A 113,046-nucleotide genomic window follows, 5' to 3' on the forward strand; every position below is an offset into this window, starting at 1 on the left:
GGCGTCGATCCTGCTGTGCGGTTCGGCGGCAGCCCACAGCGTTACCGGGGCGTCGGAGCCGGGCCCGGGCCGACGTAGCCGGCAGGGAGATCGTGGCGGAGCCGTTGTCCACAGCCAACGCCGAGCGTCGGTCGATCTGCTGCCGAGAAGGCGGACGTCGACCTCGATCCGCGGGGGATAGCGAATAGTGCCACAGGTCGCCGGCCCAGGGGACGGTCGGCCCTAGGGCTGGTTCACCCCATTTTGATGGGATCGAGGAGTCCGAGAATGCAGCACAGGAGTTGAGCACTGTGCGTCGCCCCGGGCGCCAGGACGTGTTCGATCGCGGGACCGACGGCACGGTCACAGCGAGCGAGGAGCTCGGGCAATGAGCGACGACAAGGAAATCGGCGAGGAGGAATGTCATGCATGCGAAACCAGGCGACTGGCTCGTCATCGAGGGACATACCGTCGGCGGCGCCGTCCGGCGGGGCCTGATCGAGGAAGTCCGCTCGGCAGACGGGTCTCCACCCTATCTGGTGCACTGGACCGATGATGGTCATCGGGCGCTGACCTTTCCCGGGCCGGACGCCTATGTGCTCACCGGGGCCGAGCTACGGGCGCGGGAGGAGGTCGCGACAGCGAGGTTCTCCTCGATGCAGCATCAGCCCGGTCATCCGGTCTGAGCGGCGTGCGACGTCAACCCCCGAACGTGCTCGAGGCGCAACCGCGGTTGCCCTGCGTCGACAGGATGCGGCTGTCCGGCTCAGCCGCGTGGCGACGCGTGCCGACCGGGTGCTGGTCACCGTGTCGAAGCCGCTTCGGCTCTTGGCCGATCAGCCGTCCTCGGTCGGGTTCCCGGGGAATCGACCGCCGATCGGAGCCTTCTCGGTGTTCCGGTACAGGTGCGTGGCGAGCGCCGTGCAAGACATCCGGTCACATCACAAACCTGTCGGATAGGTTTCCGGTGTTCTCTGCGCGCTCCAGATGCTGGTGGGTTCGAGCGGCTGCAGCGCGGTCGTGCGATCGATGTGGATCAGCGCGTCGAACTGGTCGGCGGCACGAGTGTGGAAGTAGTGACTCTGTCTCTCGGTGCCCGGCCGGTAGACGACGCCGATCGCTCGTTGCAGCCGTGGCTGACCCAGTGTGTCCGCGGCGGCGTCGCCGGTGTCCAGACGAACCAGGAATTCACCGATGCCGGCATCGTGCAGCAGAGTTTCCATGCTGGACGGTAGTGCCGGGCGAACGGTTTCGTGGACCGCGGTCCCACCCCACTCCTGTGCCGCGGTGACGGATCCGTAGTACGTGCTCGAGCCGATCGCTCGGCAGTGCGCGCCGTGACGTTGCCGCATCAGCTGTCCGAGAGTGATCTGGCCCTCCGCTCCGAACTCGGTGGCCCGAGCGTCGCCGACATGTGAATTATGTGCCCAGACAACAATTCTCGGGGCTCGAGTGACGCCGGTTGGGCGCTGACCGCGGCTCAGGTGCTCGCGCAGTGCGTCGAGAGTGTCGGCCATGTGTTCGTCACGCAGATTCCAGGAAGCGGTGTGATCGCCGAACATCGTGCGGTAGTAGAGCTCGGCGTCACGGACCGACCACGCGTTGCGCAGGGCGTCGAAGAGCTCTTCGGCGGCGTCGGTGCCGGTGCTGAATTCGGCCAGCGACTTGCGTTGCATCTCGACCAATTGCGTGACGGCCTGGTCTTCGCAGGTCTTGCCCGCACCGAATGCCGCACCGTAGCCGTAGGCCTGCCCGTCGCCGGAGTCGGCTTCGCCGAAACAGCCGTATCGGGTCTTGGCGCGCTGAGCGGCTGCACGGTCTGTCCGCTCCAGGTAGCGCACGACCTCGTTCATCGATCGATGCAGGCTGTAGAGGTCCAGGCCATAGAATCCGGTGGTGCGCTCGTCGTTCCGCACCTGTTCGTCGTTGTGGTCACGCAACCAGTCGACGAAATCGCGGACCACGGTATTGCGCCACATCCAGGCCGGAAATCGCTCGAACCCACGGAGCGCTTCTTCCGCGGTGGTGTCGCTGCCACGGGCGTGCACATAGCGGTTGACGCGCGCGGCGTCGGGCCAGTCTCCTTCGATCGCGACCGCGTCGAAGCCTCTGTGCTGGATCAGCCATTTCGTCATTTCGGCACGCGCGGAATAGAACTCGTGTGTCCCGTGGGTGCTTTCGCCGATCAGGACGATGCTCGCGGTGCCGATCAGATCGTCGAAGTGCTCCAAAGGCGGAATCCCGTCGGGCGCGTGGATCGCGCACGCGCGGATCGCCTGCACCGGGTCGGGAGCTGAACTCGGTGATCCGGTGGTGGGTGTGTTCAGCAGGGTGTGCACCTGCTCGTCGGTCACCTGGGTGAAGTCCCAGTAGGAGGCGCCGACAGCGCGGAACGGTGAAGGTATCGTCGCGCACACCACTTCGTCGACCATCGCGGCGAGTTCACGACATGTCGATTCCGGTGCCGCGGGCACGGCGACGACGATACGAAGCGGTTCCTGGGCTCGGATCGCCTCGATCGCCGCGAACATGCTCGAGCCGGTGGCCAGGCCGTCGTCGACGAGGATGACCGTTCGTCCGGCGACATCGAGGGGGCCACGGCTGCCGCGGTAGGCAGCTTCTCGGCGCGCGAGTTCGGCTGCCTCGTCCTCTGCCACCGCACGTATCTGGTCGGAGGTCAGACGCAGCGCCCGGACGACATCGTCGGCGAGGACGATGCGGCCACCTGTGGCCAGGGCGCCGAAGGCGAACTCCGGGTTGTCGGGTACTCCCAGCTTGCGCACCACGAGAGCGTCCAGCGGCGCGCCCAGGGCGGCGGCCACTTCCCACGCCACCGGGATTCCGCCGCGCGGTAGCCCGAGCACGATCACCTCCCCGTGACCTCGGTAGTGGCCGAGTAGTTCCGCCATGGCCTGGCCGGCCTCACGACGATCACGGAAGATCCGACGAGCGGAATCCTCGCGCAACTTGATGGGGTTCATCGCTGCCTCGATTCGATGGGGAGCACCGTCGACTCGGCGTCAGGGCTTCCTGGCGGAAAGGTAGGTGGTGACGATGACCATGGCGGCGAAGATCGCGGCGATGATCACCGCGGCGACTGTCCAACTCATGACGGCTCCTTATCGATGGTTTCGAGGTCGCCGGCAGGGGCGGCCGGGCTACCGGTTGTGCGTGGATCCGTCAGGTCGGTCCGATTTCGGCGGATACGCGCTGGATAGCTTGCTTCTGAGTCTCGATGTCGCACCGGTTCGTCGATACAGCACTTCGTCCCCTTGTGGGAGGCCATAGGTCGGCCTCGGGTCCGATGCTGGTCGCAGACGCCGCCGACGAACGCCCGCAGCCACCGGGGCAGACGGGCGGCGATCCAGCCGCGGCGATCACGGGGGTTGCAGGTTCAGCGGGCCAATATGCCCATGCAGATCCACCCACCCGTCAGCGGGTGGGTGGATCTGACTTCCATCAAGTGTCCGACTAGCGCTCTTTCGGGTGTAGGGGTCGCTTGCCTGTGCGCGGGAGGGATCAGGGGCGGAGCACGTAGCGCCCGCGCGTCCCGCCTTTGGCCATGGCGCGGTGGGCTTCGGCGGCCTCGGTCAAAGGCAGGACCGCGTGAACCCGGGCGGGCAGGCCGCCGCCGGCGGCGCGGGCGAGCAGCTTTTCCAAGCACGGGCCGTCCGAGTGCACCATCAGAATGTTCACCGTGATCCCGCGCTCGGCCGTGGGCGTCAGGTTCGGTCGGACGCCGACGAAGGATCCGCCGTCGCGGACCGGGTTCAAGCTCCATGCCTGCTGCGATGTGGTGTCGACGACGGCGTCCCAGCCGGGTTCGGCTTCGGTACGGAAGTCGGCGCCGAGACCGCGCACGAACGGTTCGTCTTCGGCGCGGGCCAGTCCGGTCACCTGCCAGCCGCGGTCGGGTGCCAGCGCGGCCACGTTCGCGCCGATCGCCCCGGCCGCGCCCGTCACCAGCAATCGGTTGCCCTCGGCGGGTGCATCGCCGAGCAGATCCACGATCTGTGCCGCACTCAATCCACTGAGCGGCACAGTCGATGCCGCGACCAGGTCGAGTCCGTCGGGAACCACGGCGAGATCAGTGGCCGGGACGACGAGTTGTTCCGCGTAGGTGCCGAAGTCGCGGTCGAAACCGAGCACGACGCCGGCCACCCGGGTACCGACGGCCAGTTCCACGCCCGCGCCGGTGGCGACGACGGTGCCGGCGAAGTCCCAGCCGAGGCCGGTGTGGGAGGGCTGGTTGATCATGCCCATCTGGTGGAAGAATCCGCCCGTGACGCCGAGGTCGGTGGGATTGACCGGCGCGGCCGCGACCGCGATACGGACCTCTCCGGGGCCGGGCTCGGTGACCGGCAAGTCGATGATCTCGATCGAGTCGGGTCCGTTCGGGGTACGGACGACCGCGGCCCGGAAGGTGTGCGGGTTGTGCATGTTTCGTGCCTCCATCAGTTCGGTTCTGATGGGCTCGACACTGCGCCTCAGGTTTTGGAAGGAACTTGGAGCGGACTTGGAACGCGATCGGCGCGAGCAGTTGCTTCCGCGGCCCAGCCGGAGGCGTTCCACCTGTCGGCGATGGCGGCGGCCCGGGCGAAATGCGCTGCGGCCTCCTCGGCGCGGCCCAGGTACAGAGCGAGTTCGCCGAGCGTGTGGGCGACCGGGCGCAGGGCAAGGGAGACGCTCTCCGCGCCCGCCGGGGGACCTTCTCGATGCGGAAGCAGGTCCGCGTAGCTCTGTGCGGCGACGTCGCGGTCGTTCGTGGCGACGGCCGCCAGCGCACGCAGGCTGGTCAGGAAGGTGAAGAAGAAGTCGCGCCGGATCGGGGCGGGTTCGGTGCGGACCCGATCCGCTTCATCGCCGCGTCCCGCGGCGTGGAGGGCGAGGGTCAGCAGGTCGGCGGCTATCGGGCCGAGCGCCGCGTGCAGCGCGCGCACGTCGTCCACGTGGTCGCCCAGTGTGCCGTCGTTGATCCAGATCGCCGCCTGCGGGAGCCGCAGGAAACCCGCGGCATGCACCGATCCGGCGCGTTCCATGCGTTCGGTGGCCTCGTGGTAGAGCCGCGCGGCATCGGCGAAGCGGCCTTCGATGAGCACCAGTGTCGCCAGCGCGATCTCGGCCGCGCCGATCGCTTCCGGCATCCGGTATGTGCGGGCGAGGTCGAGCGCCTCCTCGGTCACGCGCCGCATGGTCGCGGGGTCGTTGGCGGCGGCCGCGTTCGCGGCCTGCTCGAGCAAACCGGTCACCCGGTAGACGGGCAGGTCGTGCTCGACGCTGATCTCCACCAGCTCACGCGAATACTCTTCCCGCCCGGACTCGCGGGCGACGAGCAGCAGCGCCGCGGCCCGCAGGCGCGGAGAGGGGGCGAGGTCGAGCGCTTCCCGCGCCGCCGCCATAACCGTCGGATCGTTCTCGCCCACCAACTCGTGGGCGTAGGCGATGAGGAGGTGGGACCGGGTGCCGGAGTCGAGATCGTGCCGTTCGAGCAGATGGCGGAGACGGTCGACGATGGGCTTGTCGACGGTGCCGTAGGCGCGGGCCTGCCAGGGGGTGGGTTCGGTCCAGGCGGTGAACGCGGCGATCATCAGGTCCTCGCGGCCGAGCGACTCGGCGTACTCCACGGCCTGTTCACGAGTACGTCGGGCCGCGTCGAAGGCTCCGGCTCTGACCTGCGCGCGCAGCAGCCTGCCGAGCAGATCGACCCGCTCGTCCGGATCGCTGGAGTTGGCGACGGCGTCGCCGAGGAGTGCGGCCGCCACATCGTGAGCGTATCGGGCCTCGGCGAGCTCGGCGGCCCGCGCGCAATAACCTGCGGCCTTCGGCGATCCCGCTCGTGCGTAGTGGTGGGCCAGCGCGGCGAAATCACCGGAGTCCTCCAGCGCTACGGCGATGCGGGCGTGCATTCGGGTGACCCGCAGCCGGCTGACATCGGTCAGGAGCGTGTCCCGGACCAGTGCGTGCACGAATCGGACCCGCCCGGGCCCGGGCTCGTCGAGCAATCCGGCGATGACGCCGGCATCGAGCGCGTCCAGCACGCCGTCCTCGTCGGTATCGGCGGCCCGCACGAGCACATCCACCGAGCTTTCCCGGCCCGCCACCGCCGCCAGCCGCAGGACGGACACACTGCTCTCGGGCAGCCGGGCGAACCGGCGCCGCAGTACGTCGCGGACACCCTCCGGAACCTCGGAAAGTGCGGTCAGCACGCCCTCACAGTTCAGCAGCCGCGCGGTCTCCCGCACATAGAACGGGTTGCCGCCGGTCCGCTCGGCGATACCGGCCACGGTCGCGTCGTCTGCTTCGCATTCGGAGCGGACCAGGTCGGTGACGGCGTCGCGATCGAGACCGGGCAGCTCCAGCCGCAGGGGCGCGGTGCGGGCGAGGGCCGCGAGTGTCGCGGCCAGGCGCTCGCTTTCGTCCGCACGGTATGCCGCGACGATCAGGAGGGGGTGCCGTGTGTCGACACCGGCGAGCAGTTCCAGGGTGGCGGCGTCCGCACAGTGCAGGTCGTCCAGCATGACGGCGACGGGGCGGTACGCCGCGATCGCCGACAGCCATGCCCACACGGCTTGCCGCAACCGGAAACGGCCGGCTGCCGCGTCCCCGGTGACGGTCACCGACTCCGACAACAACGGCGCCAGGTCGTCGGCGAACTCGCCCGGCGGAACGCTTCCGGCGACAGTCCGCAGCACCTCGACCCACGCCCAGGCGGGCGGCGCACTGTCGAGGTCGGGACAGCGCCCGGCGGCCACCAGCCAGCCCTCCCGTGCCAGCCGCACGCCGAGGCATTCGAGCAGCTTCGATTTGCCGAGCCCGGCCTCGCCGGTGACGAGCGCGACACGCACGCCCGCGTGACCGGTGTCCCTGGCGGTATCCATCAGCGCCGCCAGCTCGCTCTCCCTGCCGACGAACGGTACCGTGCAAGGCTTTTCGACGGGAGGCGGCACGATCACCGCGGCGCGGGGCTCGTCCGTCGCAGGCGCGACGGCCGTGCGGAGGAAGTCCGTGCGCTGGGTGAGGATCGCCTCTTCCAGCTCCACCAGATCCGGTCCGGGATCCAGGCCCAGTTCTTCGGCGAAGTGGGCACGGGCACGGCGGAGCGCGCCGAGGGAGTCGGCCTGTCGGCCGCTGCTCCACAGCGCGAGCGCGTGCAGGCGCCAGCCTTCCTCGCGCAGCGGATGGTCGCGGGTGAATGTCTCCGTGTCCGGCACGACCGCCGTCGGGTCGCCGAGGCGCAGGCCTGCCGCGATATGCAGTTCCCGGGCGACCAGGCGTAGCTCCTCGAGTCGCGCGATCTCGGCGGTGACCCACTGCTCGTCGGCGACCTCGGCGAAGGCGGACCCCTGCCACAGCGCCAGCGCCTCGGTCAGCCGGATCCGGGCTGCCCGTGGATCGGGCAGCGTGCGGGCCTCGTCGAGCAGTTCCTCGAAACGCCAGGCGTCCACCGCTTCTCGCGGCAGCCGCAAGGCGTAGCCGGGCGCCGCGCTCACCAGCACGCGGGCCGGCGCTCGCGGCGGGCGGCCGGGTTCGAGCAGACGGCGCAGGTTGGACACGTACGCCTGCAATGACGCCAGGGCGCGCGACGGCGGTTCACCGCGCCACAGGTCCTCGATCAATCGATCGACTGGTACCACCTGCCCGCGAGCGGCTATCAGCAGCGCCAGTACGCCGCGCTGCCGAGGCCCGCCGAGCGGAATGGACTCGCCGCCGCTCTCGGCAGCAAACGAACCCAGCACCCGCACAAAGACCATGACGCGTCACATCATACGCACGCCGAGGTCCGAGCGTTCCAAGTCGGTTCCCAGTCCGTTCCAAACGCCCGAGCGCAGGCTCGAGGCATTCGAAACACTTGGAGGACACGAACAATGAGCATCGACACCCAGGATATGAAAATCGTGCACCGCGCATTCCGTCGCGAATCCCGAATGCTGATCGACCTCGTCGCAGCGGTAACTCCGGGTGACACCGCGCGGGCCGCGCTCATCGCCGCTCATTTCCGCGACTACCGACTCGGATTGAAGAACCACCACGAGGGCGAGGACGAACTGCTGTGGCCGCCACTGCTGTCCCGGGTCGACCCGGGAGCGGAAGTCATCCTGCGCATGCGCGCCCAGCACGAGCGCGTCGACATCGGTCTGACCAAACTGGACGTTGCGGTCCCGGCGTGGGAGGCCACGGCCGGCGCCGATGAACGCGACACCCTCGTAGCGCTGCTCGTCGACCACCGGGCGGTCCTGGTCGAACATCTCGACGATGAAGAGGCGGCGCTGTTGCCGCTCGCGGCCGTGCACATCACGGGGCGGGAGTGGGCTGCCCTGGGCGAGCACATGGTGGCCCACACGCCCAAGCTCACCTTGCTCACGCTCCTCGGACTGGTCCTGGAGGACGCCGACCGAACCGAACGCGCCACGTTGCTCGGGGGCCTCCCCGCACCGGTCCGCGCCATTTGGCACGTCATCGGCCGTCCCCGCTACGCCCGTCACATCCGCCGCGTCCGCGCGGCCTGATCGCTGTCCTCCGCGAGGACGGGTGGCGCGGCCGTCCCTTCCTGTCTTCGTTTTCCAATTTCGGAATTATCTATCGTGCAGAGGAATTCATCATGCTTTCGATCGTCGGCAACTCTTTGGCCGCTGTCATCGCCCTCGCCGTCTTCGTCATGGGCACCAGCTTCTTCTGGGCGCCACAGGGTGCGGCCGGCTTCGGCATTCCGAACTCGCCGATCCAAGACACCGCCTTCCGCGCCTGGCTGCGCGTCAAGGGTGTCCGTGACATGGCCTGCGGGGTGGCCATTCTCGTCGTCCTCGCCGCCGGTACCACCACGCTGCTCGGCGGGCTTATTCTCGTCCTCGCGCTCATTCCGGTCGGGGACGCGATGATCGTGCTGCTCAGTAGAGGCTCGAAGTCCGCCGCTTACGGCGTCCACGCCACCACCGCGGCCGTGATGCTGACGACCGCCGCACTGCTGCTGACTGCCTGAACCCGCCCACTCGACCATTGAGGACCACGCGGTATGTGCGGCAGAACAGCGGGTTTCTGTCGCCGCCGTGATCCGCAGGTATTCGCTGGGCCTTCTCGGGTCTCTAGGAATGGAGACGTTCCGAGAGAAAGTCCAGTGTCGGGCCGATCGCGGTGTCGGCGTAGGCCACCGCGTGGCCGCGTCCAGGGATGGTCTGGGTGTGCACGGTGACGCCGTCGGCGCGGAGGCGATCGGCGAAGCTCGTCATCTGGGTGAGCGGAATCAGCTCGTGACTCGAGTTGAAGAGCATCATCGGCGGGTTCGATGATGCCGTGTGTAGCGCCGGTGATGCCGCGGCCGCTTGCTCGGCGCAACTGGGAGTGGCCGGTAGGCAGCCGAGGAAGACCAGCGCCGCCACTGACGCCAGCATCGCGTCCGACGTTCCCGCGCGACCGGTGAGGTCATAGGGCCCTGACCATCCGACCACCGCAGCCAACGGCGCCTTATCGGCTGTCACCGCCTGCATGAGCAGGTGGGCACCGGCCGAGGTTCCGAGACCGCCGAGACGCTCGGGGTCCAGTGCGTAGTCGGCGGCGTGGCTACGCGCGAATTCTATGGCTGCCTCGACATCGTGGTACTGCCGCGGATTGCGCGGTGCGTCCAGCCGGTAGTCGATGTTGAATACGACGAAACCGCGATGTGCTGCCGCCCGCGCCTCGCTGTCGAGTAGTTCGCGGTTGCCTCGGACCCACGCGCCGCCGTGGACCAGAATCAGACCGGGGTGGCGTGCCCCATGGCCGTCCGAAGCGGGCCGGTAGACCGTCATCGGCTGCTCGCCCTGGCTGGTGGGGTAAGCGGATTCTTCGATCTGGATGGGCGCTGCGTCCGATCGCGCGACGGTGGGAACCCCGGTGGCTGCGGCGAGTGCGGCGGCAGCGGCCATACACCACCGCAGAGTGGGCTTGTGCACTGTCAACTCCTGACTCGAGGGATGCGCAGATTGTTCACGCGGATCAGCGCAGCAGGGCGAGTCGGCTGACGAGGTCGTTGGGCCGGTATACTGAGGCGCTCCGGGTCCATGCCTGCCCCGACTCCGGATCGTAGGTGCTGGGCATGGTCACCCCCGCCGGGGCGAACGCGTGGAAGCCCTGCTTGATGGTGGTGTGGGTGGCGCGCCACTGATGGTCGGCGAAGGCGACCACCGCCACGGCGTCCGACTTCGCCGACGGTCCACGCAGCTCCGCGACCTTGGCGGCCACCCCTTCGGTCGACAGATATACCAGCGTGCCGTCCGTGGCGCGCACCGGATCGATGGAGACCACATCGGTGAGGTGGTAGCGGGACACGAGCACCTCGGCGATTTCGGTTTGGGCATACACCGGGATGTCGCGATCACCGCGGGCGGCGACGACCGCCGCGGCGAGCTCCTCGTTGACCGGTCCCGGCGCGCCGACCTCGCGCGCCGGGTCCAAGCCCGCCGGAATCCGGTTGCCGAAGCTGTAGGCGAGCACGATCGTGGCCGACTCTGCTGGACCGGCGGGGGCGGTCCACAGATCGAGCGTCGACTGATCGAAAGCCGGGACAGGGAAGTCGGCGGCGGCGGGAGCGTAGGTGAACAGTGCGGAGACCGCGGCGATGCTCACGGCCGCCGCGGCGCGATTCCAACTCATGGCGGCGGACTCTAACAGCAATCACGGCCGCGCGCATACGCTACCCACGTCCGGTGCATATGTTCGTAGGAACATAGACGCGATGAAGAGCGTCCGGTAGGTCAACTTGGTAAGCAGTCAAAACTTAGTTCTTGACACGGACTGCCTGTCGATGTGATCGTGTTCATACATTCGAAGGAACATAGGAGTCCGATGCAGCTCGACTATGTGATCCTCGGCTTGCTCTCGGTGCGGCGCCTGACCGGCTACGACCTGCGGCTGTGGATGACAGGCTCCGGCCGCTACCTCGGTTATGGGGTCCAACTGCCTCAGATCTACCGGCGCCTAGCGCAATTGGTCGATCGCGGTCTGGTGGGTTTCGAGATCGACGCACGCGAAGGGCGGCCGGACGCGAAGGTTTACTCCATGACCGAGGCGGGCCGAGCCGCGCTGCTGGAATGGGCACGCTCCCCGTACGAGCCGTCACCGCGGCCGATGGACCCGGAGTTCAACCTGCGCTTCGTGTTCGCCGGGCAGTTGGATCGGGAGATCGCGATCGACATCGTCCGCACCGAACTGGCCTACCGGATCGAGCACGACGCCACCTCGCCCGCCGCGCCGCTCCCGGAAATCTACGACCCGCAAATCCCTGAGCTGGACCCGAACTGGGCCCGGGAAATCCATACGTTGGCCCACGAGAACGGTTACGCGTACGCGCGGTCCTACATCACCTGGCTCCAGCTCACCCTCGCCCGCCTCGAAGCGGGCCGTCCGGACTGACGTCCACGCCTTGTGAAATGAGAAGAAAACATGAGTAAGTACAGTGCGATTTCGGCAGCCGTCATCGCCGCGATCGCCTCCGTCTCGACTGCCTCGAATGCTGCGGCGGCACCGGAGACGACGTCACCGGTGACCTACCATGCGTCCGTGGTCGGCGGTTCCGTAATAACGACCCTCGAGAACGGAACCTTCACTCTCGCGCCGGATTCGCGAACGGTGACGATTCGGGACACCGCGGCGCGAGATCTCGAATCGCTACCGCTGGCCGCCACCGTCGACGGTGCGCATCTCCCGATTCGGCCGTACATCTCCGCCGACGGCCGCCAGCTCACCCTGGTCCCGGACACCACGGCCCTGCTGCCGCACCCGGCTCAGCCGATCGCGTCGCCGATCGAGAACCAGCTGGCCATGAACGACCTCATCAACTCGGTGAGTATCGGCACCTCGGTCGGCTCGCTGATCGGTACCGCGATCGGCGCGGTCATCGGCATCGGCGCCGGGTTCGCCCTCGCCGGCGCCTCCTGCCTGGCTTTGAGTATCGGTTGCGTGGTAGCCGCGCTGCCGATCATCACGCTCGTCGGTGGCGTCGGCGCCCTGGCCGGTGTCGTGCTGGGCGGCGGTTCCACCGCCGCGTTCGCGCTCTACGAATATCTCACCACCCTCAACGCGGCGCCCGGCACGAGCAAGTACGGCGAGTACGCGCAGGGCAAGCCCAGCACCGCACCCGAGGTTCGCTGATATGGCATCTCGCACGATCGGCATGGGATCGTCCGCCGGCGCGATGGCAGTCCTTCTCGCCGCAGCCGCGATCGCGGCGGCACCGGCCTCGGCCGAGTCGGGCGCGGCAGCACAGTTCGAATCGGCGGTGGTCGGCGGCGCCGTGGTCACCACCCTGACCAGCGGTGGATTCGCCGTCGCCGCCGACGGTCTGACGATCGAGATCCGCGATGACGGCGGTACCCGAATCGATGTGCTGCCGTTGGCTTTCGAGCTCGAGGGCCAACGGCACCGCATCACCCAGCACATCTCCGATGCCGGGCGCACGCTGACGTTGACGCCGGACACCGCCGGTATCAGCTCCATTGCCTCGCCGATGGAGGAGCAGCTCGCGCTCAACGAACTCGCCGGAAACCTCACCCGGGGAACCGTCGTCGGCACCCTGGTCGGCACGGTGGTCGGGGCGCTCGTCGGCGCGGTGATCGGACTGGGTTCCTGTCTGATCGTCGGACCGGCCTGCCTGGCCACCACACCGGCCGCGATCGCCGCGTTCGCCGGCGCGGGCGGGCTCGCCGGAACGCTGCTCGCCGGTGCGGCGACGCTGGTCGATGGTGTATGGAAATACCTGCGCACCAGACAATCCGAGCCCGGACAAAGCCCGTTCGCGAACCAGGACGGCGTGCTCGATCCGCAGGGAACCGGGGTGCCGGATGCCAACCTGCGGTTGCCGAGCGGATCGGCCAACGGACTCAAGACCGGCTCCTCGAGCGGATCGTCCCGGTGATCCCGACAGGCGTTTCCACGATTGTCCGATCCGCGATCGCCGCAGTACTGGCCACCGTGTTCGGCCTGAGCCAATCCGCCGCAGCGGCACCGCCCGCAGACCGCACCGACACCGGCAGCTACACCGCGGGCGGGCTGACCTACGACTACCGCAGCTTCGTGCCCGGCGCACTACCGGAGGCCCCGGCCCTGCTCGTCATGGTCCATGGCTGCAACACCACCGCCGAGCAACAGCAGCAGGCAAGTCAGCTCGACCCGATAGCCCGGCGTGCGGGTTTCGTCGTCCTCTACGTCGACGGCAGCCCGCTCAACGAACTCCAAGGGCGCTGCTGGTCGGGGCTGGCGGCACCGGGAAACGAATCGCGAACCTCGGGCGACGCGGCCGCGATCGCGGGTATGACCCGGCTCGTCGCCGACCGCTACCACGTCGATTCTCGGCGGATCTATGCGCTCGGAATGTCCTCGGGCGCATTCCAAACGGCAATGCTCGGCGGTCTTTTCCCGGACCTGTATGCCGCGATCGGCCTGCATTCGGGCGGTCCGTTCGGTCATGGCGTGCCGGGATGTGTCGGCACCTACCTGCCGATCGCCGCACCGGAAGCGCTGGCGGCGCGAGCATTTTCCGCTCAAGGCGAGCATCGCCGGGTGCTGCCGGTCATCGCCTTCCACGGCGACGCCGACAAGACCGTGCCCTACGAGTGCGGGCAAGAGGCGGTCGAGCAGTGGCGACTGACCAACAACACGACCCTTGCCGCCCAAGGTGTTCCGGAACCGATTCCCGCCACACCGTCCAACATCGGTGAGGGTGTCGCGCAGGTTGCCCAGGGCCACCGCTTCACGGTCCGAACATGGGAGCTCCCGAACTCGCCGTGCCCCGTGCTGCAATCCTGGACCGTCCACGGCGAAGGCCATTTCTGGTCCGGTGGCTCTCCTGATGCGCGCTCGGCGCAGTTCACCGACCCTCGTGGCCCCAACGCCTCGGAATTGGTGTGGGAGTTCTTCTCCCGCATCGATCGGACCGAGAACGGTTACCACTGCCGCCGATCCGCATAAGCGCCGGCTCGACCTTTCCGAGAATTCTGGAACCACGTGACCTTTCCTGAGACCGACCACAGCGTCGGCGAGAATACCTCTGCCGCAGTCCCTTCCGACCGGCGCCTGTTGTCACTGCTGTTCACCGCCAACACCGCCATGTACGCGCTGTACACCGGTGTCGCCGGGGTGCTGCTGCCCTTGCAGATCGAACGAATCGATCCCGCCGACAAGGTCGCCAACCTCGGGCTGGTCGCAGGCGTGGCAGCGATCTTCGCGACGGTGTTCAATCCGGTCGCGGGTGCACTGTCGGATCGCTCCGGCCGCCGCAATCCCTGGATCCTGGGGGCCGGGCTCGCGGCGATCGCGGCGATGGCCCTGCTGGGCAGTGTGAACACGGTGCTTCTGGTCGCCATCGCCTGGTGCCTCGGGCAGGCGGTCATGAACGTCTATCAGGCCGCGCTGACTTCGGTGGTGCCCGACCGGGTGCCGGTGGAAAGGCGCGGGATCGCCTCGGCCGCGGTTGGTCTCGGGTTGCCCGTCGGATCGGTCTCGGGCGTGCTGATCGCCTCGGTGTTCGCCGAGCATTTCCGCACCGGATATCTTGTGCTCGGTACGCTGGTCGCGGTGGCGGCGGTGCTGTTCACCTCCGGCGCCCGCGAACAGCGGAGGCAGGTCACAGCGTCCGTGCCATGGCGAGAACAGGTGACTGTCTTCCTGAATGTGCTGCGCGAGCACGACTTTCGATGGGCGTTCATCGGACGAGCGCTGCTGGTGCTGGGCTACTTCGCGGTCGTGGGCTACAAGCTCTACATTCTCCAGGACCACACCCGGCTGCCCGAGGGGCTGGATCCGGCCGATGGTGTGGCCGTCCTCGCGACCATCTCCGCTGTCACCATGGCCTTCTCGACCGTGGTGGGCGGAGTGCTCTCCGATCGGCTGAACCGCCGAAAGCTCTTCGTCGCGCTCTCCGCGGCGCTGGCGGCCGCGGCCCAGATGATCCCGGTGATCAGCCCGACCTGGCCCGGCATGATGGCCTTCGCCGCGGTCAATGGTCTGGCGTTCGGCTGCTTCATGGCTGTCGACACCGCCCTGGTCACCATGGTGCTCCCGAAGGCCGAGGATGCCGCCCGCGATATGGGCGTGCTCAATATCGCCAACGCGGGGCCCCAGATCCTCGGTCCCTTCGTCGCTTCCGCCGTCGTCAGCCTGGGCGGCTATACCGCCCTCTTCGTCGTCGGTGCCGTGCTGTCGGTACTCGGCGCGCTGGCCGTGGCGCCGATTCGTTCAGTGCGCTGAAGTCGCACCCGATCCCGGACAGGAAACACCCACCTCCATGACGCATTCAACCCGGTCCGGCATCAGCCGCCGCGACGTTCTGTCCGGCGCCGTCGCAGGGATCACCCTTGCCGGCCTGACACCCGCGGCGGCCGTCGCCGCCGAAGTGCCGAAGTTCGCGCCGCGAGCTGTCGATACCGCGCGTCTTCTGATCACCGGCGACGCAGGCACCGGTACCCGCACCCAATGGGCGGTCGCGGACGCGGCGCGGCAGTTTCACGCCCGCGAGCCGTTCACCATGGCAGTCGGCCTCGGCGACAACATCTACGAATCCGGCCCGCACGCCCCCGACGACGTCCAATTCACCACGAAATTCGAGGATCCCAATGCGGGCCTGGACTTTCCGTGGGCCATGGTGCTCGGCAACCACGACACCTCCGGGGTGTTCCCCGGCGACGGCGGCTGGCTGACCCGCGGCAACCACGAAGTCGAGTATCACGCCAAATCCGCACGCTGGTGGATGCCGAGCCGCTACTACTCGGTGTGCGTGCCCGAACAGAACCCCGTGCTGGAGTTGTTCATCCTCGATGTCAACCCGCTCGCGGCCTACCTGCCACCATTGCTGGAACCGTACTGGTCGGTGGACGGTCCCTACATGAACGAGCAGCGCGCCTGGCTCGACCGCGCGCTGGCCGAGTCGACCGCGCGGTGGAAGATCGCCTGCACCCACCAGCCGTATCTCAGCAACGGACCACACGGGGACGCGGGCCGCTACGAAGGGCTGGCGATCGAACCGATCAACGGTGTGCACGTCAAACGGTTCCTCGAAGACCATGTGCTGGGCAAGGTCTCCTTCCTGCTCTCCGGTCACGACCACACCCTCCAGGTCCTCGAACCGACCGCCGCGACCAAAGGCACCCGACAGATCATCTCGGGCGCGGCGAGCAAGACCGCGACCGGGCTCTCCGCCACCCACTCGGAGTCGGCGCACCCGGCCCTCTTCGAAACCCAGCACGAGCTGGGATTCATGGTCATGGACCTGAGTGTCGACGCCGTGAATCTTCGCGTGATCACCGTGGAGCCGACCGCGGGTGTGAGTAGCCAGGTGTTCGACCGCCGCCTGAGCTGACCTCCGAGTGGAAGAGGGTGGGGACACGCGATGCGGACGAGGACCCCGCTGCCGGACGTGGGATGAAGCGTCGGCGCCGACCACACCGATCGAACCGCTGCACAGATGGTTCTCCGAGCCTTCCGTCCAGCCGCTGGCTCAGCGTCCCTGCCCCCATGATCGATACCCGGCAGGCCTGCGATGCCGTTGACATGCATCCGATTGGCTGCCTAAATTGTATGGGCAGCTGATTGGCTGCCTATTGCAGAGGAGGCTCGCCATGGCCGATATCCGGCACCGTGTGGGGGTTTTCGCCCCACAGCAGAAGGTCTACGACACCGTCAGCACGCCAAGCGGAGTGTCGAAGTGGTGGATGTCCGCCAGCGGCGACCCCGAGCACGCGCTCGAGTTCGGCGACGGCGACGAGCCGATCCTCGCTGTGCGGGTGGTCGAGCTCGTCCCAGGGCGGCGCGTGAAGTGGGAATGTATGGATGGGCCGGGCGAGTGGGTCGGCACTACGATCACCTTCGACATCTATCCCGGACCGGTGGCGGAGGAGACGGTCGTGAAGTTCACCCATGCGAACTGGCGTGAGCCGGTGGAGTTCATGCACCACTGTTCCACTCGCTGGGGGCAGTTCCTGTTCAGTCTGAAGAACGGGCTGGAGAACGGCGGCTGGCAGCCCGTCGCGGCGATGCCCCCCGCCAGCAGCTGGAACTGACCGACGGTGGACGACGTCTTCCGGGCGCTGGCCGATCCGACCCGCCGCCGGCTCTTGGACGACCTCAACGCTCACAACGGGCAGACGCTGCGTGAACTGTGCGCCGGCCTGGACATGGCCCGGCAGTCGGTGAGCAAGCACCTCGCGATCCTGGAGCGGGCGAACCTGGTCACCCCCGTCCGGCGGGGCCGCGAGAAGGTTCACTACCTCAACCTGGCGCCGATCAACGAGATCGCGCAACGCTGGATCAATCAGTACGACCGGGCCCGCGTCGAGGCCCTCTCGGATCTGAAACATGCCTTGGAACGGACCCACATGGACGCGACCGGCACCCACGAATTCGTCTACACCACCTACATCCGCACCACCCCGGAACTGCTCTGGCAGGCCCTCACCGAACCGGCCTTCACCCGCAGGTACTGGGCCGGCTATACCTTCGAGTCGGACTGGCGGCCCGGCTCGACCATCGTCGTGACGGCTGGCGACGGCACCGTCGCCGACGACCCCGAACAGGTTGTCCTGGAAGCCGATCCGTACCGCCGCCTTGTCTACACCTGGCATCGCACCACGACCTGCCACGGCGGGACATCCGAACCGCGCTCCAGGGTGGCCTTCGACCTCGAGGACGCGGGCGGCCTCGTGAAACTCACCGTGGTCCACGACGGATTCCTGCCGGGCAGCGCGGTGCTGGAGAGCATCGGCCAGGGCTGGCCGCGTGTCCTTGCCGACCTCAAGACCCTGCTGGAAACAGGCGAGCTGACCGAAACGGTTCGCTGAGGCGCCTGGCGTCGGTGTCGCGCCACCTCGGTGTCCCCACCTCGTCGATGTGCGACATCTACGCGGGGGCCGGCGCCCAGCGATCCGGTCCGAAGACCTCGTAGTGGATGTTCTCAGCCGCCACGCCCTTGTCCAGGAGCGCCTCGCGCACGCTGAGCATGAAGGGCAGCGGTCCGCACAGGTAGGCGCGGGTGCCGTCGGCGATGGCGATCTCGCCGAGGTCGGCGCGGCCCTCCCGGAGCCCGTCTTCGGGTCGGCGGGCGCCGAGATCTTCATACCAGCGGTGCATGACCGCGAGGGGCAGCCGGTCGACGAGTTCGGCCAGCTCGGCGCGGTGGGCGTGGCTGCTGGGCGCGCGGTCGGCGTGGACCACCGAGACGGGGCGGGGGTCGGCGGTGTCGGCGAGGTGACCGAGCATGCCCATCATCGGGGTGCAGCCGATGCCCGCGGAGATCAGCAGCAGCGGCGCGTCGTCGTCCGCGAGTACCAGATCTCCGAAGGGGGTGGTCACGTCGAGGATGTCACCCTCGAAGACGTTGCGGTACAGGAAGTTCGAGACCTCGCCGGCGGGGGCGATCGACCCGTCGGGCAGCGTGTGCGGGTCGACACGCTTGACGGTGATGCGCCAGTCTCCGGCGGAGGGCGCCGAGGACAGGCTGTACTGACGGATCTGGCGGGCGCCGTCTTCGAGACGGACACCCACCGACAGGTATTGGCCCGGTGCGAAGGACGGCAGCGGCGCGCCGTCGAGCGAGGTGAGCACGAAGGAGACGGCGTCGGTCGACTCCTGGCGGCGCTCGCGCACCCGCGTCTGCCGCCAGACGTGACCGTCGGCGACGCCCGCTGCCCGGTACAGTCCGGCTTCCATCGCGATGAGCGTGTCGGCCATCAGCCAGTACAGCTCGTCCCAGGCCGTCGCGACCTCGGCGGTGACGGCGTCACCGAGTACCTCGGCGATGGCATCGAAGAGATGCTTGTGCACGATTCGGTACTGCTCGGGCCGGATTCCCAAGGAGGCGTGCTTGTTCGCGATCCGCGAGAGGATGAGGTCCACCCGGTCCTGATCCGGTTCGAGTTGCAGCGCGGCGAAGGCGGCGATGGCGCCGGCGAGCGCCTTCTGCTGGTCGCCCTGCCGCTGGTTGCCGCGGTTGAACAGGTCGCGTTCGAGTTCGGGGTGCGCGGCGAACATCCTGCGGTAGAACAGGGCGGTGATATCGCCGATGGCGGCGCCGACTGCGGGCAGGGTGGCGCGGATGATCTCTTTCGCGGGGGCCGAGAGCATGTCATTCTCCGTTCGTTGTGGCGGTGTCTAAGTGGGTGTCGCCCACGCGGGGGAGGGCGAGAAGAACTGTGCGGGTGGGGGTTCGGGTGAGGTCCTCGATCGTGAGGGCGTCGAGGGAGGCGAAGAAGGACTCTTGTGCGGTGCGCAGGGCCGACCGCAGGAGACAGTTCGCCCGCAGCGGGCACGGGGTGGCTCCGTCGCATTCGACGACTTCGCTCTCGCCTTCGAGCCGCCGCACCAGCCAGCCGACCGAAGCGGTGCGGCCGAGCTCGGTGATGGCGAGACCGCCGCGCCGTCCGCGCCGGGCGTCCACGATTCCGAGTTCGGCCAACCGGGTGATCACTTTCGCCACGTGGGCGTAGGACACCGCCAGTTCGTCGGCGACCTCGCGGCTGCCCGGCCGATCGTCCGAGGTCACCGCGAGCCGCATGACGACGCGAAGTCCGAGGTCGGTGAAGCGGGTGAGCTGCATGGCCCGAACCTACAATAATTCGTATTCGAGATACCAATTTTGTGAGCCGGGTAACCGGAAGACGTACGGAGGGTTCGGCGTGGGCTCGGCCTGCCCCACCACGGCTTGCTGAGGCTAGGTGGGCCGAGCCGGGAATCAGGGTCCGGCGGACCACCCGGACGAGGCGGTCGCGCGCTCCGTCGGCCGCGACCTGGACAGGTCGCGCGGTGGCATCCCGCTCAGGTTCGGGAAGATGCGGGTCGGCACCGTGGTTGGGGTGCGCGAATCGTCGATGGTCGGTGTGGTCATGGTTTTTCTCCCGGTACCGGCGGCGCACACGCGTCTTGGTGATGCATGAAGCGTCCGCCTCGCGGCGCACCCGGGGTAGAGACCTCCGGCCTCGGAATGAGGACCAACCGGCCCTTGGGCCGGGTGATCAGGGAAGCGGAACTGTCCAGCGCAGGACGGTTCCACCTTCGGGGCGGTTGTCGAGGTGAAAGGACCCGCCCGCCCGCTCGGCCCGGACGGCGAGATTTGCCAATCCACTGCGGCGCGAGATGTCGTCGGGAACGCCGACACCGTCGTCGGCGACTTCGATCGATACCTCGTCGCCAACGCGGAGTTCGACCGCGACCAGACTGGCCTGGGCGTGGCGGACCACGTTGCTCACCGCTTCGCGCAGGACCGCTTCGACATCGTCGGACAGCGGCGGGGCCAACACGGTGACGGGCCCGGCGAGCCGGACGGTGGTACGCAGCCCGGTGTCGGCGGTGGTGTCGACGATGATGCCGTGCAGATGCTTGCGGTACTTCGAGGAATCGGCGGTGTTGTTGCTCTGCAGGTCGAAGATCGAGTGTCGGATGTCCTGGACGATGGATTGCACATCGTCGATGGTCTCCATCAGCCGCGACTTGACCTCCGGAGTCCGCGCTCGCTGCATCGTGCCCTGCAGGGACAGTCCGACGGCGAACAGCCGCTGGATGACGTGATCGTGCAGGCCTCGTGCGATCCGGTCGCGGTCGGACACCACGTCGAGTTCGCGCATACGTCGCTGGGTATCGGACAGCTGGAGGACCAGGGCGGCTTGATCGGCGAAGGCGGCGAGCATGGCCGTGGTGGTCTCGTCCAGGGCCGGGGAGTCGGCGGGGCGGATGGTCGTGAGGACGCCGATCACCGAGGAACCCACCCGCAACGGGACCACCACGGCGGGCCCGAAGCGGGTCCTGGCCGGGGAGAACAAGTTGTAGGGGAGTTTGTCGGAGACGACAATCTCATCGGAGCGGTACGCGGCACCGGACTGGGAATCGTCGACGGCGAGACGCTGGTCGATGATCGCTTCGGCGTCGACCCCCGCCGCGGCGATCACCACCAATTCGGACACTTCCTCGGGTGGCACGTCGGGATCCTCGGGCAGCGCGACGAATGTGCACGCGGATTGTGTGAGGGTGAGGGCCCGCTGGGTGACCAGGTCGAGGACTTCCTTCGGCTCGCCGCCGGCGAGTAGTTCGGTCGTGACGTCCCTGGTCGCTTCGAGCCATTGCTGGCGGACGCGGGATTCCTCGTACAGGCGGGCATTGGCGATGGCGATGCCCGCCGCGGCGGCCAGTGCCTGCACGACCACCTCGTCGTCGTCGGTGAATTCCTGACCGCCGGCCTTCTCGGTGAGGTAGAGATTCCCGAAGATCTCGTCCCGGACCTTGACGGGCACACCGAGGAATGTGTTCATCGGCGGGTGGTGTGGGGGAAAGCCGACGGAGGAAGGATGATCGGACAACCTGGTCAACCGGATCGGCGTCGGCTCCTGGATGAGGAGTCCCAGCACACCGTGACCGCGGGGCAGGTCACCGATGAGGACTCTGGTCCGGTCGTCGATACCTTCGTAGACGAACTCCGCGAGTTGGTTGCTGGTCTTGTCGGTCTCGCGGACACCGAGGGCGCCGTACTGGGCGTCGACCAGTTCGATGGCGGTGTGCACGATCGAGCGCAGCGTGTCGTCGAGATCGAGTCCCGCCGTGACGACGAGCATCGCCTCGATCAGCCGGTCCATGTTGTCGCGCACGTCGATGATCTGCGCGATACGGTCCTGGACCTGGCCGAGCAACTCCCGCAGCCGCAATTGCGACAGCGTCTCGGTGACCCCTACCTGCGGGCCGTTCGTAGAGTCCAGACCGTATTCGCTCACGGGCGACATTGTTTCACGGCGAGCCGTTGTCGCGTGTGCCCGGCGCAGGGCGACATATCGTCCCTACTCGTCGAGTTTCGATGCCATGACAGCTGCTTGAGTGCGGCGTTCGACCCCGAGCTTGGTCAGCAGTCGGGAGACGTAGTTCTTGACGGTCTTCTCCGCCAGGTACATGCGCGCGGCGATCTGCCGATTGGTCAAGCCCTCGCCGAGCAGGGCGAGCAGGGTGCGTTCCTGCTCGGTGAGGGTGGCCAAGGGGCCTGTCTTCCCCGCCGCCTCGGTGCGCAGCTTGGTCATGAGAGCGGCCGCGGCGCGATTGTCCAGCAGGGACTTGCCAGCACTGACGTCCCGGATGGCGGTGATCAGCTCGAGGCTCTTGATGTCTTTGATGACATAGCCGCTGGCGCCGGCGAGAATGGCGTTGAGCATGGCTTGTTCATCGGTGAACGAGGTGAGGATCAGGCACCGCAGCGCGGGGTTCGCCGAGAGCAGTTCACGGCAGAGCTCGATGCCGTTGCCGTCCGGGAGCAGGACATCGAGCACGGCGACGTCCGGACACAGCGCGGGGATGCGAGCCAGCGCCTGCGAGCAGGTGCCGGCCTCGCCGATGACCTCGAGGTCGGGCTCCAGGTCGATGAGATCGGCTACGCCGTGTCGAACGATTTCGTGATCGTCGACCAAAAAGACCTTGACCATGGGTGCGGACCTTTCGTTTCCTGTGACAGTTGCAGCCTACGGTGCGGTCGCGCGCCGTGCGATCGATGGTGATCGCCCGATCGTGGGCGCGCAACGATAACGGGTACCGGCGCATTGTCGAGTACCGTACGGCTCACCGATCCGAGGGTGAACCCGGCGATCCCGCCGCGGCCCCGGCTGCCGACGACGATCAACTGCGCGTCTTCGGCCGCGTCGAGGAGCCGCTGGGCGGGATCGCCCTCGGCGAGGATCCGCCGCACCCTGACGTGCGGAAACTCCTGGGCGTATCCGGCGAGACACGCCGACAACGTGGCTTGCGCCTGCTGAGCCTCGTCCAGCGCTGCCGGGTCGTCGCCGGTTCGGGTCCACGCCAGCAAGGCGACCACGTCGACGCCGCGCGCCGTGGCCTGTGCGAACGCGACCTCCACCGCGTGCGCACTGGCCGCGGACCCATCGATGCCGACCAGGATGGAACGGGAGCGCTCGGGAGCCGGGGCGGCGGGAACGACGACCACCGGACACATCGAGCGCCGGACGAGCGCGGCGCTGGCCGAGCCGAGAACCGCCCGGTCGAAGGCATCCATTCCGCGAGTCCCGAGCACGAGCAGCCGCGCCGAGCGCGACCTCTTGCTGAGTGCCCGCACGGGGGCAGGCCACGCGAGCTCGGTCGAGATTTCGATGGTGTTCGCTCCGGCGACTCGCCGTGCCTCGCGCTCGGCGGCGGCCAGCGCGGCGATGCCCTCGTCCAGGTATGACTGGTGGTGCAGGCCCACTTCGCCCAGCCGAGAGCCCAGGTCCCATCCTGTCCCGATGGCGTGCACCAGGTGTAGCGGCACGTGCTGCAGACTCGCTTCCTCGGCAGCCCATCGAACTGCTGCCAGGGCGAGCTGGGAGTTGTCGACGCCGGCCATGACCGGCCTGTCCCGCCGCGATGTCTTCACCGGGACACCTCGGTATCGGCGGCACCGTCTGGATGAGCCAGGGCACCCCAGTTCGAGCAGCGACGCCTGTGGCCCGTCATGCCGGCGACGATCCGTACGGGAGGGGCCGGGAGAAACCGGCGCGCGCGCTCGGCCGACGCAGCCGGTAGGCGAGCAGGCACACGGCGACGCCGAGCAGCCCGAATACTGGCTGCAGCCAGTTGAACCGGCCGATGATGAACGGCTGCAGCGTGACCCAGCCGACCAGCAGAAGGCCGCTGTACGACCCGACGATCGCCGTCCTGGGGTCGGCGCGCACCCCGAGGGCCGCGGTAGCCGCCATCGGCACTCCGACGATCGTGGCCAGGAGCAGTCCGGCGAGGATCTGACTGCTGAACGGGAGGCGGGCGGTGATCTCGTCGCCGAGGTCGACGCCACCGCCGACGAGACCGAGGGCGCCCACGAAGGCCCACAGCGCCACGAATCCGGCAGTGCCGACGAGGCCCGCGCGTAGCGCGCGTCGAGTCTTGCGTTGTTCGAAGGTGGACATGATTGTGCCTCCTGGTGAGCTACTTACTCCCACCGAGCACGTCGGAGAGAGGTCGACGGGGTGTGGGTGGTGGTCGCCGGTCGTCAGGTGCCGGACCGATGCGCAGGGCGACCTGGGGACCGGGGATGGCCGATGAGGCTGCTGAGCAGTCGTCGACCCGCGACGAGTTCGGTGATCTGGGTCAGCGCGCAGGTCGGCAACCCGGAAGCGGCGCACTCGATCGAAATAGCCGGACCTGTCGGGGTCGCGGCGCAGTGACAGTCGCGAACTGTCGAAGTCCCATCGCCACGGCTGGGTGTTGTGGATCGACGGGACGCGGCACGCCAGCTGAATCCCTGCCCGGATAGTCCACCGGCTGGGGACCGCGGGGGCTGGTCCATAGGTCATAGCGGCCAGTGTGCTCGGGACGGGCCCTTCTCCGGGACGGCCATTACGCCTGTCTGGTGAGGACCAAATGCCCTCGGTCACGTCGGCCGGAGCGACCCAGCGAGCGCGCCTCTGCCGAACCCGCCCGGCGATCGGGCGGGTCGGACGAACGGCGGGCCAACCTCGCCGCACGCGACATCGCGAACCGCTGACGGCCCGACGACCGGTTCGGTGCGGCCGCTAACGGAGGAAGAGCACTTCGATGATGACGAAGGCCGCCACGGTGAAGATCAGGAAGGCGAACCACCGCTGGAGCCGTGCGACGTCGACCCGCTGTCCATACCGGCCCGCGACGAGCGATCCGCCGATGGCGGTCGCGGTGAACGCCGCGGCGACGCGCCAGTCGAGGCTGAGATCACCGAGGTAGGCGAGCAGCCCGGAGGCCGAATTGGCGGTGACGATCACCAGGGATGTGCCGATCGCGACCGACATCTCGATGCCGAGCAGGAGGACGAGGGCAGGGACGATGAGGAAGCCGCCGCCGACCCCGAACAGTCCGGTCAGAAAGCCGACGCCGAGTCCGACGGGCACGGCACGGGAGGCGCAGCGGCGCCAATTGATGGTCGATCCGTCGACCCGGCACGCGGTACCGATGCTGTCGTCACTCGCGAGCATCCGGGTTCCAGCGGCGATCATGACCACGGCGAATCCGGCGAGGGTCAGCGAAGGGGGAAGGTAGCGGTTCACGGCGCTTCCCGCGAACGCGGCAGGAAGTCCGGTCACGGCGAACACGCCCGCGACTCGCCACTGCACGAGACCCGACCGGATCTTGGGGATGGCGCCGACCAGTGCGGAAACGCCGACGACGAGCAGCGACATCGGCACCGCCTGGCCGAGCGGAATCCCCAGTCCGTAGACGAGCCCTGGCACGGCGAGAATCGACCCGCCGCCGCCGAGGAGGCCGAGCAGGATGCCGATGACAGCACCCAGCAGCACGGAGACGAGGATCGTCAACGATGTCTCCTTCTGGACGCGGGTGTCGTGATGTCCTCGTCGGACGCTCGCGCTACTGCGCTCGATCGCCGGTGGTCAGTGCGTCGATCGCGGCCTGCAGGCGGCGGCCCGCCTCGTCGGCGATCGGCGCGAGGGCGGGTTGGTCGGTGACCTGGACGAGCAGCTGCGGATTCATCGCCTCGACCACAACGGTGCCCGGCACGGCCGCGTCCTCCCGGACGACCACATTGCAGGGCAGCAGCAGTCCGATCTGCCGGTTCGCCTCCACTGCGCGGTGCGCGAGTGGCGGGTTACAGGCGCCGAGGATCAGATAGCGCTCCATGTCCGCGTCGAGTTTGGCCTTCAAGGTGGCCTGCATGTCGATCTCGGTGAGTACACCGAACCCTTGTTCCTGCAACGCCGCTCGGGTGCGGGTGACCGCTTCGGCGAACGATGTCGTCAACGTGGTGGACAGCGCGAGGTTCATCGATGGTCTCCGTTCTGGTTGGTCCGGGTTCTGCACTGGGCTAGTGGCCGGTAGGTCGGACTCGGCAGCCGGCGCGTTCGAGTCCGACCTTCTCCATGATCAGACTGGCGGGGCACCAGCCGACGGCGGCGTAGAAGACGAGATTGACGCCGACGAAGGTCGTGAGCAGCAGCCACCAGGGCGTGAAGACGAGGGCCGAGGCCACACTCACCAGCACGATCGCTCCGGCCATGAGTGGCACAACTCGTTCGACAGTCCAGCCCTGATGTCGGGGTAGGTTTCCCACCGGGTTCACCTTCCTTGTCGTCAGGCGAGGGCGAGGAAGAGCTTTTCCAGCTCTGCTTCACTCATGGGTTCCTTGCCGTCCGCGGCGTCACCGGCCAGGCATTCGCGTAGTCCGCTGGCCACGATCTTGAACCCCGCCTTGTCCAATGCGCGGGAGACAGCCGCGAGCTGAGTGACCACGTCTTTGCAGTCGCGCCCGTTCTCGATCATCGAGATCACCCCGGCGAGCTGCCCGTGCGCGCGGCGCAGGCGGTTGAGTACCAGCGCGATACTCTCGTCATTTCCGACCATGGCGAATCCTTTCTGGGACGGACCTCAAGTATACCCTAGGGGGTATGTGTGGTGGGGTAACCCGCACCACACATACCCCGTTCGCGTCAGCCGTGCGAGAAGCTGACCTTCGGTAAGGCGCGCCGCAGCCAGGCCGGTGACCACCAGGCGGCGTGGCCGGTCAAGCGCAGCAGCACCGGCAGCAGGATCAGGCGGATGAACACCGCGTCCAGCAGCACGGCGACGCCGAGGATGATTCCCATCTCCTTGGGCGGCAGCGGCTCCGCGAGCGCGAAGGTGAAGAACACCGCGACCATCACCGCGGCGGCGGCCGCGATGATGCGGCCCGAATGAGCCAGACCCATGACATGCGCGACGTGCGGATCACCGGATTCCTCATAGTGCTCCTTGGCGGTCGCGAGCAGGAATACCGTGTAGTCCATCGCGATGGCGAAGATCATCGCGAAGAAGAACACCGGCCCCCAGCCGTCCAGAAAGCCTTGCGGGGTGAACCCGAGCAGGCTCGCGCCGTGGCCGTCCTGGAAGATCAGCTTGGCCACGCCGAACGCCGCCGCGGTCGAGAGCAGGCTCACCACGGTCCCGAGGATGGCGATGAGCGGAGCCTGGAGCGCGACCAGCAGCAGTGCGAAGCCGAGCACGAGGATGACGCCGATGATCACCGGCAGGTAGTCGTCGAGGGCTTGCTGGAGGTCGAGGTTCTCCGCCGGGGCGCCGCCGACCAGCGCCTGCGACGGCAGATCGGCGCGCAAGCGATCGAGGATCGCGCCCATCTCCGCATCCGACGGGTCGACGGCCGGGATCGCCTGGAGCATCACATGATCGGAGCCGTCCGCGCTCGGCATCGGCGGTGTGACCATGGCGATGCCCTCGGTCGTCCTGGCGGTGGCGGCGGTAGCCTCGGCATCGGCCGCGGGGGCGATGATCTGGTACATACCGGGCGCGCCCTCGCCCATCTGAGCCTGAATCAGTTCGTATCCCTGGCGCACCGAAGCGTCGGCGGGCACGACCTGTATCGAGGGCATGGCCACCTTCAGGCCGAGTACCGGCAGCGCCAACGCCGTCAGCACCAGGAGGGAGCCGATGGCGAAGGGCCAGGGGTGCCTGTGCAGCAGATTTCCCCAGGACTCGAACCGGGGTGACCGGTGCTGCTGGCGGGTGGCGTACGGCAGCGATCCAGCGTTGATCTTCGGGCCGAGTGCGCCCAGTGCCGCCGGGAGCAGGGTCAGCGTCGCGGCGAGCACGAATGCGACGGCGAGCATGATGCCCACGGCCATGGTCCGCACCGCGGGTGCGGGGACGAGCAACACGGCGGACAGGCTCACCAGCACGGTCAAGCCGGACAGGACGACCGCCTTGCCTGCGGTGTCCATCGTCTCGGCGACGGCGGCAGGGGTATCTGTGGCCTTTCGCAGCGCATCGCGGAACCTCGCGACGATGAAGAGGGCGTAGTCGATGCCGAGCGCCAGGGCGAACATCATGGCGAAATTCATCGCCCACACCGAGATCGGGGTGGCCGAGTTGAGCAGCACCAGGCCGCCGGCGGAGGCCACCAGGCCTGCGAGGGTCAGCAGCAGTGGCAGGCCCGCGGCGACCAGTGAGCCGAACGCGAGCACCATGATCGCCAGTGTCACCGGCCAGGAGAGCATCTCCGCCTTGATCATGGCGTCGTGGTTGGCCTTGTTGAACTCGCTCCACAGTGCGGAAGCGCCGGTGGGGTAGACCTCGATGTCCGCCGTCGACAGCGCGGTCAGCTTGTGCCCGAGGTCGTCGACCGCCTTGACCATCTCGTCCGTGCTCGCGGCGGAGCCGGCGATCAAGACGCCGGTATGACCGTCCGGGCTGATCGTCATCCCGGGCTGGGGGGCGATGACGTCGCCGAAGCGGTCGTCGCCCTGGAGCAGGGCGATCGCCTCGGCGAGGACCTGCTGCATCGACGGATCCGAAACCGGCACGGAATCCGAGTGCACGACCACCTGCACCGCGGCGGAGGAATTCCCGCCGAAGTGCTGCTGTGCCAGCTCGCGGACGCGCACCGACTCCGAGCCGTTGGCCTGCCAGCCGGCGCCCGCCAGGGAGTTGAACACGCCCGGCGCCGCGGCGCCGAGGGCGACCAGCGCGATCAACCACACACCGAAGACCCACTTCGTGTGCGTGGCCATCCGCGCACCCCAGCGGGCCAGCGCCCCGCCGGGGATCCCCGGCGGGGCGGACCCGTGCTCGGGTTTCGATGTCGTCGGCGACAGTTCACCGGCGGATGTGGTGTTGCTGCTCAATGCGAGGCTCCTTATACGGGAGGGGGTATATTTTCGGGCGGGATCCGCCCCTGGGGGAGTGGGGAATCGACAGTGAGGGCGGCAGGGCGAGCGGTGCCGCCGGTTGTCACTCGACCCGGTGGCTCATCGCGCGCCCGGCTCGGGTGGTCAGCGGCCCAGGATGCGGCCGAAGATTCCGCGGTTACCGGCGCGGTCGGCGTGTGTCTCGCAGGTGCACCGGCGCGATGCGGGCACCGAATTCATCACGCTGGCGACATGCGATCCGCAGCCGCCCCATGTGGTCTTCTTGCAGGTCGAACAGGTGACCGGGTAGCACATGAGCTCCTCCTCGGAGATGTAGAGATCTGACACCAAGATACCCCGGGGGGTACTTGCATACCCTAGGGGGTATGTGGCAATCTGTCCACAGCGGCAGCGAGAACGTGTCGTCGCGGAATGGAGGAAGCGTGATGATTCTCGAGCAGTACTACCTCGAATGCCTGTCCCATGCCTCGTACCTGATCGGCGACGAGAGCTCCGGACGGGCCGTCGTCGTCGACCCGCGGCGCGACGTCACCGAGTATCTCGACGACGCGCGGCGATTCGGGCTGACGATCGAAGGCGTGATCAACACGCATTTCCACGCGGACTTCGTCTCCGGGCACCTCGAGCTGCTCGACGCGACCGGTGCGTGGATCGGATTCGGTGCCGCGGCCGAGACCGCCTACCCGATTCGCCGGCTCGCGCACGGCGAACGCGTCTCGCTGGGCGAGGTCGAGTTGGAGGTGTTGTCCACTCCCGGGCACACCTGGGAATCGATCAGCCTGCTGGTACGTGAAAACCCGACGGCCCGGCCGACGGCGGTGCTGACCGGTGACTCGCTCTTCATCGGGGACGTGGGCCGACCCGACCTGGTCAACCTCGGTGACGGCTCCACCGCCGACCTCGCCAGGGCGATGTACCGCACCATCCACGAAACACTGCTGACGCTGCCGGATTCGGTGATCGTCATGCCCGCACACGGCGCGGGTTCCTCGTGCGGAAAGAACCTCTCCGCGGAGCTGACCTCGACGATCGGGGAGCAGCGTAGAACCAATCCGTCGGTGCAGCCGATGAGTGAGGAATCCTTCGTCGCTTTGATCACCCACGGTCAGCCGGCCGTCCCGGAGTACTTCCATGTCGACGCCGCCCTCAACAAGGGCAACCGTGCCGTGCTGGATCCGAGCCGCGCCGTTCCGTCCTTCACCGCGCGACAGGTTCGCGACGAATTGGCTTCCGGCACGATCGTTCTCGATGCCCGCACCCCCGAGGACTTCGCTGCCGGGCACCTGCGCGGATCGGTGAACGTCGGTTTCGACGGCCGCTTCGCCGAAACCGGCGGCATGGTGGCCGAGATCGGCGACCGGATCGTGCTGATCGCCTATCCCGGCGAAGAACAGAACGCGGCGCTGCGACTGGCGCGCATCGGGTCCGACGAGGCGGTCGGGTACTTCACAGTCGACCACGGTGGAGTCTTCCCGGCTGAACTGACGGATCTCGTGCAAGCCGCACCGAGGACAACCGTCGAGCAGCTGCGACAGCTACTCGACGCCGACCGGGTCGCCCTCGTCGATGTCCGCAACCCCGGCGAGCGGGAGTTCGGCTACATTCCCGAAGCGACCTCGATCCCGTTGGCGCAGTTGCGGTCCAGGATCGGGGAGCTGCCCACGGGTGTGCCGATCGTGGTGCACTGCGCGGGTGGCTGGCGCTCGAGCGTTGCCGCGTCGCTGCTCCGCTCGCTGGGCGTCGAACAGGTCAGCGACCTGGTCGGCGGCTACAACGCGTGGATCGACCACCGGGCAGCGGCGACGGCCTGACATCGGCATCGCCGTCGGCCGATGGTTCGGACCGGCGGCGGGAGAACGCCGAGGTGGCGAGCGGCCTCGAGAAACACCGCGGGTTCCGTCATGCCCATTCGGACGGCCGCTTCGGACCTCCTCCGGCCGAGCTCATCACCTCGTTCCACCATCCCTGGAGCGGACTCGGTTCCGGCCAGCGCACCGTCGTCGCTGATTCGGCGCCGTCGTCGAGCGGCAGGGGAGCGGGGTCTTCGCCACGGGCGAGCGACATGGGTACCTCCTGGTGGGACTCGGCCGGTGTCACAGTCTGGAATGTCGGGGGGAGCGGCGAGAAGTGCCGGAAGTCCGTGTCTGCCGGGCCGCACGGCTCTTCATGTACTCGAGGCGCGCCTGACACCGCTCGGCCGGACCGGCGCGATGATGTCGCACCGATGGTGTCGGAGCCGGTGCCAGGTCCGAATCGACGACGAGCCACCAGGCGGAGAAGAACGCGAGTCGCCACGCGGAGCGAGCGAGGACCGGCAGCGGCACTGCTTGCTGTCGGTCGGGGGAGTGACGAAAGACCTCCGAATCTGTGCCCAATGCGCTGAGTCGGCCGGTATTGGGGCCCTGCCCGCGCGCGCCCGGGTCGGCGAGTCTGATCAGGTGAGACAGAAGGAGAACGCCATGCTGCAGAGCACGGAATCGCCGGAGGCGACTGTGCGGATCTCGTTGGGGCGGCACGTGTCCGCCGCGGCGACGGAGTACGCGCGCGAGAAGATCGGCTGCGCATTGCGGTCAGCGTCGGAACCGGTGCTGTCGGTGCGGGTTCGGCTCGTGGGTCACGCGGACCCGGCGGTCGTGGAGCCGATCATGGCGCAAGCGAATGTGAACATGGCCGGAGTCGCGGTGCGCGCGCAGGTGACGGCCGCGACCACCCGCGAAGCCATCGATGCGCTGGCGGATCGGTTGCGTGTTCGGCTGGAGCGCTTGTCGCGGCGCTGGGAAGCGCAGCGCGGTGGTGATCGCCTGCCCGCGGACACGACGGGCTGGCATCACGGGGCCGCCCCTCGGCAACGCCTGCCCTACTTTCCGCGCCCCATCGAGGAGCGTGAGATTCTGCGCCGCAAGTCGTTCGCCCTCGCGGCGGAGACCTGTGACGAGGCGGCGTTCGATATGGCGTTGCTGGACTACGACTTCCACCTGTTCACCGAATCCGGAAGCGGCCTCGACAGCGTCCTGTACCGGTCGGGTCCCACGGGGCTTCGCCTGGCGCAGCTCGACCCACGGCCTGACCTGGTGATCGGGGGCAGAGAGGCCGTCTCGATCAGTTCCGCGCGCCCACCCGAGCTCGGTGTCGACGCCGCCGTCGACCGGTTGGAGGTGACGGGATGGCCGTTCGTGTTCTTCCGTGACCCGGAGCGGGGTCGCGGCCGAGTGCTGTATCACCGCTACGACGGGCACTACGGCCTCCTCACAGATGCGCGTCGTCGACGTGGTGGTGGTGGGATTTCCGGCGCTGTTTCCGATCGGCCTGGTGCTTCTCGCGCCGGACGGCACCGGCGACCGGGCACAGTCGTCGACACCGTTTCGCCGCCGATCTGCTCAGTGGGCGGCGGCGGAACCGGCCGTACGGAGGCACTGAGGATGCCGATCGAACCGGACCCGATCGTCGCACGACTGCTCCGCTCCGGGGAGCCGTCCATCCGCTGGCGGACGCTCGTCGGTGTGGTCGGATTGCCGTCTCGGGATCCCGCGGTCCTCGCGGCGGTGGCTGCGGTACCCGGCAGCGAGCGCGTGGGGCGTCTGCTCTCCGAACGGCTCGCCGACGGCACCCTGCCCTTCCACCCTTACAGCGCCAAATGGCGGGGGGCGCATTGGGTGCTGGTCGCCTTGGCCGAGCTCGGGTACCCGTCGGGTGACGACGCCTTGGTGCCGCTGCGCGAGCAAGCCTTGGACTGGGTGTTGTCGTCGGAATACGAGCGGCGTCATATGGGCCGGGTTCGGGGACAGAAGCTGCCGACGTTGCACGCGTCGATCGAGGGCAACCTGATCTGGGCGCTGCTGCGGTTGGGGCTGGCCGACGAGCGGGTCGATCGCCTGGCCGCCCGTCTGCTCCGTGCTCAATGGCCCGACGGCGGCTGGAACTGCGATCGGCGAGCGACCGGTCGCGTGTCGTCCTTCGGGGAGAGCCTCGTCCCGCTGCGGGCACTGAATGCCTATGCCCGCACCACTCGAGATTGTGAGGCTCGTGAGGCGGTCCTGCGCGCCTCCGAGCTGTTCCTCGGCCGTCGACTGTTCCGCCGCCGCACCGACGGCTCGATCATCGATCGGTCCTTTCTCGCGCTGCACTTCCCGTGCTATTGGCACTACGACATCCTGTTCGCGTTGACAGTACTGGCCGAGGCCGAGTTGATCGACGACCCACGCTGCGCCGAGGCTCTGGACGCGGTCGAGGCGAAGCGCTTGCCCGACGGCGGTTTTCCCGCGGAGGCCAAGTTCTATCGCGTCAGCTCCGCGCACCCCGGCGGTGGGTCGTCCCTGGTCAGCTGGGGACCTACCAGTCACCGGTTGCCGAACGAATGGGTGAGCTGCGCAGCGCTCACCGCGCTGACTGCGGCCGGGCGTCGCGGCGGGGAGCGCGGTCGGTCCTCGTGAGCTCACGGTTATCCACAGTGTCCGTGACCATGATCTCGGGAACCGCCGATGGAGTCCGATGCGTGGTAACGGCCGAATCCACGTTCTGTCGGCTGAATTTCAAGGCCGGGTCGTCGACCGGGCCGTTGCGCAGGCGTGCGAGGTCGGAGGCGTAGGTCATCGTCACGGTCCACGGGCCGGAGGTGCCCTGTTTGGGGAGCGCGTCCGCCGCCCGGCGCACGTAGCCGGCATGGAAGTCGAGCATCGGCCGATGCTCGACCGACCTGTCGGCGACCGGTTCCACGGTGTCGTAGCCGCGCTCGTCGAGCAGTCGCAGCAAGCGACACAGGTGTTCGCACACCAGATCCAGCTTCAGCGTCCACGACGAATTGGTGTAGCCGATCGCGTAGGCGAAGTTCGGTACGCCGCTGAGCATCATTCCCTTGAACGCCATGGTCCGGCCGACGTCGATGGGCGCACCGTCCTTGCTCAGCTGGATGCCGCCGAAGGGAAGCAAGCGCAGACCGGTCGCGGTGACGACGATGTCGGCGTCGATCCGCCTGCCGGAGGTCAACGCGATGCCGTGCTCGAGGAAACGGTCGATGTGGTCGGTGACCACTTCGGCTCTCCCCTCACGGATGGCCCTGAACAGGTCGCCGTCCCGGACCGCGCACAGCCGTTCGTCCCAGGGGTCGTAGCGGGGGTTGAAGTGGACGTCGACCTCGTACCCGCGCGGCAACAGCGCCTTGTTCACCGCGCGGATCATCCGGCGGGTCACTGTCGGATGCCGTGTGCTCAACTCCCAGAGGAATCGCTGGCGGGCGATGTTGAGCCGCCGGGCGACGCGGTACGCCGTAGTCCCGGGCAGCACCGTCCGCAGCGCGACCGCCAGATAGTCGGTACCGGGCAGCGGCAGGACATAGCTCGGTGATCGTTGCAGCATGATGACCCGGGCCGCGGTCGCGGCCATCGCAGGCACCAGGGTGACCGCGGTCGCGCCGCTGCCGATCACCACCACCCGGCGATCTCGGTAGTCCAGGTCCTCGGGCCAGAACTGCGGGTGGACGATCTGCCCCGCGAAGTTCTCCTGACCGTCGAAATGGGGCGCGTGCGCCTGCTCGTAGGAGTAGTAGCCCGCCGCGCTGAACAGGAATCGGCAGGTCATTGTGACGATGCGGTCGTTCGCCACCTGCACGCGCACCGTCCAACGGGCCTGTTCGGTCGAGAAGTCCGCGCTGAGCACCTTGTGCCCGAACCGGATGTTCGGCGCCAGTTCGTCGTCGTCGACGGCCTCGGCCAGGTAGTCGAGGATGTCCGCGCCGTCCGCGATCGCCGAATCGTGGGCCCACGGCTTGAATGCGTAGGCGTAGGTCTGCAGGTCGGAATCCGATCGGATGCCGGGGTAGCGGAACAGGTCCCAGGTGCCACCGATCCTGTCCCGCGCGTCCAGCAGCAGGAAGGACCTGCCCGGCAGCTGCGTCTTCAAGTAATGGCCCATGGCGATGCCGGAGAGTCCGGCGCCGACCACGAGCACGTCGAGATCCACCGCCGAATCGTGCTGGGGACGTGAAAGTTCCGGCTCACTGGACATGATGTGTGACTCCTGTCGAGGTTGATGTGTGGTGATGGCGCACGGCCCGATCGCGCCCACGCGGTGCGAAGCAACGGCTGGGTGACCGGGTCGCACCTCAGGCGGCCGAACGGCGCGCGGGTTCGCTGCGGTACCGCGATGCCGGACCGTCGATGCCGAGCAACCGCCACACCTGCCGGGCGAGGGGGTTCATCAGCCCGGCGTCCATCGCCAGGGCGCGGACATCGGCGAAGACGTCCCGCAATTGCCGGGTGGAATCCGCGTTGTCCCAGAACGCCTCGCGGATCACGCTTTTCGGGATGCCGAGCTCATCGGTCATCTCCTTCGGCGGGATCACGATGACGTCACACAACACCCGCATGATGAGGGGAAAGGCCAGCGACAGCAGCAGCCGGCGGACGGGCCGGTAGGTGGTGACGGTCTCGCGCAGGTAGCGATGCGCGAACGAGATATGGCGCGCTTCCTCGGCGACGTGAATCTGCATGATCCGCTCGATCAGTGGATGCAGCTCGACATCGGACCTCAGGTACGCCTTCTGGATGTGGTCGATCGGTTCCTCGCCGGCCAGCACTCCGGCCCAGAACAGCGCCGGGGTGAACTGCCCGGCAAGCGAGATGAACGGCCCCGCTCGACGGAACAGTCGACGCGCCCCGGGAACATCGGCCCCCGAGCGGTTGACGAACTCCTGGAACATCTGCGTGTGATGGCACTCCTCGGTCGCCTCATGCGTGATGTAGCGAAACTCCGGTCTGCCGTTGGGGAGGGTGATCGCGAACGCCATGATCCCGCCGATCAGGATCTCCTCGAACGTGCGTCCGACCTTGCAGACATTGGCCTGGCGCCAGATGCCGATCGCGATCTGCCGTTCGACGGGAAGGGCCCGGTACCAGGGGTGCCTGCCGAGGGGATCCACGTCGGGCAGCACCCAGCGTGGGTCGTTCCAGCGGATCTCGTAGTCGGGGTTGTCCCAGGCGATGTCGGTGAAGGCGTCGAAGTGCACGGTGACCGATGCTTCGGACAGGGTCTTCATGGTTTCGTCGAAGGTCTGCTCGCTGGTCATTTCACTCCCAGGGCTCGGCGGCCGACGGCCGCAAATAGGTGTAACTGAGAGTTGCATGTTTCTCTGGTCGTGCCAACGCGCCGAAAGGCAACACCATCAAGGGCTTCGGTCCTACGTGCGAGGGGTCCTTCGGCCCTGGGTGGTGTTCGCTGCGGGAGCGGAACCCCAGGTGTCCGGCGCGGTCCTGGCGTGATTCTCGGCGGTCCGGGTATCGGCCCGAAGTCATCTCAGACGATGCCTTCGTGCTCTAACCTCGCTCGGAGCGCGGTGGCACGGTGGGAGAGGCAGACGAAAGGACGACGCCCCATGGACCCCGCAATGCCCGACCGCCGCACCGTCACAGCGGCACTGACGCTCGCTGGGCGTGCGCCGTCCCGGCGCAACACCCAGCCGTGGCGGTGGCGGGTGACCGATCGCGCTGTCCACCTGTACCTGGATCCGCGATATTCGCCGTTCGCGACAGACCGGGAATCGCGCGACGCGATGCTGGGCTGTGGCATCGCGCTGCACCATCTGAGCGTGGCCTTCGCCGCAGCCGGGTGGGCCACGGTCGTCCGCCGGCTGCCGGATGTTGCCCGACCCGGTCTTCTGGCGTCGCTTCGATGGGTACCGCATCGCGCCACGATGCTGGAGAAGTCGCTGCGCGAGGCGATCACGGAGCGGCGCAGCGATCAACGCCCCTACCAGATGCGTCCGATACCAGCCGGGTACCTGAGCTTGTTCCGTGAGCGCGCGGCGGCGTCGGGTGGCGTCGTGCATCTCCTCTCCGACAGGGATCGCGAATGCCTCGCGGGCTCGCCTCGCCCGAAGGTGTTCTCGGCGAGCCGGTCTGCGCTCGCTGGGGAGCCTCCCGGAGGTGCGCCGCGATGGTCGCCGATCGAGGCCGGTTCCGCGGAGAGCACGGACGTTGCGGTCGTCGACTACGCCGAGCTCTTCGTGGCCGGCACACCGACCGACGATGCGCTGTCGAGGCTGCGTGCCGGTGAGGCGGTCAGCGCTGTGCTGCTGACCGCCACCAATATCGGGCTGGCCACGTGCTTGCTCACAGAGCCGCTCGAGTCGCGACGGGACTTCCTCCGGACCGAGGCGCTGGGCGGCACGGCGTTTCCCCAAGCTCTCCTGCGCGTGGGATGGGCGCCGGATATCGGTGCGGCGCCGACCATGACTCCTCGTCGTCCGATCGAGGACCTGATGCTTCCCGAGTGCGGCTGACACCGACGTCGGCGTGGTCGGCCCTCACTCGAAGCGCGGAGGAACGACGACGACCGAGGTCATCGGCAGATTGTCGGGATCGAGCAGAATATGGGCGGCGGCCTCTGCTCACGGGCGCAGGACTCAGCCGATCATCTGGTCGGCCGCGCGACGGAGGCGGAGGCGTTCGATGGCGGTCGGATGCGCCTGCTGCTCGGGAACCATCAGGACCGCGCAACGAGTGTGCTGGAGGGCAAGGTACGAGGTTCCGCTCAGCTGTGGCCAGAACGGTCTGCGGTGCCGGGCGGTGACCACCAATTGCGCTGTGGCACCGAATTTCTCGATGGCGGTGCGGGTATGGCCGAAGTAGGTGACCAGCCGAGCCCGGACAGTGGGGAAGTGGCGTCCGTGAGAGGCCAGCAGTGCCTCGATATCCTGCTCGGCGCGAGGCGTCGAGGTACGCGCGGCCGGTCGGGTGACGGTCACGACCATCATCTCGCTGCGGCGCTCAGCGGCGGCACGCATCGCGGCCGACAGCGCCAGGGACGCGCCGCTGTCCGTGGGTGTGGTGACGACCAGCACCGGCCCCACCGCCGCGGCCCCGCTGGCTGGGGGCCGGATCACCGCGACGGGGCAGTGCGCCGACGCCGCCAGCGTGGTCGCCACGGACCCGAGCATCGACCGCGTGGTTCGGCTCGCACTGCCGACGACGACCTCGGAGGCGTTCGCCGACAAGCCGGTCAGCCTGGTCGCCGGATCCCCGCGCAGCGCCCGCGTGCTGATCGCGGGCGCCGGGGTGGGTGCTGTGCGTGCCCACCGGTCGAGCACAGCGCGACGGGCGCTGTCGAGGATTGCCGCGCTCGTCGGTGCGTCGACATGTCGGCCCGCGACGTGGACCAGCCGCAGCGGAACGCGCCGGGCGTCGGCGACGACAGCGGCCCACTGCGCCGCGCGGATGGCGGTGGCTGAATCGTCGACGCCGACGACCACGGGCGCCGCGGAAGTCCGTTGCCGGTCGTGGTCGTCGGTGGTGATCTCACTCATATCTTCAGGGTCGCCGTACCGGCCGGCCTCCGGCAGGGCACCTGTACCTGAACAACGGGGACTTTCGGCACAGTGGGCCCGGAATGGCCGGACACCGTCATTCGGTGACGGAGCCGGTCGCCCGCACTGCGCGGACCCGAGCCGCGAGTGTGTCCACCGTCGCGGATTCGAAGATGTCGGTGCCGGGCAGCATGACGGTGGCCGCCGCGGCGGCCACCCCGAGCTCGCATGCCAGCGGCACGTCGGCGCCCTCAGCCAACTGGTGTGTGATCGCCGCGACCAGGCTGTCTCCCGCGCACGCGTCGCTGCGCGGCGGCGTCGGCAGGTGCGGCGCCGCTATCACGCGGTGGCCGTTGCTGTCGGAGCACACCGCGCCGAGCGCACCGACCGTGGTGATCGCGTGTTCGCAGGCGCCGCGCTCGAGCAGCAGGGCGTTGGCCGCGCACGCGTCGTCGTACCCGCTGATCGGACGGCCGATCAGGGCGGCGGCTTCGACGCGATCCAGCCGAACCAGGAAGACGCGTTCGGCCAGCATCGTCGTCAGCTGGCTGCCGGCGATGTCGGCGATCAGCGCGGCGCCGGCATCGGCGACGGTGCGCGCCACCGTGGCACTGAACTCCGCGCTCAGACCGGGCGTCGCACTGCCGGAGAGCACGAAATAGTCGCAGTGCCGAGCGGTTCGGGTGATCATGTCGAGACAGTGCCGCTCCTCAGCGGCGGACAACGTCGGCCCCTCGGGAACGACGTGGTAGCTGCTCGCCGACTCCCGCTCGGCGATGACGAGGGCCTCGCGGGTGTCCTCGCCGATATCGACGGGTAGGTGCGCGAGCCCTTCGTCGTCGAGCAGCCGGTTCAACCGCGCGCCCACTTCTCTGCCCGCGGTATGCAGGGCCAGGGCCGTACCGCCCAGACGCCGGACACCGCGCGCGACATTGATGCCCCCGCCGCCACCGCGTATCGATCGCAGCCGCGCACGTGACTTGCCCTCGGGTCGCAGGCGCGCGACCTCCAGGGACAGATCCACCGTGGGATTGATGGTGAAGGTCGCGATCGGTACCGGATGCGTGCTGGGGTCCATGACGCCAGCATGGCGTGGCGGGTTGCGTCCCGGCAGAGCCGAACGTCCACGCCGGGTTCGCCATTGGTCGCCTGTGCGCGGTCTCGAACGTCGGGGCGATGACATGCCCCAGGGTGGTCCGCCGGTCGGTGGCCGCCTTCCGCATCACCACGGCATCGTTGCTTCGAAGGGCTGAAAGGCCCATCGTGAAGGGGCCTTCGGCACTAGGCCATCGCTCGGCCTATTTGGTCTCATCAGGACCGGACCGACGAACAGAAGGCGAGGTCGAAACCTGGTGCGGCTGATCGAGATGTGGCGTTCGCCTCTCGCCGGAGTCCCGCGGTGATCGACTCGGGGAACGCGGGTGATGCGCAGCGCCAGGTAGTCGAGCTGGGACGGGCGGAGGCGTTGCGTCTGCTGGCGAGCGTGCCGATGGGCAGGGTGGTCTACACCCGCGACGCGTTGCCGGCGATCCGCCCGGTCAATCACCTCCTCGACGAGGACGGGTTGATCGTCGTGCGGACCCGCCTGCACTCCCCGCTCACCGGGCTCGCCTCCCACAGCTCGCCGGTGGTGGTCACCTACGGCGCCGACGAGATCGATCCGGTGCGCCGCGTCGGATGGTCGGTGTCGGTGACCGGACTGGCCCGCACCGTCTCCGACCCCGGGCGCATCGCGAGCTACGAGCGGCGGCTGCGGCCCTGGGTGGAAGGCATGATGGACGCCGTCATCACGATCGATCCCGACATCGTCACCGGTATCCGCCTGCGGGAAAGGGAAGTACCCGAGCACAGCTGACGCTGTGCCCGAGCGCACCGCCCGGCCACGAGCTCGAACGTCGGCGCCGGGCCGAGCGATGATCAGCGGTGAGTCGATGCCGCCGTGCTGGTGCCCTGATCGCGCCGATCCGCGAGAGGCCGTGCGCGACCGGCATGCTCATCGCGCATCCGGGAGGCTCGGTGAGGCGGCGGCCAGCCGGGCCGCCCATTCGGTGGCGCGCTGGAGCTCACCGGAACGAAGCGGACCGGTCATGTCCTCGACCAGGAAATCGGCAGGGGCGGCCGCGAGGTGGTACCCCAGGTGCCGCAGACGCTTGGCGATGCCTTTCGCCGCCGAACCCGGCAGCCAGGGCGGATGAGCGATCTTGGTGCCGAAGGCGGCGGCCGACCGTGGCGACGGCACGGGCAGCGCCGCGTCGAGCCATTCTCGAATCCCGATCTCGATCTCGACGGGATCGTCGGTCTGGCCCGCCGCATCCTGGCGGGTAGCGGTTCGGCTGAGCCCGAACGCGTGCGTGGGACCACCGACGACGAGCAGGTCGACCTGTGGTGCCGGATGATTCACGGCCTCGGCGACAGGGGACACCGTCACCTCGAAATGTGACCGTAGGCCGGTCGCGACGGCTTCGGCGATCGCGGCGGTGTTGCCGAACATGGACTCGTAGACAACCTGCGCATGCATCAGTTCAACTCGCTTCGCGGTCGGAGGTCGGTGTGGTCGTGCAGTGGTGGCGTGCCCAGAGCGGCAACGGCGAAGGCGAAAACGAGACAGACCGGTTGTAGCCAGCTGAACTCGCGCAGCAGCGCGAGCTGGAGCAGAATCCAGCCGATCAGCGCGGACGCGGCCACCAACGTCGTCTGCGCGTTGTGCGTGTCGTCGTCGGTGACTGTCAGTGCCACGACCGCCATCGGCAGGCCGACCACCAGCGCGAGCCCCACTCCCGCCAGGATCGGGCTGTGGAGGGGGATCCGCTCGACGGACGCGGGGCTCAACGGCACCGCGCCGGTGATCAGGCCGAAAGCCCCGGCGAACGCCCACGTCGCCATCAGCCCGGCGAGTAGGCACAGGACCGATCGGCGTGGGTCGAGTCGCCGCAGATACCTCGAGATCATGAACCCGAGCATGGCCGGTCCGCCGTGGTCGAGGTCAGGGCCGAAGGTCCTGGGAGACGAGGACCAGCGGCCCGATCAGATGACCTTCGGCCGTCCCGCGCCCCGGTACGCCGTGCCGACACGGGAACGACGTTGATGCGTTTGCCGCCGGGAACGGTACTCGCGGCGTCACCGGTCACGCCCTGACCTGCCCCTCCGGTTCGTCCGTCGACGACGACAGGTCGGTGTCGGCACGCGTGGGTCGACGCGGTCGCGGTACAAACGCGGCGTCGGCGTCGGAACAGCAGGCGTCACGGATCAGTCGTGATGCACGACCATGACCGGGCACTCGGCGTGTTGCGCGAGCCAGTTGCTGGTCGACCCGAGAAGCAGACCGCGGAAGCCACCACGACCCCGACTACCGACGACGAGCAGCTGTGCGGTCTGCGACCAATGGGCCAGGCGCTCGCGTGGCCCGAACACCTCGACCTCGCGCCGGACCGCCACGTCGGGGAACAGCTCGGACCATCCGGCCAGGCGTTCGGCCAGCAGCGCCTCTTCGGCGACGGCGAAGTTGTCGACCGGCATCGCCAGGTAATCGACACCGCCGAACTGCCCCTCCGACAGATCACTCCACGCGTGCACCGCAACGAGTTCGGCCCCGCGCAGCGAGGCCTCGGCGAAAGCCGCGCCGATCGCGGGTTCACCGACGCCGCTGCCGTCGACCCCGACCACCACCGGACCGTCGCGGCGATCTGGATCGGGTCCGCGCACGATGACGACGGCACCGTGGGCGTGCGCGGTCACCGCGAGCAACGTCGAGCCCAGATGGGCGAGCGCGCCCGCGGCGGGGGTCGCGCCGAGCACGACCAGATGCGCGTGCGCCGACGCATCGATGAGCGTTCGGGCGATCCGCCCGTTCGCGAGTTCGGTGGTCAGGGTGACGGCCGGCGCGGCGGCGCGCGCCTCGTCGGCGGCGGCGGCGAGCATCTGTTCGGCCGCGCGCCGGATGTCCTGCATGGTGGCGTAGATGAAGGCGTCGTAGGCGCTGCGCGGCGTTCGATCGGCGATCGGTTCGGTGCAGTGCACGATGCGCAGGGCACGGCCGCGGTCCGCGGCCGTGCGTGCTGCCCAGCGGACGGCGCTGATCGATCCTTCCGATCCGTCGATTCCCACGACGATCGCGGCCGAGGCGATCTGGTGCGGGCTCTCGGTGTGCTGTGTCATGGTCGTCTCCTGATGGCTGGGATTGTTCCTGCCGAGTGGTCTGCTGTCGCGAGGGCGGTGTCCGGGGAGCGGGGTGGGAACGCGCCGCGATGCCAGGTGTCATCGGCGACCGCGAGGGTCTCGATCAGTGGTGCGCTGGTGTCCAGCGTGACAGCGCCGGGGCAGGCGACGTCGGAGGCCGCCGTCGCGTCGGCGATCTCGGCGGTCGCGTCCGACTCGCTGCCGCGTCGGTCACCGATGCGTTGGCGGGCAAGTGCTCGGGGCAGGCGCACCGCAGGACGACACCGGTGGGTCTCCCAGACCTGAGCCGGCGGCGCCCGCGGTCGCGCCGCCGGCGAGCACGAATTCCGATCCGGCGGTGTCGGTTTCCAGCCTCGCCGGGACCCGCATCGGCCGGATACGGTCGAAGGTCCCGCGTGGCTGCGGCGTTGGTCCTCGGTAGATCCGCGAAGGCTCACGACAACCGCCGGCCGGGCCCGCCGACCGACGAAGAAGTCCTCGACGCGGGGGGCTTTCAGCCTTGACGGCGGTGTCCTTCGGATCTGGGGCGGTTCGGCCGCGGTGCCGATGATGGAGGTATCGAGCACGATCCCCGGGTGGGCGACAACGACGTCGTTCACCCAGCTACACCGGCACAGCGTGGTGGACGGCGTGGCTCGTGCGCCTGGCGTGGCTGTTTCCGCGGGGTCTCGCGCCGTTTCGGCGAAGTTCGCCGAACCCCGTGCCGGCAATCAGGAGGAACTCATGTCGAACCATCACGATCCGCTGGCCCCGACGGTCCACACGGCCCATGTGTGGCTACGTGCCGTAGCCGAAAGTCTCGATACCGACGATCGCCGGTTCGCCATGCGGGCACTGCGTGCGTGGTTGCACACGGTGCGCGATCGGATCGGTATCGACAGTTCGGCTCATCTGTCCGCGCAGCTGCCGGAGCTGTTGCGGGGTGTGTACTTCGAGAACTGGGTACCGAGTCACCTTCCGGTACGGCACGGCCTGCGGGAGTTCTGCTCGCAGTTCGCCCGGGAAGCCGGGATCGAGCTCGCGGAGGTTCCCGGAGTGGTGGCGGCGGTGACCTACGCGCTGGACGCGAAATTCTCCCCCGGCCTGCTCCCGCGCGTGTTCTCCGGGATGCCGATCACGCTGTTCCGCCTTCTGTACGGGGCGACCTCCGATATCGCGGGCGAACTGCACCTGCCCGCGGTCGGCGTGGAGGAACAGCCGGAGCCGGATCGTCTGACGCGACTCGAGCAGCACGTGACGACGCTCACCGAGGCGGTTATGGCGCTGTCACACGGACTCGAGCAATTGCCGACGGAAGCGGACACCTCCACGCGGACCGCCGAGTCCGCGCGCCGCGCGCACGATCTGCTGCTCGCGAGTGGCTTCGGTGGCGGCACACCGGTCTGACGCCACGGGGACGCGCGAAACGTGACCTGACGACAGTGCGTGCCGTACACGCGCGGGCGGCCCGGACCCCGTGGTTGCACAACACCCGAACGCCGCCGCCCCCGCGGACCGCTCGCCGACCGGTCGACAGCATCCTGGATGTCGATGGCCTCGACGAGTCTCGGAACGAGAGCGAAGTATCGGGGTTCGGGTAGAACGAATTCGCTCCCGGCGCACGAACTTCGGCATCCGGTCGGCGCGGTGCCCGACACACAACGGCGCGCGAGCGGGTTCGGAGTCCGAAATGCCCTCGGGACAGGGACTTCGGCTTCTGGCGACGTGCGTGGTGGCGAGACGATGATCCGATCATGAGCCTCTCGACGAATTTTCACGCCCCTGGCATCGGGGCGTCCTTCCTGGTCTCGGCTCTCGGAATACCGTTGGTCGCGCGGTGTGTGCCCACGATGACCGAGTTGCGCTACCGGGGACGACGTTCCGGACGGCCCATCGCGCTACCGGTGGCGTACGCGCGGGTGGGCGATCTCGCCGTCGTCCGGGTGGCGCGCTCCGAGACCAAGACCTGGTGGCGCAATTTCGCTGCGCCGCACCCGGTGTCGATTCGGCTACGCGGCCGCTGGGCGGACGGCGTGGCGCATGTCGCCTACCCGGGTTCGCTCGAGCACGAGGAGCTCGCGGCCTACTATCAGCAGACCTTCACCCGCTGTGCGGTTCCGGTGGACGATCCCCTGGTGGTGATCCAGCTGCCCCGGCGCCGACGTGGACCTCGTGAGTCCGGGCACGGTGGACGCCGAGCGCGTTCTGGCGGCGCTGGATGACGTCGGTGACGGTCGGTGAGGCCCTGGGTTTTCGCCGACAAACCAGCGGGATCGCCGGCGCTTCTCCGGTGCGACAGCTCGCGCTCGTGTCACTGGAACCGTCCCGACGCCCTCGGCTGCCGGAATCGCCGGTGGCGAAAGGCACCTGTGGCCAGGACCAGGGGCCCTAACGAAATAGTCACCGGATTGGTCGAATTGGGGAAACGACGGCGGCGCGGCGTCGGCTGAACGACCCGCCCCCGTCCGACTCGAGGAGATCAAGATGAGGAATGTTCGCACCGGCACGGGAGTTGCGCGATGAGTGTCGGCGACCATGCGCGAGGGCTGATGATCACAGTCGGCGCGATCTCCCTCATCGGGCTGGTCGATGCCGCCGCCGGGCGCAACTGGGATCTGGCGGTCGTCTTCGGCGCGAGCATCGTGTTCACCGCCGCGGCGGCCGTCCGGCTGTCCGGTGCACGGCGATCCATCGGTCTCCGCGACGATCTGACTCGATGGCTCGAAGATCGCGCCGCCGCGGGCGACGAGCCGGTGGAGCGGGTCGCCGATCGTGCCGTCGCCGCCTACCGTCTGGGCCTCACCAGTGGGAACGACCCGGCATGACGAGCATCGACACGCTCGGCGCCACCGCGTCGGCCGACTGCACCGAGGTGCTGATCCTGTCGGGGGCCGGGTGCAGCGGAGGCCTCGTCGGCGGCAAAGCCGCAGCGCTGGACCGATTGATCGGCTGGGGCATCCAGGTCCCCGCGGCGGCCTGCGTGACAGCAGCGGCATACCGTGCCGTTGCCCGTCGGCCCGCTGTCGCCGAATTGCTGGCGCGTCTCGATCGCGGTGAGCCGGTGCCCGCCCCTGAAGTCGATGCCGCGTTCTCCCGCGCGGGTCTTCCCCGGACCCTGATCGACGAGGTGTGTGCGGTCGCGGAGCGGGTAGGCGCAGGCCGCGCCGTGGCCGTGCGCTCCTCGGCGACGGTGGAGGACATGGACGCGTCGTCGTTCGCCGGTCAGTACCACTCGGTTCTCGACGTCGATCCCAGCGACCGGGCGGCCGTCGAAAGCGCTGTGCTGTCAGTCTTTTCCTCGTTGCATCACCCGGCGCCCCGCGCCTATCGCCGCGCACTCGGCATCGACGACGAGGGCGTGGCGATGGCCGCGCTGATCATGTCGATGGTGCCCGCGGTCCGGGCCGGGGTGTTGTTCACCCAGGATCCCACCGGTCCTGCGGGGACAGTGCGGATCGAGACCGTGCGTGGATTGGCGGAGACGCTGGTCTCGGGTAAGCAGACGCCGCGAGTAGTGCTGGTGCCGGACGGGAAGGTGCCGGCCGAAGCCCCGGCCGAAGCCGCGGAATTGGTCACCGTCGCGCGCGAGATCGAACAGCGAGCCGGGCGCCCGCAGGACATCGAATGGGCCTGGGACGGACTCCGGCTCTGGATCGTCCAGGCCCGGCCGATCACGGTGAACGCCGCGGATGAGGACCCCTGCGACACCGACACGCGGGACTTGCCGGGCGCGGAATTCACCACCGCGGGCATCGCGGAGATGCTTCCCGGAGTGCTGCCGCCGCTGCGCTGGGATGTCTGCTCGTTCATCGTCGAGGAGGCGCTGCGGGCGATGTTCGACGATCTCGGCACGCTGCCCCTCGGCGCGATGACCGCGCCACACCAGCTGCTGGTTCGGCTCCACGGGCGGGCGGCCCTGGACGCGGCGGTCACGGGATCGGCGATCGCACCGGATGCCGCGCGCGGGCTCGCCGCCCGCGTCGCCGCGCTGCGGCACCGAGCTCGCGCGGCGCGAGCCCGGCGCCGCGCCGTATTCGACGCCGACGTCGCGATCCACGCCGCACAGGAAATCGACCGCACCGCACCCCGATCGGAGGTGCTGGACGACAGCGAGCTGATGCGCTACCACCTTGCGCTGATCGATCTGTCCACCCGGGCCATGGCTGCCGAGATCACGGTCGCGGCGGACGCGGGCGCCATTCACGAAGGGCTTCGGTTGCTGCTCGCGCGGTTCGGTTCGGCGGCGGACGCGGCGCGACTGGCGGCTACGTCGACCGTTCCCGGGTCGGTCATCGTGCCCAGTCCGCGAGCATCGATGGCGATCCCCTGCGGCCCGACCTGGGCCGAGTCCGGGCAGGAACCGCCGACCCGGTCACCGCGCGCAACTGCGCCGAGCGCGATCGAGGCGGTCATGGAGATGATCGACAGGGGCCCGCGACGCCCCAAGTCCGACATCGGCCGCTGGCTGCGCCTGCGCCAGGTGGAACGGCTCATCGATGAGGCGCGCGGACAGTTCGAGCGCCGCGAACGAGTCAAGAGCGCGATCCTGTTGCTGGGCGGGGAGATCCGCCGGGTGCATCTGGAACTCGGTCGACGACTGGTGCGGGACGGTGTCCTCACCCGCGCGGCGGATATCGAATTGCTGACCGTCGGTGAGTTTCGGGCGGCCGCGCGCACGAGGCGGCTGCCCGTGCCCGCGGTGCTCGATCGCCGTCGGCGCCGGGTGCTTCGTCAAGAGCAGCTCGAGCCGCTGCCACAGAACTTCCGAGGCGACCCCGGCACAATCGCGCCCACCACGGCCACGACCGGACCGCAGCTGCAGGGGTGGGCCGCGGGCAACGGTCGATTTCGCGGTGTCGCGCGTCGGCTGACCCGACCGGATCAGCCGTTGGGCAACGACGAGATTCTCCTGGCGACGACCACCGACCCCTCTTGGGCGCCGCTGCTGATGCGCTGCGGCGCGATGGTGATCGAGCAAGGCGGTCCACTGTCACACGCCGCGATCCTGGCACGCGAATTCGGCGTGCCCGCCGTGTTCAACCTCCCCGGCGCCGCACGCGCGCTCGACGGACGCCGCGTGGAAGTCGACGGCACCACAGGGACCGTGACGATCCTCGACGAAGGAACCACGCCATGACCTACTCACCCCGTGACCGCGCCCGCGCCGCGTTGCTCGGTGTCGATCGGTTGCACATCTTCGTCCCCGCCATCATGAGCGTCGGACTGTTGTTCTGGCTGGCCAGCGAATTGCGCGAGCTCCTGCGCAGCAGCGATGACGCCTCGCGCGCCAAACGAGCGAGCATCGCCGGGCACGCGGTCGCGCGTAGCGCGACCGCCACCGGCGAGCCCGATACCGCCGCAGCTCGTGGCCTGCGGCCGCGGCCGGTCTATCTGCTGATCGCCTTGACGCTCGCGGGTGGGGCTCTGTACGTGACGATCGGATCGGTCGCCAACTTCTTCCAGCAGCCGGGCTGGGTGGCCGATATCGCCTGGTTGCTGAGCCTGTCGCTCGCGGTGGCGGTGGCAGCCGCCTGCTATGCGGCAGTCGCCGCGGTCGTGTTCGTTCGTTACCCGGCACCACCTTCTCGTTTGACGCGAGTGCTGACCAACACCCCGCTGACCACCCGGCCGGTGGACGGCGCCGAGTGGCTCGCTCGCCCACCGTGGCAGCTCGGCGCCGGGTTCATGGCGGCCACCGCGGCCTCCGCTCTGCTGTCGCTGGTCGTCGCCGCGTCGCCGTATGTGGTCGACGGCTTCGACCGCACGGTCGCGGCGTGGTTCGACGGATTGTCCGCGCCCCTGTGGTCCCGGTTCACGGCTGCGGCATTCGACACGAGAACCGTGCTGGTACTGGTGGTTCTGGTCGGGCTGGCCTCGCTACGGTGCCGGGCGCTCGCCGTCGGCTACGCGGTCGCGACGGGGTTCGGATTGCTGGCCAGTGTCGCGTTGCGGGCGGCGATCGAGCGCCCGCGCCCGGGTGACGGGGCGTTGGCCGGTGCGTGGGATTCCTACCCGAGTGGCCATGTCATCCAGGCTGTCCTGATCGCCGGTCTGGTGCCGCTGGCAGTCGCGTCGTTGCTGCATCGCCGCCGCGTGATCTCCCTGCTCACCACGGTGATGGGACTGGCGGCCGCTGCCGCCGCGATCGATCGGGTCGCCGAGGGACTGCATTGGCCCACCGACGTACTCGGCGGTGCCGGTATCGGCCTGGCGCTGGTCCTCGGAGCCCGGTGGGTGATCGAGCAGCCCCGTGCGCACGTCGCCTGCCGGAGCTGTCTGTGGTCGCCACATCCGCAGCAGCACCATTCCCCGCGCGGGGTGATCCCGTTGACGATCTCCGGAGCTCGCCTGGTCCGCGTGCTCGCCCACCTGTCGGCGGCCGCTGCCGCGCTGACCCTGGCCGTGTTGACCATGACCGTCGGAGTGCCGTCGAACGGCGAAGGCTTCGTCTTCGGTTCGCGTATCGAAACGCCGGTGCAGTTGACTCTCGCCGCCCTGGTTTCGCTCGGTGCGTTGATCTCCTGGCGCTGGGAGGCGGTGGGCGCGGTACTGATCGCGCTCGCGGCCAGCTGCCTCGGGATCTTCGCCGCCATCGAGTACGAGCCGGTCTACGCGATGCTACTCACGGGTGGCGCGATGGTGCCCGCAGTGTTGTTGTGGCTGAGCTGGCAGCATCGGCGTACCGCGCTCGAGCTGGTGATCCTGGCGGTGGTCACGTTGCTGTTGCTCGTCGGCACCTGGTTCGGCGCCAATCGGGTGTACGCCATCTATTTCGGCCCTACGCATCCGGCGAGTTCAGCACCCGTACTCGACGTGGATCGCGTCGAGTGGTCGTGGTCGGGCGGCTTGCGCAGCGACGGGGTGACGGTCAATGCCCGGCTGGCCGACGGTCACAGCCGCGCGAGCGCGCGGCTCACCGCGGCGGACGGAGCGGTGGTGGAGTCCCCTGCTGTCGCGGCGGGCGAGCATCGGATCGCGCGAATGGAGGTCGACGGGCTTCGCCCCGGCACCGACTACAGCTATACCGTCGTCGTCGATGGGAAGCCGGACGGTACCCGCGGCGTCGGGCACCTCCGCACACCGGCGGTGGGGCCGTTGTCGTTCCGCGTCACCGCGGGCTCCTGTGCCAGGGTCGGGTCGGATGGCGCCGTCTTCGACGCGTTGGCCCGCGAGCGCGGGCTGCTCCACCTGGCTCTGGGCGATCTGCACTACGGGAATATCGAAAGCACTGTTCCCGGGCCGTTCTTCGCCGCGTACGACCGGGTCCTGACCAGCCCCGGCCAATCCGCGTTCTATCGCGGCAGTCCGGTCGCCTACGTGTGGGACGACCACGACTACGGCCCCAATGACGCCGGGGCGGACTCGCCGGGCAGAGAAGCGTCGCGTACTGCGTTCGGCACGGTTGTTCCCCACTACCCCTTCGTCGCGCCGGAGGGGACGATCAACCAGGCCTTCACGATCGGGCGGGTCCGGTTCGTCATGACCGACGACCGATCGGGTGCCACGTCCGATTCGGTGCTGGGTGCCGCACAGCGGGCCTGGCTCGTCGATGAGCTGGTGCGTTCGAGTCGCACACATGCTCTTGTCGTCTGGGGTAATTCCTTGCCGTGGATCGGTGCCGCGAATCCGGGGGGCGACGGCTGGCCTGGGCATCCGGAGGAACGTCGATACATCGCCGACGCGATTGCCACGGCCGGCATGCGGAACCTCGTGATGGTCGGTGGTGACGCGCACATGGTGGCCATCGACGACGGCACCAACTCCGACTACTCGGCACAGGGCGGCGGCGGATTTCCCATCCTGCAGGCGGCGGCTCTGGACCGTCCCGGAAGCGTGAAGGGTGGGCCGTACAGCCACGGCGTCTTCCCTGGCGGCGGGCAATACGGAGTGCTCGATATCACCGACGACGGCAACCACGTCGCGGTGACGTTGACCGGTAAGCGCTGGGACGGAACGACGCTCACGAGCTCGACCTTCGCCGTGCCGCCGCGTGATTGAGACGCGTACCGGGCGCGCGTTCCGCCCGCGTCGCAGCATCAGTCGACCATCGACCTGGTGTCGCAAGGTGGGCCGGTCGACAGGGCAAGGACTTCTCTCCTGCTCGACAGCTCGCTAGAGGAGGCCGGCCACGGAGTGGATCAGCTCGACGGCGTCATGATCACGTAGTTCGGTCGGCTGAAGCCGGCCGATCTGGATCGCGGCCAGACCATGGACGATTGACCAACACATGAGCGCGACATCTTCGACGGGCTGATCGCTTCGCCACCCCTCTGCTTGCGCGTCGCGAACGGCGCTGGTGAGCACCTGCCACGTGGTATCGAGCGACTCGCGAAGTTCGATCATCGTATGGTCGAGCATTTCCGAGCGGCTGATCAACGCGAACAGTGCCGGGCGGCTGACCGCGAACTGTATGTAGGCGGCGCCGATGGCCACGACGAGGTCCTTGCCGTTGGTTCCCGCTGCGTGCGCGGCCGACCGTGCTTCGCTCATCTGGGAGCCCAGCAATCGAATGACTCGAACCGCCAGCGTCGTGAGCAGGCCGGTCTTGTTCTTGAACAGGTGCCCTGGTGCTTGATGTGACACCTCTGCCCGACGCGCGATCGACCGCAAACTGGCCCGGTCGATGCCGACATCGTCGATCTCGGCGACAGCGGCGACGAGGAGTCGGTCGTGTAGTGATTGCACAGAGGGCACGTCAGCTGTGGCGTCGCTCATGGGTACGTGTCTACAGCCTGTCGGCCTCCGGTTCTGAACAGGGCTGACGGATGCCCTCGCCGAGCGCCGCCGCTACCGCGACGTGGGGATCCGGATGTCGAGGCCACCGGCCCACTTGACAGTGTCAAGTGCTGTATGTGACAGTGTCACATACAGCACTGAAGGGTTCTATGGCGGCGCACGGCGCCGGGAGCCCGGAGATGGTCATTTCCAGGAGGTTGCAAGCAATGGCGCCCCAGTTTGTTCGTTCGTCATCGTCGTTCGAGCCGCCGACGGGACATACATCCTTCGACGCTCGAGTCGCCGATGCTGTTGCTGCGGCGTTGATACCGGCGCGGGAGGTGATCGCGTCAGCCGAGGAAATCGACTATGAAGCATGGGATCACGTGGGAGATCCTCTGGGCGAGGCGCTGATCGCGGATATGCGAGCGCGGAACATGATGAAGGGAGATCTGATCGCCAACGCTCGTACGTTGCGTGATCAGGGAATTCGAAGCGCGGTCGACTTCCTGGCTGAAGTCGAGTATGTGCCGTCCTGGCTGGACTTCGACGAACTGCAGGATGGCGTCGACTGGGCTGCTCGCAACCCGATCGGATTCGCCCTGGGCTTCCATGGCGCGCTGCCGTGGAGTTACCTCGATAGCCACACGGCCGCAGTTTTCGCCGCGACCGGGCGACTACGCGACGGTGGTGACTACAGTCGGCGCCTTTTCGAAACCGCCCGGGGCTTCATCTCGACGTTCGATGTCGAGGGCATGAAACCCGGCGGTCAGCAGTGGGAGACGTGGGTTCGGGTACGACTCATGCACACCATGGTTCGGATTGGGCTGCAAAGAAGCGGCAAGTGGACGCTCGACGGAGTGCCGGTCAGTTCCCTCTCGCTCGGTGCAGGTGTATTTCTGTTCGGTTGGTACCGCGCAGCGATCGCGCAGTGGGTTGCCGGACCGACGAGCCGGCGCGAAATCGAGTCCTGGATGCGGATGTGGCAGTGGGTTGCACGGCTCCAAGGTGCCCCGGTGGAGTGCATTCAAAGTTCCCTCGATGTACAACGCGACATAGACGCTCGCATCCTCGGGCTGTTGTACCGGCCAGACGCGCAGAGCAAGGCGCTTGTTGCGGCGAACTACCGAGGTCTGTCCGAGACAACGGGGTTTCGCGCGCTGCCGTTGAAGGCTCATGAAGCCATCGGCTGGAACCTGCTGAAGCTGCCCGCCTCTACACGGTACGGAGGCCTGCGGGTCCCCGAGGAGTTGGGGCTTCGGCGCCACAAGCTGCTGACGCCGATCGTGGCCGCTATGGCGGCAGGATTGCGCTTCGTTCATCAGATCTACCGAATACCGCTTGTGCGGAGGCGCGCCGCATCCGCGGGAATCAGGTTCATGGCAGTTTTCGTCGAACGAGGTCTCGCGGGCAAAGACGCCGATTTCCGCACCCACGTACTGCCCGGCTAGACCGTCTCCGGCGCAGGTGACAGCTAGCGACGCCATCGGCGACACTCCGCTGTCCCATAATCCGCGGGACGGGCATCATGCCGCGCCACGACTGGCGATGGTTTCAGCGTGGTTCGAAGAAGTCGTGGACCGTGACCGGGTGGTATGCCCCCAACGAGAAACATGTCGGAATCAATACCGGATTGGGTTGACGCCGTACGGGCGGATGCCGGAAAGGAACTGCCATGTCGCAGCACAACGGCGCCGCTCCAAAGGGGTTCGACGCTGTAGTCGTCGGCGCGGGCCTTGGCGGACTGTCGGCGGCTGCCCATCTCTCAGCGGCAGGTAAACGAGTGATTCTGCTCGAGCGATACTCGGTACTCGGCGGCTCATCGCACGTCTTCCGACGTCGCGGCAGCTGGGAATTCGATTGCGGAGTCCACTATGTCGGCGATTGCGGGCCAGGAGGCATCGTTTCGGCGATGATCCACGGACTCGCACTCGACGACCGTATTCAATGGCTTCCGCTGGAAGAGTCGGCATTCGACCGCATTATCGCTCCGGACTTTGCTCTCAACGTGCCGGTCGGCTGGGAATCATTCCTCGCCGAGCTCCTTGTAGCGTTCCCCGACGAGCAGAGGGCTGTTCGCCGGTTTCACTCGATCATGCACCGACTCGCCGACAGCCTGGATCGTCGTGGCCCGCATCGCCCGGCGGCGACGCTGGCGCGGTGGGTTGCCGCGGCGGGTTGGGCGGCGCCGTTCCTCGCAATGCCATATGCCGCCACCCTGGCCTCGTGCGGATTCTCGCCACGTGCCGTACTCGCGCTGTCGGTGCAATGCGGAGCGCTCGCCTCGAGTTCGCTGAGCATGCCGACGGCGGCAATGGCGGGCTTCTACCAGGACTATGTCGGCGGAGGCGCCTACTACCCGCGCGGTGGAGGACAGGTCCTGGCAGCTGGGTTCGCTGAGGTGATCACCTCGCATGGTGGCACTATCCGTACCAACGCCGCGGTCGAGAAGATCTTGGTGGACAACGGGCGGGTTACTGGGGTGCGGCTGATGAGCGGGGAGGTGATCGCCGCGGCTGCGGTGGTCTCCGACGCCGACATCATCAAAACCTACAAGGAGCTGGTCGGTCTCGAACACCTACCCAGGCTTCATCGCGAACGTGTCAAACACTGGTCGATGTCGCATCCGTTGATCAACGGATTCTTCGGTGTCGAATTCGACGTCCACAGCCAGCTCAACAGCAATTATTTCGCGATCCCCGACTGGGGTGTGGCCACGTCGTTGCTTTCGTTGACCCGCTTTTCGCGGAGTGTTATCGACGGCAAGGGATTCTGCGACGGACGTGCTTGGGCACACGCGATGGCGGCGCAGCAGCCGATGTACCTGCAGTCCTCGTCACGCCGTGACCCGGACCATGCCGCCGCGCCCGAGGGGCACGCCACGATCGAGGTGCAGACGATCACCCCGGCCGATCCGAGGCTGTGGGGATTCGACGGCTATGACGTCGAATCGGGCGAGTACCGCAATACTCGCCGCTACAACGAGATCAAGAAGATCGTGCTCGACGGAATGCTCGAACGGATGGAGCAAGCCTATCCGGGGGCGTCGTCGCGGGTTCGGCTCGCCGAGTTGGGAAGCCCTGCGACCCAGACTCGGTTCGTCGGAAATACGGCAGGAGCACCCTTTGGGCTTGCGCTTCGCCTCGACCAGGCTGGACCACTGCGTCCGGGGACCGAAACCCCTGTCCGTGGCCTATTTTTGGCCGGAACCAGCACGGTATGGGGCCCGGGAACAGTCGGCTCGATGCTCAGCGGCGCGTACGCTGCTGCGGCGATCACAGGTCGTGACCTGGTCGGTGAGATTCGACGAGGCCAGGTCATCGCCGACCCGAAGCGGCTGTCGACGTGGCCGGGAAACTTCGATTCGCTCGCAGCGACTCGACAATTCAGCCGCGCCGCTCCGGGCAAGCGGGCGCGTACGAACGCGCCAGCGATAAGCCCCCATGGATCCGATACGTAATCCGCAGCGCCGACAGAGTGTATTCAGGGCCTCACCGGCGGTGGCACGAAATCGACGCCGGCTCCTGTGGACCTCGGCGAACCGGTGGATCCACCGGGAAGGCGATCGTCGACACGGCGGAAGGCCGCCACAGTCATCGTCGCAGTCCTGGTGCCCGGTGGGGCAATCCGGGCGATCAGCACCAGCGGGGATCGCATCCGGCGCGATCCCCGGCGGATGTCGACGTAGGCGTGTGCTCAGGGCTCGAGCTCGACCATGCCATGACCGGTCGAGATATCGAGCGGCACCGATACCTGATCGTGCGAGATCAACCAGGTGTCGTCGATCTTGCGCATCCCGTAGGTGACACGGACCCACATGCCGTCCGTTTCCGCCCCGTTCCTGAGCGTGCCGCGCAGGCGAGCGAACGCGTGCCCGAACGCCACGTCCTCGCCCATGGTGAATGTCAGGTCCCGGATTTCGTAGGTCACCGTCTCGAAGACCTGGAACACCCGGGCCCAGTTGTCGAGTTTCGCGGTGATCCCGACATGCTGGAGTGGCGGCTCGACATCGAAGGAGACGACATCGGCGGTGTAGGCCTGTCGGACGGCATCGAGGTCTCCGGCGCGCAGACCGTCGATCACCTTCGTGATCTGGCGGCGGAGCGGGGCGTCGTCCCTGTGGGTGCGGTCGGCGTGCGAAGGTGAGCTGGGTACCGTCATGATCGGGATCCTCTCGAGGTGACGAGGGTGGGGTCGGTGCCCGCCCGTAGTGGCGCGAGCGCGGTGCTCCATGCCACCAGCTGATCGAGCGTCTTGCCCAGGGCGGCGACATGGTGGTCACGCGGGGTGAAAGTGGTGTGGTTCTCGAAATCGGTGAGCAGCGAGATCTCCACCGGGCGGCTCACATCGGCCATGCCCAGCGTGCTGCACACCACCCGCAGCTGCGCGACCGCACGAGCGCCGCCGCTCACCCCGTAGGAGACGAATCCCACTGCCTTGTCGGTCCATTCGGCGCACAGATGGTCGAGGGCGTTCTTCAGCACGCCGGGGACGCCGCCGTTGTACTCGGGGGTCACCATCACGAAACCGTCGAACGGCGCGATCCGCTCCGCCCAGGCGCGGGTGTGGGCGTGCACCGACGGGCCGAACATCGGCGGGGTGGCCTCGTCGAGATGCGGTAGCGGGTGATCACGCAGATCGATCAGCTCGAATTCGGCGTCGTCGCGTCGCGATGCGGTGTCCAGGACCCACTGCGCGACTTGTGGGCCTGTGCGGGAGGGGCGGGTACTGCCGAGGAGGATGCCGATTCTGATCATGCTCGAACTCCTGGTTTGCTGGGCTTCTCGACCTTCCGACGACACAGCCGTCCGGAATGTCAGGTCACCTCACACATCCGAGCGGTATTTCGTCGGAAGATGCAGACCAGGAGACCGCAGGAGCCGACATGACCGACCCGCATCTGAACACCGTGATCGCCGAGCGCAGGCAGCTGATCAATCTCGCCTACCGGCTGCTCGGCTCGCTCGCCGAAGCCGAGGACGTCCTGCAGGAGACCTATGCGCGTTGGTACGCGCTGTCGGACAGCCGGCGGCAGCAGGTGGCCTCGCCGGGCGCGTGGCTGACGACGGTCGCCAGCCGGATCTGCCTGGATCTGCTCGGTTCCGCGCGCGTTCGGCGGGAACAGTATGTGGGCGAATGGATTCCGGAGCCGGTGCCGGGTCACTCCGACTGGTTCGGTAGGCCTGGGCCCGCCGATCCCGCGGACCAGATCACCCTCGATGAATCGATCAGCATGGCCTTTCTCGTCGTGCTCGATTCCATGACGCCGGCCGAGCGGGTGGCGTTCGTTTTGCATGACGTGTTCCGCTGCACCTTCGCCGAGATCGCCGATGTGGTCGGGCGGACCCCCGCGGCCTGCCGTCAGCTCGCTTCCAGTGCTCGCCGCCGCATCGACTCCGCGCGGGGTGCGCCGGATGCCCAACGCGCCGAGGTGGTCCGGGACTTCAAGCGGGCCTGGGAAGCGATGGACATCGAGGCGCTGGTCGGGCTGCTGGATCCGCGGGCCGTCGCCACGGCCGACGGTGGCGGCCTCGCGTTGTCGTTCCTCGACCCGATCGTCGGCGGCGAGCAGATCGCCGCCGCGTGGATGCAGATCGCTGCCCGCGGCCTCGCGCCGACCCTCACCGAACGCACGGTGAACGGACAGCCCGGGCTGGTCGCCGAGCTCGACGGCACTGTCGTGTCGGTCTACGCCTTCGATATCGCCGACGGCCGGATCACCCGTATCTGGGTGATCCGGAATCCGGAGAAGCTGCGGCCGTGGACGGCCGACTGAACCCTGGGTCGAGTCAGCCGGACGCGGCAGCCGGGCCGAGAGCCTCCAGGGGGTGTTCGAGCAGAACGGAATTCCCAGGACAGATGGACCGGGTATCGGTCTGCGGGGTTGTCGGTGTCAGGCGGTCGCCGCGACCGGGGCCGCTGCGATCATCCAGTTGCTGAACTCGTCGGCCAGGTGCCATTGGCGCCTACCGCATGGTGGCGGGGGATCGCCGTGCCAGCGCAGTGCCGGGTCGCCGGGGGAGGGTGGGGAGATCAAACGGCGTCCTCACCTCGATTCTGTGGTTCTGTATCAGATTACTTGGTTCTGCTGCTTGCACTCATCTGGGTCGAGTGCTAAATAATATCTATGTCGGATGACAGAGGTTATCTGGCGATGATCCTATCGAGAATGGAGTGAGTTGGAGGTGGCGGCCATGTTGATGCGCACCGATCCTTTTCGTGATCTGGACCGGTGGAGCCAGCAGGTGTTCGGCACGGCGGCGCGGCCGGCGGCGATGCCGATGGATGCCTGGCGTGAGGGGGACGAGTTCGTGGTCGAGTTCGACCTGCCGGGGATCGATCCGGACTCTTTGGATCTGGATGTCGAGCGCAATGTGGTGACGGTGCGTGCGTCGCGGCCGGGTCTGGATGCGGATCGGTCGATGATCGCCGCGGAGCGTCCGCGTGGGGTGTTCAGTCGTCAGTTGTTCTTGGGGGAGAGTCTGGATACCGATCGGATTCGTGCCGACTATCGCAATGGGGTTCTGCGTGTGTCGGTTCCGGTGGCGGAGAAGGCCAAGCCCCGCAAGATCGAGATCTCGCGCGAGCGCGAACTCCAGGCCATCGACGCCTGAGCCGGGGTGGAGGTCGACGATGTCAACCTCGATCATCAACTACGGCAACGACACCGGCCGCGGGCGGGCGTGGTGGGACGACACCGAGCTGGTGGCCCTCGATCCCGACTACGCGGCTCTGGTCGCCGAGATCGACGCCATCGGCGCCCGAGTGCGAGGGTGTCCGCCCCGCGTGGGTGACTCGCCCGGGTTCCGCCCGAGGCCCCCGGCGCCGAGGCTGCGATCAAGCCGGTGGCCGACGAGACGGGTGGCGCCCACCCAGCGCAGTCCTCCGCCGCTGGAGTAGCCGCTGGTTTCGATCCGACCCTGTTCTCGACGAGGAGGTGGTGGGTATCGACCGATTCCCGAAGAACTCTTCCAAGGAGCTCGATCCGACTCCCCTCGAGTCCGGTGGCCGAACCCTGGCGGGGGTTCGGCCACCGGCTCCGGTTCCGTCCGGTGTCTTACCGAAGCCTCTCTGGCCGACCTCGCCGACCAGGAGGCCTTCGTCTTCGACGACGACCCGAGTTGGGCCTGGATGTCACCGCGGTGCACGCGGGCGAATCCGCCCGCGTTATCGACACCCGCTTATCTGTTCGACTGTATCGACCAAGCATGGAGCGTTCCCTGTGCCGACGACGACCTCTCTTGCCTCGCCTGCTGATCCGCATACCCCTCTGGACCCGCACCGGCACCCCGGTGCCGACGCCATCGCCTGGCAGCCCGGCCGAGTCGACTGGTTCGATGCCGAGAAGGGGTTCGGGTTCCTGACTTCCGACCACGGCGGACCCGCGGTGTTCTGCGACTACACCGCCATCGACACCCCCGGCTACAAGACACTGCACGCCGGGCAGCGTGTGATCTTCACCGCGACCGACACCGGCCGCGGCCCGGAGGCCGTCCGGATCCTGACCTACGACGAGCCCGCCACCGATATCGACGCCATCGCGTCGACTCCGCTGCCGCGGGCCGGCGTGCGGCAGCTGTCGTGGTCACGCCGGACCCGCTGCCGACGAGCGCTGGCCGCCTGACCCCTCTCCCGATTGCGGTGCGATATGCCGCCGCCCACCCGGTCACGATGACCGCAAGGTCGCAGTGTCGAAACCTGTCGGCGGCGCTCGGTCGAGCTCTGGCATCGGCACGGGACGTCACCCCGCGTAGCGACCCCCGGCAGTGGAATAAATCTGTTCTGATGAGTGTAGACATTCTCGAGGCAGGGGTATATAGTCGCTGACGTTCCAGTGGAGAGATCAGATGGCCGGGCAGGCGAACTGCCCGGGATGACAGTTCGACCGTCCCCTCCGGCGGAGAAGAGAATCCGGTGTACTCGGCCGGACCGCCGGAGGGGGTGAATACCGCAAGACACCGCAGGTAGAACCGACGAAATTGGAGGTGGTGGCCACTGCACAGTCATTTACCAGTCCCGCATCCCGGGAGTTGTCGGATGCGGTGTCTCAGATCGGCCCTTACGGCCGTCGAACTCATGTGAAACCAATCCCTCAGTCGTACATCAAGGCCCCGGCGCCAGCGCGCCGGGGCCTTCCGGTGTCGAAGCCGAGGCGCTTCGTGCGGCACCCGAACATCGACCCCGCCAACCGCCCCGTGCCGCGGACAAACTCGACGACGACACCTACCCGACTTACAGCAGCCGGGATGGGACAGCCGTGCCGTCGAGCAGGTTCCCGCGGCGAGGTGACTGACCTGTACTTCGCCGCCCCGGTCGGCGCCGATGGCTGATTCCGTGGCAGCCGCAGCCGGCATTGCCGGCGCCGTCAACCCCGCAGCATCCGGCCGGCAATGTCGATCAAGACTGGTGAAACGACTCGGATTCGATTGTGCACACGCACTAATGCCGGCATCCACTGCTGGGATCGTGCCGAAGACTCCGCGCTGTGTCATGCGATGTTCTTGTCTGAGGTGCCGGGAGGCTTTCGACACTTCATGGCAATGACGCTGGAGGTTCAATGGGTAAGACGTGGTTGCGGCACTTGACTGTCGCGACGATATCCGCGGCAACTGTGCTGGTCAGTGCCGGTACCGCGGCGGGTGATGCCACCGATATCGCGTTCCCTCCAGACCAGAACCAGTTACCGCAACTGCCGTCGGAACCGCAGCTCTACGATCTGCTGCCGATTCCGACGCCCGCGGAAGATCCCTGGTACAACGATCCAGAGGACCTCGCGTCCTACGCCCCTGGTCAGATCGTGCGCACGCGGGAGGTTCAGACTCGCCTGGTCGGCATCCCGTTCCCGGTGTACACCAAGCAACTGCTGTTTCGGTCCAACGACGTCCACGATAATCCGATCGTGACGGCGACGACTGTGATCGTGCCGGGCATTCCGTGGCAGGGCAGTACCCGGCCGGTGGTGTCGTTCCAGGAAGCCATCGACTCCACCGATTCCTCCTGCAATCCGTCCTACACGTTGCAGGTCGGAACGATGAAGGAGTCCGCGCTCGCGATCTACTGGCTGATGCAAGGCTTCGCCCTCAACGTCCCCGACTTCGACGGCAAGTTCAATACGTTCAACACCTACGCCGAGGGCAAGATGGTGCTCGACAGCCTGCGCGCGGTGAAGAACGATGCGGGTCTGGGCCTGACCGATGCCGGCATCGCGCTGTACGGATACTCCGGGGGTGGCTCGGGCTCGATCCGCGCGGCCGAATTGCGCGCGACCTACGCCCCCGACGTGCGGCTGCTCGGCACGGCCATCGGCGGCACCCCCGGCGACCTCACGGCTATCGCGAGGTACGCGGTGCAGCCGCAAAGCGGTCTCGCGGGTATCGGCAATTTCACCATGTGGCTCGGGTTCGCGGCCTTGGCGCGGGAGTATCCGGACGTGTTCCGCCCCGAGGAATTGCTGACCGAGGAAGGCAGGCAACTGCTGCGCGATTTCCAGTCCCGTTGCGTCATCACCCTCGCCCCGTCAGGTATCTATCGCCCACTCGGTGCCTATTTCAAGCCGGGCAAATCGTTGGAATCCGAAGCGGCGATCTTGCGAGTGCTGGAAGACAACAGTCTCGGCAAGTACATTCCGGACACCCCGATTCTGTGGTGGCACGGCATCTGGGACGAGGTCGTGCCACCGTCGACAGTGCTGCCGACAGTGGACAAGTACTGGGACAGCGGAGCGAACCTGCGGTTCATCACCGTTCCCCTGCCCGAACACGGGGTGAATGCCGTCACCGGCTGGATTCCGTCGGTAGCGTGGACCAGTGCCGTCTTGCGCGGCTTGGCTCCGGGCCCGACGTTCAATCTCGGGTTCCCCGCACCGCTGCCCGAAGGCTTCCCGGGCGCTTGAGTGAATCGGTCGCCGCTTGGGACCGGTGTCTTAGGAGGGCACATGACCCAGAGGTATTCCCCTGAGCCCGGCCTCGCGCGCGACAAGCAGTGGCAGCAGGTCGTCGAGCGGACGCACGCCAAAGCGGCCGGCTTGGCCGCCACCCTCAAAACCGATGATCTGCTGCCACACTCCATGCTGGACGCGGACTTCGTACCGAGCGTTCAACTCAACATCGCACTGTTCTTCCAGTCGCTCACCATGGACCACGAGCTGTCCAGAGACGACACGCGCCCGATCGTCGAGCGGGCGATGCGGCTGGTCCGTGACGGCATGTCGCTCGAGGAGATCCTGACCAATTATCGCGTCGGCACCGCGTTCCTGTGGAGTCAGTCCATCTCGGCCCTCGAACCGGACGAGTACCCGCTGCTGCCGGAACTCGGGCTGCGCCTGACCAACTACCTCAGCTTGGTGGTCACCCATATCGCCACCGTCCTGATCGAGGACAGTCGCCAGCCACGCTGGGACATCCTGGAACGTCAGGGCGAGATCGCCGCCGACCTGCTGGCTGGACGCGAGGTCAGTGGCGGGACAGGCGCACCCGAAATCCCTATCGCGGAGGCGTTTCTCGTTGTCGCGGTACGGCTCGGTGAACCCGCGCCCGGCACTCTCACCGCTCTGCGTAACCGGCTGGGGCTGCTCCCAGGTACATTCCTCTACCGCGACAACGGCGGCTGGATCGCGCTCGTCCCTCTGCGTCCGGCCGACGAAGACGATCCAGCGGCCGCGCTGTCGAGTCGAATCGGTTTGTCCAACAATGCTATCCAGCCTGAATGCTGGATCGGAGTCGCGACCGCACGCACCCGGGCGGACATCCCCGGGGCGTACACCGAAGCGCAGACCGTCGCCGAGACCGCCCGCGCCCTGGCCCGGCCCGAAACGATCTGCACCCGAAGCCACATGATGTTCGAATACTCCGTGGCAGCGGGTGGAGCCACCCTCCCCGCCCTGGCCGCGCTGCTCGATCCGCTCGCGGACCATCCTGCGCTGCTGGAGACGCTCGATGTGTTCATAGACCGCGAGTTCAACCACAATGCTGCCGCCCAGGTGCTGTTCATCCACCGCAACACAGTCACCTATCGGCTCTCCCGCATCGCCGAACTGAGCGGCTACGACCCGCTGCTGCCCAGTGGCGTTTCCACTCTGATGGCCGCGCGGGTCGCCCAGCGCATCGTCACCTACCCTGCGCGCACCGCGGATCCTCCTCGGCGCCGCGCCGATTGATCTCGGGATTCGGATTCACAGCCCTCCCGGAGCACGCCCAGTTCTCCGCGGCGAAGCCGACTGCTTCGTCGTCCGCGACCGCAGTCGTCACCAGCGACGTCGACGTCGGTGTCTGCTGACGTGCCCCACCAACCATCCAGGATGAGCACATCGGGCGGTGGGTGGTTGTGCGTCGCGACATTGTCTGTGGAGATCTTCGATCCGGCCCAGCTGCACGGCCCGACGGCTGTGAGCATCGAGCGGAAACTCGCGTTCGCCGAGTCTTGTCGAGCCCCGTCGACGGCCGCCGGCGGGCGCAGTCGAACTCGGACGACGCATTTTGCCGCCACGTCCGGTCGGGGTGGCCTCTTCGCCTGCGGCGGCGGCGAGCGGCACAGCCCGAGCGATCGGTAGTAGTCGAGGCGCTGATGGGCTTGCCGGGGAGTGTTCGGCACGCATTGGTGGCTACCGGCCCTCCTGGGCCGATTCGTCCCCCTGGAGTGGTAGACGTCGACCAGTCGAAGTTCATCATTGACAGCGGGTGTCTTAACTGTCAATGTGATGCGAATCCAGAGGCAGTCCAAGGGCTGGTACGAGAACGCGGTGCAGGTAGCTGCGCAGCATCTCGGGCGAGCGGGATCGGGCGCTCTCGATGGTCAGCAGCGAGAGCTCGAAGCGCAGATAGGTCTCGGTCATCTCGTCGAGGAACGGCTCTCGCTCAGGCAAGTAGGACAGGATCGGTTCAAGAAAATGCCGGACAGTTGCGATGACGTCGGGTTCGAGCGCATGCGCTCGGGTCTGTGGCCAATCCAAGACGGGGATCAGCGGCGAGATGGCCGGATTGCGTCGGAATTCTGCCATTGCGGCCAAACAGAGTTCGACCACGAAAGCCGCGGCCGTGGGCTGGGTCCGCGCCGTGGCGAGGATGCGTTCGGAGGCGGCCGTCGCCGCGGTCTGCACGGCTTCGAGAATGATGTCTTCGCGGGTCGTGAAGTGGTTGTAGACCGTCTGGCGAGATACCCCGGCCTCGCGGGCGATCGCCGTGATCGACGTCCGGTCGACACCGAATCGCTCCAGGCATCGCGACGCTGCCTCGATGATGCGATCTCGCGGATCCTGCGCGGTGGAACCGGTCGGCACACGCCACGGGACACGGCGCGGCACGGCGTTCTCGGTCATGCTTCCCCTTCCACCCCGTACCCGGCGGGGTCTCGGCGGCGGTCTCGAAGTGTCGAACGGCGTAGTCGATTGCTGATGTCGTTGCGCAGGGAGAGTATCTGATGGGGTTCTTCGAGCAGGAAGTCCCGGAGATCGACTTCGAGCAGTGGAGCAAAGGCACTCGCGCCGAGAAGATCATGCCGATGGCCCGGCATTGGGCCGAGGTCGGTTTCGGAACACCCGTCGTGCTACACCTGTTCTACGTCGCGAAGATCGCGCTGTATGTGCTCGCGGCGTGGTTGATCATGCTGACCACCGACGGTATCGACGGCTTCACCGATGTCGCAGACTGGTACGCCGAGCCGATCGTGTTCGAGAAGGCCGTGCTGTACACGATGCTGTTCGAGGTCGTCGGCTTCGGCTGCGGCTTCGGCCCGCTGAACAACCGGTTCTTCCCGCCGATGGGGTCCATTCTGTATTGGCTGCGTCCCCAGACGATTCGCTTGGCGCCGTGGCCGAACCGGATCCCGCTGACCGCGGGCGACAGCCGCACGCTGTGGGATGTCGTGCTGTACGCGGCGCTCCTGGTGGCACTGGTGACCGCGTTGTTCTCCGACGGCACCGGCCCCGTCCAGGCGCTGGGCACCGACATCGGAGTGCTGCCCGCCTGGCAGATCTGGACGGTGCTGGGACTGCTGGCGGTTCTCGGCCTGCGAGACAAAGTCATCTTCCTCGCTGCCCGAGGCGAGGTGTACGGGTCGTTCACCGTGGCCTTCCTGTTCGCGAGCTACGGCGTCGACATGATCCTCGCGGCCAAGCTGGTCTGCGTCGTCATCTGGATGGGCGCGGCCACCTCCAAGCTCAACAAGCATTTCCCTTTCGTGATCTCCACGATGATGGCCAACAATCCGGTCTTTCGACCGCGATGGATCAAACGGCGATTCTTCGTGCGCTTCCCCGATGACCTTCGCCCGAGCTGGATCGCGAGGTGGTTGGCGCATCTGTCGACCGTTGTCGAAATGGTGGCACCCGTCGGACTGCTGCTCTCGCACGGTGGCTGGCCGACCTGGGTCTTCGCGATCATCATGCTGGGTTTCCACTTCGGAATCCTGTCCTCCATTCCCATGGGCGTGCCGCTGGAGTGGAACGTCTTCATGATGTTCGCCGTGCTGGCGCTGTTCGTCGGGCAGGCACCCGTCGGACTCGGCGATATGACCACCCCACTGCCTCTGCTTCTGCTGGGGGTGTTGGTGTGCATCGTCATCATCGGAAACCTCTTTCCCCGCAAGGTGTCTTTCCTTCCGGGGATGAGGTACTACGCCGGCAATTGGGATACCACCCTGTGGTGCGTGAAGCCGTCGGCATCGGCAAAGATCGAAAAGAACGTGGTGTCGATCGCGAGCATGCCGGCCGCGCAGTTGGAGCGCTTCTACGGCAGCAAGGAGGCCGCGCAGATTCCGATGTACATGGGATACGCCTTCCGTGCCTTCAACACCCACGGCAAAGGGTTGTTCACCCTCGCGCACCGGGCGATGGCCGGGCTGAACGAGGACGACTACGTGCTCGTCGACGGCGAACGCATGGTATCCACCGTGCTCGGCTGGAACTTCGGCGACGGCCACATGAGCAACGAGCAGCTCGTCGCCGCGCTGCGGAAGCGCTGCGGATTCGAGCCGGGCGAAGTGCGCATCGTGATGCTCGATGCCCAGCCCATCCATCGGCAGCGCCAGCAATACCGCCTCGTCGATGCGGTCTCCGGTGAGTTCGAACGCGGCAGTATCGATGTCGCCGACGTCGTCGATCGTCAGCCTTGGGACGATACGGTGCCGGTGTCGGTCGCGTGGAGTCTGCGCTGATGTCGAGCGCACTGGTCGTCGGCTCGGGTCCCAATGGGCTGGCCGCGGCCATCACGCTCGCCCGGGCCGGCGTGCGGGTCACGGTCGCCGAAGCCGCCGACACCATCGGCGGCGGATTGCGGTCCAGCGAACTGACGCTTCCTGGACTACTGCACGATCACTGCGCCGCGATCGTGCCGAGCGCCGTCGGGTCGCCGTTCATTCAGTCGCTGGATCTCGAATCCCACGGGGTGCGGTGGGCTTGGCCGGACATCGATCTCGCCCACCCGCTCGACGGCGGAGGTGCCGGGCTGCTCTACCGGTCCATCGACCGGACCGCCCGGGAGCTGGGCGTCGACGGGCGTGCCTGGCGCGCGCTGATGGGCAGACTGAGCCGCGACTACGACACGCTCGCACCCGACATCTGGGCGCCGATGGTGAAGGTGCCCGGTCGTCCCGTCGAGTTCGGACTCTTCGCGGCCGCGGGCATCGTGCCCGCCACCGTGCTGTCACAGGCCTTCCGAACTGCTGAAGCCCGAGCCCTGTTCGCGGGCAACGCCGCTCACGCCTGGACGCCGCTGACTCGTCCGCCGACCTCGGCGATCGGACTGATGTTCGGCGCCGTGGCGCACAGGCACGGGTGGCCCTGCGTGGTCGGCGGAACGGGACGGCTGGCCGACGGCATGGCCGGTGTGCTGCGCGCACTGGGCGGTCGCATCGAAACCCGGTGTGTCATAAAAGAAGTACACCAACTGACCGGTTTCGATTACGTGATGTTCGATACCGGTCCACAGCTGCCGCTGCGGCTCCTCGGTTATCGCCTGCCGGGGCGTGTACGGCGCGCGCTACGCCGACATCGCTACGGCGCGGCGGCCTTCAAGGTCGACATGGCTGTTCACGGCGGGATTCCCTGGTCCAACCCCGCGGTCGGAGCCGCGGGGACCGTTCATGTGTGCGGAAGCTACGAGGAGGTCGTCGCGGCCGAGCGGAACACCTTCCGAGGCGTGATGCCGGAACGTCCGTTCGTCCTGGTCGCTCAACAGGCCGTCATGGATCCCAGCCGTGCGGTCGGTGACATGGTGCCCATCTACGCCTACGCGCATGTGCCGCACCGATACGACGGCGATGCGACAGCGGCCGTCATCGGCCAGATCGAACGGTTCGCGCCCGGCTTCCGGGAACGTATCGCCGCCATCCACGTCAGCACTCCGCGGGAGCTGCAGCGCTCGAACCCCAACTATGTCGGCGGGGACATCAACGGCGGAGCCCTCGACCTGGTGAATCTCATCGCTCGCCCGAGGCTTTCGCTGGATCCGTACTGGCTCGGTGTCGACGGCCACTACCTGTGCTCCTCCTCGACACCGCCCGGTACCGGGGTGCACGGCATGTGTGGACATCTCGCCGCGCTGTCGGGGCTTCGCCGCGACGGTCACGCCCCACGTCGGCGGTGACACCGTCACGGCGGGGTTCCGGTTGCTGGGGGCAGGCGTTCGGCTGCTGCATGGCTGGTCGACACCGCCCTGGTCACCATGGTGCTGCCAAGGCAGCGGACGCTGCCCAGGAGATGGGCGTGCTGACGCTCGCCGGCGCGGGGCGGGTCGCCGGGCAAGCACGTCGGCACACCGAACGGCCGCGTAGCTGTCCACGGTGCCGATGCCCGGACTGCCGGTTCGCGGCGGTGGTCGCCGCGCGCCCGCGCCGCGTATATTTCAGGCGATGCACGCGCCGGACGAGCGACAGCCATTGATCTCGCGGTGGTCCGGCATCGGGCGCTTGCGTCCCGGTGTGCTCGAGATCGAGGGTCCGTTGGGAAGTCTGCCCGCCCATTCGCACCACTCCGTGCAGGTGGCCGTCGCCCATCGGGGGACGTTCGTCGTCGAGGATCCCCAGGGCCGTCAGCGGCGGACCACCGCGGCGATCGTTCCCGCCGATCAGTCGCACGCGTTCAGCGCCGTCGACGCCTGGGGCGTCGTGGCGCACGTCGAGCCCGAGTCGTGTCTGGGCGCCGAGCTGATCGCGCTGGTCGGCGACCCGTCCCACGCTCACGCCTGGGATCACGCGGGACAGACCCTGATCGACGGTCACAGCGCGTACGTGGAAGGGCGTCTGCGCCCTCCCGGACACACCTCGCTCCCGCTGCATCCGGGAGTCGTCGCCGCGCGCGCCCGCCTGCAGGCCGAGCTGGACTCACGCCCCATTCGGCTTCGCGACCTCGCCGCGAGCGTTCATCTGTCGGAGAGCAGACTGGCCCACCTCTTCGCCCAGGAGCTCGGAATCACCTTCCGGGCTTACGTGCGATGGCTCCGGCTGCTCCGGGCGACCGCGGCGGTCGCGCAGGGCCGGACGCTCACCGACGCGGCTCACCTGGCCGGGTTCACCGACAGCTCCCACCTCACGAGGACGTGTCGCCGCACCTTCGGCGGCCCGCCCACCGCGTTCGGCACGATCCGTTGGGAGATCCTGCCGACCTAGCAGGTTGGTCCAATCCTGGAGCAAGGGGAAGCGGCGAGGCTCGAGCAGACCGGAAAGGAACTGCTCGTGAACAACGCACCCATCGTCGACTCCTTCACGCCGGACGGCGTCGGCCCCCGACTCACCTCGCACCACTGGGCCCCGAGCGGGCCTGCGCGGGCCAGTGTCGTCCTCTTGCACGGTCTCGGCGAGCACGCCGCCCGCTACGACCGCACGGCTCGATCGTTCACCGCGGCCGGCTTCTCCGTGCTTGCCATGGACTACGAAGGATTCGGGCGATCCGAAGGACGCCGCGGCGACGTCCGATACCAGTCGACGGCGCGGGCCGTGGACCATCTGATCGCCCACGAGCGCAGGCGAACGGGCGGCGCGCCGGTCGTGCTGTACGGCCACAGCCTGGGCGGGCTCTACGCGTTCCTCTACGCGGCGGACCGGCCGGGGACGGACGTGGCCGCGGTCGTGGCGACCGGACCCGCTTTCGACTCGGAGCTGCGGAAGCAGCGTCTCAAGCTGGCTGTGGTCAGGAGCCTCGGACGCACCTTCGCCACCCTGACATTGCCGAACGGGCTGCGGTTCGAACGTGTCAATCGCGACCCCGACGTCGTCGCCGAACGGCACGCCGACCCCTTGGTTCATGGGCGGGCGACGGCACGCTTCGCGATCGACGTCGTGGCACAGATGGATCGCGTGGCATCGGCTGCCACCCGAGTCGCCGTACCGCTCCTCGTGGTTCACGGCGACGCCGATCTGATCAATCCGCTCTCCGCCAGCCGCCGGGTGGTCGACCGCGTGCCATCGGCGACGCTGATGACCTGTCCGGGCGTCTACCACGGGGTGGAGGATGAACCAGAGGGGCCGGCCATCCTGGCCGACGTCATCGCATGGGTCGACCGGACGCTCGGCGGCGGGAAGTCCGACGCCGAGCGTCATCCCGGGTGACCCCGAGACAGTTCACGCTTGCTGCTGCGCGCGAACGGTTTCGGGGTCCGGGCTGGTCGCCGAAGGTACGGTGCGGGGCCAGCTCCAGGCGTACCGCAGGATGAGGCCGAGAAGGATCAGTTCCAAGACGATGCCGAGGCCGTAGAAGTACAGCCAGGACGCGCCCACCACGTTGAACACCGTGACGGGGACGTAGAGCGAAGCCACGACGAGGTTCGCGACACGGTTCACCCCGGCGGGCAGCGTCATCGACAGCACGACCATGAAGATCGGGACGGCCAGGAGGGTCAGCGCCGAGGTCGAAAAGGTCTGGGAGAGAGCGAACTCGAAGACCCTGCCGTCGAGGATGTCCTGCACGACGCCGGGCGTGAAGAAGTTGAGGATGTCCACGTAGGCGTACAGGAACATGAAGCTCGTCCACGCGGCGGCGAGCTTGGCTCGCACCGGCATCGGCTGGGCGTCCAGGGTGGTGGTGGGTTGCGGTGTTCTCATCGTGGGCTCCGTTGTGGGACGGGTAGGTAGGTCCACGATCGCTGAGCCCGGCGCCGGGCACACCGGCCCGGAGGCCGGAGTTCACCTGGCCGATGGCATGGTCTGGGTCTCGTTCTTTCGGCGGATACGCCGAGGCACTCCGATCCCTAGGCTGGAGCCGTGGTCACCGTCCGTCGCTCCCTCTGGCATGAGCCGCGGCCCGGAGACGCCCCGCCCATCGGTCGTCTCGACTGGCTGCTGGTGGGGGTGTTCGCGGCCGCCACCCTGGTCGAACTCGCCCTTGCGCCGGGCTCTGCTTGGCGACCCCTTGTCGCGGTGCTCGCCCTGGGGCTGATGCCCGCCCTGCTCTGGCGGCGAATCCGCCCCCTGTCGGCCGCCCTGGTCGGGTGGGGCATCGCGGGGCTGCTCTCGATCCTGCAGCTGACGGCCGATGCCGGGGACCTCGCCCGCTATTCCATGATGGCTGTCTTGATCCTGCTCTACTCGCTGGTGCGGTGGGGTTCGGGACGGGAGATCGTCGTGGGCACGGCGTTCGTGGCAGTCGTCGTCGCGCTGGGGATGTACGCCTCCTCCGCGGGCTTGGCCGATGTTTTCGGCGGAACCGTCCTCGTGCTGTTGTTCGTCGCCCTGGCGGCGGTGTTCCGCTACCGCGCGGACCTCTGGCATCGCCAACAGCGCGAGATCCGCAATCAGGAGCGGGTGGCGCTGGCGCGCGAGCTGCACGACACCGTGGCCCACCATGTCTCGGCCATCGCGGTGCAAGCACAGGCCGGTGGCGTGGTCGCCGCCGTGCAGCCGGAGAAGGCCGTCGAGATCCTGGCCGCGATAGAGTCCGAAGCGTCGCGAACTCTGGCAGAGATGAGGTCCATGGTGCGGGTGCTGCGTGCAGACGAAGCCGTCGCCTACGCACCGCAGCTGGGTGTCGCGGACCTGCCTGCGCTGGCGCGCGCCGACGCGACGCTCACCGTCGAGGTCTCGCTGGACGGTTCGTCGACCCGGCTGGCACGTCCCGTGGACGCCGCGCTCTACCGGCTCGCGCAGGAGTCGCTGACCAATGCCGTCCGGCACGCCCGGAGCGCGACCCGCGTCGCGATCGACGTCCGCCGCGACGGCGACACCGTCAGGCTGCGGGTCAGCGACGATGGACAGACCGCGCCGGGGCCGGTCCCGGCACCTGGATTCGGTCTGCTGGGCATGGCCGAACGTGCCCAGCTCCTGGGCGGGTCGCTGTCCGCGGGGCCGGGGCGCGACGGTGGTTGGGTGGTCGAGGCGGTCCTGCCCGTGGACGCGCCGGCATGAGCATTCGTGTGGTCGTAGCCGACGACCAGGACTTGGTCCGGACCGGGCTGGTGATGATCCTCGGCGCGCAACCCGATCTCGAGGTCGTGGGGGAGGCGGCGGACGGGCTCGCAGCGCTCGACCTGGCGACTCGGCTGCGTCCCGATGTCCTGCTGGTCGACATCCGGATGCCCGGGCTCGACGGCGTCGAGGTGACGCGACGCCTCGCCGGGCCGGGCGTCCCGGACCCGATGGCGGTCGTCGTGATCACCACCTTCGACCTCGATGAGTACGTTCTCGGCGCCCTACGCGCCGGCGCCCGCGGCTTCCTGCTCAAAGACGCCGGGCCGGAGCTGCTTGTCCAGGCCATCCACGCGGCGGCCAACGGGGACGCCCTGATCGCCCCCAACATCACCCGCCGGCTGCTGGCGACCTTCGCCGGCCAGGCGCCGGTGGTACCGGTCCAGCCCATCGACCCGCTCACCGAGCGCGAGGAGGAGGTGCTCGCGCTGGTGGCACGCGGCCGGACCAACGCCGAGATCGCCATCGAGCTCTTCGTCGGCCTGAGCACGGTCAAGACCCACGTCGCCTCGTTGATGAGCAAGCTCGGCGCCCGCAACCGCGTCGAGATCGCGATGTGGGCATACGACACCAGACGCGGACGCGTCGATTAGCGGGTGCGGGGGACGTCGGGTAGGGGAGTCTTCAGGGTAGATTTCCGGGTCTTTCCAGGATTCGGTGAACGAAACCCGTTGCTACGGTCCGTGCATGAACCATGATGCGTGCTTTTCGACAACGAATTCTGTTCTGTACAGCCCGTTGTCGACGTCGACGCGAGGACTGGCAGGCAAGGATTCTGTCGCCGGCGGCAGCGGGCAGCCATGACAACAGTCCGTGCGCGCGGCAATTCAACCGGATCGACTTTCCCCGATGTCGCGTGGTTCTTCGGGATCGCGATCGTGCTGTGCTACACCCTGTCCGTCCCGATGGTCTTTCGGCTCGTCTCCACGGATCTCAACAACCTGATCGTTCCGATCCTGCAACTGACCCCGCTCCTCGCCGCGATCATCCTGTGGCTCGCCCGCCGACCCGGAACGTTCCGCGAGACGTTCGCCACCGGGTGGCGCGGCACACCCCGGTGGGCAGGCATCGGCATCGGCCTCATCGCCGCCATCGCCGCCATCCAGACGGGCATCGCGGTGGCATCGGGGATCTGGCCGCTCAACCCGCTCGACCAGATCTCGGCGGCGACGGTGTGGATCGTTCCGGTCTTCGTCCTGCAGTCGGTCTTCGCGATCGGAGAGGAGTTCGGCTGGCGCGGCTGGCTGGCGACTCGCGCCGCGTCCTGGGGATTCTGGCCGCTGGCCCTTGTCAGCGGTGCGGTCTGGATCGTCTGGCACCTGCCGGTGCTCGCCGTCGTCGGAGACCGCCCACCGTGGGATGTCGTCCTCTATTTCGCGGGCATGCTGCCCTGGGCGCCCCTGCTGCTCGCGCTTCGTTGGCGGTCGGGGAGTGTCTGGCCGGCAGTCATGACGCACGGAGCGATCAACAGCGTCCGGGTGTACCTGCTGCAATCGGTCCCCGATGCGACCGATCATCTGCTCATCGAAGCGATCGGCTGGGTGCTGACCCTCGCCGCCGCGGTGTGGCTGATGCGCACGAACCGGCGGCCAGTACTGCCGCCAGCCCTTCTCGCAGGTCCTCGACGAAGTACTCGGGAACCTCGAGCGAGGGGAAATGGCCCCCGGCCGCGGGCGTCGTCCATCGGACGATCTGCCGGTAGCGCTGCTGTGCCCACGGGCGCGGGCACTTCTCGGTGTCGCGGGGGTACATGGTGAGAGCCGACGGGACCTCGACCCGGAGTTCGGGGTCCAGTGAGTCGTGGCTTTCGTAGTAGATGCGGGCAGCCGATGCGCCGGTTCGTGTCAGCCAATACAGGGTGACGTCGTCGAGGATGCGGTCGCGGGCAATGGTCTCGAACGGGCTGTCCTCGGTATCGCTCCACTCGGCGAATTTATCGAGGATCCAGGCGAGTAGTCCCACCGGTGAGTCGACGAGCGAGTAGCCGATGGTCTGCGGTCGGGTCGCCTGCTGTTTGGCGTAAGCCGCGCGGTGGCGCCAGAAGTCGCGGGTTTCCTCGGCCCACGCGCGCTCGGTCGCCGTCAGCCCCGCCGTGGTCATCCCGGGCGGTGCCTCCGCGAATGTCGTGTGGATGCCGAGAACCTGCGCCGGGAACCGGCCACCGAGAACAGTGGTGATATTGCCGCCCCAGTCGCCGCCGTGGGCCAGGAACTTGTCGTAGCCGAGTCTTCCCATCAGTTCCACCCATGCGGCCGCGATCTTCTCGGTGCCCCACCCAGTGGTGGCCGGCTTGTCGCTGTAACCGAAGCCCGGCAGCGAGGGAACCACGACGTGGAACGCTTCCGCGCCCGCGTCTTTCGGGTCCGTCAGCTCGTCTACGACATCGATGAACCGAGCGATGCTGTCCGGCCAGCCGTGCGTCAAGATCAGGGGAATGGCGTCTGCCCGCGCGGAGCGGCGGTGCAGGAAATGGATACCCAGACCGTCGATGAGCGTGCGGAACTGGCCGATTCGGTTGAGGCGTTCTTCGAACGATCGCCAGTCGTACCCGGTGCGCCAGTAGTTCACTACCTCGACGAGGTCGGCCAGCGGCACACCCTGGTCCCATCGACGAGGGTCGGGTGCTGGGCGAGAGATTGGCCTTGTGCGCGGCGCCGACCTGCCGGGCCGCCTTCTTCGACACCAGCCGGAGCCGCACTCGAAAATGGTGCGATATGAACACCTGCGGGAATCGCGAGAAGAAGGCACGTTTCAACGCCAATCAGCGCAAATAGCCAGAGGTTGAACGCATTCGAGGGTGCGAACGGTAACGAGCCACCACCCGCCTCACATTGTGGGTAGTTGCTCGCCTCGGACGACCTCGATGTCGAGTTCGATCTTGACGGTGGTGCCGACGGCGGCCACTCCCGCGCGCACGACCGCGCTGTAGTCGATCGCGAAATCGTTGCGGTGCAACAGTGTTTCGGCGTGGAACGCCGCACGTACGCCGCCCCACGGATCTTCCCCGAAGCCGCCGTAGGTCACCGCGAGGTCGATCGGGCGACGCTGTCCGTGCAGGGTCAGCTCGCCCGGCATCACCCAGGTGTCGGCACCGGTGCGGTGAAACCCGAGACCGGTGAACGTGATCGTCGGATAACTGTCGACATCGAGGAATTCCGGTGAGCGCAGGTGATCGTCACGCATCGAGACGCCGGTGTCGATGCCCGCCGCCTTGATCTCGGCGTGCCCGGTGGACCGCTCGAACGGCTCGGCGATATCGAGCCGCCCGCTCACCTCCGCGAATCGGGCCTTGATGCTCGCGATACCCAGGTGGCGCGCGGTGGCGATCACCGTCGAATGCAGCGGATCGATCGTCCACGGTCCCGGCGGGGGCGAGGTCACCGTCCCCGCCGCGGGTGCCAGTACCACCTCACCGACCGCGCCTGTCCCGGTGGCGGAGGTCTGCGCGATCCGCGCCACCGGTTCGAACCCGACCGCGGTGAGCACCGCGGTGTGCGTTCCCGCGGGCAAAAGGCCGGTGCGCACCGCACCGGTCTCGTCGGCCACCGCGTGGGCGATCTGACGCCCCGACATATCGGTCACCGTCAGCACCGCGTTCGGCACCGGCCAGCCCTCCGCTGTGCGGACGTGGCCGGTCAGCCCACTCATCGGTGGTCCTCGGGCTCGTAGCCGAGCCGCACGTCATGGGTGACCTCGGCACCGGACACGGTGACCTGATCCGTCACCGGCGGATACCCACGGGTGGTCACGGTGTACTGCCCTTCGAGCAGGTCGGGCACGACATAGCGGCCGTTCTCATCGGTGCGCACCGTCGCGGTCACCTCACCCGCGGCGTCGCGCACGCTGACCAGCGCGTCGGGCACGGCCCTGCCGTCGTCGGCCCGCGCGGATCCGGTGAGTACCGTCATCGCGGACAACTCGATGTCGTGGCGGAGCGCTCCGTCGGCGGGCACCGTCAAGGTGATCGCGCTGGGGCGCATGTGCTCGGCGGCCGCGACCAGGGTGTAGACACCCGCCACCACGCCGTGGCACGTGTAGGCTCCGTCGCCGCCCGTGACCGCGGCCCCGATCACCTCACCACGCAGGTCGGTCACGGTGATGGTGGCACCCGGCACGGCCGATCCGTCGTCGGCGGTACGGACGACTCCCGACAACTCACCGGAGCCCACCAGGCTCAGATCCAAGCGCTGGGGCCGCTCGCCGACCGACACCGTGACCGCGGTCGGCTGGTGTCCCATCGCCGACACGATCAACACGTAGCCGCCCGCCGTCGGCGCGCTGATCGCATAACCGCCATCGGTGGCGCTGCTCGCCCGCGCGACCTGACGGCCGCTCTGATCGATCAATGTCAGCACCGCCCCCGGCAGCGGCCGGCCGTCCTCGCGGCGGACGCGACCGTTCACCGTGCCGCTGTCCGTCCCGGACGCCGTGGCGGTGGGCAGAGCGGCCCGCGACGACACCTCGACCGCGGCGGCCCGATGACCGTTCTGTACGGCTGTCGCATGCCGCCCGGCCGCGGTGGTCGACACCGGGTCCGCCTCGGACAGCACCCGCTCGGCGCCCTCCCAGACCCGCTCCCCGGGCTGGCTCGACTCGGCGAGTGCGGCCAGTTCGGCATCCAGAGCATCAGCCGCGTCATCTTGCGACGCAGGCGCTGTCGCAGTCGGATCGAGGGCCGGATCGATGTCGATCGTGTTGCGCAGCGGGCGGTTCGGCAGCACGGCGGTCGCCAGGAGCGCGACGACCGCCGCCCCCGCGGCGATGAGGAAGATCCGTCCGGTCGCATCGCCGTAGGCGGCGCGCACGACCGTGACGATCGGTGCGGGCAGGGCGTGCAGATTCAGATTGCTGCCCCCCGAGGAACCGGTCGTCACGCCGAGCTCGGCGAAACCCTTCGCCGATAGCTCGCCCACCCGGGTGGCCAGCACCGAACCCAATACCGAGACGCCGATCGCGCCGCCGAACGTGCGGAAGAACGCGACACTGCTGGACGCGGCGCCGATATTGTGCACGCTCACCGTGTTCTGCACGGCGAGCACCAGGTTCTGCATCATCATGCCGACGCCGAGCCCGACAACGGCGATGTAGGCACCCACCAGCCACAGATCGGTGGCGTGATCGATCGTCGAGAGCAGGCCGAACCCGACCACCAGCAACGCGGCGCCGGTGACGACGAACGACTTCCATTTCCCGAACCGGGTGATCAGCTGTCCCGAACCGGTCGACGCGACGAGCATGCCCAGCACCAGGGGGATGGTCAGCACGCCGGCCATGGTCGGCGAGTAGCCGCGCGCGGTCTGAAAGTACTGGCCCAGGAAGGTGGTCGACCCGAACATGCCGACACCGACCGCGATCGAGGCGATGATCGCCAGACCGGTGGTGCGCTCGGTGACGATCGACAGCGGGATGATCGGTGACTCGACGCGCGATTCGACCACGACGGTCGCGAGCAGCAGCAGCACTCCGGCACCGACATACAGGGCGGATTCGCGGGAGAACCAGTCGTAGTAGTCCGGTTTGCCGGCGAACGACACCCAGATGAGCAACACCGACACCCCCGCGGTCAGCAGGGCGGCGCCGAACCAGTCGATCGACACCCCCTCCTTGCGTTCGGTGGGCAACCGCAGGGTCCGCTGCAGCAGCACCAGCGCGACGACAGCCAGCGGCACACAGACGAAGAAGCACCAGCGCCAGCCCAGCGGGCTGTCGACGATGACGCCGCCGAGGATGGGTCCGCCCGACATCGACACCGCCATCACGGCGCCCATGTAGCCGGAATAGCGTCCGCGCTCCCGCGGCGAGACGATGGAGCCGATGATCGCGACGACGAGCGCGGTCAATCCGCCCATGCCGATGCCCTGGACGACGCGTGCCGCCAACAGGATCGGCACAGTGCTCGCGAAGCCCGCGATCACCGAACCGAGGACGAAGACGACGATGGCCGACTGGACCAGCAGCTTCTTGTTGAACAGATCGGCGAACTTGCCCCAGATCGGGGTGGACGCGGCATTGGCCAGCAGCGCCGTGGTGATGACCCAGGCGTACGCGGTCTGCGACCCCTCCAGGTCCCCGATGATCGTCGGCAGCGCGGTCGACACGATCGTGGTGCTGAGCAGCGCGGTGAACAACGCCGCCAGCAGCCCGGTCATCGCCTCCAAGACCTGACGGTGCGTCATCACGGTGGGGGCGCGCCGAGTCTCCGTCTCGACTGAACTAGACATCCACTTCCTGACTTTCTGTCGAATCGGGTCGATGCTCACCCACACCGGTGCGGTGCGGAGCGGCCGCCAGTGAATTCCTCAGCTTCCGCACCACCGCGGTGGCCTCTTCGGCGTCGGCTTCGGTCCAATCGGCCAGCGCGGCGCGCAATCCCCGGGCCCGCGACTCTCGGACGCGCCGCAGCAGATCGCTTCCCTGATCGGTGATCCGGATGAGGGTGGCTCGGCCGTCGAGGGGATCGGCATGGCGGGCGATATTGCCGGAGTTCACCAGCTCGGCGACATGCCTGCTCAGGGTCGATTGACTGATGCACAAGTCCGCAGCCAGATCCACCTGTCGACACGGCCCCCGAGCCTCGAGCGAACCCAGCACCCCCACGCCTCCAGGAAGAAGGTCCCCTTCCTCGGGGTGGGAGAGCGCAGCGCGGATCGCCCGGCCCATGAAAAAGAGCTCCCTGATCAGGCTCTGAGCCGTATCGGGGGACACTGCCATGCCTACTCCCAGCCCTAGATATTTGCTTGCGGTATACAACTATATCTAGCTTACTTGTACTAAGCAACTAACTGGCCGTGGAGTCGATGAGGTGATGGGCGAGGGCGGCACCTTCCATGGCCAGCCCGGGCGGGTTCGTGGCGATGAACATGGAGTCGGCGGCCAGATTGCCCAGGGCGTGCCAGGTGGGATCGGGTCGATCCGCGACCAGCAATCGGCGGGTACCGGGTTCGACGCGCAGGCCGCCGGTGGCCGACGGTTCGGCTGCGCCGCCGGTGAGTAGCGCGCTGACGAGGGGTTCGGTCTCCCTCGGTGTGGTGTACGCGGGCGGGTTGACGGCGTTGACGACGACATCGGCGTGCCATTCGGCGTCGTCGTGGACGGTGAAACCGCCGCCGGGTCGAGCTTCGATCTCGCCGAGGCCGGAACGGAGCCGGAGTCGGCCCGAATCCAGCAGCCGCAGTAGGAGTTTCGCGTTGTGCGGCACCATCGGTGAACTCAGGCTGCTGATCGTACGGAAGTGCTCGGAGCGCAGCATCCTCCGGTCCGGCTCGGCCAGCAGCGGCCAGACGATCGGACCGAGCACACGGATCGCCATGGTGAGCAGGCGGCGTCCCTGATGCGGGTTGTCCAGCTCGGTCAGCTGACGGCGCAGCCGGGTCACGGGTTCCTCCACGGCGCGGATCTCGGTGGCGAACGACTCGAAATCCTGTCCCAGCTCGGCGAGTTCGGCGCGCATGAGCTCGACCAACTGGTGCAGGTGCACCACGCCGGCGGCGGCCAGCCGCAGCCCATTGGCCGGAGTGAGGTGTTTCGGTGCGAGCGGGAGTGGACGCTGTTGCACGAACGGGAGCACGCCGCTGCGAGAGAGAAGACTGATCGGTCCGGTGTGGTTGCCGGTCGTCAGCGCCGCGGCGATGTCGACCGCCGTCAGACCGCTACCGACCACCGCCACGTGCGCGTCGGCCGGTATCCCGGCGATCGTGGCGGCCAGGGGGTACGGCTCGTTGATGTAGCCGGGCGCACCGGTGAGCCCGTACTGGTCACGGGGACGCCCGCTCCCGACGCTGAGCACCGCGCGATCGACCGGATGACGGCCGCCGTTCGCGGTGTGCAAGACCGCTCGGCCGTCGCTCGCGCCGGGACGGGAGAAGCCGACGACCATCGAATTCACCATGCTGACCTGCCAGCGGTTCCGGCGCAGTCGATCGATCGCGGCGTAGGCGGTCTGCTCCAGGTATTCGCCGTAGACGCTGCGGGGAACCAGCGGCTGACCTAGGCCCTCGTCGAGATACCGGGCCATTTCGCCCCGGTCCCGCAGCCACCGCTGGTAATGCGCGCGGTCGGTGGCGCGCACCGACATCAGCGCGGGCGGCGCGTTGACCCGGACCGCCTCGAGGTCCGGCTGGTACGGCCGGCCCCGCCACACCGCCGATGAGCCGTCGAACACGGTGATGGCGCCGGGCGCGCCCTCGATGGCCGCGAGTGCGTCGAGCAGCCCGACGGTCGCCGCGCCCGCACCGATAATGCCGAGATCCATTGTGTTCCTTCCGATCACTGAGACCGGACCAGCGTCGCCCGCACGCCGCACGTGGAACATCCCTCGCTCGAGGGGTAGCGCCGTCGTGGGAATTTCGCACGCGGTCGGTCGATGACCCCGCAGATGGGGGATGGCGGTCGCTTGTCCGGGACGGCAAGCTTGCGGGCATGGGTGTGACTGCGCTCGGGATGCGCCGACTGCTGGCTGGTATCGAGCAGGCGGCGGACGCGCACGCGCTGTTCGCCGAGACCTCGACGCGGTTACGCCGCATGATGCCGTTCGACGCCGCGGTCTGGGTGGCGACCGATCCGATCAACGGTCTTACCACCGCGCCCGTCCGGGTGGAGAACCTCCACGAAGGCGGCTGTGGCACCTATTGGGAATCAGAGCTCTTCTCCGAACATGTAAACCTCTTCCGGGATCTGGCGCGGGCGCCGGTTCCGGTCGCTGGTCTGCGCGCGGCGACCGGCGATGACCCGGGGCTGAGCTCGCTGTATCGAAATTTCATGTGCCCGCGCGGTTTCGACGACGAACTGCGCGCTGTGTTCCGAGTCGACGGGCAGCCATGGGGTCAGCTGAGCCTGTTCCGGGAACGCGGGCGAAAGCCGTTCCAGGACAGCGATATCGCGCTGTTGAGCGGGTTGTCCACGCCGATTGCCCGCCGGCTGCGCAGCTTTGCCCAGCCACTCGGCCCCGTTGCGCCGGGGCGCACGGCGGCTCCCGGCATGTTGCTGTTCGACCCGAAGGGTGGCCTGGTCTCGATCAACGACGAGGCCAGGCACCTGCTCGCCCAGATGCCGGCCGGCCCTGCCACCACGACCGCACAAGGCATCGAATTGCCGCTGCCCGTCTGGATTCTCAGCACCGCGGGCCGGGCCCGGATCACCGGCGAGAATTCCCGGATCCGCATCCGCGGCACGACCGGCCGTTGGCTGGTCTGCCACGCCTCCTGCCTACGCGACCTCGCCGGGGCGCCGGGAATGACGGCGCTGGTAATCGAGCCCGCCACGCCGTCGGAGGTGGCCTCGCTGGTGGTGGCCGCCTACGAACTCACCCGGCGCGAGCTCGACGTCACCGAACTGATCGCGCGTGGCCGGTCCACCGGCGAGATCGCGGCCACCTTGTTCCTGTCTGCCCACACCGTGCGCGACCACGTCAAAGCGATCTTCGACAAGGTCGGCGTCACCAGCCGGGGCGAGCTCGTCGCCACACTGTTCACCGACCACTACGCGCCACTCGCCGCTACCCGAACCGCGCGCGTGTTCGACGGGGAAAAGGGCGCCTAGCGGCGGATCGGCCGGATTCGCGTCGATCGAAGGGTGGCCGGCCTTCGCCGTTCGCTCACCCGGCACGCACTACTCGGATCGCCGGCGGATGTCGCAGGCTTTGGCCGACCACGCAATACCGTTCGGTGAGGTCGGCGAGTTTCGTCAGCGCGGCCGGGTCCACGTCGGACGAGGTCGTGACCGTGATCGTCACGGTGATCGGCGATATCCCGACGTCCGCGGTCCGGTCGATGCCGAGCGTGCCGGTGGCGTCGAAGGTGCCGGTGGCCTCGACTTCGGCGCCGGTGATGGGCAGCGCCATGGCGGTGGCGACGCTGCGGCAGGTCACTCCCGCGCAGGCGGCCAGCGCTTCGAGGAGCATGTCGCCCGAGCAGGCATCGGAACCGTCACCGCCGGTGGCCGGGTGCAGGCCGGCGCGCACCGGACCGGCGAAGGTCCGCACCGTGCAGGTGATACCGGGGTCGGCGAACGAACCGCCGCCGCGCAGGGGAGTGACCGCGGCCGCCGGGTCGTCTCGGTAGCGCTGTTTCACGCCAGCTTGCTGGGCTTTCAACTCCGCCGCCGTGGTCATCTGTCAAGCGTAGGCCGCCGCGACGGGCAGAGGCGCGCGCGCCGCGCTGAACCGTGGCCCTGGTACCGCGCGCGGTACCGGGTGCGTCAGGCCGGCTGCGACATCATGGGCATGCGCTGAAAGCGCGACACCCGACCCCTGAGCGACGGGGCCGGGTGCTCGACGCCCGCGCGGACTAGGTGCGTTGAGGGTAGATGCCCTCGGTGGCGATCGCGTAGTGCAGAGTGCCGCCCAACCCCTCGGCGGCGACCTTCAGGTTCGGCAGGGCGAAGGTTTCCCGACCGTCACCGCCGTAGGTGTTGCCGAGCAGGCTGAACAGGGCCTGGTAGTCGTTGATCTTCACGATCTGGCCCTCGCACGGAGCCCAACCCATCGGCGTCCAGGGATAGGGAAAGAGCGCGATCTGACCGAGAATCGGATCCATGTGCTGAAAAGTCCTCTCATGCAACTGATTTGACGAGATCGGACGACGGCCGACGACGCGGCCGCATCAGTTCTACAGCAGACCTCGTTTCGGGGGCAAACCTGCGCGCCTGTCGATCGGGTGGTGCCCGCGAGCGTTGATCCTCGCCCGGTGGATCGGTCCCAGCGTCGGGTGATCGCGAGGCGGGGGGATCGCCCGATGCTCGGCAGTGCGGCGGCCATCGACCGGCCGAGGACCCGCGTTTGCGTTCACGACCAACCATGGCCTAGCATTCTGAACATGTTCAGTGAACATGTTCAGTCGCGGTCGGAGCAACAAGCGGCGACGCGACAGAAGGTCTTGGCGGCAGCCGAACGGCTCTTCCGTGCCCAGGGCTTCAAAGCGACCACCATTCGGCAGATCGCCGCCGAAGCGAAGGTGAGCACCGGGACTGTCATGGCGGCCGGCGAAAAGGACGCGTTGCTCGTCTCGATCTACGACAACTGGATAACCTCGGTGCACAACAGCAGGCACACCGAACTCGTGCCCTCGGCGACGACCGCGACCGCCGAGGACGTGCTGAACCTCTTCGCTCCTTTCGTCGGACATTTCGCGCTCGACTCCGAGCTCTCACGCGAGTACCTGGCGATCCTCGTCCGCGGAAACCATGAGTCGGTGATCTTTCGAGACCTCGCACTCGCCCTGCTGGGCGAACTCGAAACCGTGCTCGCCCGAACAGCGCTGCCCCACAGTCAGGTCGGTCGTGGCGCTCGGACCATCTATCTCGCCTACCTCGGTTTGCTGATGACCGCGGCCAGCGGTGCCATCGCGATGCCCGACGCGGCCGAACAACTGCGACAGACCATCGAATTCGTCATCACGCCTCCGGAAGGAAACCCATGATCCACGCTCCCCAACCCTGGTGGCTACCAGCGCTACTCGCGCTCTCGCTGTTCGCGGACGCGCTCATGTCCGTGCGCCCGCCGATGTTCATCCAGCGATGCCTCGACGGCGTCCGGTTTCCACGCGACTGGTGGTGGACGCTCATCACCATCAAACTGGCGGCCACCGCGGGTCTCCTTGTCGGACTGAAGTATCCGGGTGTCGGATTCGCCACCGCGGTCGGTGTGATCGGCTATTTCGTGTGCGCCGCCTACGCCCACTACCGGGCCCGCTTCCTCGGATACGAGTTCTGGATCAACTGCCTCGGCATGCTGGCCCTGGCGGTGGTAGCGACGATCACGTACGTGGTGTGAGCGGCAGCGCTGCCCGGAATCCGACTCGGCGCCACCTGATCGTGGCCTGCGACGACTCCGGGCAGCCTTCGCACAAGTCAGCGGATGAACACCGCCGCGATCGGGCCGAGTGCGTGGGCTGGTCGTCCCCGAGAGGCGGGAACTGGAGACCGGGCCCTCAGCGAATCTGGCGCTACAGTCACCTCGGAACTCTTCACGCTGCTGAGTTCTCGAATCTCCCGAGGACGCGGAGACGGTTCGAAGGTTGATCGATCGAGGATTGTGGTGACTTCGGGCAGATCTCGTGCCGCGAATGACGGCACTGTGGCTTCCAGCCTGGCCCGGTTGGTTTCGGGCGTCGTACAAGACCTGGGTATGAATCGGGGTCAGTTCGCGCATCTGCCGGATCTGCGGCCGGAGGTGCTGGCCGATGATCTGGCCCGGGTGTCGACGCCGACCATGATCGCTCTGTGGGAGCAACTCACACTCAGCGATGCCGGAACCGCGATCGGCGTGCATGTCGCCGAGCAAGCGCCGGTGGGCACCCTCGGACTGTGGGACTACCTGTACACGACCGGCGCCAGTCTGATCGAGACCACACCGCAGGCGCTGAACTATCTGGACGTGATCGGCGATCCGGGCGCGGAGAAGACACGGGTGCTGCAGAGCGGCAGCCAGTTCACGATCGGGCACGCGACCGGTCCCGCGGTGCCCGATGTGGTCGAGGCGATCGAGATCTTCGTGCTGGCGCTGTTCCTGCAGCGGTCGCGCGAGGCCACCGGCCGTCCGGTCGTTCCGCTGCGGGTGAGCCTGTCGCATCGTGCGCCTCGCGAGCATCGCCGGCTGGTCGAGTTCTTCGGCACCGCGCGGATCGACTACGAGGCGCCGGTCAATTCGATCATCCTGCTCGAGGACGACGCGCACGCGCCGCTGCCGCAATGCCAGCCCGGCCTCGGCAAGATTCTGCAGAACCACGCCGAGCTGACCTTGGCCGCCGCCAAACCGGTGCTGCGCTGGTACGACGCTTTCCGGGTCGCGCTCGACATCGTCTTCGAGCAGGGCATCGTCTCGTTGGAAGCCGTTGCCGAGCGGCTGGTGATGAGCCCGCGCACCCTGCAACGGCGCCTGGCCGAACATGAGACGACTTGGCGCAGCGAGGTCGAACAAGTCCGTCGGCAACGCGCGCTGGACCTGCTGCGCGATCCCGACCTGTCGATGCGGTCGATCGCCCGCCGCGTCGGCTACAGCGATGAGCGCGCGCTGCGCCGGGCCGTCCGCCGCTGGCATGGACTGCCGGCCTTGGCAGTTCGCGACGAGCTCGCCGCGGGGTGAGGACGACAGGCAGCCCACTGGACAGGATAGCGATTCGCTGCGATTGATTCCCGACGTCGAACGTCTACTGCGGCCGGGCTCGATACGCGTCACGCGGGACATAGGTCTTGGTGCCCGCGGCCTGTGCCGGTCGCGGTGTGCATACTCCCGCGACAGGTGGCGGCAGGGGGGTGTCCGTGGGCGGTCGGTGTCGCACCGGTTGCCCCGGCAAACCACCTCCCGTGCGGGGTCGCGGCATCGATCACCCGGAAACCATGGACGTGCCCCCACCTGCGGTGGGAAGCTCGAAGGAGCCGGGTCCCTAATCCGAGGGAGCGTGCGACATGGTGGACCGGACGAACGGGGCGCAGCGACCGGAGAGCATCCGGAACGTGGCGTTGGTCGGCAGCAGCGGTGCGGGCAAGACGACGCTGGTGGAGGCGCTGGCGTTGGCGACCGGCACGGTGAATCGGGCCGGCCGGGTGGAGGACGGGACATCGCTGTCGGACTACGACGAGGTCGAACGGCGACAGCACCGATCCGTGCAGGTGTCGGTGGTCCCGGTGCTGTGGGGCGGGGTGAAGATCAATCTGATCGATACGCCTGGATGCCCGGATTTCGTCGGCGAACTGCGCGCCGGGTTGCGCGCGGCGGACGCGGCTCTTTTCCTGGTGTCGGCAGCCGACGGAGTGGAGGGCGTGGCGGGGGCGACGCGGGAACTGTGGGCGGAGTGCGCGCGGGTGGGGATGCCGCGGGCGATCGTGATGACACATCTGGACACGGCGCGGGCGGAGTACGCGGAACTGGTCGAGACCTGTCAGGCACTGCTGACCGACGGAGCGAGCGATACCGTGCTCCCATTGCACTTGCCGGTCTACGGGCAGAGGAGTCCCGACGGGCACCGGCCCGCGATCGGACTGCTGGAACTGCTCGAGCGACAGGTCGCCGACTATCGCAGCGGCAAACGCGAGCGCACCGAACCTTCCGCCGACCAGCTCGGGGTGATCGACCCGGCTCGCGATCGATTGATCGAGGCGATCATCGCCGAGAGCGAAGACGAAACGCTGATGGAGCGCTACCTCGACGGCGAACCCGTCGAACTCGACACCCTGGTCGCGGACCTGGAACGAGCCGTGGCGCGCGGAAGCTTCCATCCGGTGCTGTTCGCGGCACCGGCCGCCGAGGACGCGGAACAGGGCCTGGGCACGCTCGAATTGCTGGAACTGGTCACGGCCGGGTTCCCGACACCGATCGAACACCCGCTGTCGGCCGTGGCGCGCGGCGACGGCGCCGCGCCCGCCGCGCTGCGCTGCGATCCGGCGGGAGAACTCGCCGCGGAGGTCATCCGGACCTCGTCCGACCCGTATGTGGGACGGGTGTCGCTGGTGCGGGTGTTCTCCGGCACGCTGCACGGCGAGGACACCGTCCGCGTCTGCGGACCCGGGCACGATGCCGACGACCGGGTCGGCGGGGTCACCGCACCGTTGGGGAAACAACAGCGGGCACTGACCGAGGCCGTCGCCGGCGATATCGCGTTCGTGAGCAAACTCGGCCACGCGGAAACCGGCGACACCCTGTCCGGCACCGAGAATCCCCTCCTGATCGCGCCGTGGCAGCTGCCGGAACCTTTACTGCCCGTGGCTATTCGAGCGCAAGGGAAGGCCGATGAGGACAAGCTCTCGCAGAGCCTGACCCGGCTCGTCGCCGAGGATCCGACCTTGCGGCTGGAAAACAACGAACACACCCATCAGCTGGTGCTGTGGTGCCTGGGGGAGGCCCACCGGGATGTCGCGCTGGAACGATTGCGCGGGCGGTTCGGGGTGCGAGTGGACGTGGAGCCGTACCGGGTGGCGCTGCGGGAGACGCTCGCCGCCGCGGCCGAAGGGCGCGGCAGGCTGGTGAAGCAGTCCGGCGGGCACGGGCAGTACGCGGTGTGCCGGATCGAGGCGGAACCGCTGCCGGTGGGAACAGGATTCGAGTTCGTCGACCGGGTGGTCGGTGGGGTGGTGCCGCGACAGTTCATCGGATCGGTGGAGAAGGGGGCGAGGGCGCAGGCCGCGCGCGGGGTCACTCCCGGATATCCGCTGGTGGATGTGCGGGTGACACTGGTGGACGGGAAGGCGCACTCGGTGGACTCCTCCGACGCCGCCTTCCAGACCGCGGGTGCCCTCGCCCTTCGCGACGCGGCGGATGCGTCCGGAACCCTGCTGCTCGAACCGGTCGCCGCGGTGCGGGTCACGGTCCCCGACGACCAGCTGGGCGACGTCCTCGGCGACCTGTCCACCCGCCGCGGCCGCATCCTCGGCACCGAACCGGCCGAGCCCGGCCGCACCCACATCCGGGCCGAGGTACCCGAACTCGAACTGAGCAGGTATGTCATCGACCTGCGATCGCTCACCCACGGCGCGGGAGCGTTCGCCCGCGGGTACCTGCGGCACGAGCCGATGCCGGCCGCCGTGGCCGCGCGGGCACGCAAGGAAAGCCCCGAGGTGTCGGGGGCCGTATGATTGTCGCGGCCGTGGCCCGGGCGTGAGCTGCACTCGTGAACCGAGAATGCGTTCTCGGAATTGTCATAGCAACCAAGTTTTTCACCGTGTTCACCAGAGCATCCCCCGTCTCGCTGTGTGGAGACACAATCGGAGCCATGCTCGTGCAACACCCGGTTTCTGCCTCGTCCCCGCTGACGGCTCGATTGCTCGGTCGTTGGCCGCAGATCGCGGAGCGCATGCTGACCGAGGGCCTGGACGCCACCGCGCCCGCCGAACTGCCCGACGGTCACTTCACCGCCGAGGTCTTGCCGACGATCTATGCCTGTGGGCGGGCGGTACTCGAAGCGATCGGCGCCGACCGCGAATTCACCCGTGCGGAGGTCACCGCATTCGTGGCCCCGGTCGCCGAGCGCCATGCCGAGGACAGACTCCCGCTGTCGATGCTGATCAGCGCGATCCACCGGTCGGCGCAGGCGGTACTCGCGGAAGCCGCGGCGGTCGCCGACCCCACGCGGATGGATGAGTTCATCCAGGTCTTCAACCGGCTGCTCGAATTGCTGCGGCGTATCAACATGACCGTGGTCGAGACCTATACCGAGGTCGAACAGTCGATCTACCACGCCGAGCGGGAGGCCAGGCGCGAATTGTGTTCGGCGTTGGTGCGCGGGCTGCCCGCCGAAGAACTCGCCGTGCGGGCGGACACCATCCTCGCCGACTGGTACACGGTGCTGGCAATCCACGTGAGCGAACCGGCGCGCACCGGTAGCGCGGTCAACCTGGTGACCCGGCGCCGGATCCGATTGCTGCAGAGCGCGCTCTACGAGCTCACCGGCGCCATCACTCCCGCGACGTTCGACGGCACCAGCGGGATCGCGTTGTTGAGCAACAGTTCCGAGTCCGACGTCGTCGACGCCGCGCGACTCGACGAGCTGGCCGCTCGGCTGACGCAGCAGTTCGGGGTCACGGTGTACCTGGGGGAATTCTCCACCGTGCGCCGCGAGGGTATTCCGGCGGCAGCCGTGGACGCGGGCGAACTGGCCGAGCTGGCCCGGCTGTGCGGTCGACCGGGAGGCAGCTACCGGCTCGACGACCTGCTGCTGGAGTACCAGCTCACCCGGCCGGGCCCGGCGCGAGAACGATTGGCGCAGCGCGTGATTCCGCTGCTGGCGAGCCCGCATCTGCTCGAGGCGCTGGAGGCTCATCTTCGGCACGGCGCGGACCGCAAGACCGCTTCGCGTCGCATCCATGTCCATCCGAACACCTTCACCTACCGGCTGCGCCGCATCGCCGAACTGACCGGCCTCGACCCGGCCGAGCCCACGGATTCGCGCATGCTGGCGGCGGCGCTCACCGTGCACCGGCTCGTCTCCTCCCAGTCTCATGGCCAGGCCTAGGAATTCGGCACCGCGGTGACGAAATCGGCTGCGGCGTCGACATGGCGGGGGTAGCGCGTACGAACGTGCCAGTCGATTTCGTACTCCACAGCACAAGACGCTGGTTCGGGTAGCTTGCAACCTGCCGCACCACTGGGTCGACCAGGTCTCGATTGCCCTGCTGGACCGAAGCAGGCTGATCGAGGCTCACCGGGCAGCCGACCCGGTAGGCGTCGGCGGTGCCCGACAGCGCGTCCTTGATCGCAGTGGAGACGGGTAACCGACGACCGTCCCGGGGTGGAATGTGCTCCACCTGCCGCCGGGCTCGTTGGTGCCGCGAACAGAACGCGCAGAAGGCGTCACGGCGCGAGTCGTCCGTGCTGCGCCGCATCCGTCGGGTTCACCCGCTTCGGGTGATCCGCGCCGGTCGACCAGGTCCTACGTTCGATCGAGAGCGTCGCAGGCGTTCCACCGACATCGCAGAACAAGGAGTCCACCGTGGCGGACAAGTCGAGTTCGGGACGTGAGAATCTTCCGATTCCCGATCGCCAATACTTGGGTTTGGTGACGTATGACGCCAAGGATCCCGAGACGACGTTTCCGCCCATCGAGCCGCTGCTGCCGCCGGAAGGCGCACCGAATGTCTTGGTGATCCTGCTCGACGACGTCGGTTATGGTGCGGCCAGCGCCTTCGGCGGACCCGCGGCGACACCGACCGCCGAACGACTGCAGAACAATGGCCTGACCTACAACCGTTTCCACACCACAGCGTTGTGCGCCCCGACCAGGGCCGCTCTGCTCAGCGGCCGTAATCATCATTCGGTCGGGATGGGCATGATCACCGAGACGGCGACGGCGGCGCCCGGTTCGTCGGGGGTGCGCCCCAACACCAAGGCCGCGCTGCCGATGACCTTGAAACTCAATGGCTACTCGACCGCGCAGTTCGGCAAATGCCACGAGGTGCCGCCGTGGCAGACGTCGCCGATCGGGCCCTTCGACGCGTGGCCGACCGGCGGTGGTGGCTTCGAATACTTCTACGGATTCATCGGCGGTGAAAGCAACCAGTACTACCCGGCCCTGTATGAAGGAACGACCCCGGTCGAACCCGAGAAAACCCCGGAGCAGGGATATCACCTCACCGAGGACCTCGCCGATCGCGCCATCGACTGGGTGCGCACCCAGAAGGCGCTGGCGCCCGACAAGCCCTTCTTCGTGTACTTCGCGCCGGGTGCCACGCACGCGCCCCACCATGTGCCCGCCGAATGGGCGGACCGGTACGCGGGCAAGTTCGCTGGTGGCTGGGATGCCCAGCGCGAGTCGATCATTGCCCGGCAGAAGGAACTGGGGGTGGTGCCCGCCGAGGCCGAGCTGACCCCGCGTCCGGCCGTGATCCCGGCGTGGGACGAGATGAGCGATGCGCTGAAACCGGTGCTGGAACGGCAGATGGAGGTCTATGCCGGGTTCCTGGAGCACACGGATTTCCAGGTGGGCCGACTCGTCGACGCGGTGGAATCCATCGGCGCGCTGGACAACACGCTGATCTATTACATCATCGGCGACAATGGCGCCTCCGCGGAGGGAACCGTCAACGGCGCCTTCAACGAGATGGCCAACTTCAACGGTCTCGCCGCGATCGAGACGCCGGAGTTCATGGCCGAGGTCAAGGACAAACTCGGCGGCACCGACGCCTACAACCACTATTCGGTGGGGTGGGCGTGGGCGATGTGCACGCCGTTCCAGTGGACCAAACAGGTCGCCTCGCACTGGGGTGGCACTCGAAACGGCGCCGTCGTGCACTGGCCCGACGGGATCTGCGCCCGAGGTGAGGTGCGCTCGCAGTTCACCCATGTGATCGATGTGGCACCCACCATTCTCGCCGCGGCCGGAATTCCCGAGCCGACCTTCGTGATGGGCGTTCAGCAATCGCCTATCGAGGGCACCGCCATGAACTACACCTTCGAATCCGACGACGTCGCCGAACGCCACAACCTGCAATACTTCGAAATGGCGGGCAACCGGGGCATCTATTTCCAGGGTTGGAGCGCGGTCACCCGGCACAGCACGCCATGGCTGCCCAACGAAGAACTCCCCGCCCTCGACGACGATGTGTGGGAACTCTACGACGGCCGCACCGATTGGACGCAGGCGCGGGACCTGGTCGCCGACCATCCGGACAAACTCGCCGCGCTCCAGCGACTGTGGTTGATCGAGGCGGTCAAGTACAACGTCTTGCCGATCGACGACCGCCGGTTCGAGCGGATCAACCCGACCATCGCCGGGCGCCCGCAACTGATCAAGGGGACAACACAAGTGTTGTTCCCCGGGATGAAGCGACTCAGCGAGCACAGCGTCATCGATATCAAGAATCGCTCCTTCAGCGTGACCGCCTCGGTCGAGATCGCGACCGCGGGCCCCACCGAGGGCGTGGTCATCGCCCAGGGCGGCCGGTTCGGTGGCTGGGCCCTGTACTTCAAGGACGGGTACGCGGCGTTCGTCTACAACCTGCTCGGAATGACCGAGTTCATCACGACCGCGAGCGAGGTCCTCTCACCAGGCAGCCATCAGGTCCGCGCCGAATTCGCCTATGACGGAGGCGGATTGGCCAAGGGGGGCGACGTGACGCTGTTCTATGACGGCACTCCGGTCGGAAAGGGCCGGGTCGAGCAGACTCAGCCGATGGTGTTCTCGGCCGAGGAGACCACCGATATCGGCGAGGACTACGGGCTCCCGGTCAGTCAGGACTACGCGGGCGCGAGCAAGTTCACCGGCCGCATCAGCGTGGTCCAGATCGACGTCGGCACGGACGACCACTCACACCTCATCGACCCCGCCGAGGTCGCCAGGGTCGCGATCTCGAGGCAGTAGACCTGACCGATACCTTGCCCGAACGCGCAAGTGCGACAAGCGAAAGGAGCCCGGGGCTGCGGGCTCCTGACGCTTGCGCGGGACGCGGGCCGAAGTTCAGCCTGCCGAGTGGCCGTCCCAGGAAACGAGTTTCCAACCCTTCGCCGGGCTGCCCTTCACGACAACGCGGCCGGTGTTGTGCAACGGATCGGATTGCAGCTTGCTCGGATCAGGATCGGACACCGACATCAGTGTCCAGACCATGATGGCACCGCCGTGGGAAAAGACGGCCGCGCGCTTGCTGCCGCGGTCCTGGATGTCCTGGATGGAATCATTCATCCGCTTCTTGAATTCGTGGCCGTTGATGGACCCGGGGATTCGCGCGTCCAGGTTGCCCTGAATCCACTGCAGCGGTGCGGCGAAATAGTCGCGGCCGGCATCGCGCTCGGGCGTGCCCTCGTAGATGCCGGCCTCGATCTCGTGGATGCCGTCTTCGATCACGGTGGGAAGACCACACAGCTGCGAGGTCGGTGCCGCTGTTTGCTGGGTGCGGATCATCGTCGAGGCATACACGCCGTCGAACTTGCAGTCGGCGAGGAGTTCGGCGACCGCGGCGGACTGCTCCCAGCCCTTGGCGGTGAGTTCGGGTCCCGGGACGGTGGTGTCGATCAGGCCGGAAGCATTGCCCGTCGATTCGCCGTGACGGACAAGAGTCAGGGTCATTTCACCGGTCGCCGGCGCAGCGAGCGCGCTTCCACCGCCCGCCGTGACGAGTGTCAGTACCGCGACTATCGAGGTGACTGTCGCGGACAGGCGAGATTTCAGCGGACTCATAAGGACTCCTTCGTCGTCGAGAACCGGGCCGATCGGGACGGAACGCTGTGGCCCGATTCGGGACACTAAAGTCGGCTCGACAGCACCTCGGGAGGGTCTCCCGGTGACCGGGATCATCTCGGCGGCCTTCTCGCTGAATGGCCGTGTTCACCGATTTCGGTGCCTATCCCGCCTCTTGCGTGTATGGGGTGTACTGCTTCGGGATATCGACTGCCGGTCGTTCAGATGAGGAACGGCATCACGAGGTCGAGCAGTTCGTGCGGCCTGTCGAGCGGGATGAGGTGGCCGCAGTCCGGGATGACCTGACCGACGAGGTCATCGGTGATGGGTCGGAGCTGTCGCTCCAACGCGTCGCCGACGGGGTGGGCGCCGATCGCCAGGGTGGGCATGGTGAGCCGGTGGGCCGCCGCGGCCTGATCGAGCTGGTCGGCGCTGATCGGCAGGCTATGGCCGAGATCGACCACGCCAACACCGAATAGTTCCTCCCCCCGTCATATCGGGTGGGTCTTGGGTCGGAAGACGGGCGCCTCCGACTCCATCAGTGGTGTTCGGCTACCCACACGGTCAGAACCGGGACAGGGCGTCGAGCCCGCGCAGCATCAGCACGACATAGGCGATGGCGCCGACGCCGCACAGCGCGACGAAGCTCAGCGAAAGACGCAGCGCCACAGCGGACAACCACGGTCGAAGACCTGCTCTGCGACTGATCACCACACCAGCCAGCGACACCGCGATGGCGATGGCGGCGGGCGCTGCGAAGCTGCCGATCGTGACGACGACAGTCGGCAGCTCGACACCGGGCCGGTTCATCATCCAGACCAGGTCCGCCACCGCGACGACCAGGAAGCCCAGTGCCGCGCCGCCCCACCAATCGTCGGGTCTCGTTCGCTCTCGAAGCCCCAGGAGTCCACGCACACCCACAGTGAACCAGGGCCGGCACGCCGAGGCGAGCTGGAGGGAATCGACTCCGGCCTCGGGGAATCGTGAGAGGAGCCGCGCTTTCGAGCGCCGGTTCGTGGAGGCGTGCGCCCGCTACCCGTGCGCCGGCCGAGTGTGGGGTCAAGCCAGTTCTGCGGTGTCCTCGCGTGCGTCGTAGGCCGCGCGAGCGCGGTGAATCGAAGGCATGTGCTCAGCCGCCCATGCCAGCAGTACGTCGACGGGTTGGCGCAGTGTCTTGCCGAGTGGGGTGATCCGGTACTCGATCGCGATCGGACGGGTGTCGATGACGATCCGTTCGATCACGCCGTTGCGCTCCAGTCGGCGCAGGGTCGCGGTGAGCGACTTCTGTGTGACCGCGGGGATCGCGCGGCGTAGTTCGTTGAATCGGGACGGGCGTTCGCAGAGTTCGTTCAGGACGCTGAGCGACCATTTGTCGAGCACTTGATCGAGCAACTCGCGGTGCGCGGTGTCGATGCGGATCTCCCCGGCGGTATCCATGCTGAAACCTGGTTTCGTTGCAGTGTCTTCTTTCCACTAGGTAGCTTAGCGATACTTAGTCAAACGGAAGGCGAGACCATGACCGTTCAGCACTTCACGCCCGAGGGCATGCTGCAGCCGACCCCGTATCACCACGTGGCGGTGGGTACCGGATCGCGGCACGTGCACGTCAGCGGGCAGGTTTCCCGGCTGGCCGACGGGACTCCTGTCGCACCCGGTGACCTCGCCGGACAGATCGCTCAATCGCTGCGCAACACAGCCCTCGGCTTGGCAGGGGCGGGCGCCTCGTTCTCGGATGTGGTGCGCCTGACGTTCTACGTCACCGGGTGGAGTCCCGATCAGATAGGCGATTTCATGGCGGGCGTGGAGTCGGTCGCCGCGGACATCGGACTGCCGATTCCGATGCCTCCGGCCTCGCTCATCGGTGTCGACTACCTTTTCGAGGCCGACGTGCGTGTGGAAGTCGAGGCGACCGCCGTCCTCGACTGACCTTCCTACTCCGAGGTCGTGCCGGAAGTCGCCGAAGTGGTTGTGGCTCATGGTGCTCACTGCCCGGCCTGCGGCGGACGGGCCTGCGCGGGCTCTGTCAGCGGGATGAGGTGGGGCGCCAGCGTCTGTCCTGGATGGCCGCTGCGGCGACGACGCTGACCCCGGTCCGGGCGAGCACGGGCGCCCAGGTGACATGGCCACGGCGCATTCTCACACGTCCGTATCGGCTCGCCTCGACGCCGTACCCTTCATCTGAAAGATGATAGGAGAGTGAACATTTCGGTGAGCGGCTAGCGTGGGGGAATGCGAAGCGCAGGTCGTCCGCCGCCGGTCGTCTTCCTCAACGGTGTCTCGAGCGCGGGAAAGACCACCTTGGCCCGGGCCATCCAGGACGAAAGCGACGTCCCGTTCGTGTACTGGGGGATCGACACCTTGTTCGGCCTGGTGCCGCCGAAATGGGGTGGCGGACGCGACGGTCCGCTCAGTCGCGACGGATTCTGGTATGACCGGAGTGAGCAGGATGCGGGCGGTCACCCCCTCCTGGTGATCCGCTACGGGCACGTCGGCTACCGGATGTTGCGGTCGGCGTGTTCTGCGGCTGCCGAGTTCGCCCGTGGCGGTGATCATCTGGTCATCGACGAGATGCTGCTGTCTCCGGACTTGCTGCCGATCTGGATGGAGGCACTGGCGGGACTGGACGTGCAGCTGGTGGGTGTCACCTGCCCGCTGGCAGTGGCTGAGCAGCGGGAACTGCTGCGTGGCAAGACAATCGGGCTGGCGCGAGGCCACTTCGGTACAGTGCACGACCACGGCTACCCCTACGACACGGTCGTCGACACGAGTACCGCGACACCCGCCGAATTGGCCAGGGTCGTGCTGGGGCGAGGGAGCCGCCCGCTCGAGTGACGGGCGTCGAGGCCGACCGGTGCGGTCGGGTCTCAGCTCGGCAGAATGCGCCGGGACCGCCCCGGTGCGTTTTGAGCGTGGTGCTCGATCACGGACGGTGCGTCGTGGTGGTCGTCGTCCGGCGGGGGAGAGCGAAGCCCAGGGCGACCATGCCGAGACCGAGGCCGAGGTGCAGCCAGTTGTCGGCGTCGTTGAGCGGCACGAAGTTCGCTTCGCTGTGCTCGTCGACGAGGAGCCCGTACAGCCACAGCGCCAGATAGACGACGCCGCCGCCGACCAGGTAGGCGCGGGCCGCCGTGGCGGTGGCGGCCGCGACCAGGCCGACCACGCCGAAGACGATGTGCACGATGTTGTGCAGTCCCGACACGGCGAAGACGCCGAGCAGTTTCGCGCCGGACTCGTGACCGGCCCACTGCAGGTCCTCGTAGTCGGTGGTGATACCCGGTACGAAGCCGAGGATGCCCACCACCAGGAAGACGGCTCCGACGACGAGCGCCGCCAGTTGGACCAGCGAACGTGCGGTTCCGCTACGTCCTACGGATGTGGACACAGCTGTCTCCTTTCGCTGTGACAGGCCGACCCGCGGGCCGACCCGCCTGCGGTTGTTCGGACGACTGTCGCTTGCCCGTGTCGTGGCTGGTCAAACAGCGAATCCCGTGGTCACAGGACGGCGGCCGCTCTACCGGCGCGGCGAAGACAGCCAGTGTCCCGACGCGCTCACGGGCGATAAGTTACTTTGCGTTCCGATAGTTGAGGGCAGGTCGCGGAGCGGCGAGTGAACGGGGGAAGTGACGTTTTGCCCGAAAATGTCCGGTCATTCTCTGCGCAAATGGCAATAGTTCGACTGTTGGAGAGCGTGAATCGGAACGTGCTCCCGACGGCGACCGCGATGCTAAGTTAATATTCATTCCGTCAGACTCGGTGCGTGAGTACGCATCGTGCGACGACGGTCGGATTGCTTGATACTCAACGAGGAGTGGCGTCATGGACGCACTGAGCAGGCGTAATGCCATGAAATTCGGTGGGATGCTGGGAGTGGCGGGCGCCTTCGCCGTCGCCGCGCCCGCACGCTCGCAACCGTGGAGCTGGTCACCGGAGGGATCCATCGCGGGCTCGGGCTCGGGCGCGGACCCGATGACGGTGTGGGATCCCGAAGCCGATGCCCTGATTCCCGGGCTGATCGACCGGGGCGACGTCCCCCGGGTCAACGAACTGCTCCGGACCTGGAAGACCAACGGACAACCACTCCCGGCCGGACTGCCCGCCGATCTCCGGGACTTCATGGAGAACGCGCGCAAGCTGCCGCCGTGGACCGACCCCGGCAAGCTCGACGCGGCGATCCAGTTCAACAAGAAGCGAGGCCTCTATCTCGGGGTGCTCTACGGATTCGCCAGCGGCATGATGAGCACCGTCATTCCCAAGGAGGCCAAGGCGGTCTACTACTCCAAGGGCGGCCACGATCTCAAGGACCGCATCACCAAGACCGCCAAGCTCGGCTACGACATCGGCACCGCGAATTCCTATGCCCCCGACGGGGAAATGATCGTCACGTGCGTGAAGACCCGCCTGGTTCACGCCGCGGTGCGGCACCTGCTGCCGCAGTCGCCGCACTGGGTGCACTCCGCCGAGGAGGACACGCCGATCAGCCAGAACGACATCATGGTCACCTGGCACAGCCTGGCCACCACGGTGATGAAATACCTGCTCTCCTGGAACGTGCCGATGCCGGCGAACGAGTCCGAGGGCTTCCTGCATTCCTGGCAGGTGGCCGCGTCTCTCCTCGGGGTCCGCGACGAGTACATCCCGAACTCCTGGCCGGAGGCCAACGGTCAGGCCGCGCAGGTTCTCGACCCGATCCTGGCGGTGACACCAGAAGGGGTCAAGCTCGCCGACCGGCTGCTGGGATTGGGCGCCAATATCGACTTCGCCATCCTGAGCAAGCCGGTCCTCGGCGCGTTCACCCGCTTTCTGCTGGGCGACAAGATCGCCGACGGGCTGGCCATTCCCCGCGAACCGGTCTGGGATCCGCTGCTGCGTTTCAGCTGGGGCCCGTTCATCGCGGTCCGCGAAGGTCTGCTCACCGCGGTGCCCCCGATCGGCGATCCGTACTGGCTGCTCGACGAGTTCTTGCGCAAGGCGGCCCTGATCTACCTGGCCGAATTGCAGATGCCGATCAGTATCGAGATCCCGACCATGAACCGCGACATGAGTCGGCCGCACCGCTGATCCGTTCCCTGTCTTGCCGTTCCGATTCCCTGAAGTAAGGAGACGCACCATGCGTCCAACGCTTTTTCTCGCCGCTGCCGCACTCACGTCGGCGGCCGTTCTAGGCCCCGCCCCGAGTGCGGCGGCCCAGCCGACCGCTCCCGTCGCCGATGCCGGCACCGGTTCGTCGGTCGTCGACTCCGCCTCCAGGGCAGCGCAATCCGCGGTCGAACTCGCTCAGCGGGGTGATCTCATCGGATTCCTCGTGCTGATGGCGATCACCCCGATCCAGATGGTTACCGGCGGGGTGTGCGACCTGGCTGTCGGCGCCGGATCGTCCAATCCCTGCAGCCCCACCCGGTACTGAATCGACGTCACCGGCAGGCTGCGCCGCCGACGCGATCGTCTATCCCGTCGGCGGCGCCTGGGGTGGCCGGGCCGGTGGGCGCGCGATGGACGGAGTCGGGCGCGATGTCGTCGGGGGTGGAGGTTTCGGCGACAGCCGGAGCTCGGTCGTCGTCGGGGGTCGTGTCGGGGTGGTCGTCGGCGCCGGTGGTGGGGTGGACAGTGTCGGTGACGTCGTGGTCGAACCGGTCGGGCCCGTGGTCGGCGTGCTCGAAGCTGCTGGGCCCGTGGTCGAACTGGCCGGGCCCGTGGTCGTCGTCGTTTTTCCGGCCGGACCCGTGGTCGTCGTAGGCGAACCGGTCGAGCCCGTGATCGTGGTGGTGGTCGGCGCCGTGCTCGGAGTGGTGGTGCCCGCGTCAGTCGTCGTCTGGGGGACCGCCGACGTGGATGTCGAGGTCGTGGTGGACGGCGCGCTGGACGTGCTCTCGAGCGAAACACTGGCTGTGGCAGAGAAACTCGCGCTCACCGAGATCGTCGGCGAGTCGTCCGAGGCGGTCTCGGACGGCGGGGTCGTCGGTGTCTCCGTCTCGTCGACTGTGCTCGCAGGCTCCGGCTCCGGCTCTGACTCGGGGTCGGGGTCGAGCGAGAGATCAGTGGTCGAGGTGTCTGCGTCGGCGATGTCGCCTGGGGTGAAGACCTCGCTCGGTGTGTCGGAAACTGTGTTCGGGAGCAGTGCGCCCGGCTCGCCGGCGGCCACGCCGGAATCGGGCGGGACTACGGCAGGTTCGCACGAGAGATTCTTCGCCTCGTTCGCCCGCGCCGGCGGGTCCGGGTCCGCCCGGACGACGAGGGTCGTCCCGATGACCGTGGCCGCCAACGCCGCCGCCACGCCCGCGCGCGTCAGCCGTCGTCGAAGCCGCTCGGCCGATGACACCGGGTCGGGCCGGTCCGATCGCCCAGGTTCTTCGGTGTTGTCGACGGTGTGCATCCAGCTCCTGCTTTCTCCCCGGTGCCGAGCGTGGTTATCGACGACGGCACAGCGCGGTCGGCGTGGGTGTTGTCAGGGATTCGAGTAGGGATCGACCTCGCGCAACCGTTGCCGGTGTATTCGCTGCAACTCGCCGGCCCGGGTGAGAAAGTCGGCGATTGTTTCCAGTTCGGCGGTGTCGTAATAGTTCAGCAGCATCTTGTAGCTCTCGACGATCATCGGTACGACGAGTTCTTGTACCCGATGGGCCGCGAGTTCGGTGGCCATCACGATCACGCGCCGACGATCGGTCGGGTGCAGGGAGCGCGCGATATAGCCTTGCTTCTCCAGGCGATTGAGCATGATCGTGACACCGGCGGAGGTGAGTCCGAGCCGTTCGGCCAGCCTGCCGGGTGTCGTGGATTTCTCGTCTTCGAGCAGGACGATCTCCAGTGCGCGCCGATCGGTCTCGTTCACGCCGAGCACTCTGATCAGCTCGCGGATCAGATCCTCGACGGATCCGTGATAGAACTCCAGCGCCCTTTTGAGCTCGGCCGGGATCCTGGCGGGTTGGCTTGTCGTCGGGCACACAGGCTTTCCCATCGATCACTTGAAACATGGAACCGCTCACCAGAACTCACCGATCAGGGCGGGCTCGATCGCCGGGCGCCCGATTCCGGCCGGGGGAGTCGGGGTGTGAGATCGGGCATGGTGGCTCCTGTCAATCGATCGACCGGCAGCTCGGACCACGGCTGACGAACATCACGAAAGCGGCACCCGCTCCGGCCGTCGGAGCATTCGTGGCGGTGCCGGACATGCACTGTACGACATAGCCGGGGATGCGACACCGCGCATCGAAATATTCGGTCGAAGTGGCTGCTGTGCGCCAAACGCTAAGTGGGGCAAGCAGTATCGGAGGCGATAGTCGTCGGGCCGGGTTGCTCGCGCAACCCGGCCCGGAGGTGTCGCCGCGCACGTGGACATGCTCACGCCCGCGACCGCGCGCGGGGTCAGGTCACATTGGTGGTGGTGAGGGTCGGGGACGGGTTCGGGTAACACGACGTCGCGACGTTGCCCACGAAGGAGACGTTGGTCGTCATCGTCATGCCGGGACTGGCATAGCTGGTCCCCGCGTACTTGCTGGTGATCGGCGTTCCGGCGGCACCGGCGGTGACGTTGATGGTCACCGCCGGCGGCGTGAAGCTGGTGCCGCCCGCGATCGGACCCGGCACCGTCAGAACGACATTCCCGCCCGACGTGGCGACCGTGCCCGCCACGGTCCCGCCGGAGGCGGTCGCCGAGACCAGGGTCGAATTCGCGGGCGTCGGAATGGTCATCTTCAGGTTGCTGATGTTGTTCACCGTGAAGCCGGACGCCGAGCTGGGCACCGACGAGGCGCCCGGCGTGATGGTGATGGCCACCGCGGAACCCGAGGCCACCGAGCTCGGCGCGGTGCCGGTGACCGAGGTGTTCATGCTCGAGGTTTGGCCGATACCGAGGACGGTGCCCCGGCAGCTCCAATTCACGCTGACCGGGGCGGCATTTACCGGTGCGGCCAAGCAGAATATGGTGGCGACGGCCACCGGTGCGAGAAATCCGGCGGAAAAGAGCGAAGAGGTCGATCTCATGGCGATCTCCAGAAATATCGAGCAGCGGTGTGACGGGTTGTCGAGCCGCAAATGGGGGTGTTCGAAAAATATAGCGCGCTCTTCTCTTTCCGGGGTCGAAATCGTGAATCCGGGCCTCTCGGAATTATCATTATTCGCGATTAGATATTTACTCTGAATAGTTAATTCCGGAAAGCTTTCGAATTGTTCGCGAGGGCGCGCGGACCTGCGACGTCCGAGCGCTGCTCACTCCGGGGTGGCTTCGTGACCGGGATGGCCGTGGGTGCGACGGGCTTCTTTCATCTCGGCCTCGTAGAGGTGAGTGCGCCCGTCGACGAGTTCGCCGCGGATCTCGCGTTCGATGCGCCGGAACTGCGCGTAGTAGCCCTCGTCGTATTCCTCGACGATCTGGAAAGTCCAGCGGCCGGGCAGGACGTTGCGGCCCACCAACTCGGTGGCCAGCTTCTCGGCGAGGTGGACGTGCCCGGCCTCGCGCAGCATGTCCACGGCCGCACCGAGCGCGAGATCGGCGCCGCCGGTGAGCTGGTGGAAGCTGTAGAGGTGTCCGCGGGCACGTTCGGTGGTCTCCAACGCCTCGGACAGTTTTCCGACGGCCGCCACGGTCGCGGTGTCGACGCCGGCGGGCCGCTGGTGACGCTGGGCAGGCTGAGTGTTGTCGGTCATGTTCCGAGGCTATCGCCGGTGGCGAGCTGCGTATCCCGTCCGGCAGGGGGTATTGGCGAGGTATCCCTGTTGTCGATGATCGGAGGCACCATGAATTACATCGACGAGAACGACTCGGGCGGCAGCCGCGTGCGGATTCCCCGCAGTCGTGGCGCTGTGGGCGGGCTGGCGGTTCTGCTGCTCGGTGTGTGGGGCGCGCTCATACCCTTCCTCGGACCGTACTTCGATTTCGCGTTCACCCCGGACGATCCCTGGGCGTGGACTTCGGCGCGGGGCTGGCTGGAGGTGCTGCCCGGTGTGGTCGCGATCGTCGGCGGGCTGCTCATGCTGATGAGCAGGAACCGGGTGGTGGCCAGTGCCGGTGGCTGGCTGGCCGTGGCAGCCGGTACGTGGTTCGTGATCGGGCCGTTCCTCGCCGATCTACTCCGGCTCGGCGATCTGGGCGAACCCGTGGCCACCGGCGATCTGAAACGCGCGCTGCTGCACCTGACGTACTTCTACGGGCTCGGCGCGCTGATCCTGTTCTTTGCCGCCACCTCGCTGGGCCGGCTGTCGGTGCGCAGCGCGCGTGACATCGCGTTCGCGCGCCGGGAAGCGGTCGTGGGGGCCGGTGGTGATCGTGTCGTCGTCGACGATCAGGTGGTCGTCCCCGACGACACGGCCACGCCCGAACCGCACCTGCGCAAGCCCGACGTACGCCATCGCCCGGTGTGACCATCGCGAGCACCGACCCCGCACCCGCGTGGGTCAGTGCTCGCCCTCGGCGAACTCCTCGACGATCTTGGCGCAGAAGGCGGGCAGGTCGTCGGGGTGGCGGCTGGAGACCAGGCCGTTGTCGGTGACCACCGCTTCGTCGACGACCGTGCCGCCCGCATTGCGGATGTCGGTGCGGACACTCGGGTAGGAGGTGAGCGTGCGGCCGCGCACGGCATCGGCTTCGACCAGCGTCCACGGTCCGTGGCAGATCACGCCGATCGGTTTGCCCGTGGCGACGAACTCCTTGACGAAACCGACCGCGGCGGCGTCCTGGCGCAGCTTGTCCGGGTTGGTGGTCCCGCCGGGCAACAGCAGGGCGTCGTAGTCGTCCGGGCTCGCCTCGGCGACTGTGCGGTCGACCGGGAAGGTGTCACCGGGTTCGACATCGTGGTTCATCGCCTGGACCGTGCCGGAGCGCAGGGACAGCAGTTCGGTGGTGGCGCCGGCGCCCTCGACCGCGGCGCGCGGCTGGACGAGCTCCACCTGCTCCACACCGTCGGTGGCGAGGATGGCGACGTGCTTTCCGGTCAGTGCGTGCTGGGACATCATGATCTCCTCGTTCGGGGTCTGCGGGGCGCTTACCCGATTCCGCCCGGCGAAACAGCGCGGTGGGCGGCGGCCCGGTCGGGACCGGATCAGCTGCTGGCGACCGCGCTCGCGCCGATACCCAGATAGACGATCATCAGAACGAACAGGAACCATCCGGCGCCCTGCCAGAAGGGCCAGCGTCGTCCCCGCCGCCATTCCACATAGGTCCGCACGAAGGCGCCCACCCCGCCCGCGAGCAGGATCACGGTGGGCCCGAGCAGCACCGCGGTCTCGGCCGCCGAATCGCACAGCGCGGTAGCGGCGTCGGCACAGGCCGCCCGGCCGCCGGCCCAGATCGCGGCGACCACGGCGGTCAGCGCCGCGAGCGCGATCACGACGATCGAGTAGAACAGCGCCTGCCTACCGACTCGGCTGTCGGTATCGACCATGACCATCACCTCACCCTTCGGGTTACCGAGGATGGGCATGCCAAACATGACGGGGCCCTGAGCGGTGCGTGCGCGCTCGGTCCATCGGCGCCTGGATGCTCTCGGGCGCAGCGGGAGTCGCCCGCTGGCGACCGGAGGGCGTTGGCGCAGCCGCGTCAGGTCGAACAGCGGACCGCTCGGGTACGATCAACGCGGTCGGCGGAGCTACCGGGTGGACCCGCAGACGCCTCCAGGGCGCGAGTGCGGGTTCCCGTGGTGCCGCCGGCGATACCGACCGCGGAGGCCTTCCCCGATGACCGAGCATCCTGGCGCTTTCCCCGCCATGCCTCCGGTGACGAGTGCGGAAATCGTGATTCGACGCTCGCCTCTACGGTGGTTCTGGTCGGTCTCGGCACTGGTGGCGTGCGGGGCCCTGCTCTGGGGATGTGCCAACGTCCTGGTCATCTCGCAGCTGGACATGGATCTGTCCGCTGCGGAGTCGCAACGACTCATGGAACGGCGCCGGATACAGATTCCCGACTCGTTCGAATTCGTCGGCATGCGGCGCTTCGGCTGTCCGCCCCTGGCAGGGATGTGCGGCTATGTCGGCAGCTATGTCGCGCCGGCGGAACAACTCCCGGACTACCGGTCGATGTACACAGATCCCACGCATCGCCAACCGCTGCGCCCGGTGACCTGCGCCGAGTTGAAGAAGCAATTGGGTTTCGACCCGGCGACGAGGACAGGCGACAACGACTGGAAGTTCGACTGTACGAACGCGATCGATCTGTTCGCCAGCCTCCCCTATGGCGACGAGGTGCACGGCTACCCCACGCTCACCATCGCTCGTGACGCACAATTCGCCACGATCTACTACTACACGCGGCCGAGCTGACCGTCTCGTGGGGCGAACGCGCCCCGCTGCTGGGTTGTTGAACGGGGCGCGTTCTCGATCGGCGATCCGCCCGGGCGGTCGCGACGACCTACGGCCGCGATACCCCCACCCGGCCGCACCACACGTCGAGAACCGATAAAGTTCGTCAAGGCAATCAACGGCGGCAAACGGCCACCTGTACCTGCGCGAACAGCCACAAGTGAGTCACGATCGATTGCCTGCTCCAAGCCGATGTGCTGAAATGGGGATTACCGGCCGGCCTTGACATCGCACCAGGGCCGGACGGGCGGTAGCAGGTCTGCCGGTGCCGAAGAATTCGAGAAATCGATGAACACGTCCCGCCATTCACGCCACTGGTTGAAGTCGACGCCCGCCGATCCGGTCGGCGCGGGCCGACGGTTGCACGCCGAGACCGAACCGTGCGGGCACACCACTGTGCTGGCGGTGCGCGGCAGCATCGACGCCTATACCCTGACCCGTTGGCAGCGGCTGCTGCATTCGACGATCAGCGCCACCTCCGCCGACGGCGGCAGATATCTCATCGTCGACCTCACCGATGTCGAGTTCCTGTCGTTGCGCGCGGTCCTGACGATGGCCGAGTGCACCGGGTACGCGCGCCGACGAGGTGTGGCGGTGAGCGTGGTCGACGCACACCCGTATGCGATGGCGGGCCGGGTCACCGAGATCGCCGGGCTGAGCCAGTGGCTGCCGGTCTATCCCGAATTCGTTGCCGCGTTGGCCGCGACCAAGACCGATGCGCCTCCGCTGGCGCAGAGCATCAGCGGTAGCCACCACCCTGGGCATTCGCAAGGACGGACGCGGCGACGACGACGGCCGTGGTTCACCTCCACCCCGACCGCCCGCTCTTGAAGCCGCTTCGCCCGCTCTTCCCGCAATCGAGAACCGTCATGTCCCGTGAGCTCGACCATCGACCAGCGCAGTTGGACCACCCGGCCCCCTTCGGCGATGCCTCGTTCGTGTCCTGGCCTGATCCCAGCCCACTGCAATCGTGGTGGGACCAGGTCATGGGCGACCACGTCATCCCGACCGCGGGCTCCACCCGCAGGCGCGGACACAAGGCGGCCCCTGCCGGAACGCCGCCCGCCGATACCGGTGTCGCGTCGCGCAGAGTTCGCCACTCAAGGTACAGCTAGCCTTGATCCTGTGAGCCGGCAGCGTCGGCACCGATGCTGCCGACCCGACGGCCCCCGCGGCCGCCGAGGGGCAGGTGCGTTTTCGTGACGACGGGAGAAGCACGATGAGCATGTCGGTAGCGTCGCTCGGGCATTCGACGGTGCGGCTGGCGGGGCCAGACGGTGTGGTCGTGATCGACCCGGGGGTCTTGGCGCCACCGGCGGCCTTCGAGGACGTGGCGGCCTACCTGATCACCCATGATCACGACGACCACGTCGACGGCGGACGCATCGCCTCGGCGCTGGCCGCACAGCCGAGCGCCCGGGTGCTGGCTCCGCAGGTGGTGATCGACAAGCTGCTCGCCGCCGGCGTCGAGGCCGGGCAGCTCGAAACAGCTACAGCGGACACCGTTTTCGAGGTCGCGGGCTTCGCGGTCCGGGCGGTGGTGGGTGAGCACGCCGCGATCTATCCGACCCTGCCGGATTCACCCAACGTCGCCTACCTGATCGACCGCCGGATTCTGCATCCCGGTGACGCCTTCCCCGCGCTGCCCGACGGTACCGCGCTCGATGTGCTGTTCCTGCCGGTGAGTGGGCCGTGGATGCGGTACGCCGATGCCGTGGACTATGTCGCCGAGACCCGGCCGGACCTGGTCGTCCCCATCCATGACGGCGACCTCAACGACATCGGCCGCACCCTGACCGACCAGCTGGCCGGCCTGCTGCCCGAGACGGTGCGCTACCAGCGCCTCGACGTCGGCGTGCCTGTCACGGTCTGAGGCGCTCCCACGGACCGAACCAGCGTCGGGAATCGGCGACGAGGCGATCTCCTGTCGGATTCCTCGTGAGGAGGTCCGTTCGCGGGTGGCATGAGAATGGTCCCTTTCCTCACCGAGCGAGTACCACTCCTACGGCGGCGACGACGAAGACCGCCACCAACAGCACCGCCACGATGACAGCCGCCACCCCGGTCGGTGGGAAATGGCGGCTGGTGCGCGGCTCCGGCGCAGAGAGCCCCGAGGTCTGGGCGGATTCCGGCGGCGTCGATCCCGGTGGCACGCCGCCTCCCGGTTCCAGATCGGGAGTGTTGGCTGGGTCGGGGTCTGTCGAGTTCATTCGCACCTCTCTTCTTCGGGTTCCCTCTCCCCGCTATAGACGCTGTCGTCGTTTTCAATCGCGGGGGGAACGCCCGACGACGGCATGTTCCGGAAGGTGGAGGTCAGGCGACCGGATGTCACACCACAGGGGGAGGCCGGGGTGCGCTGTCCGATCTAGGGTGATCGGGTGGTCGACGAGCGGGTCGTGGTCTGGATGCGGCAGCGGACGGCGCTGGTGGATGGGGTTTCGGCGCTGGTTCTGGGGGTGGTGTGCGCGCTGATCGGGGTGCTGGTGGGGGCGGGGGGTGCGCATTTCGGGTTCACGGTCGCGTTGCTCGTGCCGGTGGCGTTTCGCAGGCGATGGCCGGAATGGGCGGCGGTCGCCGTGGCGGTGGTGGCGTTGGCGCAATGGGCGACGGTCCGGGCCACGATCGGAGCTCTGGTGGCGGACGTCGCGGTGCCGATCATGGTGTACACCCTCGCTGCGTACGGGCGGTGGTACTGGAGCCGGATCGGGCTGGCCGCGGGCCTGGGTGGGGCGATTCTCGGGGGTTGGAGCTGGCCGCAGCTGCCGATGCCCGCGCTGGCGCATCTGATCGTCGGCGCGTTTCTGGCGAGCACGGTGGTCGCGGCCTGGCTCGGGGGCGCCTGGCAGCGGTCCCGGCGAAGGGAGTTCGCGGCGCTGGCCGAACGCGCGGCATTGCTCGAGACCAATATCGAACAGCGGACCCGGCTGGCGGTGCTGTCCGAACGGACGCGGATCGCACGCGACATCCACGATATTCTCGCGCACTCACTGGGGGTGATCATCGCGCAGTCCGACGGCGGCCGATACGCCGCGCGCGCGGAGCCGCAGCGGGCGATCGAGGCGTTGCAGGCCATCGGCGCTCAAGGTCGAGAGGCGCTGGTCGAGACCCGCCGAGCGATCGGAGTACTGCGTGAGGACGACGGCGGGGGACCGGATGCCGTACCGGCGCTGGGTATTTCGGACCTGCCCGCCTTGGTCGACGAGGTTCGCGGCGCCGGGCTGACGGTGAACCTGACGATCGAGATGGCCGGTGCGGAGCCCGACTCCGGCGTGCATCTGGTCGTGTACCGCATCGTGCAGGAGGGGCTGACCAATATCGTCAAGCATGGGGGACCTGATGCGCGAGCCGAGATTTCGGTGCGTTCGGGCCGGGGCCGGCTGTGTGTTCGCATCGCCGACGACGGGTCCGCCACCGTTCCGGGCCCCGCCGGTTACGGGCTGATCGGGATGCGCGAGCGGCTGGCGGCTTACGGCGGCGAACTCGAGTTCGGCCCGCGACCCGGGCGCGGCCACCTCTTGGAAGCCCGAATCCCGTGGGAGAGCCGATGATCACGGTGATGCTCGTCGAGGATCAGGTTCTCGTCCGCGCGGGCTTGCGCATGGTGGTGGACTCCCAACCCGACCTGCGTGTCGTCGGAGAGGCCGGGGACGGGTTGTCCGCACTCGCGGTAGCGGCGAGCGTCGCGCCGGATGTGGTCGTCATGGACGTCCAGCTGCCGCATCTGGACGGCATCGAGACGACCCGCCGCTTGCTGGCGACCGAACATCAGCCCAAGGTGCTGGTGCTGACGACCTACGACCTCGACGACTACGCCGTGGCCGCCGTGCGCGGCGGCGCCAGCGGGTTTCTGCTGAAAGACGCTCCGCCGGAAGACTTTCTGGCCGCGATCCGCACCGTGCACGCCGGTGATGCCGTGCTGGCCGCCTCCACCACCCGCCGCCTGCTCGACCGCCTCGCCCCGCCGGTCAACCTGGCCGCCCGCCGCCAGGTCGCCGTCCTCACCCAGCGTGAGACCGAGGTGCTGCGGGTCATGGCCCGTGGTCTGTCCAATGCCGAGATCGCGGCGACGCTGGCCGTCGGGGCGGGCACGGTGAAGACCCATGTCCGCCACATCCTCGGCAAGCTCGGTGTGCGCGACCGGGTCCAGGCAGTGATTCTCGCCCACGAGGCCGGACTCGGGTCCGGCTCCGTCGGCTGAATCAGCGCAGCGCTACCGATCCCGCGCGCAGTGGGAGTCGGTGGCAGGCAGGGTGCCGTCCAACAGGTACCCCTCGACAGCGTTGTCGATACACGCCGAGCGATCGAACAGGTAGACCCCGTGGCGGAAGGCGTTGTCCAAGGTGAGCGCGCGGGCCGCCGGGAGTGCCTGGCGCATCGCGCGTTGTCCGGCGACGGGGGCGACCGGGTCGCCCTCGGCGCCGACGAGCAACGCGGGCGATCGGTTTCCGATGGTGGTCGCGGGCTCGACGGGGCTCACCGGCCACAGCGGGCAGGGGGTGACGCGGCGGGCGAGGGCCCCGAACATCGGCTCCGCGGCGCGGTGGCTCTCGATATCGGCGTAGGTGTCCTCGATGTCGCGGGCGGCGCGGTCGGCGCATTGATTGGCGACCGTCGCGCTGAAACCGAATTCGGGCAGCACCGTCGAGTCGGCGTACAGCGCGAGTTTGGCCGCCAAGCCGGCGGGCGGGTCGACGGGGTGACCGAGGGTCGCGTCGGACAGCGCCCGCAATTGGGCGCTGAAGTCGGTGTAGGACGTGTCGGAGTCGTCGACGGTGAGCAGCAGGCCCGCGACCATGTCCGCGGTGATGGTGACCTCGGCGATGCCGACCGGCACGGTCGAGATCGCGTCGAACATCGCGTCGATCGCCGCGAGCACCGCCTCCGGGGTTGTGCCCCAGGCGAGTTCGGCATCGCGGCCGGCAGCCCAGCGTGCCCAATCCGCGAGCGCCGCCGCGGCGGCCGGTGCGGTGGCGCGGGTCAGGTCCGGGCCCGGCGCACCGGGATCGAGGCTGCTGTCTAGGACGAACCGATCGGCGTGCTCCCCGAACATCTGGAGATAGACGGCGCCCAGGTACGTGCCCCACGACCAGCCGAGATACGAGATCTTCGGTACTTCCAGCAGCGTCCGGAGCAGGTCCATATCGCGTGCCATCGCCCGGGTCGAGGCGTGCGGCAGCAGCTCTCGCTGCGGTTCGCACAGGCGAGCGAGCTCGCGCGCCTGTGCGACGGTGCGGTCGAACCCCGGCCGGTCCGCCGGCGCGGTCTGCGCGAGACCGAGATAGGCGCTCGTGGACCAACCGCATTCCAGCGGTGATGCGGCGCCGAAGAACCGGGGATCCATGCCGATCAGGTCGTAGCGCTCCGCGAGGGCCGCCGTTGCCGGATGACCACCCTCGGGCCCGTCGACGAGCATCGATACCCCGTCCCGTGACGGTCCCGGTCCGCCGGTCTGCACCACCAGGGTGCCGAGCCGGTGCGCGGGGTCGGACGCGGGTCGGCGCGCTACCGCGATCGTGATCTTCCGACCCGTGGGATCGGCGTAGTCCAGCGGTGCCTGGAACTCTCCGCACAGTGCTCCCGCCGCGGCCAGTCGGGCACCGACCGTGTCCTGTGCGCTGGTGCGGCAATCGTGCCAGTCGATGATGTGATCGGGGCTTCCCGACGCGGCCGGCTGGGGACCGCAACCGGTCAGCATCACCGTGGAGACGAGCACCGAGACTGCCGATGCCATTGTTTTCCAGTAGCGGTCGATCCTGATTTCGTTCATGGCAGTCGACGTTAGGAAGCGGCGTGGCCGCCGGCATCTACCCGGCGAACGATTGTGGACTCCGTCGCTGGGGATACCTGGCCATCGGTGGTGCGATTCGCCCTGGACGCTCTGGCGTATGCGGTCTGTCGATTTTCCGGGCTCCCATTCGACCTAGGAAAAGACGGCCGGCGGCAGGGCCGGACAACCTACCCGAATGAGGATGCGAAATGACTGGCAACGATCTCGATGTACTGCTCGGCGCGTGGGAACTGACCGGGCGTAGCCACACCGCGGATCACGACGACATCACCGGGACTCTCACCGCGACCCGCCTCCTGGACGGCGGGCTCTTGCAACTCGACGGCCGCATGCTGGTCGGGAACACCGAGATCCACAGCCTGGAATTGATCTGGCCGGACGACACCGGCTCGGGTTTCGCCGCGCACGTGTATTCCGGTTCCGGCGCCCCGCTGAATTACCGGTGGAGCCGTCGGGGTGACACGATCGTGCATGCCGGACTCGGCATGACCTACACCGGCACCATCAGCACCGACGGTGCCACGATCACCGGTACCTGGCTGCCCGACCCGGACCGTCCGGACATGGCCGAGGCTGCCTATGACGCCACGATGCGCCGGATCTGAACCGGCCGTGCCCGACCTGGTTCGCTGAATTCATCGACTCGAAACACCGCGGGTTGTTCCGGGAAACAGCGCTTCTCGATGCTGTGCCGGAATCCCGTCGGATAAGAGGTACGAATGTGAATTCGGGAGATACCGCGTGGGTGCTGGCCTGCGCCGCGCTGGTGATGGTGATGACACCGGGACTGGCGTTCTTCTACGGCGGCATGGTGGGCAGCAAAAGTGTGCTCAACATGCTGATGATGAACTTCAGCTGTCTGGGTGTGGTGTCGACGCTCTGGCTGCTCTACGGCTACAGCGAGGCATTCGGCGACGATGCCGGGTACGGGCTCGTCGGCGACATGTCGCACGCGCTGCTGCGCACGACCCAGGGGACGTTGTCCGGGCCGGTCGGCCACCAGATTCCGACCATGGCGTTCGTGATGTTCCAGTTGATGTTCGCGGTCATCACGACGGCGCTGATCACCGGTGCGATCGCCGGTCGGACTCGTTTCTGGTCGTGGATCGTGTTCGCGGCGCTCTGGGTCAGCGTCGTGTATTTCCCGGTGGCGCATTGGGTTTTCCACGTCAGCGGTTTCACCGATACCGACTCCTCCGGTACCTCCTCGGAGGTCGGCGGGTGGATCGCGAACCGGCTGGGGGCCTTCGATTTCGCCGGCGGCACCGCGGTGCACATCAACGCCGGCGCGGCGGCGCTGGCGTTGGTGCTGGTGATCGGCAAACGTCACGGCTGGCCGCGCAGCATCGCTCGCCCACACAATGTGCCGTTCACCCTGCTCGGTGCGTCGCTGCTGTGGTTCGGCTGGTATGGCTTCAACGCCGGATCCGCGCTGACCGCAGGCGATCTCGGTGCCCTCGCGTTCACCAACACCACCATCGCGGCAGGCGCGGCGTCGTTCGCCTGGATCGTCGTCGAACAACTCCGAGACGGGCGACCCACCACCATCGGTGCGTCCTCGGGCGCGGTCGCGGGCTTGGTCGCGATCACGCCGGCGTGCGGATTCGTCGGATCTGTCGGCGCCCTGTGCATCGGGGTGGCCGCGGGCATCTGCTGCGCACTGGCCGTCGGCCTGAAATACACCTTCGGCTACGACGATTCCCTCGACGTGGTCGGAGTCCACCTGGTCGGGGGAGTGGTCGGCACCCTGCTGGTCGGGCTGTTCGCCGACGTCTCGGTCAACCCCGCAGGAGGCAACGGCCTTTTCTACGGCGGCGGATTCGTCCAGTTGCAGCGCCAAGCCATCGCCTCGGTGGCCGTCATGGCCTACTCGTTCCTGGTGACCCTCCTGCTGGCGTGGCTGGTCGACAGGCTCGTCGGCCTGCGCGTCGACTCCGAATCCGAGGCCGAGGGCATCGACGAATCCGAACACGCCGAGTCCGCCTACAGCCCGACCACCCCGCCCGGTGCGTTGGCCCCCGCTCCGGTCCAGCCTCGGCCGGTGTCCCGGCCCCCACGTGTCCCGGTGCCCCGTCCCGCTCCGCGGCCCAACGACCACTTCTGGTGACCGCGGGCCGGCCGGAATGCGGACCGGGGCCTGCGCGGGGTGATCGGTGTTGGGTTCACGGTGAACGAAAGCCCTTGTCGGGGGCGGCGGTCGCGCGGGAGTTCTTCGCGCTGCCGATGGAACAGCGGCGCGAGATCGCCCTATCCACTCGCCACAATTCCGGGAATACACCAGTACCGGGCGCGAATTCACGGCGGGCGCGAGCAGATCGACATCGGGGCCGAGCGGGCCGTCCGGCCTGCCGGGGACCGGCTCGGGACCGGATCATCGGGCCGAATCAGTGACCGGTCGCGGCGCCGCGACTGCGTGCGCTCACCCTGACGTGGCAAGCCGAGGCGTTGCTGGTCAGCCGGGAAGTGCTGCGCGCCTTGGCCGTCGCGCTCGGACGGGACGAGGGCTACATCGATCGGTGGTTCGACCAGGAGGTCTCGACTCACGGCAAGATCATCCACTGTCCGGGCCGGGACACCTCCGGCGACGACCAGGGGTGGGCGCCGACAAGGACTACGGATATCTCGCGCTGCTGCAACAGGACGGGGCGAGATGCGCGAGATCGCCACCCGGGGCTATCTGACGGCCACCCGGCATCGCGTGGTCAGCCCGCCCGCCGGAGTCGACCGGTACTCGGTGCCGTTCTTTCTCGGGCCCGCCTCGAAGCGATCGTCGAACCGCTCGCGCTGCCCGCCGATCTCGCCGCCAGTGCCCGCGGCCGATGTGCTCGCCGAACGGGGACGCAGGTGAGGGAGCACTGGTCGGTCGGCCGCGAGGGAGTCGACGACCCGATCGCCGATCTGACGGCTGCTCTGCCCGGAGCCCGGTGGCGGCGCCCACCGATCCACGTGGTGGTCCGCCCCCGTGGACCGGACGGCGCCGCACCGTCGACGCCGCGAAATCGATGCTTGCGGGACTTTAGCGAGACCGACGACGGGTGAGGCGTTGGATTGTCGGTCATGTCGACTCGGCGGGTCATCGTCGCAGTTTGGCCGGAGTGCGGGCGCGCCATGCCGGTGGACCGAAGGTCAGTTAGCTGAAAGTGTGCTGTGTGTAGTCTTTGCGCGTCCTGGTCGAAGGAGGCGCGCGGTGTCCGCTCGTCTCATGAGGGTCGGAGGTTTGTGCACACATGATTCGGCATCGCTCGGTTCCGCGTCCGCCGGTACTCGCGCCCGGCGTCGCGACATCGCATTTCCGTCCCGTGCTGCTCGACGCGTCGAGCCCGGAAGGACTGCGCGATCTGGAAGCGCTGGCGGGCTCGGATGCTGTCGGTGCGGTGCACGACACGATCGACGATCAGCTCGACGAACTGATCCGCTGCGAGGACCCCGCTGTCTCGCAGACAGCGGAGTCCCTGGCGGCGTCGCGACGTCGGATCTGCGGCGAAACCGCATTGTGGCGGTGGGGAACGTGGGTGTTCTATCCGTGGAACGGCCGGCTGGTGCATGTGCTGCCGCGCGAGGGTTTCCAGCGGGTGCGGACCGATCGGAACCGCAACAAGATCGACCGCGGGCAGCAGCGCGACCTGCGCGAGCGGCGGATCGGTGTGGTCGGGCTGTCGGTGGGCAACAGTGCGGCGGTGACGCTGGCGATGGAAGGGGTCGGCGGTTCGTTCCGCCTGGCCGACTTCGACACGATCGGGCTGTCGAACCTGAACCGGCTGCGGGCGGGGATCGGTGATCTCGGGGTTTCCAAGGCGGTGCTGGCGGCGCGGCAGATGTTCGAGATCGACCCCTATCTCGACATCGAGGTGTTCACGGCCGGGCTGACCGAGGAATCGATCGGGTCGTTCTTCGACGGCGTCGACGGCACCCGGCCGCTCGATCTGCTCGTGGAGGAATGCGACACGGTGTGGGCGAAAGTCGCCGCCCGCGAGTACGCGCGGAGCCGGGGGATCCCGGTGCTGATGGACGCCAATGATCGCGGCCTGCTCGATGTCGAGCGCTTCGATCTCGAACCACTGCGCCCGCTGTTCCACGGCCGCACCGGCACGGCGACCTCGTCCGATGTCGCGAGGATGAACCGGGACGAGCTGCTGTCGTTTCTGCTGGCGGTCGTCGACGAGCCGCAGCTGAGTGCGGCGATGCGCGACGCGATCGGGGAGATCGGCCGAACCCTGTCCAGCTGGCCACAACTCGCCTCGGGGGTGATGCTCGGCGGCGCGCTGGTGGCGGACACCGCACGCCGGATCCTGCTCGGCGAGCTGATCCCGTCGGGGCGGAGCTATATCGACCTCGACGAGCTCATACCCGCCGAAGGTCGGCGGATCGACGCGGAATTCGCGCAGGTGATGGAGGAAGTCCGTTGACGGTGGACCTGCGCGACGTGGAACTGGTCGGTACGCGACTGCGGTTGCGTGATCTGCGTGCCGGTGATCTGGGCACCTATCAGCGGATCTTCACCGATCCACAGCTGACCCGATTCATGGGCACCGACAGCATGGGTGTCCGGGCAGCGGCGGCGGCGTTCGACGCCGCCCTGCGCGCCCGCGGTGAGAGCCCGCGGCGCAAGTACACGCTGGCGATCACGGCACCCGATGAGGACACCATGGTCGGCACCATCGGCCTGCTGGTCGAGGATTTCGGCAGCAACGCGATGATCGGCGGTCTGGTCGTGATTCCGGAAGGGGCGCTGCGCGCGGGAGGCATCGAGGCGGGGCGGCTCATGGCGGCCTTCGCCTTCGGGCCGCTCGGGATCCACCGGGTCTGGGCGGGGCATCGGCACGATCATCCGGTGATGGACACGGTGATGGCGGGAGTGGGCTTGACACCGGAGGCGCGGCTGCGACAGCTGTACCGAACCCAGGGCCGGTGGCGCGACGTGTGCACCTACGCGGCGTTGCGGCCGGAATGGGCTGCGACGGCGACCGCGGCCGAACGCCGGATTCTGGCGTTGCGGCCCACCGCGGCAAGGGAACACGCCATCGCGGGCCGGTGAGGTCGGTGCGCAACCCTGCCGAATCGGGCTCCGAGCGGGCGATGTCGCGATAGCATCGCCGACTACAGGCCCATGCAATCACCTTTGCCCCGAATTGCCACCACCCGAAACGCGCATCGGCCGGCGACGGGAGGCACTCCACCGCCGGCTTGGATCCGAAGTGGAGATCACCGATGGCAGTGCTGATCGACTCCGACTATTTCACG

General features: G+C 67.8%; 107 protein-coding genes and 3 pseudogenes (1 of these 110 only partly in view). 63 read left to right on the forward strand and 47 right to left on the reverse strand.

Annotated elements, in window-relative coordinates:
* Positions 1–404: 404 nt before the first annotated feature.
* Positions 405–665: a DUF1918 domain-containing protein gene (locus Q7X29_RS15025; RefSeq protein WP_218719018.1), complete on the forward strand. Its 261-nt coding sequence runs from the start codon at positions 405–407 to the stop codon at positions 663–665.
* Positions 666–920: 255 nt separating this feature from the next.
* Here the strand turns inward: Q7X29_RS15025 and Q7X29_RS15030 are convergent, their stop codons facing one another.
* From Q7X29_RS15030 to Q7X29_RS15040, 3 genes are all read right to left on the reverse strand, one after another.
* A complete protein-coding gene (locus Q7X29_RS15030; RefSeq protein ID WP_316574453.1) occupies positions 921–2,960 on the reverse strand; it encodes an erythromycin esterase family protein in 2,040 nt (679 codons plus the stop codon).
* Between the two features lie 538 nt (positions 2,961–3,498).
* Positions 3,499–4,419 (reverse strand): NADP-dependent oxidoreductase, encoded by a 921-nt coding sequence (locus tag Q7X29_RS15035; protein ID WP_316574454.1) that lies wholly within the window; start codon positions 4,417–4,419, stop codon positions 3,499–3,501.
* A 47-nt stretch (positions 4,420–4,466) separates the two neighbouring features.
* Positions 4,467–7,730, reverse strand: coding sequence for a BTAD domain-containing putative transcriptional regulator (locus Q7X29_RS15040; protein ID WP_316574455.1), 3,264 nt, complete (start codon positions 7,728–7,730; stop codon positions 4,467–4,469).
* Positions 7,731–7,844: 114 nt separating this feature from the next.
* On the opposite strand from Q7X29_RS15040, the gene Q7X29_RS15045 reads away from it, so the two are divergent.
* Entirely contained in the window at positions 7,845–8,486 is a 642-nt protein-coding gene (locus tag Q7X29_RS15045; RefSeq protein WP_316574456.1) for a hemerythrin domain-containing protein, read from the forward strand.
* A gap of 92 nt (positions 8,487–8,578) precedes the next feature.
* Positions 8,579–8,956, forward strand: coding sequence for a DUF4267 domain-containing protein (locus Q7X29_RS15050; RefSeq protein ID WP_316574457.1), 378 nt, complete (start codon positions 8,579–8,581; stop codon positions 8,954–8,956).
* 103 nt (positions 8,957–9,059) lie between these two features.
* Here the strand turns inward: Q7X29_RS15050 and Q7X29_RS15055 are convergent, their stop codons facing one another.
* Together Q7X29_RS15055 and Q7X29_RS15060 are read right to left on the reverse strand one after the other, a co-directional pair.
* A complete protein-coding gene (locus tag Q7X29_RS15055; RefSeq protein ID WP_316574458.1) occupies positions 9,060–9,878 on the reverse strand; it encodes an alpha/beta hydrolase in 819 nt (272 codons plus the stop codon).
* A 70-nt stretch (positions 9,879–9,948) separates the two neighbouring features.
* Positions 9,949–10,605: a hypothetical protein gene (locus tag Q7X29_RS15060; RefSeq protein ID WP_316574459.1), complete on the reverse strand. Its 657-nt coding sequence runs from the start codon at positions 10,603–10,605 to the stop codon at positions 9,949–9,951.
* A gap of 153 nt (positions 10,606–10,758) precedes the next feature.
* Here Q7X29_RS15060 and Q7X29_RS15065 point away from each other — a divergent pair, with 153 nt between their 5' ends.
* The 8 genes from Q7X29_RS15065 (at position 10,759) to Q7X29_RS15100 (ending at position 17,780) form a co-directional block, all read left to right on the forward strand.
* Complete coding sequence (locus Q7X29_RS15065; RefSeq protein ID WP_218719026.1) at positions 10,759–11,364, forward strand: PadR family transcriptional regulator; 606 nt, start codon at positions 10,759–10,761, stop codon at positions 11,362–11,364.
* 30 nt (positions 11,365–11,394) lie between these two features.
* Positions 11,395–12,102, forward strand: coding sequence for a hypothetical protein (locus tag Q7X29_RS15070; protein WP_218719027.1), 708 nt, complete (start codon positions 11,395–11,397; stop codon positions 12,100–12,102).
* Between the two features lies 1 nt (position 12,103).
* A complete protein-coding gene (locus tag Q7X29_RS15075) occupies positions 12,104–12,865 on the forward strand; it encodes a hypothetical protein (RefSeq protein ID WP_255587934.1) in 762 nt (253 codons plus the stop codon).
* Between the two features lie 56 nt (positions 12,866–12,921).
* Positions 12,922–13,917 (forward strand): extracellular catalytic domain type 1 short-chain-length polyhydroxyalkanoate depolymerase, encoded by a 996-nt coding sequence (locus Q7X29_RS15080; RefSeq protein WP_449411948.1) that lies wholly within the window; start codon positions 12,922–12,924, stop codon positions 13,915–13,917.
* Between the two features lie 36 nt (positions 13,918–13,953).
* Positions 13,954–15,195, forward strand: coding sequence for an MFS transporter (locus Q7X29_RS15085; RefSeq protein ID WP_316574460.1), 1,242 nt, complete (start codon positions 13,954–13,956; stop codon positions 15,193–15,195).
* Positions 15,196–15,232: 37 nt separating this feature from the next.
* On the forward strand, positions 15,233–16,303 hold the full coding sequence (locus Q7X29_RS15090; protein WP_218719030.1) for a metallophosphoesterase: 1,071 nt from the start codon (positions 15,233–15,235) through the stop codon (positions 16,301–16,303).
* A gap of 259 nt (positions 16,304–16,562) precedes the next feature.
* Positions 16,563–17,003, forward strand: a complete 441-nt coding sequence (locus Q7X29_RS15095) for an SRPBCC family protein (protein ID WP_218719031.1) — start codon at positions 16,563–16,565, stop codon at positions 17,001–17,003.
* Between the two features lie 6 nt (positions 17,004–17,009).
* Positions 17,010–17,780, forward strand: coding sequence for an ArsR/SmtB family transcription factor (locus Q7X29_RS15100; protein ID WP_316574461.1), 771 nt, complete (start codon positions 17,010–17,012; stop codon positions 17,778–17,780).
* 58 nt (positions 17,781–17,838) lie between these two features.
* Here the strand turns inward: Q7X29_RS15100 and Q7X29_RS15105 are convergent, their stop codons facing one another.
* The 7 genes from Q7X29_RS15105 to Q7X29_RS15135 form a co-directional block, all read right to left on the reverse strand.
* Positions 17,839–19,062: a globin domain-containing protein gene (locus tag Q7X29_RS15105; RefSeq protein WP_218719033.1), complete on the reverse strand. Its 1,224-nt coding sequence runs from the start codon at positions 19,060–19,062 to the stop codon at positions 17,839–17,841.
* A 1-nt stretch (position 19,063) separates the two neighbouring features.
* Complete coding sequence (locus Q7X29_RS15110) at positions 19,064–19,534, reverse strand: RrF2 family transcriptional regulator (protein WP_218719034.1); 471 nt, start codon at positions 19,532–19,534, stop codon at positions 19,064–19,066.
* 135 nt (positions 19,535–19,669) lie between these two features.
* Positions 19,670–19,822, reverse strand: coding sequence for a hypothetical protein (locus tag Q7X29_RS15115; RefSeq protein WP_218719035.1), 153 nt, complete (start codon positions 19,820–19,822; stop codon positions 19,670–19,672).
* A 127-nt stretch (positions 19,823–19,949) separates the two neighbouring features.
* Positions 19,950–21,695 carry a GAF domain-containing sensor histidine kinase gene (locus Q7X29_RS15120; protein ID WP_308248521.1) on the reverse strand — a complete coding sequence of 582 codons (1,746 nt, stop codon included), beginning with the start codon at positions 21,693–21,695 and terminating at the stop codon, positions 19,950–19,952.
* Positions 21,696–21,758: 63 nt separating this feature from the next.
* Positions 21,759–22,391 carry a response regulator gene (locus tag Q7X29_RS15125; protein WP_218719037.1) on the reverse strand — a complete coding sequence of 211 codons (633 nt, stop codon included), beginning with the start codon at positions 22,389–22,391 and terminating at the stop codon, positions 21,759–21,761.
* The gene (locus Q7X29_RS15130) at positions 22,340–23,302 is read right to left on the reverse strand and encodes a universal stress protein (protein ID WP_218719038.1); all 963 of its coding nucleotides are present in this window, start codon (positions 23,300–23,302) and stop codon (positions 22,340–22,342) included. Before Q7X29_RS15130 ends, Q7X29_RS15125 begins: the two co-directional genes overlap by 52 nt.
* A gap of 106 nt (positions 23,303–23,408) precedes the next feature.
* Entirely contained in the window at positions 23,409–23,861 is a 453-nt protein-coding gene (locus tag Q7X29_RS15135; RefSeq protein ID WP_316574462.1) for a hypothetical protein, read from the reverse strand.
* A 132-nt stretch (positions 23,862–23,993) separates the two neighbouring features.
* Between Q7X29_RS15135 and Q7X29_RS15140 the strand changes: the two genes are divergently transcribed.
* Entirely contained in the window at positions 23,994–24,119 is a 126-nt protein-coding gene (locus tag Q7X29_RS15140; protein ID WP_255587935.1) for a hypothetical protein, read from the forward strand.
* Positions 24,120–24,467: 348 nt separating this feature from the next.
* On the opposite strand, the gene Q7X29_RS15145 is transcribed toward Q7X29_RS15140, so the two are convergent.
* The 5 genes from Q7X29_RS15145 to Q7X29_RS15165 form a co-directional block, all read right to left on the reverse strand.
* On the reverse strand, positions 24,468–25,241 hold the full coding sequence (locus tag Q7X29_RS15145; RefSeq protein WP_218719040.1) for a sulfite exporter TauE/SafE family protein: 774 nt from the start codon (positions 25,239–25,241) through the stop codon (positions 24,468–24,470).
* A 52-nt stretch (positions 25,242–25,293) separates the two neighbouring features.
* Positions 25,294–25,707 (reverse strand): DUF302 domain-containing protein, encoded by a 414-nt coding sequence (locus tag Q7X29_RS15150; RefSeq protein ID WP_218719041.1) that lies wholly within the window; start codon positions 25,705–25,707, stop codon positions 25,294–25,296.
* A gap of 40 nt (positions 25,708–25,747) precedes the next feature.
* Positions 25,748–26,002, reverse strand: a complete 255-nt coding sequence (locus Q7X29_RS15155; RefSeq protein ID WP_308248522.1) for a YgaP family membrane protein — start codon at positions 26,000–26,002, stop codon at positions 25,748–25,750.
* 11 nt (positions 26,003–26,013) lie between these two features.
* Entirely contained in the window at positions 26,014–26,283 is a 270-nt protein-coding gene (locus Q7X29_RS15160) for a metal-sensitive transcriptional regulator (protein WP_067487809.1), read from the reverse strand.
* An 86-nt stretch (positions 26,284–26,369) separates the two neighbouring features.
* Complete coding sequence (locus tag Q7X29_RS15165) at positions 26,370–28,556, reverse strand: MMPL family transporter (RefSeq protein ID WP_218719043.1); 2,187 nt, start codon at positions 28,554–28,556, stop codon at positions 26,370–26,372.
* 449 nt (positions 28,557–29,005) lie between these two features.
* Between Q7X29_RS15165 and Q7X29_RS15170 the strand changes: the two genes are divergently transcribed.
* The gene (locus Q7X29_RS15170) at positions 29,006–30,391 is read left to right on the forward strand and encodes an MBL fold metallo-hydrolase (RefSeq protein WP_218719044.1); all 1,386 of its coding nucleotides are present in this window, start codon (positions 29,006–29,008) and stop codon (positions 30,389–30,391) included.
* Between the two features lie 516 nt (positions 30,392–30,907).
* Positions 30,908–33,010, forward strand: a complete 2,103-nt coding sequence (locus Q7X29_RS15175; protein ID WP_316574463.1) for a sigma 54 modulation/S30EA ribosomal C-terminal domain-containing protein — start codon at positions 30,908–30,910, stop codon at positions 33,008–33,010.
* Here Q7X29_RS15175 and Q7X29_RS15180 read toward each other — a convergent pair.
* The gene (locus tag Q7X29_RS15180; RefSeq protein ID WP_316574464.1) at positions 32,955–34,580 is read right to left on the reverse strand and encodes a flavin-containing monooxygenase; all 1,626 of its coding nucleotides are present in this window, start codon (positions 34,578–34,580) and stop codon (positions 32,955–32,957) included. The genes Q7X29_RS15175 and Q7X29_RS15180 overlap by 56 nt on opposite strands.
* Positions 34,581–34,677: 97 nt before the next feature.
* Positions 34,678–35,640 carry an AurF N-oxygenase family protein gene (locus tag Q7X29_RS15185; RefSeq protein WP_316574465.1) on the reverse strand — a complete coding sequence of 321 codons (963 nt, stop codon included), beginning with the start codon at positions 35,638–35,640 and terminating at the stop codon, positions 34,678–34,680.
* A gap of 306 nt (positions 35,641–35,946) precedes the next feature.
* Between Q7X29_RS15185 and Q7X29_RS15190 the strand changes: the two genes are divergently transcribed.
* Positions 35,947–36,852: a nitroreductase family protein gene (locus tag Q7X29_RS15190; protein WP_218719051.1), complete on the forward strand. Its 906-nt coding sequence runs from the start codon at positions 35,947–35,949 to the stop codon at positions 36,850–36,852.
* A gap of 123 nt (positions 36,853–36,975) precedes the next feature.
* On the opposite strand, the gene Q7X29_RS15195 is transcribed toward Q7X29_RS15190, so the two are convergent.
* A complete protein-coding gene (locus Q7X29_RS15195; protein ID WP_316574466.1) occupies positions 36,976–37,875 on the reverse strand; it encodes a universal stress protein in 900 nt (299 codons plus the stop codon).
* Positions 37,876–37,972: 97 nt separating this feature from the next.
* Positions 37,973–38,953, reverse strand: coding sequence for a 1-phosphofructokinase family hexose kinase (locus Q7X29_RS15200; RefSeq protein ID WP_316574467.1), 981 nt, complete (start codon positions 38,951–38,953; stop codon positions 37,973–37,975).
* A gap of 321 nt (positions 38,954–39,274) precedes the next feature.
* Between Q7X29_RS15200 and Q7X29_RS15205 the strand changes: the two genes are divergently transcribed.
* Complete coding sequence (locus tag Q7X29_RS15205) at positions 39,275–39,730, forward strand: pyridoxamine 5'-phosphate oxidase family protein (protein WP_308248523.1); 456 nt, start codon at positions 39,275–39,277, stop codon at positions 39,728–39,730.
* A 138-nt stretch (positions 39,731–39,868) separates the two neighbouring features.
* Here the strand turns inward: Q7X29_RS15205 and Q7X29_RS15210 are convergent, their stop codons facing one another.
* The 3 genes from Q7X29_RS15210 to Q7X29_RS15220 form a co-directional block, all read right to left on the reverse strand.
* Positions 39,869–40,393, reverse strand: a complete 525-nt coding sequence (locus Q7X29_RS15210; RefSeq protein ID WP_316574468.1) for a flavodoxin family protein — start codon at positions 40,391–40,393, stop codon at positions 39,869–39,871.
* A complete protein-coding gene (locus Q7X29_RS15215) occupies positions 40,393–40,824 on the reverse strand; it encodes a hypothetical protein (protein ID WP_218719055.1) in 432 nt (143 codons plus the stop codon). Before Q7X29_RS15215 ends, Q7X29_RS15210 begins: the two co-directional genes overlap by 1 nt.
* Positions 40,825–41,121: 297 nt before the next feature.
* Positions 41,122–42,030 (reverse strand): universal stress protein, encoded by a 909-nt coding sequence (locus tag Q7X29_RS15220; RefSeq protein WP_218719056.1) that lies wholly within the window; start codon positions 42,028–42,030, stop codon positions 41,122–41,124.
* A gap of 744 nt (positions 42,031–42,774) precedes the next feature.
* Here Q7X29_RS15220 and Q7X29_RS15225 point away from each other — a divergent pair.
* From Q7X29_RS15225 to Q7X29_RS15245, 5 genes are all read left to right on the forward strand, one after another.
* The gene (locus Q7X29_RS15225; RefSeq protein ID WP_218719057.1) at positions 42,775–43,437 is read left to right on the forward strand and encodes a DUF2267 domain-containing protein; all 663 of its coding nucleotides are present in this window, start codon (positions 42,775–42,777) and stop codon (positions 43,435–43,437) included.
* Between the two features lie 347 nt (positions 43,438–43,784).
* Positions 43,785–44,252 (forward strand): nitroreductase/quinone reductase family protein, encoded by a 468-nt coding sequence (locus tag Q7X29_RS15230; protein ID WP_316574469.1) that lies wholly within the window; start codon positions 43,785–43,787, stop codon positions 44,250–44,252.
* A gap of 327 nt (positions 44,253–44,579) precedes the next feature.
* Complete coding sequence (locus tag Q7X29_RS15235; protein WP_316574470.1) at positions 44,580–44,855, forward strand: hypothetical protein; 276 nt, start codon at positions 44,580–44,582, stop codon at positions 44,853–44,855.
* Positions 44,852–47,167, forward strand: a complete 2,316-nt coding sequence (locus Q7X29_RS15240) for a PEP/pyruvate-binding domain-containing protein (RefSeq protein WP_316574471.1) — start codon at positions 44,852–44,854, stop codon at positions 47,165–47,167. Before Q7X29_RS15235 ends, Q7X29_RS15240 begins: the two co-directional genes overlap by 4 nt.
* A complete protein-coding gene (locus Q7X29_RS15245; RefSeq protein WP_316574472.1) occupies positions 47,164–50,028 on the forward strand; it encodes an alkaline phosphatase D family protein in 2,865 nt (954 codons plus the stop codon). Before Q7X29_RS15240 ends, Q7X29_RS15245 begins: the two co-directional genes overlap by 4 nt.
* Before the next feature lie 114 nt (positions 50,029–50,142).
* Here the strand turns inward: Q7X29_RS15245 and Q7X29_RS15250 are convergent, their stop codons facing one another.
* On the reverse strand, positions 50,143–50,745 hold the full coding sequence (locus tag Q7X29_RS15250; protein ID WP_218719063.1) for a TetR/AcrR family transcriptional regulator: 603 nt from the start codon (positions 50,743–50,745) through the stop codon (positions 50,143–50,145).
* Positions 50,746–50,972: 227 nt separating this feature from the next.
* Between Q7X29_RS15250 and Q7X29_RS15255 the strand changes: the two genes are divergently transcribed.
* Positions 50,973–52,196: an oxygenase MpaB family protein gene (locus tag Q7X29_RS15255; protein ID WP_316574473.1), complete on the forward strand. Its 1,224-nt coding sequence runs from the start codon at positions 50,973–50,975 to the stop codon at positions 52,194–52,196.
* A gap of 224 nt (positions 52,197–52,420) precedes the next feature.
* On the forward strand, positions 52,421–54,205 hold the full coding sequence (locus Q7X29_RS15260; RefSeq protein ID WP_316574474.1) for a phytoene desaturase family protein: 1,785 nt from the start codon (positions 52,421–52,423) through the stop codon (positions 54,203–54,205).
* A 236-nt stretch (positions 54,206–54,441) separates the two neighbouring features.
* Here Q7X29_RS15260 and Q7X29_RS15265 read toward each other — a convergent pair whose 3' ends face one another.
* Together Q7X29_RS15265 and Q7X29_RS15270 are read right to left on the reverse strand one after the other, a co-directional pair.
* Positions 54,442–54,906 carry a YybH family protein gene (locus tag Q7X29_RS15265; protein WP_316574475.1) on the reverse strand — a complete coding sequence of 155 codons (465 nt, stop codon included), beginning with the start codon at positions 54,904–54,906 and terminating at the stop codon, positions 54,442–54,444.
* On the reverse strand, positions 54,903–55,502 hold the full coding sequence (locus Q7X29_RS15270) for an NADPH-dependent FMN reductase (protein WP_316574476.1): 600 nt from the start codon (positions 55,500–55,502) through the stop codon (positions 54,903–54,905). The genes Q7X29_RS15265 and Q7X29_RS15270 overlap by 4 nt, the downstream gene beginning before the upstream one ends.
* A gap of 128 nt (positions 55,503–55,630) precedes the next feature.
* On the opposite strand from Q7X29_RS15270, the gene sigJ reads away from it, so the two are divergent.
* The 6 genes from sigJ (at position 55,631) to Q7X29_RS15300 (ending at position 61,900) form a co-directional block, all read left to right on the forward strand.
* The gene (gene sigJ, locus Q7X29_RS15275) at positions 55,631–56,521 is read left to right on the forward strand and encodes an RNA polymerase sigma factor SigJ (RefSeq protein WP_316574477.1); all 891 of its coding nucleotides are present in this window, start codon (positions 55,631–55,633) and stop codon (positions 56,519–56,521) included.
* 418 nt (positions 56,522–56,939) lie between these two features.
* Positions 56,940–57,359 (forward strand): Hsp20/alpha crystallin family protein, encoded by a 420-nt coding sequence (locus tag Q7X29_RS15280; protein WP_316574478.1) that lies wholly within the window; start codon positions 56,940–56,942, stop codon positions 57,357–57,359.
* A gap of 19 nt (positions 57,360–57,378) precedes the next feature.
* Positions 57,379–57,645, forward strand: a complete 267-nt coding sequence (locus Q7X29_RS15285) for a hypothetical protein (RefSeq protein WP_316574479.1) — start codon at positions 57,379–57,381, stop codon at positions 57,643–57,645.
* Between the two features lie 322 nt (positions 57,646–57,967).
* On the forward strand, positions 57,968–58,369 hold the full coding sequence (locus Q7X29_RS33080; protein WP_394358686.1) for a cold-shock protein: 402 nt from the start codon (positions 57,968–57,970) through the stop codon (positions 58,367–58,369).
* 933 nt (positions 58,370–59,302) lie between these two features.
* Positions 59,303–60,637 (forward strand): lipase family protein, encoded by a 1,335-nt coding sequence (locus Q7X29_RS15295; protein ID WP_316574480.1) that lies wholly within the window; start codon positions 59,303–59,305, stop codon positions 60,635–60,637.
* A gap of 132 nt (positions 60,638–60,769) precedes the next feature.
* Positions 60,770–61,900 (forward strand): PucR family transcriptional regulator, encoded by a 1,131-nt coding sequence (locus Q7X29_RS15300; protein WP_316574481.1) that lies wholly within the window; start codon positions 60,770–60,772, stop codon positions 61,898–61,900.
* Between the two features lie 525 nt (positions 61,901–62,425).
* On the opposite strand, the gene Q7X29_RS15305 is transcribed toward Q7X29_RS15300, so the two are convergent.
* Complete coding sequence (locus tag Q7X29_RS15305) at positions 62,426–63,058, reverse strand: TetR/AcrR family transcriptional regulator (RefSeq protein WP_316574482.1); 633 nt, start codon at positions 63,056–63,058, stop codon at positions 62,426–62,428.
* 101 nt (positions 63,059–63,159) lie between these two features.
* On the opposite strand from Q7X29_RS15305, the gene Q7X29_RS15310 reads away from it, so the two are divergent.
* From Q7X29_RS15310 to Q7X29_RS15325, 4 genes are all read left to right on the forward strand, one after another.
* Positions 63,160–64,893, forward strand: a complete 1,734-nt coding sequence (locus Q7X29_RS15310) for a DUF3556 domain-containing protein (RefSeq protein WP_316574483.1) — start codon at positions 63,160–63,162, stop codon at positions 64,891–64,893.
* Complete coding sequence (locus Q7X29_RS15315; protein ID WP_316574484.1) at positions 64,893–66,323, forward strand: phytoene desaturase family protein; 1,431 nt, start codon at positions 64,893–64,895, stop codon at positions 66,321–66,323. Before Q7X29_RS15310 ends, Q7X29_RS15315 begins: the two co-directional genes overlap by 1 nt.
* A 265-nt stretch (positions 66,324–66,588) precedes the next feature.
* Positions 66,589–67,344, forward strand: coding sequence for a helix-turn-helix transcriptional regulator (locus Q7X29_RS15320; RefSeq protein WP_316574485.1), 756 nt, complete (start codon positions 66,589–66,591; stop codon positions 67,342–67,344).
* Between the two features lie 66 nt (positions 67,345–67,410).
* Positions 67,411–68,283 (forward strand): alpha/beta hydrolase, encoded by an 873-nt coding sequence (locus Q7X29_RS15325; RefSeq protein WP_316574486.1) that lies wholly within the window; start codon positions 67,411–67,413, stop codon positions 68,281–68,283.
* 12 nt (positions 68,284–68,295) lie between these two features.
* Here Q7X29_RS15325 and Q7X29_RS15330 read toward each other — a convergent pair whose 3' ends face one another.
* Positions 68,296–68,775, reverse strand: coding sequence for a DUF6326 family protein (locus Q7X29_RS15330; protein WP_316574487.1), 480 nt, complete (start codon positions 68,773–68,775; stop codon positions 68,296–68,298).
* A 159-nt stretch (positions 68,776–68,934) separates the two neighbouring features.
* Here Q7X29_RS15330 and Q7X29_RS15335 point away from each other — a divergent pair, with 159 nt between their 5' ends.
* The 3 genes and pseudogenes from Q7X29_RS15335 to Q7X29_RS15345 all read left to right on the forward strand — a co-directional run.
* Complete coding sequence (locus Q7X29_RS15335; protein WP_316574488.1) at positions 68,935–70,074, forward strand: sensor histidine kinase; 1,140 nt, start codon at positions 68,935–68,937, stop codon at positions 70,072–70,074.
* Positions 70,071–70,727 (forward strand): response regulator transcription factor, encoded by a 657-nt coding sequence (locus tag Q7X29_RS15340; RefSeq protein WP_316574489.1) that lies wholly within the window; start codon positions 70,071–70,073, stop codon positions 70,725–70,727. The genes Q7X29_RS15335 and Q7X29_RS15340 overlap by 4 nt, the downstream gene beginning before the upstream one ends.
* Before the next feature lie 312 nt (positions 70,728–71,039).
* Positions 71,040–71,594, forward strand: a pseudogene (locus Q7X29_RS15345) (CPBP family glutamic-type intramembrane protease); the annotation flags it as partial.
* Between the two features lie 61 nt (positions 71,595–71,655).
* Here Q7X29_RS15345 and Q7X29_RS15350 read toward each other — a convergent pair.
* Positions 71,656–72,765: pseudogene (locus tag Q7X29_RS15350) on the reverse strand (epoxide hydrolase family protein); the annotation flags it as partial.
* Between Q7X29_RS15350 and Q7X29_RS15355 the strand changes: the two are divergent.
* A pseudogene (locus Q7X29_RS15355) lies at positions 72,756–72,908 on the forward strand (CGNR zinc finger domain-containing protein); the annotation flags it as partial. The pseudogenes Q7X29_RS15350 and Q7X29_RS15355 sit on opposite strands and share 10 nt — an antisense overlap.
* 52 nt (positions 72,909–72,960) lie before the next feature.
* Here Q7X29_RS15355 and Q7X29_RS15360 read toward each other — a convergent pair.
* The 4 genes from Q7X29_RS15360 to Q7X29_RS15380 form a co-directional block, all read right to left on the reverse strand.
* Positions 72,961–73,782 carry a YceI family protein gene (locus tag Q7X29_RS15360; RefSeq protein ID WP_316574490.1) on the reverse strand — a complete coding sequence of 274 codons (822 nt, stop codon included), beginning with the start codon at positions 73,780–73,782 and terminating at the stop codon, positions 72,961–72,963.
* Positions 73,779–76,310, reverse strand: a complete 2,532-nt coding sequence (locus Q7X29_RS33175) for an MFS transporter (RefSeq protein WP_449411949.1) — start codon at positions 76,308–76,310, stop codon at positions 73,779–73,781. The genes Q7X29_RS15360 and Q7X29_RS33175 overlap by 4 nt, the downstream gene beginning before the upstream one ends.
* 37 nt (positions 76,311–76,347) lie before the next feature.
* Positions 76,348–76,845, reverse strand: coding sequence for a MarR family winged helix-turn-helix transcriptional regulator (locus tag Q7X29_RS15375; RefSeq protein ID WP_218719088.1), 498 nt, complete (start codon positions 76,843–76,845; stop codon positions 76,348–76,350).
* Positions 76,846–76,912: 67 nt separating this feature from the next.
* Positions 76,913–78,385 carry an FAD/NAD(P)-binding protein gene (locus Q7X29_RS15380; protein ID WP_316574491.1) on the reverse strand — a complete coding sequence of 491 codons (1,473 nt, stop codon included), beginning with the start codon at positions 78,383–78,385 and terminating at the stop codon, positions 76,913–76,915.
* A 167-nt stretch (positions 78,386–78,552) separates the two neighbouring features.
* Here Q7X29_RS15380 and Q7X29_RS15385 point away from each other — a divergent pair, with 167 nt between their 5' ends.
* The gene (locus tag Q7X29_RS15385; RefSeq protein ID WP_316574492.1) at positions 78,553–79,671 is read left to right on the forward strand and encodes a LuxR C-terminal-related transcriptional regulator; all 1,119 of its coding nucleotides are present in this window, start codon (positions 78,553–78,555) and stop codon (positions 79,669–79,671) included.
* A 55-nt stretch (positions 79,672–79,726) separates the two neighbouring features.
* On the opposite strand, the gene Q7X29_RS15390 is transcribed toward Q7X29_RS15385, so the two are convergent.
* A complete protein-coding gene (locus tag Q7X29_RS15390; RefSeq protein ID WP_316574493.1) occupies positions 79,727–80,242 on the reverse strand; it encodes an OsmC family protein in 516 nt (171 codons plus the stop codon).
* Positions 80,243–80,417: 175 nt separating this feature from the next.
* A complete protein-coding gene (locus tag Q7X29_RS15395) occupies positions 80,418–80,666 on the reverse strand; it encodes a phage tail protein (RefSeq protein ID WP_218719092.1) in 249 nt (82 codons plus the stop codon).
* 198 nt (positions 80,667–80,864) lie between these two features.
* Here Q7X29_RS15395 and Q7X29_RS15400 point away from each other — a divergent pair, with 198 nt between their 5' ends.
* The 6 genes from Q7X29_RS15400 (at position 80,865) to Q7X29_RS15425 (ending at position 89,918) form a co-directional block, all read left to right on the forward strand.
* Positions 80,865–81,548, forward strand: a complete 684-nt coding sequence (locus Q7X29_RS15400) for a TetR/AcrR family transcriptional regulator (protein ID WP_316574494.1) — start codon at positions 80,865–80,867, stop codon at positions 81,546–81,548.
* On the forward strand, positions 81,545–81,901 hold the full coding sequence (locus Q7X29_RS15405) for a DoxX family protein (RefSeq protein ID WP_218719094.1): 357 nt from the start codon (positions 81,545–81,547) through the stop codon (positions 81,899–81,901). The genes Q7X29_RS15400 and Q7X29_RS15405 overlap by 4 nt, the downstream gene beginning before the upstream one ends.
* Before the next feature lie 84 nt (positions 81,902–81,985).
* Positions 81,986–83,212 carry an AraC family transcriptional regulator ligand-binding domain-containing protein gene (locus Q7X29_RS15410; protein WP_316574495.1) on the forward strand — a complete coding sequence of 409 codons (1,227 nt, stop codon included), beginning with the start codon at positions 81,986–81,988 and terminating at the stop codon, positions 83,210–83,212.
* A 323-nt stretch (positions 83,213–83,535) separates the two neighbouring features.
* Positions 83,536–85,698 carry an elongation factor G-like protein EF-G2 gene (locus Q7X29_RS15415; protein WP_316574496.1) on the forward strand — a complete coding sequence of 721 codons (2,163 nt, stop codon included), beginning with the start codon at positions 83,536–83,538 and terminating at the stop codon, positions 85,696–85,698.
* 137 nt (positions 85,699–85,835) lie between these two features.
* Positions 85,836–87,074 carry a PucR family transcriptional regulator gene (locus Q7X29_RS15420; protein ID WP_218719096.1) on the forward strand — a complete coding sequence of 413 codons (1,239 nt, stop codon included), beginning with the start codon at positions 85,836–85,838 and terminating at the stop codon, positions 87,072–87,074.
* Between the two features lie 477 nt (positions 87,075–87,551).
* A complete protein-coding gene (locus Q7X29_RS15425; protein WP_394358687.1) occupies positions 87,552–89,918 on the forward strand; it encodes an arylsulfatase in 2,367 nt (788 codons plus the stop codon).
* Positions 89,919–90,014: 96 nt separating this feature from the next.
* Here Q7X29_RS15425 and Q7X29_RS15430 read toward each other — a convergent pair whose 3' ends face one another.
* Positions 90,015–90,731 (reverse strand): histidine phosphatase family protein, encoded by a 717-nt coding sequence (locus Q7X29_RS15430; RefSeq protein ID WP_218719097.1) that lies wholly within the window; start codon positions 90,729–90,731, stop codon positions 90,015–90,017.
* A 137-nt stretch (positions 90,732–90,868) separates the two neighbouring features.
* On the opposite strand from Q7X29_RS15430, the gene Q7X29_RS15435 reads away from it, so the two are divergent.
* Positions 90,869–91,210 carry a hypothetical protein gene (locus tag Q7X29_RS15435; protein WP_316574498.1) on the forward strand — a complete coding sequence of 114 codons (342 nt, stop codon included), beginning with the start codon at positions 90,869–90,871 and terminating at the stop codon, positions 91,208–91,210.
* A gap of 85 nt (positions 91,211–91,295) precedes the next feature.
* On the opposite strand, the gene Q7X29_RS15440 is transcribed toward Q7X29_RS15435, so the two are convergent.
* Positions 91,296–91,646 carry a hypothetical protein gene (locus tag Q7X29_RS15440; RefSeq protein WP_316574499.1) on the reverse strand — a complete coding sequence of 117 codons (351 nt, stop codon included), beginning with the start codon at positions 91,644–91,646 and terminating at the stop codon, positions 91,296–91,298.
* 144 nt (positions 91,647–91,790) lie between these two features.
* Positions 91,791–92,168, reverse strand: a complete 378-nt coding sequence (locus Q7X29_RS15445) for a winged helix-turn-helix transcriptional regulator (protein WP_218719100.1) — start codon at positions 92,166–92,168, stop codon at positions 91,791–91,793.
* A 78-nt stretch (positions 92,169–92,246) separates the two neighbouring features.
* Here Q7X29_RS15445 and Q7X29_RS15450 point away from each other — a divergent pair, with 78 nt between their 5' ends.
* Positions 92,247–92,657, forward strand: coding sequence for a RidA family protein (locus tag Q7X29_RS15450; protein ID WP_316574500.1), 411 nt, complete (start codon positions 92,247–92,249; stop codon positions 92,655–92,657).
* A 303-nt stretch (positions 92,658–92,960) separates the two neighbouring features.
* Positions 92,961–93,563, forward strand: a complete 603-nt coding sequence (locus Q7X29_RS15455; protein WP_218719102.1) for a chloramphenicol phosphotransferase CPT family protein — start codon at positions 92,961–92,963, stop codon at positions 93,561–93,563.
* An 88-nt stretch (positions 93,564–93,651) separates the two neighbouring features.
* Here the strand turns inward: Q7X29_RS15455 and Q7X29_RS15460 are convergent, their stop codons facing one another.
* Positions 93,652–94,113, reverse strand: a complete 462-nt coding sequence (locus Q7X29_RS15460; protein ID WP_218719103.1) for a DUF4383 domain-containing protein — start codon at positions 94,111–94,113, stop codon at positions 93,652–93,654.
* Between the two features lie 434 nt (positions 94,114–94,547).
* Here Q7X29_RS15460 and Q7X29_RS15465 point away from each other — a divergent pair, with 434 nt between their 5' ends.
* The 3 genes from Q7X29_RS15465 to Q7X29_RS15475 all read left to right on the forward strand — a co-directional run bounded on the left by Q7X29_RS15465 (position 94,548) and on the right by Q7X29_RS15475 (position 97,189).
* Positions 94,548–95,789, forward strand: a complete 1,242-nt coding sequence (locus Q7X29_RS15465; protein ID WP_316574501.1) for an oxygenase MpaB family protein — start codon at positions 94,548–94,550, stop codon at positions 95,787–95,789.
* A gap of 49 nt (positions 95,790–95,838) precedes the next feature.
* Positions 95,839–96,135 carry a hypothetical protein gene (locus Q7X29_RS15470; RefSeq protein ID WP_218719105.1) on the forward strand — a complete coding sequence of 99 codons (297 nt, stop codon included), beginning with the start codon at positions 95,839–95,841 and terminating at the stop codon, positions 96,133–96,135.
* A 214-nt stretch (positions 96,136–96,349) separates the two neighbouring features.
* Complete coding sequence (locus Q7X29_RS15475) at positions 96,350–97,189, forward strand: hypothetical protein (protein WP_316574502.1); 840 nt, start codon at positions 96,350–96,352, stop codon at positions 97,187–97,189.
* On the opposite strand, the gene Q7X29_RS15480 is transcribed toward Q7X29_RS15475, so the two are convergent.
* Both Q7X29_RS15480 and Q7X29_RS15485 read right to left on the reverse strand, forming a co-directional pair.
* Positions 97,174–97,683, reverse strand: a complete 510-nt coding sequence (locus Q7X29_RS15480; RefSeq protein ID WP_255587949.1) for a MarR family winged helix-turn-helix transcriptional regulator — start codon at positions 97,681–97,683, stop codon at positions 97,174–97,176. The genes Q7X29_RS15475 and Q7X29_RS15480 overlap by 16 nt on opposite strands.
* A 407-nt stretch (positions 97,684–98,090) precedes the next feature.
* Positions 98,091–98,267 carry a hypothetical protein gene (locus tag Q7X29_RS15485; protein WP_255587950.1) on the reverse strand — a complete coding sequence of 59 codons (177 nt, stop codon included), beginning with the start codon at positions 98,265–98,267 and terminating at the stop codon, positions 98,091–98,093.
* Here Q7X29_RS15485 and Q7X29_RS15490 point away from each other — a divergent pair.
* Complete coding sequence (locus Q7X29_RS15490; protein ID WP_316574503.1) at positions 98,260–98,865, forward strand: hypothetical protein; 606 nt, start codon at positions 98,260–98,262, stop codon at positions 98,863–98,865. The two genes, Q7X29_RS15485 and Q7X29_RS15490, sit on opposite strands and share 8 nt — an antisense overlap.
* Positions 98,866–98,933: 68 nt before the next feature.
* Here Q7X29_RS15490 and Q7X29_RS15495 read toward each other — a convergent pair whose 3' ends face one another.
* Complete coding sequence (locus Q7X29_RS15495; protein WP_218719107.1) at positions 98,934–99,371, reverse strand: hypothetical protein; 438 nt, start codon at positions 99,369–99,371, stop codon at positions 98,934–98,936.
* 90 nt (positions 99,372–99,461) lie between these two features.
* On the opposite strand from Q7X29_RS15495, the gene Q7X29_RS15500 reads away from it, so the two are divergent.
* Entirely contained in the window at positions 99,462–100,085 is a 624-nt protein-coding gene (locus tag Q7X29_RS15500; protein ID WP_218719108.1) for a hypothetical protein, read from the forward strand.
* A 33-nt stretch (positions 100,086–100,118) separates the two neighbouring features.
* Here the strand turns inward: Q7X29_RS15500 and Q7X29_RS15505 are convergent, their stop codons facing one another.
* Positions 100,119–100,676, reverse strand: a complete 558-nt coding sequence (locus Q7X29_RS15505) for a type 1 glutamine amidotransferase domain-containing protein (protein ID WP_374104874.1) — start codon at positions 100,674–100,676, stop codon at positions 100,119–100,121.
* An 86-nt stretch (positions 100,677–100,762) separates the two neighbouring features.
* Positions 100,763–101,143: a hypothetical protein gene (locus Q7X29_RS15510; RefSeq protein WP_255587951.1), complete on the reverse strand. Its 381-nt coding sequence runs from the start codon at positions 101,141–101,143 to the stop codon at positions 100,763–100,765.
* A 253-nt stretch (positions 101,144–101,396) separates the two neighbouring features.
* Between Q7X29_RS15510 and Q7X29_RS15515 the strand changes: the two genes are divergently transcribed.
* The 3 genes from Q7X29_RS15515 to Q7X29_RS15525 all read left to right on the forward strand — a co-directional run bounded on the left by Q7X29_RS15515 (position 101,397) and on the right by Q7X29_RS15525 (position 103,890).
* Entirely contained in the window at positions 101,397–101,978 is a 582-nt protein-coding gene (locus Q7X29_RS15515) for a hypothetical protein (protein ID WP_316574504.1), read from the forward strand.
* Positions 101,979–102,305: 327 nt separating this feature from the next.
* A complete protein-coding gene (locus Q7X29_RS15520; RefSeq protein ID WP_218719111.1) occupies positions 102,306–102,848 on the forward strand; it encodes an STAS domain-containing protein in 543 nt (180 codons plus the stop codon).
* A gap of 388 nt (positions 102,849–103,236) precedes the next feature.
* Positions 103,237–103,890 carry an MBL fold metallo-hydrolase gene (locus Q7X29_RS15525; protein ID WP_218719112.1) on the forward strand — a complete coding sequence of 218 codons (654 nt, stop codon included), beginning with the start codon at positions 103,237–103,239 and terminating at the stop codon, positions 103,888–103,890.
* 109 nt (positions 103,891–103,999) lie between these two features.
* On the opposite strand, the gene Q7X29_RS15530 is transcribed toward Q7X29_RS15525, so the two are convergent.
* Positions 104,000–104,227 carry a DUF6480 family protein gene (locus Q7X29_RS15530; protein ID WP_218719113.1) on the reverse strand — a complete coding sequence of 76 codons (228 nt, stop codon included), beginning with the start codon at positions 104,225–104,227 and terminating at the stop codon, positions 104,000–104,002.
* Positions 104,228–104,395: 168 nt separating this feature from the next.
* On the opposite strand from Q7X29_RS15530, the gene Q7X29_RS15535 reads away from it, so the two are divergent.
* Together Q7X29_RS15535 and Q7X29_RS15540 are read left to right on the forward strand one after the other, a co-directional pair.
* On the forward strand, positions 104,396–105,565 hold the full coding sequence (locus Q7X29_RS15535) for a sensor histidine kinase (RefSeq protein ID WP_316574505.1): 1,170 nt from the start codon (positions 104,396–104,398) through the stop codon (positions 105,563–105,565).
* Positions 105,562–106,215 carry a response regulator transcription factor gene (locus Q7X29_RS15540; protein ID WP_316574506.1) on the forward strand — a complete coding sequence of 218 codons (654 nt, stop codon included), beginning with the start codon at positions 105,562–105,564 and terminating at the stop codon, positions 106,213–106,215. The genes Q7X29_RS15535 and Q7X29_RS15540 overlap by 4 nt, the downstream gene beginning before the upstream one ends.
* A gap of 12 nt (positions 106,216–106,227) precedes the next feature.
* On the opposite strand, the gene Q7X29_RS15545 is transcribed toward Q7X29_RS15540, so the two are convergent.
* Complete coding sequence (locus Q7X29_RS15545; protein ID WP_316574507.1) at positions 106,228–107,748, reverse strand: alpha/beta hydrolase; 1,521 nt, start codon at positions 107,746–107,748, stop codon at positions 106,228–106,230.
* A gap of 245 nt (positions 107,749–107,993) precedes the next feature.
* On the opposite strand from Q7X29_RS15545, the gene Q7X29_RS15550 reads away from it, so the two are divergent.
* From Q7X29_RS15550 to Q7X29_RS15575, 6 genes are all read left to right on the forward strand, one after another.
* Entirely contained in the window at positions 107,994–108,410 is a 417-nt protein-coding gene (locus Q7X29_RS15550) for a hypothetical protein (RefSeq protein WP_316574508.1), read from the forward strand.
* A gap of 164 nt (positions 108,411–108,574) precedes the next feature.
* Entirely contained in the window at positions 108,575–109,912 is a 1,338-nt protein-coding gene (locus tag Q7X29_RS15555; RefSeq protein WP_394358719.1) for an ammonium transporter, read from the forward strand.
* A 543-nt stretch (positions 109,913–110,455) separates the two neighbouring features.
* Complete coding sequence (locus Q7X29_RS15560) at positions 110,456–110,653, forward strand: hypothetical protein (RefSeq protein WP_316574510.1); 198 nt, start codon at positions 110,456–110,458, stop codon at positions 110,651–110,653.
* A gap of 379 nt (positions 110,654–111,032) precedes the next feature.
* Entirely contained in the window at positions 111,033–112,211 is a 1,179-nt protein-coding gene (locus Q7X29_RS15565) for a ThiF family adenylyltransferase (RefSeq protein WP_218719117.1), read from the forward strand.
* Positions 112,212–112,213: 2 nt separating this feature from the next.
* Positions 112,214–112,840 carry a GNAT family N-acetyltransferase gene (locus Q7X29_RS15570; RefSeq protein WP_316575365.1) on the forward strand — a complete coding sequence of 209 codons (627 nt, stop codon included), beginning with the start codon at positions 112,214–112,216 and terminating at the stop codon, positions 112,838–112,840.
* 173 nt (positions 112,841–113,013) lie between these two features.
* Positions 113,014–113,046: the start of a helix-turn-helix domain-containing protein gene (locus tag Q7X29_RS15575; RefSeq protein WP_218719119.1), read on the forward strand. 942 nt of this gene lie beyond the right edge of the window; 33 of the gene's 975 nt are visible here — the first part of the coding sequence; the start codon lies at positions 113,014–113,016; its stop codon lies beyond the right edge, outside the window.

Origin of the sequence: Nocardia canadensis (assembly GCF_032656385.1) — a bacterium.
Classification (GTDB): domain Bacteria; phylum Actinomycetota; class Actinomycetes; order Mycobacteriales; family Mycobacteriaceae; genus Nocardia; species Nocardia canadensis.

Excerpts from the sequence above, each read along its gene's own strand:
- Q7X29_RS15025 (WP_218719018.1), top strand. The coding sequence starts at position 405 with ATGCATGCGAAACCAGGCGACTGGCTCGTCATCGAGGGACATACCGTC.
- Q7X29_RS15030 (WP_316574453.1), bottom strand. The coding sequence starts at position 2,960 with ATGAACCCCATCAAGTTGCGCGAGGATTCCGCTCGTCGGATCTTCCGT.
- Q7X29_RS15035 (WP_316574454.1), bottom strand. The coding sequence starts at position 4,419 with ATGCACAACCCGCACACCTTCCGGGCCGCGGTCGTCCGTACCCCGAAC.
- Q7X29_RS15040 (WP_316574455.1), bottom strand. The coding sequence starts at position 7,730 with ATGGTCTTTGTGCGGGTGCTGGGTTCGTTTGCTGCCGAGAGCGGCGGC.
- Q7X29_RS15045 (WP_316574456.1), top strand. The coding sequence starts at position 7,845 with ATGAGCATCGACACCCAGGATATGAAAATCGTGCACCGCGCATTCCGT.
- Q7X29_RS15050 (WP_316574457.1), top strand. The coding sequence starts at position 8,579 with ATGCTTTCGATCGTCGGCAACTCTTTGGCCGCTGTCATCGCCCTCGCC.
- Q7X29_RS15055 (WP_316574458.1), bottom strand. The coding sequence starts at position 9,878 with ATGGCCGCTGCCGCCGCACTCGCCGCAGCCACCGGGGTTCCCACCGTC.
- Q7X29_RS15060 (WP_316574459.1), bottom strand. The coding sequence starts at position 10,605 with ATGAGTTGGAATCGCGCCGCGGCGGCCGTGAGCATCGCCGCGGTCTCC.
- Q7X29_RS15070 (WP_218719027.1), top strand. The coding sequence starts at position 11,395 with ATGAGTAAGTACAGTGCGATTTCGGCAGCCGTCATCGCCGCGATCGCC.
- Q7X29_RS15075 (WP_255587934.1), top strand. The coding sequence starts at position 12,104 with ATGGCATCTCGCACGATCGGCATGGGATCGTCCGCCGGCGCGATGGCA.
- Q7X29_RS15090 (WP_218719030.1), top strand. The coding sequence starts at position 15,233 with ATGACGCATTCAACCCGGTCCGGCATCAGCCGCCGCGACGTTCTGTCC.
- Q7X29_RS15095 (WP_218719031.1), top strand. The coding sequence starts at position 16,563 with ATGGCCGATATCCGGCACCGTGTGGGGGTTTTCGCCCCACAGCAGAAG.
- Q7X29_RS15105 (WP_218719033.1), bottom strand. The coding sequence starts at position 19,062 with ATGCTCTCGGCCCCCGCGAAAGAGATCATCCGCGCCACCCTGCCCGCA.
- Q7X29_RS15110 (WP_218719034.1), bottom strand. The coding sequence starts at position 19,534 with ATGCAGCTCACCCGCTTCACCGACCTCGGACTTCGCGTCGTCATGCGG.
- Q7X29_RS15115 (WP_218719035.1), bottom strand. The coding sequence starts at position 19,822 with ATGACCACACCGACCATCGACGATTCGCGCACCCCAACCACGGTGCCG.
- Q7X29_RS15125 (WP_218719037.1), bottom strand. The coding sequence starts at position 22,391 with ATGGTCAAGGTCTTTTTGGTCGACGATCACGAAATCGTTCGACACGGC.
- Q7X29_RS15130 (WP_218719038.1), bottom strand. The coding sequence starts at position 23,302 with ATGGCCGGCGTCGACAACTCCCAGCTCGCCCTGGCAGCAGTTCGATGG.
- Q7X29_RS15135 (WP_316574462.1), bottom strand. The coding sequence starts at position 23,861 with ATGTCCACCTTCGAACAACGCAAGACTCGACGCGCGCTACGCGCGGGC.
- Q7X29_RS15140 (WP_255587935.1), top strand. The coding sequence starts at position 23,994 with ATGAGGCTGCTGAGCAGTCGTCGACCCGCGACGAGTTCGGTGATCTGG.
- Q7X29_RS15150 (WP_218719041.1), bottom strand. The coding sequence starts at position 25,707 with ATGAACCTCGCGCTGTCCACCACGTTGACGACATCGTTCGCCGAAGCG.
- Q7X29_RS15160 (WP_067487809.1), bottom strand. The coding sequence starts at position 26,283 with ATGGTCGGAAATGACGAGAGTATCGCGCTGGTACTCAACCGCCTGCGC.
- Q7X29_RS15170 (WP_218719044.1), top strand. The coding sequence starts at position 29,006 with ATGATTCTCGAGCAGTACTACCTCGAATGCCTGTCCCATGCCTCGTAC.
- Q7X29_RS15180 (WP_316574464.1), bottom strand. The coding sequence starts at position 34,580 with ATGTCCAGTGAGCCGGAACTTTCACGTCCCCAGCACGATTCGGCGGTG.
- Q7X29_RS15185 (WP_316574465.1), bottom strand. The coding sequence starts at position 35,640 with ATGACCAGCGAGCAGACCTTCGACGAAACCATGAAGACCCTGTCCGAA.
- Q7X29_RS15190 (WP_218719051.1), top strand. The coding sequence starts at position 35,947 with ATGGACCCCGCAATGCCCGACCGCCGCACCGTCACAGCGGCACTGACG.
- Q7X29_RS15195 (WP_316574466.1), bottom strand. The coding sequence starts at position 37,875 with ATGAGTGAGATCACCACCGACGACCACGACCGGCAACGGACTTCCGCG.
- Q7X29_RS15200 (WP_316574467.1), bottom strand. The coding sequence starts at position 38,953 with ATGGACCCCAGCACGCATCCGGTACCGATCGCGACCTTCACCATCAAT.
- Q7X29_RS15210 (WP_316574468.1), bottom strand. The coding sequence starts at position 40,393 with ATGCATGCGCAGGTTGTCTACGAGTCCATGTTCGGCAACACCGCCGCG.
- Q7X29_RS15215 (WP_218719055.1), bottom strand. The coding sequence starts at position 40,824 with ATGATCTCGAGGTATCTGCGGCGACTCGACCCACGCCGATCGGTCCTG.
- Q7X29_RS15220 (WP_218719056.1), bottom strand. The coding sequence starts at position 42,030 with ATGACACAGCACACCGAGAGCCCGCACCAGATCGCCTCGGCCGCGATC.
- Q7X29_RS15225 (WP_218719057.1), top strand. The coding sequence starts at position 42,775 with ATGTCGAACCATCACGATCCGCTGGCCCCGACGGTCCACACGGCCCAT.
- Q7X29_RS15230 (WP_316574469.1), top strand. The coding sequence starts at position 43,785 with ATGAGCCTCTCGACGAATTTTCACGCCCCTGGCATCGGGGCGTCCTTC.
- Q7X29_RS15235 (WP_316574470.1), top strand. The coding sequence starts at position 44,580 with ATGATCACAGTCGGCGCGATCTCCCTCATCGGGCTGGTCGATGCCGCC.
- Q7X29_RS15240 (WP_316574471.1), top strand. The coding sequence starts at position 44,852 with ATGACGAGCATCGACACGCTCGGCGCCACCGCGTCGGCCGACTGCACC.
- Q7X29_RS15245 (WP_316574472.1), top strand. The coding sequence starts at position 47,164 with ATGACCTACTCACCCCGTGACCGCGCCCGCGCCGCGTTGCTCGGTGTC.
- Q7X29_RS15250 (WP_218719063.1), bottom strand. The coding sequence starts at position 50,745 with ATGAGCGACGCCACAGCTGACGTGCCCTCTGTGCAATCACTACACGAC.
- Q7X29_RS15255 (WP_316574473.1), top strand. The coding sequence starts at position 50,973 with ATGGCGCCCCAGTTTGTTCGTTCGTCATCGTCGTTCGAGCCGCCGACG.
- Q7X29_RS15260 (WP_316574474.1), top strand. The coding sequence starts at position 52,421 with ATGTCGCAGCACAACGGCGCCGCTCCAAAGGGGTTCGACGCTGTAGTC.
- Q7X29_RS15265 (WP_316574475.1), bottom strand. The coding sequence starts at position 54,906 with ATGACGGTACCCAGCTCACCTTCGCACGCCGACCGCACCCACAGGGAC.
- Q7X29_RS15270 (WP_316574476.1), bottom strand. The coding sequence starts at position 55,502 with ATGATCAGAATCGGCATCCTCCTCGGCAGTACCCGCCCCTCCCGCACA.
- sigJ (WP_316574477.1), top strand. The coding sequence starts at position 55,631 with ATGACCGACCCGCATCTGAACACCGTGATCGCCGAGCGCAGGCAGCTG.
- Q7X29_RS15280 (WP_316574478.1), top strand. The coding sequence starts at position 56,940 with ATGTTGATGCGCACCGATCCTTTTCGTGATCTGGACCGGTGGAGCCAG.
- Q7X29_RS15285 (WP_316574479.1), top strand. The coding sequence starts at position 57,379 with ATGTCAACCTCGATCATCAACTACGGCAACGACACCGGCCGCGGGCGG.
- Q7X29_RS15295 (WP_316574480.1), top strand. The coding sequence starts at position 59,303 with ATGGGTAAGACGTGGTTGCGGCACTTGACTGTCGCGACGATATCCGCG.
- Q7X29_RS15305 (WP_316574482.1), bottom strand. The coding sequence starts at position 63,058 with ATGACCGAGAACGCCGTGCCGCGCCGTGTCCCGTGGCGTGTGCCGACC.
- Q7X29_RS15310 (WP_316574483.1), top strand. The coding sequence starts at position 63,160 with ATGGGGTTCTTCGAGCAGGAAGTCCCGGAGATCGACTTCGAGCAGTGG.
- Q7X29_RS15315 (WP_316574484.1), top strand. The coding sequence starts at position 64,893 with ATGTCGAGCGCACTGGTCGTCGGCTCGGGTCCCAATGGGCTGGCCGCG.
- Q7X29_RS15320 (WP_316574485.1), top strand. The coding sequence starts at position 66,589 with ATGCACGCGCCGGACGAGCGACAGCCATTGATCTCGCGGTGGTCCGGC.
- Q7X29_RS15330 (WP_316574487.1), bottom strand. The coding sequence starts at position 68,775 with ATGAGAACACCGCAACCCACCACCACCCTGGACGCCCAGCCGATGCCG.
- Q7X29_RS15340 (WP_316574489.1), top strand. The coding sequence starts at position 70,071 with ATGAGCATTCGTGTGGTCGTAGCCGACGACCAGGACTTGGTCCGGACC.
- Q7X29_RS15360 (WP_316574490.1), bottom strand. The coding sequence starts at position 73,782 with ATGAGTGGGCTGACCGGCCACGTCCGCACAGCGGAGGGCTGGCCGGTG.
- Q7X29_RS33175 (WP_449411949.1), bottom strand. The coding sequence starts at position 76,310 with ATGACGCACCGTCAGGTCTTGGAGGCGATGACCGGGCTGCTGGCGGCG.
- Q7X29_RS15375 (WP_218719088.1), bottom strand. The coding sequence starts at position 76,845 with ATGGCAGTGTCCCCCGATACGGCTCAGAGCCTGATCAGGGAGCTCTTT.
- Q7X29_RS15380 (WP_316574491.1), bottom strand. The coding sequence starts at position 78,385 with ATGGATCTCGGCATTATCGGTGCGGGCGCGGCGACCGTCGGGCTGCTC.
- Q7X29_RS15385 (WP_316574492.1), top strand. The coding sequence starts at position 78,553 with ATGGGTGTGACTGCGCTCGGGATGCGCCGACTGCTGGCTGGTATCGAG.
- Q7X29_RS15390 (WP_316574493.1), bottom strand. The coding sequence starts at position 80,242 with ATGACCACGGCGGCGGAGTTGAAAGCCCAGCAAGCTGGCGTGAAACAG.
- Q7X29_RS15395 (WP_218719092.1), bottom strand. The coding sequence starts at position 80,666 with ATGGATCCGATTCTCGGTCAGATCGCGCTCTTTCCCTATCCCTGGACG.
- Q7X29_RS15400 (WP_316574494.1), top strand. The coding sequence starts at position 80,865 with ATGCTCGGCAGTGCGGCGGCCATCGACCGGCCGAGGACCCGCGTTTGC.
- Q7X29_RS15405 (WP_218719094.1), top strand. The coding sequence starts at position 81,545 with ATGATCCACGCTCCCCAACCCTGGTGGCTACCAGCGCTACTCGCGCTC.
- Q7X29_RS15410 (WP_316574495.1), top strand. The coding sequence starts at position 81,986 with ATGAACACCGCCGCGATCGGGCCGAGTGCGTGGGCTGGTCGTCCCCGA.
- Q7X29_RS15415 (WP_316574496.1), top strand. The coding sequence starts at position 83,536 with ATGGTGGACCGGACGAACGGGGCGCAGCGACCGGAGAGCATCCGGAAC.
- Q7X29_RS15420 (WP_218719096.1), top strand. The coding sequence starts at position 85,836 with ATGCTCGTGCAACACCCGGTTTCTGCCTCGTCCCCGCTGACGGCTCGA.
- Q7X29_RS15430 (WP_218719097.1), bottom strand. The coding sequence starts at position 90,731 with ATGAGTCCGCTGAAATCTCGCCTGTCCGCGACAGTCACCTCGATAGTC.
- Q7X29_RS15435 (WP_316574498.1), top strand. The coding sequence starts at position 90,869 with ATGGCCGTGTTCACCGATTTCGGTGCCTATCCCGCCTCTTGCGTGTAT.
- Q7X29_RS15445 (WP_218719100.1), bottom strand. The coding sequence starts at position 92,168 with ATGGATACCGCCGGGGAGATCCGCATCGACACCGCGCACCGCGAGTTG.
- Q7X29_RS15450 (WP_316574500.1), top strand. The coding sequence starts at position 92,247 with ATGACCGTTCAGCACTTCACGCCCGAGGGCATGCTGCAGCCGACCCCG.
- Q7X29_RS15455 (WP_218719102.1), top strand. The coding sequence starts at position 92,961 with ATGCGAAGCGCAGGTCGTCCGCCGCCGGTCGTCTTCCTCAACGGTGTC.
- Q7X29_RS15465 (WP_316574501.1), top strand. The coding sequence starts at position 94,548 with ATGGACGCACTGAGCAGGCGTAATGCCATGAAATTCGGTGGGATGCTG.
- Q7X29_RS15470 (WP_218719105.1), top strand. The coding sequence starts at position 95,839 with ATGCGTCCAACGCTTTTTCTCGCCGCTGCCGCACTCACGTCGGCGGCC.
- Q7X29_RS15480 (WP_255587949.1), bottom strand. The coding sequence starts at position 97,683 with ATGGGAAAGCCTGTGTGCCCGACGACAAGCCAACCCGCCAGGATCCCG.
- Q7X29_RS15490 (WP_316574503.1), top strand. The coding sequence starts at position 98,260 with ATGGTCACCGCCGGCGGCGTGAAGCTGGTGCCGCCCGCGATCGGACCC.
- Q7X29_RS15495 (WP_218719107.1), bottom strand. The coding sequence starts at position 99,371 with ATGACCGACAACACTCAGCCTGCCCAGCGTCACCAGCGGCCCGCCGGC.
- Q7X29_RS15500 (WP_218719108.1), top strand. The coding sequence starts at position 99,462 with ATGAATTACATCGACGAGAACGACTCGGGCGGCAGCCGCGTGCGGATT.
- Q7X29_RS15505 (WP_374104874.1), bottom strand. The coding sequence starts at position 100,676 with ATGATGTCCCAGCACGCACTGACCGGAAAGCACGTCGCCATCCTCGCC.
- Q7X29_RS15510 (WP_255587951.1), bottom strand. The coding sequence starts at position 101,143 with ATGCCCATCCTCGGTAACCCGAAGGGTGAGGTGATGGTCATGGTCGAT.
- Q7X29_RS15515 (WP_316574504.1), top strand. The coding sequence starts at position 101,397 with ATGACCGAGCATCCTGGCGCTTTCCCCGCCATGCCTCCGGTGACGAGT.
- Q7X29_RS15520 (WP_218719111.1), top strand. The coding sequence starts at position 102,306 with ATGAACACGTCCCGCCATTCACGCCACTGGTTGAAGTCGACGCCCGCC.
- Q7X29_RS15525 (WP_218719112.1), top strand. The coding sequence starts at position 103,237 with ATGAGCATGTCGGTAGCGTCGCTCGGGCATTCGACGGTGCGGCTGGCG.
- Q7X29_RS15530 (WP_218719113.1), bottom strand. The coding sequence starts at position 104,227 with ATGAACTCGACAGACCCCGACCCAGCCAACACTCCCGATCTGGAACCG.
- Q7X29_RS15540 (WP_316574506.1), top strand. The coding sequence starts at position 105,562 with ATGATCACGGTGATGCTCGTCGAGGATCAGGTTCTCGTCCGCGCGGGC.
- Q7X29_RS15545 (WP_316574507.1), bottom strand. The coding sequence starts at position 107,748 with ATGGCATCGGCAGTCTCGGTGCTCGTCTCCACGGTGATGCTGACCGGT.
- Q7X29_RS15550 (WP_316574508.1), top strand. The coding sequence starts at position 107,994 with ATGACTGGCAACGATCTCGATGTACTGCTCGGCGCGTGGGAACTGACC.
- Q7X29_RS15555 (WP_394358719.1), top strand. The coding sequence starts at position 108,575 with ATGGTGATGACACCGGGACTGGCGTTCTTCTACGGCGGCATGGTGGGC.
- Q7X29_RS15560 (WP_316574510.1), top strand. The coding sequence starts at position 110,456 with ATGCGCGAGATCGCCACCCGGGGCTATCTGACGGCCACCCGGCATCGC.
- Q7X29_RS15565 (WP_218719117.1), top strand. The coding sequence starts at position 111,033 with ATGATTCGGCATCGCTCGGTTCCGCGTCCGCCGGTACTCGCGCCCGGC.